Source organism: Azospirillum baldaniorum, assembly GCF_003119195.2.
Lineage (GTDB): Bacteria > Pseudomonadota > Alphaproteobacteria > Azospirillales > Azospirillaceae > Azospirillum > Azospirillum baldaniorum.
Genome location: NZ_CP022253.1, coordinates 2,753,192 through 2,863,890 on the forward strand (window position 1 = coordinate 2,753,192; position 110,699 = coordinate 2,863,890).

Genomic DNA, 110,699 nt, shown 5'->3' on the forward strand with positions numbered 1-110,699 from the left:
CGCGCGCTGATCGGGCTGGCCCGCTAAGCTCTTGTTGCGCTTGCGCTAAGGGGCGGGTGCCGAAGCGGGATACCCCCTTCGGCATCGCCTCTGCGCAACAATTCGTTAACCATAAAAGCCCACCCTGTCCCTGCTTTCGGGCAGACTTTATTCAGGGACGAGGACGGCGATGACCTGCATTGTTGGCTTGGTGGACGGCGATCGTGTGTGGATGGGCGGTGACAGCGCGGGCGTGAACGGCCTGGACATCACCGTGCGCGCGGACACCAAGGTGTTCCGCAACGCCGACCTGCTGATCGGCTTCACCAGCAGCTTCCGCATGGGCCAGCTTCTGCATTACCGGCTGGAGCCGCCGCACCGCGACCCCGAGGCCGACGTCTTCCGCTACATGGTCGTCGATTTCGTGGACGCCGTGCGCGGCTGCCTGAAGGACGGCGGCTACGCCCACCGCTCCAACGACGTGGAGACCGGCGGCACCTTCATGGTCGGGTACGAGGGGCGGCTCTTCTCGATCCAGTCCGACTATCAGGTGGGCGAGGCGGTGCGCGGCTATCACGCCATCGGCTGCGGGTCCGACTACGCGCTGGGCTCCCTCGCCTCCACGGTCGGCCTGCCGGCGGAGGAGCGGGTGCTGAAGGCGCTGGAATGCGCCGAGCTGTTCAGCGGTGGCGTGCGCGCGCCCTTCACCATCCAGTCGATGGTCCGGCGCCCGCATCTGGCGCTGACCGAAGCGGCGTAAAGCCACAATAGAATTCAGGACTTCCCGCGCCGTTTTCGCCATCCGGCAAGACGGCGCGAAGTCGTGCCCGCACCGCGGCAAACTGTGTTATAGGAGCGCCGCTCCGTCCCAAAGAGATGGAGAACAAAAAGACCATAAATACAGTGGGTGCTAGAGAATGGTTGACCAAACTGTTGATGATGCGGATCGTTTGATTGGCGAAGAATCTCGCGATGTCTCGGGCCTGGTGCATGGCCTGCCGGCTTACTGCAATTCGCCTTACTTCGTGTTTCCGGCGCTGATCCTTCTGCTGATCATGCCGCTGTCGATCATTTTCCACCCGTCCTGGATCGTTCCGCTGGCCGAGCTGTACGCGGTCGGCATGATGGCGACGATCATCCGCCTGACGCGCGGGTAAGGGAAGGCTGCGGCTCCCTCCCTAACCCTCCCCCGTCTTCAGCGAGGGAGGGTTAGGGAGGGGGCAAAAACTCACGCAATGCTCCCGAATCCGTTGGTGATCGGATAGCGCCGCTCGCGGTTGAACAGCCGCGGCGTGATCTTCGGGCCGGGAGGCGCCTGGCGGCGCTTGTATTCGGCCAGATGCAGCATGCGCCAGACCCTGTCCACCACCTCCGGCGCGTGGCCGCGGGCGACGATCTCCGCCACGCCCAGATCCTTTTCCACCAGACAGCGCAGAATGTCGTCCAGCGCGTCGTAGGGCGGCAGCGTGTCCTGGTCGGTCTGGTCGGGCTTCAGCTCCGCGGTCGGGGCCTTGACCAGGACTCGTTCCGGCACGACGCGCCCCGCCGGGCCGAACGCGCCCTCCGTCTGATGCGCGTTGCGCCAGCGCGCCAGCGCGTACACCGTCGTCTTGTAGACGTCCTTCAGCACGGCGTAGCCACCGCACATGTCGCCGTAGAGCGTGGCGTAGCCGACCGACATCTCCGACTTGTTGCCGGTGGACAGCACCATGGGGCCGAACTTGTTGGACAGCGCCATCAGCGTGACGCCGCGGGACCGCGCCTGGATGTTCTCCTCCGTGGCGTCCGGGTCGCGCCCCGCGAAGGCCGGCAGGAGCATCCGCTCGAACGCCTCCATCGCCGGGACGATGGGAACGGTGTCCAGCTTGCAGCCCAGCAGTTCCGCCGATTCCGCGGCGTCGTCCAGGCTGTCCTGCGCGGTGTGGGGCGACGGCATCATCACGCCGTGCACCCGCTCGGCGCCCAGCGCGTCCACCGCGATGGCCGCCGCCAGCGCCGAATCGATGCCGCCCGACAGGCCCAGGATGACGCCGGGAAAGCGGTTCTTGGTCACATAGTCGCGCAAGGCCAGCACCAGCGCCGCGTAGATCGACTCCAGACCCTCCGGCGGTGCGACGCACTCCGTGTCGGCGCAACTCCAGACATCGTCCTCGCCGCGCTCCCAGCGGGTGATCAGCAGATGCTCGGTGAAGGCTGGAGCCTGCGCGACCAGCCGGCAATCGGCGCCCAGCGCGAAGCTGGCGCCGTCGAAGACCAGTTCGTCCTGCCCGCCCACCTGATTCACGTAGAGCAGCGGCAGGCTGGACTCGGTGACCCGTCCAACGGCGAGCTGCACGCGCTGGTCGTGCTTGCCCAGCTCGAACGGGCTGCCGTTGGGGACCACCAGGATCTCCGCCCCGCTTTCCGCCAGCGTCTCGATCACGTCGGCGGACCACATGTCCTCGCAGATCGGAACGCCCAGCCGCACGCCGCGGACGTTGATCGGGCCGGGCAGCGGGCCGGGGGTGAAGACGCGCTTCTCGTCGAAGACGCCGTAGTTCGGCAGGTCCACCTTGAAGCGGGTCGCCGCGATCCGCCCGCCGTCGAGCAGCAGGGCGGCGTTGTGGCGTTTGTCGCCGTCGCGCCAGGGCGCGCCGACCAGCAGGGCTGGGCCTCCGTCCGCCGTCTCGGCGGCGAGTTCACGCACCGCCTGCTCCACCACGTCCAGGAAGAAGGGCTTCAGCACCAGATCCTCCGGCGGGTAGCCGGTCACCGCCAGCTCCGGGCAGACCATCAGATCGGCGCCGCGCGCGGCGGCCTCCGCCCGCGCGTCCCGGATGCGGTCGATGTTGGTGGTGATGGCGCCGACGGTCGGGTTGATCTGGGCCAGCGCGATGGAAAGGCGGTCGGTCATGGCGGCATCGTCCGGTGAAGCGGCGGATCGGCGTCACCGTAACAGCCGGAGGCCGGGGGCGGAAGCGGCGCACGGCCGCAGCGGAACCGCGCCACCGCACGCTGTGTTGCCGGAAGGACAGGACGCCAACAGAAGGATGACCGGTCATGCAAAAGTCCGGGCAGGGTTCCGGTGCCACGACCTCCGTCTGGATGGACCGCGGCAGGGCGGCGATGCCCGCCGGGACGGTCGCTCCCACCGCCGCGGCGCTGGGCGCCCTGCGCCCTGATGTGATCGTTGTCGGAGCAGGCATCGCCGGGGTGACCACGGCCTACCTGCTCCAGCGCTCCGGCAAGTCGGTTCTGCTGCTGGACGACGGACCGTCGGGCGGCGGCGAGACCGGGCGCACCACGGCGCATCTCTCCAACGTCATCGACGACCGCTTCACCGAGATCGAACGGCTGCACAGCGAGTCCGGCGCCCGCATGGCGGCGGACAGCCACGGCGCCGCCATCGACACCATCGAGCGGATCGCCCGCGAGGAAAACATCGACTGCGGCTTCGCCCGGCTCGACGGCTATCTGATGCTGGCGCCGGGGCAGGACCCCGCCGGGCTGGACCGCGAGCGCGACGCCGCCCGCCGCGCCGGGCTGGACGATGTGGAGCGGCTGGACGCCCCGCCCATCCGGCATCCCGGCCCCTGCCTGCGCTTCCCCCGGCAGGCGCGCGTCCACGCGCTGGACTATCTGGTCGGGCTGACCCGCGCCTTCCTGGCGCGCGGCGGCGCGCTGGCCAGCGGGGCGCATGTCTCCACGGTCCGGCAGGACGGGGAGCGCGTGCGCGTCGAGGCCGGGCCGGACCACGCGCTGGTGGAGGCCGCCGCGGTGGTCGTCGCCACCAACTCGCCGATCAGCGACCGCTTCGCCATTCATTCCAAGCAGGCGCCCTACCGCACCTACGCCATCTCCCTGCGGGTGCCGAAGGGCAGCGTGCCCGATGCCCTCTATTGGGACACGCTCGACACCTATCACTATGTGCGGCTCCAGCCGGAGGCCGACCACGACCGGCTGATCGTCGGCGGCGAGGACCACAAGACCGGCGAGGCCCGCGACATGGCCGAGCGCTGGGCCGCGCTGGAGGCCTGGACGCGCGCGCATTTCCCCCAGGCCGGGGTGGTCGAGCACCGCTGGTCCGGGCAGGTGATGGAGCCCTTCGACGGGCTGGCCTTCATCGGCCCCGACCCGGCCTATGGCGGGCGGGTCTTCGTCGCGACCGGCGACAGCGGCATGGGCATGACCCACGGCACCATCGCCGGGCTGGTGCTGTGCGAGCTGATCCACGGCAGCGGCAGCCCGTGGGCCGCGCTGTACGACCCTGGCCGCAAGATGACCAGCAAACTCGGCACCTACCTGCGGGAGAACCTGGACGCCGCCCGCCACTTCCTGCCCTACGTGCAGGGGCCGGAGCTGGAGGGCGAGGATCGCATCGAGCCCCGACAGGGCGCGGTCCTGAAATCGGGCGTCTGGCCCGTCGCCGTCTTCCGCGACGAGTCGGGGGCGCTGCACCGCCGCTCCGCCATCTGCCCCCATCTGAAATGCGTGGTCCGCTGGAATCCCGGCGAGCGGAGCTGGGACTGCCCCTGCCACGGGTCCCGCTTCGCCGTGGACGGGACGGTTCTGAACGGCCCGGCCACCCAACCGCTTGCGCCCATCGAGGACTCCGCAAGCAAAAACTGATAAAATCCTTCGAAACCGAAGAGTTTCGACCGGGCGTTGCAGGAGCCCTGCGACGAATTAACCTGTGGTAAAGGACTCCGGTACGATCATACCCTTACGGCGAAACGATCACGCGCGGGAGGCGGCGATGTATTACTCGGAGATGTCCGGACCGACAGGGACGACCAGCACGGTCCTGCAACAGGCGAACAACGCCAAGAAGGCAACCGAGAGCAAGGCTGCGGACGGCGCCAAGGCCGCCGCCACGACCGCCGACGCCGCGACTCCCGCGAAAAGCGCCAGCCCGGCCTACACGATCAGCCAGTCGATGGAAAACCTGCTCGACAGCCTGTCGGGCAAGAAGCCCGCGGCGGCGGGCGGCGACGGCGCGAACGCCGATGCGGCGGGCGACGCGGCCGCCGGCGGCAAGACCGGCTCCCAGGCGATGGCCGACCGGGCCAAGCAGGCCGAGCAGATCATGCAGAAGGCGCTGGAGCAGTCCAAGGGCCTCTCTGGCCTGTTTGAGAAGGCCATCGACAACATGGCCGGCGATCTCGGCAGCCTGCTCGGCGGGCTGGGCATGTCGGACGACGACGTGAAGGGCGCCGTCGGCGATTTCGGCAGCGCCATGAAGGACAAGCTGAAGTCCATGGATTTCAGCCAGATGGGCATGAGCATGGAGGAGGCCCGGTCGCAGTGGTCCATCGAGTCCCGCGGCATGGAGCTGACCATCCAGGATGGCGACAAGTCGGTCCGCATCTCCTTCGCCAAGTCCACCCTGGACTTCACCCGCGAGGACCGCGGGCTGGCGGCCACGCTGAACGCGGACGGCTCGGGCAGCGCCATGTTCTCCGCCGCCACGACCAAGGTGTCCGGCAAGGCCACCGGCATGATCGTCCGCGCCAACGGCTTCAGCGATGACGAGATCAAGGGCGTCCTGGAGAAGTTGAACGGCATGGCCGCGAAGGGCGGGATGAACGGCCTCGGCGCCCTGACCCCGACCAAGAGCGCCGATGGCGTGATGCACCTGAACCTCGACCTGTCGCAGCCCATCGCCGGCCTGACCGACGGCAGCAGCGCCAAGGGCGCCGCCGCGGCGGACGCTTCCCAGAAGGTGGACATCAAGGCGTGAGGAAGGGCGGGCCGTTTTCCCGGAAGGGGCGCCCGCAAAAGGGGTGCGATCTGTGATAACGGGGGCCGGCGCTTGCCGTCGAGCCGGCTCCCTGTATAGAAGCGGCTTTCGCTGTTTCGGAGATTCGCTTCCCCATGACCGACCGCCCCACGACCGACCGCAACGCCGTTCTGGCCGCGAACCGGGCTTTCTACCAAGCCTTCACCGGGCGTGACTTCCCCGCCATGGACCGGCTGTGGGCCTCCCGCCTGCCCGTGTCCTGCATCCATCCCGGCTGGACCATCCTGTTCGGCCGGGAGGCTGTGGTGTCGAGCTGGCAGGACGTGCTGCGGTCCCCCCGCGGCCCGGCGGTGCAGGCGCGCAACGAACGCGTCAGCCTGTACGGCGACACCGCGGTCGTCCTCTGCGAGGAGATCGTGGGAGACGCGGTGCTGGTGGCGACCAACCTGTTCGCGCGCGAGGATGGTGAGTGGCGGCTGGCCCACCATCAGGCCGGACCGGTCGCCGAACCCGCCTCGCAGATCCTGACGCCGCCCGACCGCCTGCCGCCCGGCGGCCTGCTGCACTGACGGCGGCCCCTCGACGGCGGCCCCTCTTCCCCCTCGCGCGTTCAGCGGCGCTCCGCCGCCCTCTCCAGCTGCCAGATCAGATCGCCCACCACCCGGTCGGCGGTGATCCGCTCGGGGTCGCTGTTGGTCAGGGCGACCGCGGCCCAGCGGTGGGCGCGTGAGAAGGCGATGTAGGCGTTGAAGCCGCCGGTGGAACCGGAATGCCAGAGGATCGGTGTGCCGTCCGCCGCCCAGGCGACGAACCAGCCCAGCGCCATTGCCCCCTGCCCCAGCGCCCCCGGATCGCGCAGCGCCCGCCCGTCCACCTGCACCGACTGGGCGAGCGCCAGCGTCGCCGCGGCCTCGCCGTCACAGGCGGCCTTTCCCAGGCCGGTGCAGTCGCCCATGTTGGCGCGCAGCCAGCGCAGCAGGTCGTCGGCGGTGGAGTAGAGGCCGAAGGAGGGCTGCATGGCCGGCGCCTCCCAATCCGGCACCACCTGCCCGCGGGCGTGACCCACCGCCTTGCGGGCGCGCTGCCCGGCCGTGGGCGTCAGCGTGGTGTCGGTCATGCCGAAGCGGTCGGTGACCACCCGTTTCAATAGGGTTTCATACGGGATGCCGGAGGCGGTGGACAGCGCCTCCCCCAGCACCGCCATGCCGACGTTCGAATAGCGGAAGCGCGTGCCCGGTGGCACCGTCAGGCTGAAGCCGGACAGCCACGCCCCCACCTCCTCCCGCGTCAGCGGCTTGTAGGGGTTGCGCGGGTCCTCCAGCCGGCTCCACGAGAAGCGCGGTGTCTCCGGCACGTTGGGCAGCCCCGCCGTGTGGGTGGCGAGGTCGAGCAGGCGGATCGGCGTGCCGTCGAAGTCCGGGGCGTGGACCGGCTTGGGCAGATGGCGGGCCAACGGGTCGGTCGGGGCGACGCGCCCGGCGCGGATCAGCTCCGCCAGGATGGTGCCGGTGAAGGGCTTGGTCAGCGAGGCGATCTGGAACAGGGTCCGCCCGTCCGGCGGGCCACCGTCGGGCCGTCCGCTGTCGCCGCGCCCGACGACGAGGCTGCGCCCGTCGCGGATCACCCCGACGACGATGCTGCCCGCCCCCGCCTCCTCAAGACGGCGATCGGCCAACGCCGTCACCGCCTCCCGAAGACGGTCCGGGGGCACCGCGTCCGCCGGGGCCGGCGCCGTCGCCCAGACGGTGAGCGCAAGAAACGACACGACACCGAGCACCGGCCCCCGCATCCCCACCCTCCGTCATCGGCGCGCGGAATGGGCGCGCTGAAGGAAGAGTGGGAAGCGGTCCCGCCCGCCGGTACGCCCGCGGACGGACATCACGCCAACGGAGCAGGCCATGCCGGGCGGGTTAGACCGGTAAGGCCCGGCCCACCCGGCCGAAATTTACTCGGCCACTTTCTACTCGGCCAATTTCTACTCGGTGGGAATTTCCGCCAGCGGCGGGCGGCGGTCCTTGACGATGGTCAGCGGCACGTCGTCGGCGGCGATCTCGATGATCGGCTGGCCACCGAGCAGGCTGGGGCACTGCTTGACCTGGGTGAAGGCCATGAAGAAATCGGCCTTGCGCCAGTCCAGCCCGGTGCCGTTGACCAGCTTCAGCCAGGGCGGCAGCTCGAAGCGGACGGCCAGCGTGTTGCCGCACACCGACAGGGTGTACTGGCGCGGCGGCGCCTTGCCGCCGTTCTCGCGCTCCACCAGGGCGACCAGCTCGGCCAGAGCCTCGTGCTGGGAGTTGCCCCAGTAATCCAGCTCGAACCGGCCCTCGGCGCCCTTCAGCCCGCCGGTGAACTGGTTGTAGTAGACGTACTGGTTCGGGTGCATGGCGCCGAGCTGCCACGCGTACAGCACGGCCACCGCGATGCCCGCCGCCCCGTACGCCTGACCCGTACGCCGGCCCAGCGCCTCGGCCCCGCTCCACAGCCGGTCGATGGCGATGCCGGCCAGCACCGCCATCGGCGGCGCCACGAACAGGAAATGGCGGATGCCGTTGTAGACGGACGGGCGCATCAGCATGAACAGGATCACCGGCAGGAAGGCCGCCAGCGCCAGCGGCACCCAGCGCACCGCGCCGAAGGCGCCGTCCACGCTCCGCCAGCCGCCGCGCACCACCCACAGGGCGGCCAGCGCCACCGCGGCCAGGGTGCCGAGCAGCACCGCCTCCGGCAGCTTCACTCCCAGATAGACCGGCAGATAGAGCGCCGGCGGGGCGGCGGAGCTGACCATCTGCCCCATGAACAGCGTCTGGATGTCGATGGGGAAGTGCGAGACGACGCGCAGCGCCTCCAGCGGGTTCAACGGCTTCTGCACCGCCCAGGGCCAGAACAGCGCCATCACCGCGTAGGCGAGCGGGATGGCCGGCAGCAGGGGCGGCACGGAGCGCCGGACGACGCCCAGCGCCGGCCGCAGCCCGCCCTGCCACGCCACCAGCACCACATAGAGCGCCAGCGCCACCGCGAGGTAGAAGCCGGCCAGCACCCCCCCCACCCGGATCGACAGGGTCAGGCCGAGCGCCAGCCCGAATTTCAGCACCGCGCTGCGGCGCGGGGCCGGCATCTGCCCGATGATGCGGGTGGCGAAATAGAGCGTCCACACCATGCCCGCAGCGAAGGGCACGTCCTTGGTGTTGTTGAACATGGCGCCGTAATAGACGCCGGACAGCGCCAGCAGCGCCGCCGCCAGGAAACCCGCCCGCGGCCCGGCCAGCAGCCGCGCGTAGCGCCAGCAGCCGGCGATGCCCAGCACCCCGACCAGCGCGCACAGCAGGTGGCGCGTCTCGTACTCCTCGAACGGCGAGATCGGGACCACCAGGGCGGTCACCAGATCGAACAGCCCGCCATACAGGTACAGATCCTTGAAATGGAAGGCCGACCGGTCGGTAAAGCCGGACAGGTAGAAGGACAGCAGCTTCTTGCCGTAGATGTGCTGCACCTCCTCGTCGGTGCTGATCCCGTAGTTCCGGAAGGTCAGCGCGGCGAGGATGATCAGGCACAGCAGAAGCGCGCGCGCCATGTCGTCCCACAGGGCACCGGCGCGGCGTTGCGACAGCGCGCCCGCCGGGGGCGCCGCCCCGAGGGGATTCAGGCCGAGCGGCGGCATCAGGCTCATGAAGGGCGGTCCTCGCTTCCGGGCCGGCGCCAAGCGCCTGCGTTGGCCCCCGGATTGGCCGCTAAATTGGATGCCGGAGCGGCAGCCTCGTCCTCGAAGCCGTGCGCGGAACGGACGATGTAAAGGGGACGTCCCTTCACCTCGTTGAACACGCGGCCCAGATAGTCGCCGATGACCCCCAGCGTGACGAGCTGGATGCCACCCATGAACAGCACCGCGGCCAGCAGCGATTCATAGCCGGGCACGTCGATGCCGTAGATCAGGGTGCGCAGCAGGCGCAGCAGGATGTAGACGAAGGCGAAGCCGGAGATCGCCATGCCCACCAGACTCCACACCCGCAACGGGAAGGTGGAGAAGGCGGTCAGCCCGTCGAAGGACAGGCTGAGCAGCTTCAGGAAGCCCCATTTGGTGTCGCCGCCGGCGCGCTCCCCCTGCTGGTAGGGAATGCTGGCCTGACGGAAGCCGACCCAGGCGAAGATGCCCTTCATGAAGCGCGTGCGTTCGGGCATGCGGTTGATGACGTCGACCACCCGGCGGTCCATCAGCCGGAAGTCGCCGACCTCGCGCGGCAGCTTGACCTCCGACAGGTTGTCGAAGATCCAGTAGAAGGCGCGGGCGAACGCCCGGTGCTTCAGGCTCTGCCCCACCCGCGCGTGGCGCACGGCGACGACCACGTCGTAGCCCTCGCGCCATTTGGCGAGGAATTGCGGCAGCAGCTCCGGCGGGTGTTGCAGGTCGGCGTCCATCGGCACCACGGCGTCGCCGGTGGTGTGGCGCAGGCCGGCCGACAGGGCCAGTTCCTTGCCGAAGTTGCGCGACAGGTCGACCACCTTGACCCGCGGGTCGGCGTCGTGGACGTCCAGCAGGCGGTCGAGCGTGTCGTCGCGGCTGCCGTCGTTGACGCAGACCACCTCCCACTCGGCGTCCAGCCGGTCGAGCACGGGCACCAGCCGCTCGAACAGCGCCGCGATGTTGGGGCCTTCGTTGTAGAAGGGGATCACCACCGACAGGCGCCCCCGCTTCGTGCGGGCGGAGCGCGACGGCTTCGGGGCGGAAGCGGCGTCACCGGTGATGGGGGCGGGTGTGGGGGCGGTGTTGGCGGAAGCCGCCAGAGTGGGCGCGTCGGTCGTGGGCGCGTCGGTCAGGGACATGGCCGGCCGTTGGGTCAGATGATCACGAGCCGGGTCGGAAGGGTCCAGGCAGGCGTCCCCGGCGGGGCGCTTCGCCCTTTGGCATATAGCACGATACATGTGGATGAGCAAAACGCCTCTATTGTGACCATCCACGGCCTAAGCCGTGACCAGCACACCGCTGGAACCGGCGCCGGAACGGTCCGTCGCTGGTGGGCTAACGCCACGGTCCCGACAAATATTCCAAGGCCCGGCGAAACCGCCAGAACCCGGAAGGATAAGGGCATCCCCAAGCGTGCGCGGAGGGACGCCATGCCCGTTTTCGGGGACCGGAAACCAGTTGGCACACTTAATGAATTGGTAAGCGGACACTGCCATGTTTTGCATCTAAACCATCAGCCTCATCCGGAGTTTCCCCGATCATGAGCCTGTTCAACCATCTTCGGGTCGGCACCAAGATCACGGCGGCGAACGCCGGGGTTCTCCTCTTCCTGGTCGCCATCGGCGGCATCGGGGTCTACGCCCTGATGGACGCCAAGCACGGCTTCGCGACCTATCAGACCCTGGCCCGCCAGACCACCGAGGTCGGGCGCATCCAGGCGACGATGCTGGAGGTCCAGCTCCAGGCCAAGACCTTCCTGCTGACCGGCAGCGAGGAGGCCTCCCACACGGTTGACTCGCTGGCCGCCGACCTCGACGGGCGGATCGACGAGGCCAAGACCCTGTTCACCGAGCCGACGCTGAACCGCACGGTGACCCAGATGGACAACGAGCTGGGCCAATACCGCGAGGCCTTCACCCGCATCATGGAGTTCCAGGCGACCCGCAACGAGGCGTCGGCGGAGCTTCTCGACCTCGGGGTCAAGATGGAGAAGGCGCTCAGCGGCGTCATGGACAGCGCCTACGCGGACGGCGACACCGAGGCCGCCTATCAGGCGGGCATGGCCGCCCGCCATTTCCTGGCCGCCCGCAACAACGCCAACCGCTTCCTGACCGACGGCTCGGCGGAGAGCGCCGACATCTTCCGCAAGGAGCTGCAGAACGCCCGCGAGCGCGGCAACGCGATGCTCGCCAAGCTGACCGAGCTGGAGCGCCGCCGCGGCGCCTCGTCCTTCCTGGCCTACCAGCGCGTCTTCGCCACCCAGTTCGAGAAGGCGGTCGTCGCCACCACCAAGCGGGACGAGCTTGTCTCGCAGGTGCTGGAGACGCTCGGCCCGACCGTCAACGCGCGGGTCGAACAGCTGCGCGACGCCAGCGCCCGCCAGCAGGCGGCGCTCGGCACCACCGCCACGGAGAACATCGACCGCGCCCGGACGGTGACCACCGCCGCCGCCGTGGTCGCCGTCCTGCTCGGACTGATCTCCGCCCTGCTGATCGGGCGCGGGCTGTCGCGGCCCATCGTGTCGATGACCGACACCATGACCCGTCTGGCCGGCGGCGACCGCCGGGTGGAGGTGCCCGGCCTGGACCGCGGCGACGAGATCGGCGGCATGGCCAAGGCCGTCGAGGTCTTCAAGCACAGCCTGATCGACGCCGACCGCATGGCCGCGGAACAGGCCGCCGAGCATGCGACCCGCCGCGAGCGGTCGGAGCGCATCGACTCCCTGACCCGCGAATTCGACCGCATGGTGATGGAGGTGCTGTCCCGCGTCTCCTCCGCCGCCACCCAGCTCAACAGCACGGCCCAGGGCATGTCGGCCACCGCCGAGCAGACCACCCGGCAGGCCAGCGCCGTCGCCGCCGCCTCGACCCAGGCCACCGCCAACGTGGAGACCGTCGCCGCCGCCGCGGAGGAGCTGACCAGCTCGATCCAGGAGATCAGCCGGCAGGTCGCCCAGAGCAACAGCATCGCCGGGCAGGCGGTCAGCACCGCCGAACGGACCGACGCCACCGTGCGCGGTCTGGTCGACGCCGCCCAGCGCATCGGCGAGGTGGTGCAGCTCATCAACGACATCGCCAGCCAGACCAACCTGCTGGCGCTGAACGCCACCATCGAGGCGGCACGGGCGGGCGAGGCCGGCAAGGGCTTCGCCGTCGTGGCCAGCGAGGTCAAGAGCCTCGCCAACCAGACCGCCAAGGCGACGGAGGACATCTCCGGCCAGATCGCCGGCATCCAGCAGGTCAGCCGCGAGGCCGCCGGGGCGATCGCCGAGATCGGCCGCGTGATCGGCGAGATCAGTCACATCTCCACCACCATCGCCGCGGCGGTCGAGGAGCAGGGTGCGGCCACCCAGGAGATCAGCCGCAACGTCCAGCAGGCCGCCCGCGGCACGCAGGAGGTGTCGGGCAACATCGCCGGGGTGACCCAGGCGGCGGAAGCCACCGGCGACGCCTCCCGTCAGGTGCTCGACGCCGCCGACGGGCTGAGCGGCGAGGCGGAGGGGCTGCGCGGCTTCGTCTCCCGCTTTCTGACCGACATGCGGGCCGCCTGACGGTCTCGTCTTCCCCCCTCCTCCATCCGATTGCGATGGAGGAGGGGTTTTTCTTGCGCCGCCCCGGCCCTGTTGGGCAAATAGGGGTCATTGCGCACCCCGGACTGCTTTTCCCATCATGATCCTGACCCCGATCCCGGCCGAGACGATGCCGGAGGCCCTGGCGACCTTCGAGCGCCTGCTGGCCGGCAAGCCCCTGCCCCTCGCCGCCTTCCGGCGCATTGCCGCGACGTGGCCGGTGCCCGGCGGCGTCGACACGCCGGAGCAGCGCGCCGAAGCGGTGCGGCTGGCCCACGCCCACGGCATCGGCACGCTGGACGAGCCGCCCAACGCCTCCTTCATGTGGGACGGCGAGGTCATCCGCACCGACGTGGAATCGACGGTCATCGTTCATGAGGTCGCCCACTGGCTGGTCGCCGCGCCCGAGCGCCGCCCGCTCTACGACTTCGGCCTGGGGCCGGGGCCGGAGACGACGCTGCGCAAGGAGGCGCGCAGCCAGCAGAAGCTGACCTTCGAGGACTGCATGCACGAGGAGCAGCAGACCTCCCTGCTCGGCGTGCTGTGGGAGGCCGAGCTGGGCCAGCCGGCGATCCTCGCCTTCCTGGAGCAGAACTGGATGGAGCGCTGGGAGCGGGAGAGCACCGCCGCCTTCTTCATCCGCCACGTCGAGGAACTCTTCACCCGCGGCCTGATCGACGCCGAGGGCCGCCCGTCCACGGCGCGCGCCTGGGCGGACGAGCGGGCGGACGAACGGACGCGGGCTGCCTGACATTCGCACTGCCCACAAATCAATCATAATTCCCCTGGAGGCTGGACCGTCATGACCCGCAACCTGCTTACGCTGGCCTCCGCGCTGGCCCTGCTCGCCACCCCGGCGGCGGCGGACACGCTGAAGATCGGCATGATCACCACCCTGTCCGGCCCCGGCGCGGGTCTGGGCATCGACATCCGCGACGGCTTCGCGCTGGCGGTGGAGCATGCGGGCGGCAAGCTGGGCGGGCAGGACACCCAGGTCATCGAGGCGGACGACCAGCAGAAGCCGGACGTCGCCGTCGGCCTCGCCAACCGCATGGTCGAGCGCGACCGCGTGCAGGTGGTGACCGGCGTGGTCTGGTCGAACCTTGCGCTGGCCATGCTGCCGACGCTGGCCGGCGGGCAGACCTTCTTCATCAGCCCGAACGCTGGCCCGTCGCAGCTGGCGGGCGCGCAGTGCAACCCGTACTTCTTCAACGCCGCCTACCAGAACGACCAGATCCACGAGGCCGTGGGCAAGCATGTCCAGGACGAGGGCTTCAAGAAGGTCTACCTGATGGCCCCCAACTACCCGGCGGGCAAGGACGGTCTGGCCGGCTTCAAGCGCTACTACAAGGGCGAGGTCGCGGGCGAGGTCTACACCCAGGTCGGGCAGCTCGACTACGCGGCGGAGCTGGCGCAGCTCAAGGCCGCGGCGCCGGACGCCGTCTACGTCTTCTACCCCGGTGGCATGGGCATCAACTTCATCAAGCAGTATGAGCAGGCCGGGCTGAAGGGCGCCGTTCCGCTGTTCGGCCCCGGCTTCTCCTTCGACCAGGACATCCTGGCGGCGGTCGGCGAGTCCGCGCTCGGCGTCAAGAACTCGGCGCAGTGGAGCCCCGACCTCGACAACGCCGCCAACAAGACGTTCGTCGCCGACTTCAAGGCCAAGTACGGGCGCATCCCGTCCATGTACGCCGCCCAGGGCTACGACACGGCGCTGCTGATCGACACCGCGGTGAAGGCGGTCGGCGGCAACCTGAAGGACAAGGACAAGCTGCGCGCCGCCCTGGCCTCCGCCAAGCTGCAAAGCCTGCGCGGCGAGGTGGCCTTCAACACCAACCACTACCCGATCCACGACATCTACCTGCGCGAGGTCGTGAAGGGCGCCGACGGCGCGGTGACCAACAAGACCGTCGCCACGGTCTTCACCAACCACGCCGACGCCTACGTCAAAGACTGTCCGATGAAGTGAGGCGCAGGCAGGACGCCGGAGAATGGACGCGCTCCTCCTCGTCGAACAGGGGCTGAACGGGCTTCAGCTCGGCGTGATGCTGTTCCTGATGGCCGCCGGGCTGACGCTCGTCTTCGGCATCATGGATCTCATCAACCTCGCCCACGGCACCTTCTACATGGTCGGCGCCTACCTGACGGCGGCGCTGGTGCCGGTGCTGGGCAGCTTCCCGCTGGCGCTGGCGGCGGCGGTGCTGCTGACGGCCCTGCTCGGGCTGGTGGTGGAGGCGGTGGCGCTGCGCACGCTCTACCGCCGCGACCACCTGGATCAGGTGCTGGCGACCTTCGGGCTGATCCTGTTCTTCAACGAGCTGGTGAAGATCGTCTTCGGCCCGGTCCCCATCTTCCTCAACCCGCCGGCGGCGCTGGCCGGGACGGTGGATCTGTTCGGGCTGAAATACCCGGCCTTCCGGCTGGCGATCCTGGCCGTGGGCATCGCCGTGGCGGTGTTCCTGTGGCTGCTGATCGCGCGGACGCGGGTCGGCATGCTGATCCGCGCCGGCGCCACCAACCGCGAGATGGTGATGGCGCTGGGGGTCGATGTCCGGCGGCTGTTCGGGCTGGTCTTCGCGCTGGGCTGCGGACTGGCCGGGCTGGCCGGCGCCATGGCCGGGCCGGTGCTGGCCGTTCAGGTCGGCATGGGCGAGCAGATCCTGATCCTGACCTTCGTGGTCATCGTGATCGGCGGCATCGGCTCGATCCGCGGGGCGCTGGCCGGCGCCCTGCTGGTCGGCATGGTGGACACGCTGGGCCGCGCCTTGCTGCCCGCCGCCTTCCGGCTGGTGATGGACGCCGCCAACGCCAGCGCCGCCGGGGCCGCGCTCGCCTCCATGGCGATCTACGTGCTGATGGCGGTGGTTCTGGCGATCAGGCCCAAGGGCCTGTTCCCAGCGCATTGAGGAACGGCTAGGTTCACTTTATGACCACGAACGAGTTCACGCTGCTCTTCCGGCGGCGCTTCAGCATGGCCCATCGCCTGATCGCCGGCGATTCCGTCAAATGCGCCGTGCCGCACGGCCACAACGAGACCGTTTCGGTGAAGCTGGAGGCCGTGGACCCCGCACCGCTCGACGGGGCGGCGAACATGGTGGAGTCCTTCGCGCGGGCCAAGGCGACTTGGCACCACTGGATCGACGGGCATGTCGACCACGCGCTCCAGCTCTCCCACCGCGACCCGCTGATCGGCTATTTCCGGGAGCACGAGCCGGAAAAGCTGCCCATGCTGCTGATCACCCCCGGCGACCCGACGACGGAGGCGCTGGCCGCCTGCATGATGGCCAAGGCCAACGCGCTGTTCGCCGCGGAGACCTCGCCCTTGCGCTGCGTCGAGGTGGAGATCGAGGAGACGCCCACCAACACGGTGATCTTCCGCGGCGTGCCGGAGCATCACCTGGACGCCGGCTACCTTGGCCTGCCGGGCGCGCCATGGTGGCTGCGCGGGGACATGAGCATCAACGACCTGTAGCGGGCACCGTCTTCAGGCTTCAGGCGATCCCCAGCAGCTTGTGAAGCTGGACGCTCATCCGGTAGCCGTGGGCCAGCGCCACGGCGGTGCAGGCCTGCCGGTTGGCAAAGTTCCGCTCCGCATCGTCGTCGTCGCGCGGCATCACCGTGACGGCGGCGCCGGGCGGCGGGCGGAACAGCCGGGCGCCTTGCCCCGGCAACTGGGTGGACAGGGTGGGCAGCCCGTCGCCGGAATCGCTCTCCCCCGCCGCCAGCACGTATTTGTAGACCGACACCCGCGGCACGAGGTCCGGGTGCAGGCCAGGCGTCTTCGGGCTGCACACGATGGTCAAGCGCGGGTCGTCCGGCATGCCGTCCAGCCACAGCGTGCCGTTCGTCTCGATCTGCACGCGCAGGCCCCGCTCCAGCAGGGCGCGGATCAGCGGGACGACGTTCTGGCGCAGCGGCTCCCCGCCGGTCAGCACGATCAGGTCGCAGACCGCGGGGCGCAGCTCCCCGATGCGGGCCAGCAGCTCGTCCAGGGAGGGGCGCCAGGGCGAGCTTTCGAAGTCGGTGTCGCACCAGTGGCAGCGCAGGTTGCAGCCGCCGGTCCGCACGAAGACGCTGGGCTCCCCGACGAAGGGGCCTTCGCCCTGAAGGGTGTAGAAGACCTCCTGTATCCACAGGCTTTGGCCGTCGCCCCCCTCCTGCGGGCGGACCGGGTTGGCGCCGCGCATCAGACCCCGCCCCCGTAGGCCACCGGATCGGACAGCCCGGCCTCCTGGAAGCCCTTCAGCCGCAGCAGGCAACTGTCGCAGGAGCCGCAGGCGGTGCCGTCCGGCGCCGGGTCGTAGCAGGAGTGGGTCAGGCCGTAATCCACCCCCAGCTCCAGCCCGCGGCGGATGATGCCCGCCTTGTCGAGGGTCATCAGCGGGGCGTGGATCTTGAACCGGCTGGAGCCCTCCACCCCCGCCTTGGTGGCGAGGTTCGCCATGGTCTCGAAGGCGGCGATGTATTCGGGCCGGCAGTCCGGATAGCCGGAATAATCCAGCGCGTTCACGCCGATGAAGATGTCCGACGCCTGCAGCGTCTCCGCCCAGGCCAGCGCGAAGGACAGGAACACCGTGTTGCGCGCCGGGACGTAGGTCACCGGGATGCCCGTCCCCAGATCCGCCGCGCTGGCGTGCTTGGGCACGGCGATGGCGTCGGTCAGGGCGGAACCGCCGAAGGCCCGCAGGTCGATGTCGGCGATGACGTGGCGGTCCACCGCCATGGCCGCGGCGACGCGCTTGGCCGCTTCCAGCTCCACCGCGTGGCGCTGCCCGTAGCGGAAGCTGAGCGCGTTCAGCCGATACCCCTGCTCCCGGGCGATCGCCAGCACCGTCGTGGAGTCCAGCCCGCCGCTGACCAGCACCACCGCATTCTTCGCGTTCATGTCCCTGCCCTCTCCCATGACACAGGCCGCCCCGGCATAATCCCGTCCTCGCCATTGGTCAACGGCGGCGGCGATCTCCCGCCCGATGGAAAAAACGTCAGGCTGTTAACGCTTCGGAAATTCCCCTTGCAACACCCTTGTTAGCGAAACGAACATCCAAAAGGCAGGCATAGAACCGGCACCGCGACCTCCGCCGGTTGCGAGGGAGACATTGCCGTGAACGCAGTCCAACCGCCGCCCAGCGCCCAGGACGACCACGCGGACCGGACCGGCATCGACCCCCCTTGTCACTGCGACGGCGCCGCCAAGGCGGCGGATTGCCAAGCCTCCTGCCATCTGAACGACTCGGCCTTCCGCGAGCGGGCCAAGGAAATCCTCTTCAGCGGCCGGCGCATCACCGCCGGAGCGGTGCATCTGATCGGTCTTGAGGACATCCGGGACCAGCTCGGCGACCGCTGGGAACGGGTGAAGGAGCGGGTCCACACCTACACCGCCCGCCTGCTCGAAAAGATGCTTTCCCCTCACGACGTGTGGTTCCGACACGGCGAGGCCCAATTCATCATCGTGTTCGCCCACGCGGACCTGCAGGCGGCACAGCTCATCTGCGGGCGGATCGTCGAATCCCTGCATCAGTCGCTGCTGGGGCACAGCGACACCAGCCAGATCATCGTCAAGACCGCGCTGGTGGAGATCGACGGCAGCATCGCGGTCGGCAGCGCGCGGCTGGACGAGCTGCTCAACGCCGCCAGCCAGTCGAAAGGACCGGTCGGCCAGCCGCAGGCCGAGGAGCGCCGACGCCCCTCGCTGTCCGCCTTCGCGCTCGGCAACGGCGAGCCGCCGCCGCAGCCCAAGGTGCTCTTCCGCCCGGTCTACGACGTGCGGAACAAGGTGATCTCCACCTACACCTGCCGCCCGGACCTCCTGACCTGCCGGCACATCAACCAGATCATCATGGCCGAATTCCTGCAGGAGGAGGCCATCTTCGATTACGACATGGAGGCCCTGTGCCACGCGGTCTGCACCTACAACGAGCTGTACAAGAACAATTTCCGCTACGCCCAGACCATCCCCGTGCATTTCGAAACCCTCGCCTCGGCACGGCGGCGGCGGGAGTATCTCCAGTCCTGCCGGATGATCCCAAGCTACCTGGTCCCCTTCCTGGCCTTTGAGCTGGATGGATTGCCGCAGGGGGTTCCCAGCGGCCGGCTGGCCGAGATGGTCACCCTGCTGCGCCCCTTCGGGCGCGCCACCATCGTCATCCTGCGGGAGGAGAACACCGACATCGGCACCTATGCCAGAGCCGGCGTCAAGGGTGTCGGGCTGTCCATGGACTTCCGGGACGGCGATCAGCGCTGCATCGACAAGATCAACGCCTTTTGCCCCGTCCCACGCAAACACGGCCTGTTCGCCTATCTGGACGGCATCCGGAACGTGGAACAGTTCCAGGCCGCGATCGAGGCCGGGGCGGCCTATATCGGCGGAGCGGTGGTTGGCAAGGATTCCGACGTTCCCGAACACATGCGGCGCTGCACCGAAAAGGAGATGCTGATGAGAGCCAGAGTCAAGGCACGGCGCGAGTCGGCATAGACAGGTCCGGCGTAGGCGCGTCCCTTTCCGCATAAGACGTCAGGAAGCGCCGCCTGGATGGCCTCGTTAACGCATTAGCAAGTGCGAAAGGACCATCCTATTCACACGGTCATTCCATTGATGCCCGTACCCGGTCCAGGCGGCGGTCCTGCCGTTGGGCTCGCGCTCCCCCACAACCGGGAAGGGACGCTCGGCCATGTTCATGCATCATCCCTCCGGTCTGGACGGCACCATCCCGGAACAGGATGACGGTGCCATGCCGCCCTCGCCCCCCACCCCCGGCCAATCAATCGACGAGTCCTTCAAGGAACGCGCCCGGCAGATCCTGGCGCACAGCCAGACGGTCACCGCGGGGTCCGTCCACCTGATCGGCCTCGACGAGATCCGGAATGAGCTGGGCGACCGCTGGGGAAGCGTGAACGAGCGGGTGCACGTCTACACCGAGCGCATGCTCAAGAAGGTGCTGTCGCCGCGCGACGTCTGGTTCCGCTATGGCGAGAACCACTACATCATCGTCTTCGCCCAGGCCGACCGGAAGGCGGCGCAGCTGACCTGCAGCAAGGTGATGGAAAGCCTGCACCAGGCACTGCTGGGCCACGCCGACACGCGGCGCATCACCGTCAAGACCGCGGTGGTCGATGTCGGCGGCGGGGTCGCCCTGGACACCGCGCGGCTGGCCGACCTGCTCAAGGACGCCGTCCACAAGCCGGAGGGCACCGCGGCGGCCTCCCCCCCGCCGGCGGACGGCGCGATTCCGCCGGCCATTCCGGCGGCGGAGGCACGGCGCCCGCACCGGCCCGAGATGCCGGCGGACACCATCACGCCGCAGAGCCGGCCCAAGGTGCTGTTCCGCCCGGTCTTCGACGTGAAGCACAAGGTGGTGTCGACCTACTGCTGCCGCACCGACGCCGACACCGCCCGCTATCTGAACCTGATGGACACCTTCGACCCGGAGCGCGAGGAGGCCGTCTTCGACCTCGACATGGAGACGCTGAGCCTCGCGGTCAGCACCTACAACGAGCTGTACGCCAACAAATTCCGCTACGCCCAGACCATCCCCGTCCATTTCGGCACGCTCGCTTCCAGCCGGCGGCGGCGGGAATACATCCAGGCCTGCCGGATGATCCCGCGCGTGCTGATGCCCTTCCTGGCCTTCGAGCTGGACGGGCTGCCGGCCGGCGTTCCCTATGGGCGGCTGGCGGAGATCGTGGCGATGCTGCGCCCCTTTGCCCGCGCCGCCATGGTCATCCTGCACGACGACGCGGGCGACCTGTCGGTCTACGCCACCGCCGGCGTCAAGGGGGTCGGTCTGCGGCTGGACGGGCGGGAGGACGAGCCGCACATCCTGGAGCGGGTCCAGACCTTCTGCCCCGGACCGCGCAAGTTCAGCATGTTCGCCTACGTGGACGGCGTGCGCACCCCGGTGGAGCTGGAAGCGGCGGAGGCCGCGGGCGCCGCCTATCTGAGCGGTCCCATCATCGGTGAGGATTCAGAGGTGCCGGAGCACATGAAGCGCTGCACCGAACGCCAGCTCCTCCAGCGGTCGCGGCGGCGGCGGCGCCACGACACGCCCTGGGGATGAGCGGGCGGGGCCAAGCGGGCGGGCACCCGCTGTCGGCGCGACCTTTTGTGTTCAAGCCCGCCCATCTGTGCGAAAAGACGGGGCTACCGATTGGCCTGCTAATTGGTTGACCGCCCCTCTTTTCCGGCCCTCCATGCCCCCGACCGCGCCCCGAACCGCCCTGCTCACCCGCCCCCGCATCGCCCTGCTGATCCTGCTGGCCGTCGCGCTGGCCCTGCCCACCGTCGCCGACTGGATGGGGGAACCCTTCTACGTGCGGCTGGCGACGCGCATCCTGGTCTTCGCCCTGGCGGCGGTCAGCCTGGACCTGATCCTGGGCTTCGGCGGGATGGTCAGCTTCGGCCACGCCGCCTTCGTCGGGATCGGCGGCTACGCCGTCGGCATCCTGTTCGCCCACCAGTCGGACGGATCGACGCTGTTCGGCTTTCCCGGCACGGTGAACGGGCTGATCGTCTGGCCTCTGGCCATGCTGGCCGGGGCGCTGGCGGCGCTGCCGGTGGGGGCGATCTCGCTGCGCACCACCGGCGTGCCCTTCATCATGATCACGCTGGCCTTCGCCCAGATGCTTTTCTACCTGATGACCGGGCTGAAGGCCTATGGCGGGGACGACGGCATCGCGCTGTGGAGCCGCTCCACCCTGCCCGGCCCGCTGAACATCGCCGACCACACCACCTTCTACTATGTGGTGCTCGGGCTTCTGGTCGCGGCGCTGGCGCTGGGCTGGCGGCTGGTCAACTCCCGCTTCGGGCGGGTGATCCGCGGCGCCAAGGACAACGAGCGGCGGATGGCCGCGCTCGGCTACCCGGTCACCCGCTACAAGCTCGTCGCCTTCGTCATCGCCGGGGCGCTGGCCGGGCTGGCCGGGGCGCTGCTCGCCAACGCCACAATGTTCGTCGGGCCGCAGTACCTGCATTGGAGCCGCTCCGGCGACCTGATCGTGATGGTGGTGCTGGGCGGCATCGGCACGCTGATCGGCCCGGTGCTGGGCGCCGCCGCCCTGCTGCTGCTGGAGGAGTTCGTGCCGGAGCTGATGGACCTCGCCCACGCCGGGCTTGGCGAGCATTGGAAGATCGTGCTGGGGCCGGTGCTGATCCTTCTCGTGCTGTACGCCCGCAAAGGACTGTGGGGCGTCGTCGCGGGGAGGCGCCCGTGAGCGCCCCCCTGCTGAGCACAAACGGACTGGTCAAGCGCTTCGGCGGGCTGGCCGCCACCGACGGCCTCTCGCTGTCCGTCGCGGAGGGGGAACTGCACGCCCTGATCGGCCCGAACGGGGCCGGCAAGACCACCCTGATCGGCCAGCTGTCGGGGGAGCTGACCCCCGATTCCGGAACCATCCGGTTCGACAGGCGCGACGTGACCCGCCTGCCCGTGCACAAGCGGGCGCAGCGCGGGCTGGCCCGCAGCTTCCAGATCACCTCGATCTTCCCCAGCTTCACCGCGCTCGACAACGTGGCGCTGGCGGTGCAGGCCCACGCCGGACACAGCTTCCGCTTCTGGCGCGACGCCGGGCGCGACCGGCGGCTGGCCGACCCCGCCCGCGCCGTGCTGGAGCGGGTCGGGCTGGGCGCGCGGGCCGACACCCGCGCCGACGCGCTGGCCCATGGCGAGAAGCGGCAGCTCGAACTGGCGATGGCCCTGGCCACCGGGCCGCGGCTGCTTCTGCTCGACGAGCCGATGGCCGGCATGGGGCCGGAGGACTCGGCCCGCATGGTCGAGCTTCTGCAAGAACTGAAGGGCGGCGTGACGATCCTGCTGGTGGAGCACGACATGGACGCCGTCTTCGCGCTGGCCGACCGCATCACCGTTCTGGTGCGCGGCAAGAACCTCGCCAGCGGCACCCCGGAGCAGATCCGCAACGACCCGGCGGTGCGCGAGGCCTATCTGGGCGACGAGCTGGAGGTCGCCTGATGCTGCGCGTCGCCAACCTGACCGCCGCCTACGGCTCCAGCCAGGCGCTGTTCGGCATGGAGCTGTCCGTCGATGCCGGGGAGGCGGTGACCCTGATGGGCCGCAACGGCATGGGCAAGACCACGACCATCAAGGCCATCATGGGCCTCGTGGCGCCAACCGGCGGCTCCATCGCCTTCGAGGGCGCGGAGATTGCCGGGCGCCCGCCGCACCGCATCGCGCGGGCCGGCATCGCCCTGGTGCCGGAGGGGCGGCAGGTCTTCCCCACCCTGACCGTGCGCGAGAACCTGATCGCCACCGCCGCCAACCGCTTCGCGCGGCGCGATCCCTGGACGGTGGAGCGTGTCCACGCCCTGTTCCCCCGGCTGGCCGAGCGCGCCGGCAACCTCGCCCGCAACCTGTCGGGCGGGGAGCAGCAGATGCTCGCCGTCGGCCGCGCCCTGATGACCAACCCCAAGCTGCTGATCCTCGACGAGGCGACGGAGGGGCTGGCCCCGCTGGTCCGTCAGGAGATCTGGGACTGCCTCGCCCGCCTGAAGGACGAGGGGCAGGCGATCCTGGTGGTGGACAAGAACGTGCACGCCCTCGCCGCCCTGGCCGACCGCCATCACGTCATCGAGAAGGGGCGGCTGGTGTGGTCCGGCAGTTCCGCCGCCCTGCTGGCCGATCCAACGTTGAAGGAGCGTTATCTTGGCGTCTGAAGCCCTGTTTGGCGGCATGACCGCCGCCGAGATCGACCGCCAGTACAATTTCCGCAAGCTGGTTCCGGAGCACCCGGCCTATTTCGCCCGCTGGCAGGCGGAGAGCGAGGCGGTGCGCGCCCGGCTCAATGGCCGCTACGACGTCCCCACCGGCCCGCACCCGCGCCAGCGCGCCGACGTCTTCCCCGCCGGCGAGGGCGCGCCGGTGCTGGTCTTCATCCATGGCGGCTACTGGCGGGCCCTGTCGAAGGACCTGCATTCCTTCATCGCAGCACCCTATGTGGAGCGCGGGGTGGCGGTGGTCCTGCTCGGCTACGGCCTGTGCTCCGAGGTCACGATGGACGAGTTGTGCGGCCACGCCCAGGCCGGGCTGGACTGGGTGATCGCCAACGCGGCGGGCTTCGGCGGCGATCCGCGGCGGGTGGTGGTCTCCGGCCATTCGGCGGGCGGCCATCTGACGGCGAAGCTGGTCTCCGAGAACCGCGACCGCGTGGCCGGCGGCATCCCGATCAGCGGCCTTTACGACCTGGAGCCGATGCTCGGCTTCGAGGTGAACGAGCAGCTGCGGCTCGATCCCGACTCGGCGCGGCGGCTGAGCCCGATCCACGCCGTTCCCACCCCCGCCCCGCTGCTGATGCCGGCGTTGGGCGGCCTTGAGACCGACGCGATGCACCGCCAGCAGGCCGACTACGCCCTGGCCTGGGCCGCGCAGGGCAACGCGGTGCGGGAGATCGTGGAGCCGGGCGCCGACCATTTCAGCGTGGTGGACCGCTTCGCCGAACCGGGCAGCCTGCTGTTCGAGGCGGCGCTGGCGATGCTCAAGGACCGCTGAGGGACGCCCCAGGCCGGAAACGAAAAAAGCCTTCCCGGTCGGGAAGGCTTTTCCGTTTGAGCGTTCGCTCGAATGAGAGTGGCGGATGGGGGGAGATTCGAACTCCCGATACCCTTGCGGGTATGCCGCATTTCGAGTGCGGTGCATTCAACCGCTCTGCCACCCATCCGCTGCCCCGTTTCCGGGGTGGCGCGGAACCTACCCAAAAGCCTGGGGGGATGCAAGCCCTTGTTTGCAGGAAAATGAACGGGAAAATGCCACCATGGCTGTTGACTCCCGGTGGCCCATCGGTTAAATCCCCGCTCTCACGAACGGGCTTGCACCTCAAACGGTGGGCGAGCGGCCCTTCCGTTTGTTTTGAGATAGGCAGTGACGACGATGTTTGCAGTGATCCGCACCGGCGGCAAGCAGTACAAGGTCGCCAATGGCGACGTGATCCGCGTTGAGAAGCTCGAGGCCGAGGCCGGCGCTTCCATCACGCTCAACGACGTGCTGATGGTCAGCGACGGCGGCAGCACCACCCTTGGCACCCCGACGGTTGCCGGCGCTGCTGTGACCGCCGAGATCGTCGCCCAGGATCGCGGTCCGAAGATCATCGTCTTCAAGAAGAAGCGCCGCCAGAACTACCGCCGTAAGAACGGCCACCGCCAGGACCTGACCGTCCTGCGCATCACCGGGATCAACGGCGCCGCCTGAACGGCCGCCGACCAGTCACAGGAGTAACTCCCCATGGCCCATAAAAAAGCAGGCGGCTCTTCGCGCAACGGCCGCGATTCCGCTGGCCGCCGCCTCGGCGTGAAGCGTTTCGGTGGCGAGAACGTCGTCGCCGGCAACATCATCGTCCGCCAGCGCGGCACGAAGTTCCACCCCGGTGAGAACGTCGGCATCGGCAAGGACCACACCCTGTTCGCCAAGGCGGACGGCGTGGTGGCCTTCAAGCACAGCGCCCAGGGGCGCACCTACGTCGCCATCGAGGCGGTCGAGGTCCAGGCGGTCGCGGCCGAGTAATCTCGTCCGGCCCGTACGGTGTGTTGGGATGATCGGGGGTTCGGGCAACCGGCCCCCGATTTTCTTTTTTTGATGGTGTGGTCACCGCCCCCTTCCCACGGTTGGAGGACGGTGCGCAAACGGTAGATTGGCCGGCACGGTCCCCGATGAAGTTCCTCGATCAAGCCAAGGTGTATCTGAAAAGCGGCGACGGCGGCCCCGGCGCCATCGCCTTCCGCCGCGAGAAGTTCATCGAGTATGGCGGACCGGACGGCGGCAACGGCGGCCGCGGCGGCGACGTCGTGATCGAGGTCGTGAACGGCCTCAACACGCTGATCGACTACCGCTACAAGCAGCATTTCAAGGCGCAGCGCGGCAACCACGGCATGGGCGCCAACCGCAACGGCGCCAGGGGCGAGGACGTGGTCCTGCGCGTGCCGGTCGGCACCCAGATCCTGGACGAGGATCAGGAGACCGTGCTGCTCGACCTGACGGAGCCCGGCCAGCGCGTCGTCATCCTGAAGGGCGGCGACGGCGGCTTCGGCAACGCCCATTACAAGACCCCGACCAACCGCGCCCCGCGCAAGTCGCACCCCGGCTGGCCGGGCGAGGAGCGCTGGGTCTGGCTGCGGCTGAAGCTGATCGCCGACACCGGCCTGCTCGGCCTGCCCAACGCCGGCAAGTCCACCTTCCTGGCCGCGACCACCGCGGCGCGCCCGAAGATCGCCGACTACCCCTTCACCACGCTGGCCCCCAACCTGGGCGTCGTCCGCGCGGGTGACGAGGAGTTCGTCATCGCCGACATCCCCGGCCTGATCGAAGGCGCGCACGAGGGGCACGGGCTGGGCGACCGCTTCCTCGGCCATGTGGAGCGCACCCGCGTGCTGCTCCACCTGATCGACGGCACGGCGGAGGACGTGGTCCAGTCCTACACCACCATCCGCAACGAGCTGGTCGCCTATGGCGGCAACCTCGCGGACAAGCTGGAGATCATCGGTCTGAACAAGGCCGACGCCCTGCTCGACGAAGAGGTCGCGGAGAAGAAGGCCGCGCTTGAGGCGGCGTCGGGTGCGGAGGTGATGGTTCTGTCCGGCGCCACCGGCCAGGGCGTCCAGGCGGTGCTTTACCGCTTGCTCACGCTCATCAAACAGTCCAAGGAAGAGGAGCCCGACGTCATCCAGGCTCCGGTCACGCGCTCCATCCCCCGGGCCCCGGTCGGCCGGAAGATGGACGACGAGTATGCGGGCTGGAACGAGGAGACGGGCGAGTACGACGATCTCCCCGAAGAGGCGGACGACGACTCCGACTCGGACGGGGATGACTGGGACGATGAAGGCGACGATGACGGTGACGACACCGAGCACAGCGGCAACGGCGACGACAACGCCAAAGGCTGAGACCCTCTCCCTGCTTCCCACCCTGCTCGACGCGCGGCGGCTGGTCGTCAAGATCGGCTCCGCCCTGCTCGTCGACAGCGCCACCGGCCGGATGCGCCGCGAGTGGCTGGACGCGCTGGCCGACGACGTGGCCGCCTGCCGCAAGCGCGGCCAGGAGGTGGTGATCGTCACCTCCGGCGCGGTCGCCTGCGGGCGCGAGCATCTCGGCCTCGTCGGGCGCGCCCTGCGTCTGGAGGAGAAGCAGGCCGCCGCCGCCACCGGCCAGATCCGGCTCGCCGCCGCCTACCAGGAGACGCTGGCCCGCCACGGGCTGACCGTCGCCCAGGTGCTGGTGACGCTGGAGGACACGGAGGAGCGCCGCCGCCACCTCAACGGCCGCGCCACCATCGACACGCTGCTGAAGCTGGGCGCCGTCCCGGTCATCAACGAGAACGACACGGTCGCCACGGCGGAGATCCGCTTCGGCGACAACGACCGTCTGGCCGCCCGCGTCGCCCAGATGATCAGCGCCGACACGCTGGTCCTGCTGTCGGACATCGACGGCCTCTACACCGCCGACCCGCGCAAGGACCCTGACGCCCGGCACATCCCGGTCGTCCAGGAACTGACCTCCGACATCGAGAACATGGCGGGCGAGCCGCCGCCCGGCTACAGCTCCGGCGGGATGGTGACCAAGATCGTCGCGGCGCGCGTCGCGCTGGCCGCCGGCTGCCGCATGGTCATCGCCAAGGGCAAGCGCATGAACCCGCTGGCCGCGCTGGAGCAGCGGCCCGAGCAGGGCGGCGCCCTGTGCACATGGTTCCTGCCCGCCGCCTCCCCCTCCTCCGCCCGCAAGGCGTGGATCGGCGGCAACCTGAACGCCCACGGCGCGCTGACGGTGGACGCCGGCGCCCTGTCGGCGCTTGCCCGCGGGGCCAGCCTGCTGCCCGCCGGGGTGCGCGCCGTCGAGGGCGACTTCGAGCGCGGCGACGTGGTGGTGGTCAAGGCGCCGGACGGGCGCGAGGTGGCGCGCGGCCTGACCGCCTACGCCGCCGAGGACGCCCGCCGCATCGCCGGCCGCAAGAGCCACGAGATCGAGGAGATCCTGGGCTACCGGGGCCGCGACGAGATGATCCACCGCGACGATCTGGTGGTGCGGTGAGCGTTCCGATCCTGGCCCGCCCTCCCCTCCAGGCGATCCTGTGGGACATCGACGGCACGCTGCTGGACAGCGAGCCCTGGCACCAGCGCGCCACCATCGCGGTCTGCCGGCTGCACGGCCATGCCCTGTCCGACACGGACTACGCGGCCACGCTGGGCGTCGCCTTCCCCGAGCTGTACGCCCGGCTGCACGCCGCCCGGCCCATGGCCCTGACCTTCCGGGAATGGGCGGACGCCATCACCGACCTCTATCTGGAGCGCATCGCCGAGGTGGAGGCGCGGGCCGGCGCCCTGGCTCTGGTCGACGCCTTCGCGGAGCGGGGGCTGCTGCAGGCCTGCGTGTCGAACAGCGGACGCCGCGTGGTCGAGGCCAACCTGCGCCACATGGGCAGCCCGCATTTCCTGTTCGGCCTCAGCCGCGACGACGTGAGCAAGGGCAAGCCGGACCCCGAGCCCTACCTGACCGCCGCCGCCCGCCTCGGCGTGCCGCCCGCGGCCTGCGCGGTGATCGAGGACAGCCCGACCGGCGCCCGCGCCGCCAAGGCCGCCGGCATGCTGACCATCGCCTGGCCCCAGCACGCCGACCTGCTGTTCGAGGCCGCCGACCATGTGGTGGCGGACCCGGCGGCGCTGGACTGGGACGGCCTGTGCGGTCTCGCGGAGCGCATGGCGGCGGATTGACCGCCGCCGTTCCCTAGCGCCTCAGCCCTTCACAACGAAGAAATAGACCGTCATCGCCACGCCGACGAGGATCACGAACTTGCGCAGGATCGGCGGCGGGATGTGACGGGCGACGGCGGCCCCGGCATAGCCGCCGGCCATGGCGGCGACCAGCATGATCAGCGCTTCGTTCCAATAGACCGCGCCGCCGAAGACGAAGGCCACCACCGCAACCGCGTTCAGGCAGCCGGACACCAGCGCCTTCAGCCCGTTCATCGCGTGCAAATCGGTCAGGCCGAAGACACCCAGCGTCGCCAGGATCAGGATGCCGATCCCCCCGCCGAAATAGCCGCCGTAGATGGCGATGAAGAACTGCACGATCAGCACCGTGCTGTGGCCGACCTTGAAGTTGCGGCGGATGTAGGCCGACACCTTCGGGCCGAAGGCGAACAGCACCGTCGCGAACAGCAGCAGCCACGGGATGACCGCCTCGAACACCCGCTGCGGCGTCCACAGCAGGAGCAGCGCCCCCAGCAGCCCACCGATCAGGCTGACGCCGAGGAAGGCCGGCAGGCTGACCTCCTTGATCCGCCCCAGCTCCCGCCGATAGCCGTAGGCGCTGGCCAGCGCGCCCGGCGACACTGCCACCGTGCTGGTCGCGTTGGCATTCAGCGGCGGCACGCCGGCCATGATCAGTGCCGGGAAGGTCAGGAAGCTGCCGCCACCGGCCACGGCGTTGAGCACGCCCGCGAAGAAGGCGGAGACGATCAGCAGCAGGGTCAGCATGGGGCCACGGTCCGGCGGGTGGAAAAAGCCCGCGGACTATGCCCTCTCGGCAAGGCTTACGGTACTGCGTTTTCGGCGGTGCGGTATTTCACGCACGGCCGGTGGGGTCTAGCGGGTCGGGGGAAGCGTACGCAGGTAGGCGACCAGGGCGCCCAGCTCGCCGTCGCTCATGGACTTGTAATAGTGATAGCCCATGGGCGGGCTCAGCCGGTGGCCGTCGGGACGTACACCCTCGGTGATCGCCTTGCGGATCTCCGCGTCGGTCCAGCCGCCCAGCCCATGCTCCTTGTCCTGCGTGATGTTGCGGGAGACGGCGTTGCCCCACGGCCCGGTGAAATTCCGCCCGCCGGCCCCCATGCGGGTCATGTCGAGCCGCCCGTCCGGCAGCATCGGCGTGTGGCATTCCATGCAGTGGCCGAGCGGGCCGGCCATGTACGCGCCGTACGTCACCGGGTCCGTACGCGGGATCTCCGCCACCGACCCGACCGGCGGTCCGTAGGCGGCGGGCAGCGCCATGCGGTACTCGGACTTCGGGACAGAATGCCGCACCGGCGGCACGCTGCGCAGATAGGCGACGATGGCGCGCAGGTCGCCGTCCGAAAGGCCGCGGTAGAAGCCGAAGGGCATCGGCGGCCCGATCAGGCTGCCGTCGGGACGCCTGCCTTCGCGGATGGCGGCGATCAGCTGCTCGTCGGTCCAGCGCCCGATCCCCGTCTCCGGGTCCGGTGTGATGTTGGAGGCATAGGCGGTGAAAGGCTCCTCGACGAAGGGCGTTCCGCCGGCCAGCTCCCGCCCCGCGACCGGACCGTTGGGCCCCTGCGGCGTGTGGCAGTTGCCGCAGGCGACGATGCCATTGACCAGGGCGCGCCCCCGCTCCACCGGCGATTCCGGCGGGGTCTCCGCCCCGGCGGTCGCGATCATGCCGGACAGCATCAGGCACGCGGCGACGCTGCCGCGGCGGACAAGCCGGACCATGGGGTTCTCCCTCACCGATGACGCAGAGGGCCACGCTACGCCCGCAATCGACCGCAGCCCAGACGGATTGTTGAGTACGCCGATCAGCAATTCGGCTTAGCCGCCATGGCTTTCGCGAAAGCGCGGGATGGGCTATGGTTTGCGCCCTTTTCAACCGGCCGATGCCGCTTGGCGAACGCCACTGGAGTGAGACCGATGTCCGCCCTGCTTGAGACCACCGACGCCTTGCACGATCAGATGCTCGCCCTCGGCCGCGCCGCCCGCGCCGCCGCGGCGGAGCTGGCGACCGTGCCAAGCCCGTCGAAGGATCAGGCATTGCGAGCCGCTGCCGCCGCGATCCGCGCCCGCAAGGCGGAGATCCAGGCGGCCAACGACGCGGACGTCGCCGCCGCCAAGGACCGCGGCCTCGCCGGCCCCATGATCGAACGCCTCGCCCTCAACGACGCCCGCATCGAGGCGATGGCCAAGGGGCTGGAGGACATCGCCGACTTCCCCGATCCCATCGGCGGCGTCATCGCCGAATGGACCCGCCCCAACGGGCTGGCCATCCAGCGCGTGCGCGTGCCGCTGGGGGTCATCGGCATCATCTACGAGAGCCGCCCCAACGTCACCGCCGACGCCGGCGGCCTCTGCCTGAAGTCGGGCAACGCGGCGATCCTGCGCGGCGGGTCGGAGAGCATCCGCTCGTCCCACGCCATCGCCGCTTGCCTGGCCGACGGGCTGCGCGCCGCCGGGCTGCCGGAGGCGGCGATCCAGCTCGTCCCGACCACCGACCGGGCGGCGGTCGGCCACATGCTGACCATGCGCGACTTCATCGACGTGATCGTCCCGCGCGGCGGCAAGTCGCTGATCCAGCGCATCGCCGAGGAGAGCCGCATCCCGGTCATCAAGCATCTGGACGGCAACAACACCGTCTATGTCGACGCCGGGGCCGACCCGGAGAAGGCGCGCAAGGTGGTGATGAACGCCAAGATGCGCCGCACTTCCATCTGTGGCGCCGCCGAAACCCTGCTGGTCGACCGCAAGATCGCCGACGCCATGCTGCCGGTGCTGGTGAAGGACCTGCTCGACGCCGGCTGCGCCGTCCGCGGCGACGCCGCCGCCCAGGCCGTCGATCCGCGCGTGACCGCGGTGACGGCGGAGGACTGGGACACCGAGTTTCTCGACGCCATCATCGCCTGCGGCGTGGTGGACGGGGTGGACGGCGCGATCGACCACATCAACCGCCACGGCTCCCACCACACCGACGCCATCGTGACCGAGGACCCGGCGGCGGCGGAGCGCTTCCTGCAGCGCATCGACAGCGGCATCGTGCTGTGGAACGCCAGCACCCAGTTCGCCGACGGCGGCGAGTTCGGCATGGGCGCGGAGATTGGCATCTCAACCGACAAGTTCCACGCCCGCGGCCCGGTCGGGGCGGAGCAGCTGACCAGCTACAAGTATGTCGTGCGCGGCGATGGTCAGACGCGGCCGTGAGGTTTACGGCCCTGGAGCTTACGTCTGCCCCCTCCCCGACCCTCCCCCGCCTTCGGCGAGGGAGGGGGATTGATCCCCTCCCCTGCGAAGCGGGGGAGGGTTAGGGAGGGGGCAAGCATGGCGACACCCCCCCACCGCTACGGCGGCCCGCTCCACGCCGGCCTGCGCGTCGGGCTGCTCGGCGGCTCCTTCAACCCGGCCCACGCCGGGCACCGGCACATCAGCCTGTACGCGCTGAAGGCGCTGGGGCTCGATCAGGTGTGGTGGCTGGTCAGCCCGCAGAACCCGCTCAAGCCGGTGCGGGGCATGGCGCCGCTCGCCGAGCGGCTGGAGGAGGCCCGGCGCACCGCCCGCCATCCGGCCATCCGGGTCACCGCCATCGAGCGGGAGCTTGGCACCCGCTACACCGCCGACACGCTGGCCAAGCTGACGCTCCGCTTCCCCAAAACGCGCTTCGTCTGGCTGATGGGGGCGGACAATCTTCGGCAAATCCCCCGCTGGCGGCACTGGACGCGCATCTTCCGGCTGGTGCCGGTTGCAGTTCTCGCTCGTCCAACTTATTCTATAGGGGCGCTTGGTGGCATAGCCGCTCAGCGCTATGCCCGTCGCCGGGTGAGCATGCACAAGGCCAAGGGGTTGGCCGGTTCGAAAACACCGGCCTGGATTTTCCTCCGCAACCCGCTGCATCCGGCTTCGGCGACGGCGATCCGCCGGGCACGCGCCAGCGGGTCGTGACCCTGTATCGCGAGGTAGGTACCATCAACACGTTCATCGAACCGGCCGCGCCCGTTGTGCGGCCCGCGCCCGTTCCCGTTCCCCAGCCGGACGAACTGAAGGCGCTCGTCGAGAAGTCCCTGGACGACGATCAGGCCGAAGACGTCGTCGTCATCGACCTTGCCGGCAAGACCAGCATCGCCGACTACATGATCGTGGCGTCGGGCCGCAACACCCGGCACATCGCCGCCATGGCCATGAAGCTGGCCGACCGCATGAAGCAGGCCGGCCTGCGCGGCGTCGAGGTCGAGGGCCTGAACCAGTGCGACTGGGTTCTGGTCGACGCCGGGGACGTCATCATCCACCTGTTCCGCCCGGAAGTCCGGACCTTCTACAACATCGAGAAGATGTGGGGTCTGGAGACGCCGCGGCCCTCCGCAGAGCGCATGAGCGCCTGACGGCCGAGCCTTCAGGACGGGTGAGGAACGGGAGTCGGACCGATGCGTCTGTGGCTTGCCGCGGTTGGGCGGTCACGGACCGGTCCGGCGCGCGACCTCTATGACGAGTATGCCGGCCGCCTGTCCTGGCCGCTGACTCTGCGCGAGGTCGAGGTGAAGAAACGCCTCGCCTCCGACGAGTTGAAGCGGCAGGAGGCGGAGCTGCTTCTGGCCGCCATCCCCGCCGGGGCCATCGTCGTGGCCCTGGACGAGCGCGGCAAGACCATCACCAGCGAAGCCTTCGCCGCCAAGATCGGCGGCTGGCGGGACCAGGGCGCGGGCGACATCGCCTTCCTCATCGGCGGGGCGGACGGCCACGGCGACGCCGTGCGGGCGCGCGCCGATTTTCTTTTGGCCTTGGGCGCCATGACATGGCCGCATATGCTGGTGCGAGGCATGTTGGCGGAGCAAATCTACCGTGCCCAGCAAATTCTGGCCGGACACCCCTATCACCGTGCATGACTCCCATTGCGCGGCTGCGAGGGCGTGCCATTTTCTGATCCGGCCCAAGGCGATGCGCGCATAAAAAGGCATTAGCCATAAAAGAAGCGGCATCAGACAGTTCGACCGAGACCCGCAACCCGACCGTGACAGGCGTATGAGGAGCGTGATGACCGAGACCAATCGTCCCCGACCCGTAGTGCTGTGCATCCTGGATGGCTGGGGCTACCGCGAGGAGCGCGAGGACAACGCCATCGCGCAGGGCAACACGCCCAACTGGGACCGGCTGTGGTCGTCGGAGCCCCGCGCCTTCCTGGAGGCCAGCGAGGAGGAGGTCGGGCTGCCCAAGGGCCAGATGGGCAACTCCGAGGTCGGTCACATGAATCTGGGCGCCGGCCGCGTCGTCCGCCAGGATCTGGTGATGATCGACCACGCCATCGTCGAGGGCGAGCTGGAGCGCAACGCCGCGCTGAACCACCTCGCCAAGACGCTGCTGGCCTCGGGCGGGCGCTGCCACATCCTGGGCCTGCTGTCGCCGGGCGGCGTCCATTCGCACCAGGACCACATCGCGGCGCTGGCCGGCGTGCTGGCCCATGAGGGCGTCCCGGTCGAGATCCACGCCTTCACCGACGGCCGCGACGTGCCGCCGCAGAGCGCCAAGGACCAGATGGCCGAGTTCATGGCCGACGTGCACGCCCTGCCCGGCGTCAACGTCGCCACGGTCAGCGGGCGCTACTACGCCATGGACCGCGACAAGCGCTGGGACCGCGTCGCCAAGGCCTACGCCACCCTGGTGAGCGCCCAGGGCGAGACGGCCGCCGACCCGATCCAGGCCATCGAGCAGAGCTATGCCGCCGGCACCCACGACGAGTTCATCCTGCCGACCGTCATCGACGGCTACACCGGCATGAAGGACGGCGACGCCATCCTGATGGCGAACTTCCGCGCCGACCGCGCCCGCGAGATCCTGGCCGCCTTCGTCGACCCGGCCTTCGACGGGTTCGAGCGCGCCTCGGTCCCGAAGCTGGCCGCCGCCGTCGGCATGGTCGAGTACTCGTCCACGCTCGCCAAGCTGATGACGACCATCTTTCCGCCGAAATCCTTGACCAAGGTGCTGGGCGAAGTGGTCAGCGAGGCCGGATTGACCCAGTTGCGCATCGCCGAGACGGAAAAGTACCCGCACGTCACCTTCTTCTTCAACGGTGGCGAGGAGCGCGTGTACCCCGGCGAGGACCGCATCCTGGTGCCGTCGCCGAAGGTCGCGACCTACGATCTCCAGCCGGAGATGTCCGCCGCCGAGGTGACCGACAAGGTCGTCGCCGCCGTGGACAGCGGGAAATACGATCTGGTGGTCATCAACTACGCCAACCCCGACATGGTCGGCCACAGCGGCATCCTGTCCGCCGCCATCAAGGCGGTCGAGGCGGTGGACGTCAGCCTGGGCCGGCTGGAGGCCGCCGTGCGCGCCCAGGGCGGCGTGATGCTGGTCACCGCCGACCACGGCAACTGCGAGCTGATGAAGGACCCGCAAACCAACGGCCCGCACACCGCCCACACGCTGGACAAGGTGCCGCTGGTGCTGGTGAACGGCCCCGCCGGGGTGTCGGCGATCCGCAGCGGGCGTCTGGCCGACATCGCCCCGACGCTGCTCGATCTGATGAAGCTGCCGCAGCCGGCGGAGATGACCGGCAAGAGCCTGATCGACCGCGCCAGCGCGCGGGCCGCCGCGGAATAAGGCGAAACAGGGCATGGGCGCAGGGCGCGATCATCCGGCGGGTGTTGCTCTGCTCCCCCTCCCCGTCTCCCGTCCGCAAGGCGCCGGGCGGAGACGGGCGTTTTCCTGGCGGCCGGCCCTGCTGACCGCCACCCTTCTCGTCCTCTCCACCGCCGCCGCGGCGCAGACCGAGTCCCCCGGCCAGACGCTGAAGCGGGTGGAGCAGGATCTCCAGACCGACAAGGCCCTGCAACGGCAGCTCGACCGCCAGTCCCAGACGCTCCAGAAGGAATTGGACGAGCTGCGCGACCGGCTGGTCGGTCTGGCCGATCAGGAACGGGCGCAGGAGGACGAACTCGCCCATCTCGAAGAGTCCCTGACCGCGCTGGAGACGCAGGAGCGCAACCAGGCCGAAAAGCTGGAGGGCGAGCGGCAGCAGATCGCCGCCCTGCTCGCCGCCCTGCAGCGCGTCGCCCGCATCCCTCCGGAAGCGGCGCTGGCCCGCCCGGACGGGCCGGTGGACACGCTGCGCTCCGCCCTGCTGTTGCGCGACACGGTGCCGGCCCTGCGCGCCCGCGCCGACGCGCTGGCCCAGGCGCTGACCCGGCTGGCCGAGACGCGCGAGACGCTGCAGGCCCAGCGCAGCCGCACCTACGCCGCCCGCCTCACCCTGATCGACCGTCAGAAGGAGATCGGCCAGCTCGTCGCCCGGCGCGAGGAACTGTCGCGCCAGACCGAGGAGGAGCGCCAGCAGGTCGCCCAGCGCACCGCCCGGCTGACCGGTCAGGCCGCCGACCTGCGCCAGCTGATGGACCGCATCGAGGCCGAACGCCGCGCCGCCGCCGCCATGGCGGCCAAGCGCGAGGCCGAGCGGCTGGAGGCGGAGCGCCGCGAAGCCGAACGCCGGCTCGCCGAGCAGCGGGCCGCGGAGCAGAGACTGGCCGAGCAGAAGCTGGCCGAGCAGAAGCTGGCGGAACAGAAAGCGGCGGAGCAGCGGACCGCCGAACAGAAACTCGCGGACCAGCGGGCCAGCGAACAACGGACCAAGGCCGAGGCGGAAACCGCCCGCGCCGCGCCCAGCCCGCCCGCCGGGGAACGCCTGCCGGTGGGCGGCCGGGTGACCGTCCGCTACGGCGAGGCCGACCGCTACGGCGCGACCAGCCGGGGCGTCACCATCCAGGCCCGCGCCGGCTCGACGGTGGTGTCACCGCAGGCCGGAACGATCGTCTTCGCCGGGCCGTTCCGCGGCTATGGCCAAATCTTGATCGTGGAACACAGCCACGGATATCATAGTCTCATCGCTGGATTTGGCCGCATCGACACTGCCGTCGGACGGCGCGTGGCCACGGGGGAACCCATCGGCCTGATGCCCGCCGACGGGTCACCCGATCTTTACTTCGAGCTACGACGTCACGGACAGCCGATCAATCCACAGCGCGGTTTCGGCGCCCCGGAGGGGAAAGGACAAGGGTAGATGAGGATAGTCAAGCGTGCCGCCACCGCCGCGGCCCTGGTGTTTCTGGGGGCCGGCGTCGCCACCGTCACCGCGCAGGTGAACAGCACCGGCAACAGTTCCGAGACCTACCGCCAGCTCAACCTGTTCGGCGACGTGTTCGAGCGCGTGCGCGCCGAGTATGTCGAGTCGACGACGGACGAGCAGCTGATCGAGTCCGCCATCAACGGAATGCTCACCTCGCTCGACCCGCATTCCAGCTATCTGAACCGCAAGAGCTTCCAGGACATGCAGGTTCAGACCCGCGGCGAGTTCGGCGGGCTGGGCATCGAGGTGACGATGGAGAACGGCCTGATCAAGGTCGTGTCCCCCATCGACGAGACGCCGGCCTTCCGCGCCGGCCTGCAGCCGGGCGACCTGATCATCCAGCTCAACGGCGAGGCCGTGATGGGCCTGTCGCTGAACGAGGCGGTGGAGAAGATGCGCGGCCCGGTGGGCAGCGACATCAAGGTCACCGTGCGCCGCGGCGAGGCCGGCGAGCCGTTCGAGGTGACGCTGACCCGCGCCGTCATCAAGGTGCAGTCGGTCCGCTACCGCACCGAAGGCGACATCGGCTACGTCCGCATCACCAGCTTCAACGAGCAGACGCAGCAGGGGCTGGAGAAGGCCATCGCCTCGATCCAGCAGCAGCTCGGCGACAAGCTGAAGGGCTACGTCCTCGACCTGCGCAACAACCCCGGCGGCCTGCTCGACCAGGCGGTCTCGGTCTCCGACACCTTCCTGGAGAAGGGGGAGATCGTCTCCACCCGCGGCCGCAAGGCCGAGGAGGGCACGCGCTACAACGCCAAGCCCGGCGACCTCGCCAAGGGCCTGCCGATCGTGGTGCTGGTCAACGGCGGCTCGGCCTCGGCCTCGGAGATCGTCGCCGGCGCGCTGCAGGACCACAAGCGGGCGCTCGTCCTCGGCACCCAGTCCTTCGGCAAGGGCTCGGTCCAGACGATCATCCCGCTGCCCGGCCACGGCGCCATGCGCCTGACCACGGCGCGCTACTACACGCCGTCGGGCAAGTCGATCCAGGCGCTGGGCATCACCCCGGACATCGAGGTGCACCCGGCCCGCGTCGAGGAGACCGACCAGGGTCTGATCCGCCGCCGCGAGAGCGACCTGCGCGGCGCGCTGCGCAACCCGGACGCCCCCCGCCCGGCCACCACCCAGCCGGCCCCGGCGCCGGGCGCCAGCAACGCCCCGGCTCCCGGAGCCGCTCCGGGCGCGGCCCCCGGTGCAACGCCGGGTGCGGCGCCGGCTCCGGCCAACGGCAACGCCCCGGCGGCGCCGGGCGCGGAGAATGGGGAGGGCGCGCCCAACCAGCCGCCCTTCGACTACCAGCTGGCCCGCGCGCTCGACCTGCTGCGGGGCGTCGCCCTGTTCCAGGCCCGCGCGCACTGAGGGGAGTGACGGGTCCGTGAACGCTGCCGCCCTGCTGGGCCGCCTGAAGCCCGCGAAACGGGAACGTTCCGGACCCGGCCTGCTGGCGCGCCTCCGGCGCCGGAAGGCCGGCGGCGATTCCGACGACGCGCCGCGCGCGCGCAAGGAGCGCCGTCCGCTGTCGCCCCTCGCCAAGAGGCTGCTCGGTGCCTACGCCGTGCTGGCCCTCGGGCTGGGCGGGCTGGCCGGCTGGCTGGCAATGAACGCAGAGCACACCACCGAGGCGTGGCAGGCCGCCATCCCCCGCGTCGAGGTGGCGGTGAAGGGCGCACAGCCTCCAACGCCGCCGGCAGCACCGCCAGCCGCGACTGCGGCTGTTCCCGTCCAACCGGCCCCGCCCACGGCCTCGCCTCCGGCGGCTCCCCCGCCGCCCGTCGTCGCGGCTCCCCCGCCGCCGCTCGCCGTGGCCGTGAACGAGCCGGTCACCCTGGCCCCGGCGCCGGTCCCCGGCTTGGTGGAGGATTCGCGCAACGGGCCGCTGCCGCGCATCGCCGAGGACGGGCGCAGGCCCTGGCAGGTCTACGCCCGGCCCTTCCCTGCCGCCGATCGCCGCCCGCGCATCGCCATCGTGCTGGCCGAAATGGGCATTTCCGGCGTGACCACCGGCAACGCCCTGCAGAAGCTGCCGCCGACGATCACGCTGGCCTTCGTCCCCTACGCCGAGCGGCTTGACAACTGGGTCGAGCGCGCCCGCGGCAAGGGGCACGAGGTGATGCTCTCCATTCCTATGGAGCCGCAGGACTACCCACGCAACGATCCCGGTCCCAACGCCCTGTTGAGCATGCTGCCGCCCGAGCGCAACATGGAGCGGCTGGAATGGTCGCTGGGCAAGGCGGTCGGCTATGTCGGCATCACCAGCACCACGGGCAGCAAATTCACCGCCAACCCCGACGCGGTGAACCCGGTCATCGCGGCGATGAAGGCGCGCGGCCTGATGGTCCTGGACGCCCGCGCCAACCCGCGCAGCGTCGCCGGAACCCTGGCGGGTCAGGCGGGCGTGCCGCGGGCCTTCGCCGACCGGGTGATCGACCGCGACCTGTCGCGCGGCGCCATCGACGACCAGCTCGCCGAGTTGGAAGCCATCGCCAAGGCCAACGGGGCCGCGGTGGGCATCGGCGCGCCCTACCCCAGCACCATCGAACGGATCAACCTGTGGCTCACCGGGCTGGCCGACCGTGGCATCGCCATCGTGCCGGTCTCCGCCGTGGCCAACATGCAGAAGCAATAAGGCGCATGAGCAAGAAGCCCATCGACCGCGACGCCCTCCCCTACCGCCCCTGCGTGGGGGTGATGCTGCTGAACGACCGCGGGCAGGTCTTCGTGGCCAAACGCTGCGACAGCAAGGACGCTTGGCAGATGCCCCAAGGCGGCATCGACGAGGGCGAGGGCGTGCATGAGGCCGCCCTGCGCGAGCTGAAGGAGGAGATCGGCACCGACAAGGCCGAGATCCTCGGGGAGACGGCGGAAAAGCTGCGCTACGACCTGCCCGATCATCTGCTGGGCAAGGTCTGGAAGGGCCGCTGGCGCGGCCAGGAGCAGGTCTGGCTGGCCGCCCGCTTCACCGGCGTGGACAGCGACATCGACCTCGCCACCGAGCACCCGGAGTTCGACGCCTGGAAATGGGTCGATGCCGACGATCTACCCGGCCTGATCGTGCCCTTCAAGCGCCCGGTCTACGAGTCGGTGCTGGCAGAGTTCGCCTCGATCATCGCGGCGCTGCGGCGGGGTTGATTTTAGAAGAATTGCATTTGAAGTCCCCTCTCCCCTCTGGGGAGAGGGTTAGGGTGAGGGGGTTGCGCTTGTGCCGGACGTACCGCCTCGCGCATCCCCCTCACCGCCCGCTTCGCGGGCACCCTCTCCCCGGAGGGGAGAGGGCTACAGTTGAGGCCCGACCGTTTACGCGACCTTGGCGAGCCGCTTGGCGCGGCTTTCGATCAGCCACCAGGCGCCACGGGCGGCGACGCTGTAGAAGCGGGTGTGCGGCTTCAACCCGCAGGCCTTGAAGACCATCGCCACCGCGCGGTCGACGTGCTTGGGCCGGTAGCGCCCATAAGCGCGACGCATGTAGGCCTGATTGTAGGTCTTGTGCGCGTAGGGCTCGCCCTCCGGCGCGTTGGCCGCGTAGTAGGCGTAGGCCAGTTCGTCGTCCTCCGACTCGCCGATCCGCGACAGCGCCACCTTGAGCCGCTGAAACTTGTTGAGCTGTTCCAGTTCCAGATACTTCTTCGTGTAGGTGTAGAAGAGCTTGAAGTGGCGCAGCTCGTCGGCGGCGATGTTCTTGCAGATCAGCTTGAGGACCGGTTCGTCCGTCGAGTCGCCGATGGCCGCGTAGTAGCTGCTGGTGCCGGTCTCGACCATGCAGCGGGCGATCATCTCGCCGGTGCGCGAGCCGCGGACCGAGGCGTCGAGGTCGATCGGCACCTTGTAGCCGGCGCGGAAGCGCTCGACGGCCCGGTCGAAATTGAAGGTCGGATCGACCAACTCCGCCCATTTGCCGAGCGCACGGCCGTGCTGGACCTCCTCGACCGCCCAGCCGTGCGCGACCTCCTGGAACTCGGGATCGTCGTGGAAGACGTTGCAGAGATAGGCCGTGTAGTCGTCGGCGTTGAACTCCACCAGGGCCGCCGCCTTGATGAGCGGGACGAGATCGGGATCGACCTTCTTGTGGTCCAATTGATCCCAGGGAAGCTCTTCGTATTTCCAGTGCAACGCCACACTCCACTCCCGCTGCTGGCCGCCGTTCCGGGCCGGTTGTTCCACGCTCTGACGGAGAACAGGACCATAAAAACAAAAACGCCTCGACGGACGGGCCGGGAGGCGTTCGATCCCTTGCGGGATACTATGTATGGCTGCGATGGCGCAATGCAACGGAAACGGCCCGGCCGGCGGTAGCCGCCGCCGGGCCGCGCCCGGTGTCAATGCGTGGTCGCGCCGGTCGCGTCGAGCTTGGCGCGGGCGATGGCGATCTTCGCCTCCACGCGGGCCTTCTCGTCGTCGGACTTGGCGTCTTCCAGATCCTCGCCCAGGTCGCGGATCTGCTGCTCGACCTTGGCGCGGTCGATCTCGGCGACCGCGATGGCCTCCTCGGCCAGGACGGTGCAGCGGGTCTCGGTCACTTCGGCGAAGCCGCCAGCGACGAACACCCGGTCGACCACGCGGTCGGCCTCGTAGACGTCGATCACGCCCGGACGGACGGTCGAAATCATCGGCGAGTGGCCGGCGAGGACGCCGAAGTCACCTTCCGAACCCGGCACCACGACCATGTCGACGGGCTGCGAGGTCAGCAGCTTCTCCGGAGAGACCAGCTCGAATTCGACTTTATCGGCCATGGGTTTCCTGGTGCCTCTTCATAAGAACCCCCTCCCCCGCGCGGGCGGAGGAGAGGGTTAGCCTCGTTACCGAACCTCAGCCGACCCTGATCAGGCGGCTTCGGCGGCCAGCTTCTTCGCCTTGGCGATGGCTTCGTCGATGGTGCCGACCATGTAGAAGGCCGCTTCCGGCAGATGGTCGTAGTCGCCGTTCACGATGCCCTTGAAGCCCTTGATGGTGTCTTCCAGGCTGACGAGCACGCCCGGGGTGCCGGTGAACACCTCGGCGACGTGGAACGGCTGCGACAGGAAGCGCTGGATCTTGCGGGCGCGGGCCACGACCAGCTTGTCCTCTTCCGACAGCTCGTCCATGCCCAGGATCGCGATGATGTCCTGCAGCGACTTGTAGGTCTGCAGAACGCGCTGCACCGAACGGGCGACGGTGTAGTGCTCCTCACCGACGACGCGCGGGTCCAGGATGCGGCTGGTCGAGTCCAGCGGGTCCACCGCCGGGAAGATCGCCATTTCGGCGATCGAACGCGACAGCACCGTGGTGGCGTCCAGGTGGGCGAAGGAGGTGGCCGGGGCCGGGTCGGTCAGATCGTCGGCGGGCACGTAAATGGCCTGCACCGAGGTGATCGAACCCTTCTTCGTGGAGGTGATGCGCTCCTGCAGGGCGCCCATGTCGGTGGCCAGCGTCGGCTGGTAACCCACCGCCGACGGGATGCGGCCCAGCAGAGCCGACACTTCCGAACCGGCCTGCGTGAAGCGGAAGATGTTGTCCACGAAGAACAGCACGTCCTGGCCTTCCTCGTCGCGGAAGTATTCCGCGAGCGTCAGACCGGACAGGGCGACGCGGGCGCGGGCGCCCGGCGGCTCGTTCATCTGGCCGTACACGAGGGCCACCTTGGAGCCCGGACCGTCGAGCTTGATGACGCCCGACTCGATCATCTCGTGGTAGAGGTCGTTGCCCTCACGGGTGCGCTCGCCCACGCCCGCGAACACGGACACGCCGCCGTGCGCCTTCGCGACGTTGTTGATCAGCTCCATGATGGTCACGGTCTTGCCCACGCCGGCGCCGCCGAACAGGCCGATCTTGCCGCCCTTGGCATAGGGAGCCAGCAGGTCGATGACCTTGATGCCGGTGATCAGCACTTCGGCGTCCGTCGACTGCTCGACGAAGTCCGGGGCCGCACGGTGGATCGGCAGGGTGCGCTCGGCGCCGACGTCGCCGCGCTCGTCGATCGGCTCACCGATCACGTTGATGATGCGGCCGAGGGTGGCCGGGCCGACCGGCACGGCGATCGGGGCGCCGGTGTCCGTCACTTCGGCGCCGCGGACCAGGCCGTCGGTGCTGTCCATGGCGATGGCGCGGACGGTGCTCTCGCCGAGGTGCTGGGCAACCTCGAGCACGAGGACCTTGCCGTCGTTCTGGGTGTGCAGAGCGTTCAGAATGGCCGGCAGCTCGCCGTCGAACTGGACGTCGACAACGGCGCCCGTGACCTGCGTGATCTTGCCGACGGCGTTCGTCGCCTGGGTGGTGGTGGCCATGGAGTAAAGCTCCCTCGGAACTCGATAATTGTCGGATGTGCCGTCGTATCGACCGCGAACGCTGCGCCGTTAAACCGCCTCGGCGCCGGAGATGATCTCGATCAGCTCCTTGGTGATGTAGGCCTGGCGCGTGCGGTTGTAGGTGATCGTCAGCTTGTTGATCATGTCGCCGGCGTTGCGCGTCGCGTTGTCCATCGCGGTCATGCGGGCGCCCTGTTCGGACGCGGCGCTTTCCAGGAGGGCGCGATAGACCTGGATCGACAGGTTGCGCGGCAGCAACTCGGCGAGGATCTGCTCCTCGTCGGGCTCGAACTCGTAGATCGCCTTGACCTCGGCGCCCGCGGCTTCCTCGTCCGCCTGCGCCTCGACGGCGAAGGGAACGAGCTGCTGGACGGTCACGATCTGGGAGATCGCCGACTTGAACTTGTTGAAGATCACCGAGCAGACGTCGAACTCGCCCGCGTCGTACATCGCCAGAACCTTCTGCGCGACGACATCGGCGTCGGCGAAGGACAGCTTGCGGCGGCCCACATCCTCGTAGGTCTCGACGATCAGCGAGCCGAACTCGCGGCGCAGCTGGTCGCGGGCCTTGCGGCCGACGGTGAGCAGCTTGACCGTCTTGCCTTCCGACTGGAGGCGCTGGATCTGGCGGCGGGACTCACGGACGATGGCGCCGTTGAAGGCGCCGCACAGGCCACGGTCGGAGCTGATGATGACGAGGAGATGCACCTGATCGGAACCGGTGCCGGTCATCAGCTTCGGGCCGTTGCCCGAGTCCTGCACGTTGGCCGCGAGAGAGGCCAGCATGCGGCCCATGCGCTCGGCGTAGGGACGACCGGCTTCCGCCTGCTCCTGCGCACGGCGGAGCTTGGAGGCGGCGACCATCTTCATCGCCGAGGTGATCTTCCGCGTCGATTGGACGCTGGCGATCCGGTTCTTTAGGTCCTTGAGGTTAGGCATGCCGGCCCTTCATTCCGCTCGGGGTCGTTCGGGTTGACGGACGGGGCGCAGGGACTGCGCCCCCGCCGTCGATCAGACGAACACCTTGGAGAAGTTGTCGAGGAAGGCCTTCAGGCGCTCCTCGGTCGCAGAGGTGATCTGCTTCTCGTTGCGGATCGTCGCCAGGATGTCGGCCCCCTTGGAGCGGACCTCGGCGAGGAACTTCTGCTCGAAGCGGTTGACGTCCTCGACCTTGATCTTGTCGAGGTAGCCCTTCACGCCCGAGAAGATCGACACGACCTGCTCTTCGACCGGCAGCGGCTGGAACTGCGGCTGCTTCAGCAGCTCGGTCAGACGGGCGCCGCGGGCCAGCAGGCGCTGGGTGGCGGCGTCGAGGTCCGAGGCGAACTGCGCGAAGGCGGCCATCTCGCGGTACTGGGCCAGTTCCATCTTGATGGTGCCGGCGACCTGCTTCATCGCCTTGATCTGGGCGGCGGAGCCGACGCGCGACACCGACAGGCCGACGTTGATGGCCGGACGGATGCCCTTATAGAACAGGCCCGTCTCGAGGAAGATCTGGCCGTCGGTGATCGAGATCACGTTCGTCGGGATGTAGGCCGACACGTCGCCGGCCTGCGTCTCGATGACCGGCAGGGCGGTCAGCGAGCCGTTGCCGTGGGTGTCGCCCATCTTGGCGGCGCGCTCGAGCAGGCGGCTGTGGAGGTAGAACACGTCGCCCGGGTAGGCTTCGCGGCCCGGCGGACGGCGGAGCAGCAGCGACATCTGACGGTAGGCGACGGCCTGCTTGGACAGGTCATCGTACACGATCAGGGCGTGCATGCCGTTGTCGCGGAAGTACTCGCCCATCGTGCAGCCGGTGTAGGGCGCCAGGAACTGCAGCGGGGCCGGCTCCGACGCGGTGGCCGCGACGACGATGGAGTATTCCAGGGCGCCGGCGTCTTCCAGGGTCTTGACGATCTGGGCGACGGTGGAGCGCTTCTGACCGACGGCGACGTAGATGCAGTAGAGCTTCTTGCTCTCGTCGTCGCCCTGGTTGATCGGCTTCTGGTTCAGGAAGGTGTCGATGACGACGGCGGTCTTGCCGGTCTGGCGGTCACCGATGATCAGCTCGCGCTGGCCGCGGCCGATCGGAACCAGGCTGTCGACGGCCTTCAGGCCGGTCTGCATCGGCTCGTGCACCGACTTGCGCGGGATGATGCCGGGGGCCTTGACCTCGACGCGGGTGCGGGTGACGTCCACCAGCGGGCCCTTGCCGTCGATCGGGTTGCCCAGGCCGTCCACGACGCGGCCCAGCAGACCCTTGCCGACCGGCACGTCCACGATGGTGCCCGTGCGCTTGACGGTGTCGCCTTCCTTGATCTCGCTGTCGGTGCCGAAGATCACGACGCCGACATTGTCGGTCTCGAGGTTCAGCGCCATGCCCTTGATGCCACCGGGGAACTCGACCATCTCGCCGGCGCGCACATTGTCCAGGCCGTGCACGCGGGCGACGCCGTCACCCACGGAGAGGACCTGACCGACCTCGGCGACGTCCGCCTCGGTCCCGAAATTCGCGATCTGCTGCTTGAGGATCGCAGAGATTTCTGCGGCGCGGATATCCATCAGACTGATCCCCCTGAGGCCTTCATGGCGAGTTGCAATTTGTTCAGCTTCGTGCGCACCGAGGTGTCGACCATGCGCGAGCCGAACTTAACGATCATGCCCCCGATCAGCGCGGGATCGACCGAGGTGTTGACCAACACCTTGGAGCCGATCGACGCCTTCAGCGTGTCGGTGACCGCGGCCAGCTGAGCGTCGCTCAGCGGCTGGGCGGAGGTGACCTGGGCGGTCACTTCGCCGCGACGGCGGGCCAGTTCGGCGAGATAGCCTTCGATCATGCCTTCCAGCGCGAACAGGCGGCGGTTCTTGGCCACCAGCCCGATGAAGCGCTTGGTCAGATCGGACACTTCGGCGCGGTCCAGAACCGCGGCCATCGCCCGGCCTTGGTCGGCGCGGCTGATCACGGGACTGCGGACGAGGCGGCGAAGGTCGGCGCTCTCAGCCAGGATTTGCTTCAGCGCAACCAGATCGCTCGCGACCTGATCCAACGCTTTGTTCTCGTCCGCAAGCTCGAACAGCGCGATGGAGTAGCGCGTAGCGAGTTCGGAAACGCCTGTACCTTCGATTGCCACCTGATCCCTCGAATTGAGTTCGGTAGACGGTGAATTTTCAGGGCCTTAAATAGGGCAAAACCCACATCGCGGCGGCCCAGCCCGCGAAAGCGAGCGGTCCAATATCACAGGATTAGGCCCTGCGCAACGGGGTCTGGACAATTTGCACGCGGCTTGCGTGCGGCGTTTTGCGCCCCTGCGGCGTGGGGTCCGTTCTTGGCGGCGGGCGCTGGAAATGGGCATACCACTTCACAACCGCAGCGGATCACCTTGCCATCTGAAGGACCTGCCCTCCCCAGGGCTGGATTTCCGAAGCCCGTTGCGCGGCGGTCCAGAGACCAGACTGTGACCTAACGCCCTGTTTAACACCCGTTTAACCATTCACGCGCACGGTCGACCCACAGCCCGTCTGACAGGACAAACCCAGGCCAATCATGACCGTCGTCGCCTTTTCCTGCGCCCGCTTCACGCCCGCCGACCTCAACGAATTCGAGGCGGTGGCCGAGCCGAAGCTGCGCCTTGGCCATTGGGCCGGGGTCATCCGCGAAACGGGCCGGGAGCATGACCGGCTCCTCGTCCTCCTCCCCGGCGTGGACCGTCCGGTCTTCCGCTTCGAGCGCGACGGGCGGGGACGCTACAGCCTGTCCTTCAACGACCGCTCCGGCTGGTACGGCATCGGGTCGGGAGGCAGCGCCTCCGAATGCCTGTCGATCTGGCGCCCGCGCCCGCGCGCCGACCGCTCCGTCTCGGTGCTTTGAGCGCCTTTTTCACCCTTCGGAAAAGTCCGAGTCGACCGCCCGCCGGCCTGCCGGGTGGCCCGCCGACGAACCCGGTCAGCGGTAGACACCGACCGACAGCAGATAGGGCTCGCCGCCCAGGACGATGCGGCGCACGATCATCGTCTTCGGCGCGATCTGGCCGGACAGCGGGTCCGTCCATTTGTAGCTGACCGCGCCCGAGTCCCGCTCCGCCACGATGTCCAGCGCCTCCTGGATGAAGGGCTTGCCGTCGACGTCCTTCAGGTCCTTGAGGTTCACGCCGTTCAGCGACGGCGTCCAGCCGTGGGCCACCATCACGCCGTCGCGGTCGATCAGCATCGGGTAGAGGTCACGGTCGATCAGCGCGCCGTCCCGCTGGGCGAAGGCATCCGGTGCGGCGTCCGCGCCGTGCTGGCGCAGATAGCCGCTGGTCTTGTCGAGCAGCGCCTTGGCATCCGATTCCGTTCCCCGGGTCTGGGCGGGCACGCCCGCCGCCAGCGCGATGATCGCCAGCAAGGCGAGAACCGGAAGAACCGTCAGCAAGGTGGGGAGGTGGAAACGACCGCGCAGCCTGGACATGAGATCGCTCGGCGAAAGATGACTTCCATACTCTGGTAATACCATGACCCGCCGGCCGCAACGGACCAAACGTCACAGGTGCCCTGCGGAGCGCGCAGGGACAATCGGTCGCAGCCCCCCTTTACAGGAACCCGACATTTCTTAGCGGAAGCTGCGCCATTACAGGAAGCTGTAGGGGTCCACATCCACCTGCACGCGCACGTTGGGTGGAATTTCCACCTGCTCCAGCCACTGGGCGATCAGGGGTTGCACCTGAACGGTGCGCGGCGCCTTTAGCAGCAGACGCCGCCGGTGACGCCCGCGCAGCAGGGCCAGCGGCGCCGGGGCCGGACCCAGCACGGCGACGGTGTCGCTGCGCGGCGCCGCGCGCCCCAGGGCTATGGACAGCTTCTCCACCGCCGCCGCGTCCTCCCCCGACACGATCAGGGCGGCCAGCCGTCCGAAGGGCGGCATTCCGGCCTCCAGCCGCATCTCCGCCTCCAGCTGGTAGAAGCCGTCGCGGTCCCCGGCGGCCAGCGCCTGCATCACCGGATGCTCCGGCATGTAGGTCTGCAGCATCACCCGCCCCGGCCGCTCGCCGCGCCCGGCGCGCCCGGCCACCTGATGGAGGAGCTGGTAGGTCCGCTCCCCCGCCCGCAAATCGCCGCCGGCCAGCCCGAGGTCCGCGTCCACCACCCCGACCAGGGTCAGCATGGGGAAATGGTGGCCCTTCGCCATCACCTGGGTGCCGATCAGGATGTCCAGCTCGTGGTCGGCGATCCGCCGGACCATCTCCTGGATGGCGCGGGGGCCGAACAGCGTGTCCGACGCCATGATGGCGGCACGGGCGTCGGGGAACAGCTCCGCCACCTCCTCGGCGATGCGCTCCACGCCCGGACCGCAGGCCGCCAGCGTGCCCTCCTCGCCGCATTCCGGGCAGGTTGGGGAGAGCGGCTGCGACAGGCCGCAATGGTGGCATTGGAGCTTGCGCGCCAGCCGGTGCTCGACCAGCCACGCCGTGCAGTTGGGGCATTGCAGCCGGTGCCCGCAGGCCCGGCACAGCGTCAGCGGGGCGTAGCCGCGGCGGTTGAGGAACAGCATCACCTGCTCCTTCTCCGCCAGCGTCTGCTCGATGGCCTTCTTCAGCGACGGGGCCAGCCAGTGGCGGGCCGGCGGCCGGTCCTTGCGCAGGTCCACCAGTTCCACGTCGGGCAGCACGGCGCCGCCGTGACGGCCCGGCAGCTCGATGCGGGCGTAGCGGTTGCTGTCGGCGTTGACCTTGGTCTCCAGCGACGGCGTGGCGGAGACCAGCACGGTGGGGATGCCGCCGATATGCGCCCGGGCGACGGCCATGTCGCGGGCGTGGTAGATCGACCCCTCCTCCTGCTTGTAGGCGGAGTCGTGCTCCTCGTCGATGATGATGACGCCGAGGTTCTTGTAGGGCAGGAACAGGGCGGAACGGGCGCCGACCACCACCGGCACCTCGCCGTTCGCCACCGCCCTCCAGGTGTCGCGGCGCTGCGCCCCGGTCAGCTCGGAATGCCACTCCGCCGGCGGCGCGCCGAAGCGGCGGGCGAAGCGCTCCAGCCACTGCGCCGACAGGGCGATTTCCGGAAGCAGAACCAGCGCCTGCTTGCCCGCCTTCAGGGCGGCGGCGATCGCCTCGTAATAGACCTCGGTCTTGCCGGAGCCGGTCACCCCGTCGAGCAGCACGGTGGAATAGACGCCGGACTCGACGCGGGCGCGCAGGTCGGCCGCCGCGGCCTCCTGGTCGGCTGACAAAGTGGGGCCGGGGCGGTGGCAGTCGGGCCGCCCGAGCTTGGTCGGCTGGAGCAGCACCGGCTCCAGCAGCCCGGCCTCGGCCAGCCCGCGCACCACGGTGACGCCGCAGCCGGCCTCCTCCGCCAGCTCCGCCGGGGTGCGCGGCGGGCCGTCGTCCAGCAGGGCCAGCACGCGCCGCCGCGGGTCGGTCATCTTGAAGCCGGGGGGCGGCTCCGCGTCGGGCTTGCGCAGGTAGGCGAGCATGGCCTTCGCCGGCTCCAGCGCCGAAGGCACGCTGATCGCCATGCGCAGCACATGGCCCGGCGGCGTCATGGTGTAGGCCGCGACCCACTCCACGAACTTGCGCTCGACCTCCGGCATCGGCGGCACGTCGAAGCGGCGGACCACCGGCTTCAGCCGCGCGGCCTCCACGACTCCGGCGCCGTCGCCCCACACCACCCCGAGCACGCGGCGCGGCCCCAGCGGAACCTCGACGTAATCGCCGGGGACGAGGGTCATTCCGGCGGGCACGCGGTAATCGTAGGCCTCGCGCAGCGGCAGCGGCAGCAGCACGCGGACGCGCGGGTCCGTGTCCGGCGGGACCGTACCCGGCAGAAGGGCCTGCGCGGCTCCCCCGGAACGGGCCCCGGATCTGGCGGAATTTTCACGCATCGGCTAGAGTGCCCCCTGGCCGCGATACCGGGCACCGAATCCCGGGCAACAGGGCGCGCTCTTCCTCAGCAAGCATGGATTCCTGGTCATGAAGTTCTTCGTTGACACCGCCGACATCGCCGAGATCCGCGATCTGGCCGACACGGGCCTGCTGGACGGTGTTACCACCAACCCCTCCCTCGTCGCCAAGACCGGTCGCAGCTTCCTCGACCTCGTGGCCGAAATTTGTGATGTGGTGGACGGCCCGGTCAGCGCCGAGGTGGCGTCCACCGACTTCGAGACCATGCTGGCGGAAGGAAAGAAGCTTGCCAAGATCGCCGACAACGTCACGGTCAAGGTTCCGCTGACCCCGGCCGGCCTGAAGACCTGCAAGGCGCTGTCCTCCGAAGGCACGATGGTCAACGTCACTCTGTGCTTCTCCCCGGCGCAGGCGATCCTGGCCGCCAAGGCCGGCGCCAGCTTCGTGTCGCCCTTCGTCGGCCGCCTGGACGACATCGGGCAGGACGGCATGGGCCTGATCGCCGACATCGTGGAGATTTACAGCAATTACGATTACTTCAAGACCGAGGTGCTGGTCGCCTCGATCCGCAACCCGATCCACATCGTCGACTCCGCCCGCCTGGGCGCCCATGTCGTCACCGCCCCGCCGTCGGTGCTGAAGCAACTCTTCAACCATCCGCTGACCGACAAGGGCCTCGCCCAGTTCGTCGCCGATTGGCAGAAGACCGGCCAGTCCATCCTCTGAGGACGGCAGCATGGGCCGGGAGCCGGGACACACCCCCCACCGGAAGGACGCGCCGACCGCCGAGGAGGTGCATGCCTACCTGCGGGACCATCCCGACTTCCTGGTCCATCACGGCGATCTGATCCACCACCTGACCCCGCCGTCGCAGGACCGCGGGCGCGGGGTGGTGGACCTGCAGGCGTACATGGTCGAGCGGCTGCGCGGCGAGGTGCGCCTGCTGAAGGACCAGCAGCGCGAGCTGATCGGCACCTCGCGCGCCAACATGAACAGCCAGAACCGCGTCCACGCGGCGGTGCTGTTCCTCCTCGACGCGCAGAGCTTCGAGCAGCTCATCCAGACCATCACCACCGATCTGGCGGTGCTGCTCGACCTGGATGTCGCCTGCCTGATCGTCGAGTCGAACGGCCACGACACCCCGCATGTCCAGACCTCCGGCGTGCGGGTGGTCGAACCGGGGACCGTCGACCGCTGGCTGGGCAAGGCCGACGTGGCGCTGAACGCCGACATCCAGGGCGACCCGGAGCTGTACGGCCCCGGCGCCGGGCTGGTGCGGTCGGAGGTTCTGATCCGCCTCCAGGTGTCCAGCGAGACGCCGGACGGCATGCTGGCCTTCGGCAGCCGCGAGCCGGACAGCTTCCACGGCGGCCAGGGCACCGAGCTGGTCGGTTTCCTCGCCCGCGTGGTCGAGCGGGTGATCCGCGGCTGGCTCGAACTGCCGGCCTGACCCCACGGAACGCATGACCGGAAAACAGAATCCCGTCCTCGGTTTCGCCGCCCAGCCCGACGTGCAGGACACGCTGGTCCACTGGCGCCGCTGGATGGAGAGCGAGCGCAACGTCTCGCCCCACACGCTGACCGCCTACATCGGCGACGTCGCGACCTTTCTGGAGTTCATCACCGGCTATCAGGGGAAGCCGCCGTCGATGAACGACCTTGCCGCGCTGACCGTCACCGACTTCCGCTCCTGGCTGTCCCACCTCGCCATGAAGGGGATCGGCTCCAACAGCCGGTCGCGCGCCCTGTCGTCGGTGCGCAACCTGTTCCGCTGGCTGGACCGCGACGGGCGCCTGCACAACCCGGCGATCAACACCTTCTCCGGCCCGCGCATCAAGCGCCCGGCGCCGAAGCCGCTGACCGTGCTGGACGCCGACCGGCTGCTGGAGGAATCGGAGAAGGAGCCGGACGAACCGTGGGTCGGCAAGCGCGACCGGGCGCTGTTCACCCTGCTCTACGGCTGCGGCCTGCGCATCTCGGAGGCGCTGAACCTGACGCGGCGTGAGGCGCCGCTGGGCGAGACGCTGCGCGTCACCGGCAAGGGCAACAAGGAACGGATCGTCCCGGTGCTGCCGGCGGTGACGGAGGCGGTGCGGGCCTACATGGACGCCTGTCCTTACCGCCAGGGGCCGGAGGCGCCGCTGTTCGTCGGGGTGCGCGGCGGGCAACTCGCCCCGGCCATCGCGCAGCGGCGGATGCGCGACCTGCGCCGCCTGATGGGACTTCCGGAGACCGCGACGCCGCACGCGCTGCGGCACAGCTTCGCCACGCATCTGCTGGCGGACGGCGGGGATTTGCGGGCGATCCAGGATTTGCTCGGCCACGCCTCGCTGTCGACGACGCAGCGCTACACGGATGTGGAAAGTGAGCAGCTGATGCAGGTGTACCGCTCGGCGCACCCACGGGCGAAGAAGGTATGAGTTATTTTTGAAGAAAGACTACCGACAAGCCAAGATGTTCTATATTTATTTCACTCTTCATTTACCAGAAATAGTAAAAATAAACCTCTTCATGGTGAGCATATTGCAAATTTATATAAATTCTCACCGACCCTCTCATTAGCTGTTACCATGGAGTCTTCTGGAAGGTCATATTTCTTCAAAGCATTCTTTGCCGCATCAAGACGCCTTATTCGCACGATTTTCGGGAACAACCTTGTGTTGCTTTCATGAAATTGTGGACAGTCTTCCGAAAATCTTAAAAACTTGTAATCACCGACATATGTTACTTTTCCTCTTTGAAGCCAGACATAATATCCATCTGAAAACCCGTAATAACCCTCCGGGAGACGGTAGATTATGTACTTTTCATTTTGTTGATTTTGAAGAGGAATTCTAAAATTCCCGTGAGTCCAAGTAAGTGACGCACAATCTGGGTTAGCTTTTTTCTTTAATGGATCATACTCGCTAAATCCAATTTCTACCGCATTAGAAGACACATAAATAAGCCCAGATGCCTCACCAAGCACGTCACCAGGAGCTTCCCCACCAATTCCGACAAGAAGAAAGGCATTGAACGACATCAAGGAGGCAGCACTTCCTTCTTCAACTCGCTCTGCAAGGTTATGGGCGCATCCAGATACCATGAATATCAGAGCACAAGACATTGCACTTTGCAGGTCTTTTTTTAGAGATCTCATGCGATGACCTCATGCAAAAAAGAAAAGCTGTCCGTGCAACAATCTGACGAACGGGGACCCTTCCGCGGAATGGGGAAGCGGACACAAGGGAACCAAGTGAGGAACATGGTGCTCTGCCCCCTCCCCGACCCTCCCCCGCTCTCGGCGGACCATAGGTCCGCCTGCCGTGCCAGCGCAAACCATAGGTTTGCGCTGGAGCTTCGCAGGGAAGGGAGAAGAGACCCGCCTTAGATGTGCAGGGCGCGGCCGTCCACGGCGAGGGCGGCTTCCTTGGTCACTTCCGACAGGGTCGGGTGGGCGTGGCAGGTGCGGGCGATGTCCTCGGCGGACGCGCTGAACTCCATCGCCACGGCCAGCTCGGCCACCATCTCCGACACGTTCGGGCCGACCATGTGGACGCCCAGCACCTTGTCGGTGCGCGCGTCGGCCAGGATCTTCACAAAGCCGTCGGTGGTGCCGCTGGCGCGGGCGCGGCCGTTGGCGGTGAAGGGGAACTTGCCAGCCTTGTAGGCGGTGCCGGCGGCCTTCAGCTCCTCCTCGGTCTTGCCGACCGCGGCCACTTCCGGCCACGTGTAGACGACACCGGGGACGAGGTCGTGGTTGACGTGGCCCGCTTGCCCGGCCAGCAGCTCGGCGAGCGCGACGCCCTCCTCCTCGGCCTTGTGGGCCAGCATCGGGCCTTCGACCACGTCACCGATGGCGTAGATGCCCGGCACGTTGGTTTCGAAGTGCTTGCCGATCTTCACGCGGCCGCGGTTGTCCATCTCCACGCCGACGGCGTCGAGACCCAGGCCGTTGGTGAAGGCGCGGCGGCCGATGGCGACCAGCACGACGTCGGCCTTGATCTCCTCGGCGGTGCCGCCGGCGGCGGGCTCGACCGACAGGGTGACGCCGGTGTTGGTGACCTTGGCGCCGGTGACCTTGGAGCCGAGCTTGAAGGTCATGCCCTGCTTGCCGAGGATGCGCTGCATCTGCTTGGACACTTCACCGTCCATGGTCGGCAGGATGCGGTCGAGGAACTCCACGACCGTGACCTCGGCGCCGAGGCGGCCCCAGACCGAGCCCAGCTCCAGACCGATCACGCCGCCGCCGATGACGACGAGGCGCTTCGGCACCTCCGGCAGTTCCAGGGCGCCGGTGGAGGAGACGATCTTCTGCTCGTCGATCTCGATGCCCGGCAGCGGGGTGACTTCAGAACCGGTGGCGATGACGATGGCCTTGGACGCCGTGATGGTGCCGACGCCCTCGACCTCGACGGTGTTCGGGGCGGTGATGCGGCCCGCACCCTTCAGCCAGGCGATCTTGTTCTTCTTGAACAGGAACTCGATGCCGCCGGTGTTCTCTTTGACGACCTTGTCCTTGTGGGACAGCATGCCCGGCAGGTCCAGCTCGACGCCGTCGACCTTGATGCCGAACTTGGCGAGGCCGTGCTTGGCCTCCTCGTACTTCTCCGACGCGGCGAGCAGCGCCTTGGACGGGATGCAGCCGACGTTCAGGCAGGTGCCGCCCAGCGCGCTGCGCTTCTCGACGCAGGCAACCTTGAAACCGAGCTGCGCCGCACGGATCGCGCAGACATACCCGCCGGGACCGCCGCCGACCACGACGACGTCGAAAGTGCTTTCAGCCATTGGGGGCTTTCCTTCCGCCATTTTTGTGTTTGCCAAAAGCCGTCCCGTCCAGCGGGGAGGGCCGCGCGCCGATTTATGCCGCCGCTCACGCCAACTGGCAACGGGACAGTTCGTCCGGGGGGAGGGATGCCGGGTTGAAAGGCCGGCATGGGAACGGCCGGAACCCATGCCGAGATGAACGGGACCGGGGGCCTTTCCCCGGTCCGGGCCGCATCACACCGAAACGGCGACCAGGAACAGGCGCGGGGCGCCGCCCTGAGCCACGTTCGCCAGGGTGGTGACCTGGTTGTTCACCTGATTGTTGAACACGTCGTACACATAGGCGGTGCGTCCACCCGCCCAGAACCAGCCGAGCGTCGGGTTGCCCCCTCCGACGTCGGCCTGCTGGAAAATGCCGAAGGTCGCCAGCATGGAGACGTAGTTCAGGCCGGCGTTGCCGAGGCGCAGGGTCTGCTGCTTGATGATGTCGGCCTCGAAGCGGCCCCAGGCGTCATTGATCGGATTGGCGTGGGTCTGATTGATGCATTTCAGCTCGATGTAGACGTCATCCGCGATCCCGGCGTTGCGGCACAGGTAGAAATCGGCGCGCGCGGCGGCGCGGCGGTTGGCCGACACTCCCCAGGCCGGGCCGACCGCGGTGTAGGACAGAAAGGGGTTTCCACCGTTGGTGGAGGGGTAGGGCTGCTCCCGTTCGCAGGTCCAGTTGCCGGGAATGTTCAGAAACCCGTGCGCGATTTCCAGCTGGAGCCAGACCTCCCAGCCGCCGCGGATGTTGGCGTTCTGGGCGAAGACGTCGGCCCGTTGAAGATTGATGTTCCCGTTGTTGAATTCGGCTTGGATGGTGTTCAGGAGTTGCTGGCAACGCATGGTGATGTCCCTTGCTGCGACTGGACGCCGGAGCTGCGCTCCAGGCTTCTGCAAGGGGACGGTTTCGCAGGGCCCCGCGTGACCGGAAATCCACGGTCGCCCGGGCTTCCGGTCACTCCGTGAAGAAATTCAGCAGCGCCTGCGCGGTTTCCTCCGGCGCCTCCTCGGGGATGAAGTGGCCGGCGGGCATCACATGGCCCGCGATGGCCGGGGCGTAGCCGCGCCAGATGCCCAGCGGGTCGTCGTACAGGCGCCCGACCGCGCTGTTGCGGCCCCACAGGAACAGGGCCGGTCCTTCCACCTTGCGCCCCGCCGCGCGGTCCTCGCGGTCGTGCTCCAGGTCGATGCTCGCCGCGGCGCGGTAGTCCTCGCACATGGCGTGGACGGTGGCGGGGTCGCGGAAGGCGGTGCGGTAGGCCTCCATCGCCTCCGGCTCGAAGATGTCGGCGCTGCTGCCGATGGAGCCGAGCACCTGCCCCAGGTAGAAATCCGGATCCGACCCGATCAGCCGTTCCGCCAGATTGTTGGGCTGGATCAGGAAGAACCAGTGGTAATAGGCGGTCGCCATGCGCTGGTCGATGCGGGCGAAGACCTCCAGCGTCGGCACCACGTCGAGGAAGGCGACGCGCTCGACCCGGTCGGGGTGGTCGAGGACGAGCCGGTGGGCCACCCGCGCGCCGCGGTCGTGCCCGGCCAGCCGGAAGCGGTCGAAGCCCAGCGCGGCCATCACCGCCACCTGATCGCGCCCGTTGGTGCGTTTGCAGTAGGTCTCGTGCGCGGAATCGCCCGGCGGCTTCGACGATTGGCCGTACCCCCTCAGGTCGGTCAGCACCACGGTGAAGCGCTCGGCCAGCCGCGGCGCGACCCGGTTCCACAGGGCGTGACACTGCGGAAACCCATGAAGCAGAAGGAGCGGCGGCCCCTCGCCACCGACCAGCGTGTGGATCTCGGCGCCGTCGGTGGCGATGCGGTGTCGGGTGAACCCTTCGAACATGCGCGCCCTCCCCCTATCCGTTTGAGTGTGGAGAACTGTCCTTCCGCATCGCGGGCTGTCGGAAACCCTTGGTGGGTTTCTCGCGTTTTTCAGGCGATTGCTTTCGACCTCAAGAGGAAAATGCCATGCGTAGCCTGAAGAAGCTCGTCCTTTTCGCCGCTCTGGGTGCCGCCCTGACCACCAGCCTCGCCGCCTGCAACACCGTCGAAGGCATGGGTGAGGACGTGCAGGCCGGCGGCCGCGCCATGGAGCGCTCGTCGGACAGCGTCCAGAAGAAGATGTGAACCCTTGAGGCGCGGACTCCCCGGAGCTACGGCTCCGGGGGTTCTGTGCCCCCAAAGATTTCAGCGCTGCATGCGCTTGATGGTGTTGGTCGTGCTCTGGCCGTCCACGAGGTCGGCCAGCACGACCTTGCCGCCGTAGCTCTGCACGAATCCGGCGCCGACCACCGTAGCAACGGTGTAGTCCGCCCCCTTCACCAGCACGTCGGGCCGCAGGGCGCGGATCAGCTCCTCCGGCGTGTCCTCGCCGAAGATCACCACCAGATCGACGCAGGCCAGCGAGGCGAGCACCGTCGCCCGCGCCGTCTCGGTCTGCACCGGGCGCGTCTCGCCCTTCAGCCGCTTCACCGAGGCGTCGCTGTTCAGCCCGACCACCAGCACGTCGCAGGCGGCCTTCGCCTGATTCAGCAGCGAAATGTGGCCGGGGTGCAGCAGGTCGAAGCAACCGTTGGTGAAGCCCACCCGCTTGCCGCGGGCGCGCCAGCGCGCCGCCCGCTCCACGGCCTGCTCCAGCGTGTCGACCTTCTCCTCGCCGCTGCGCCATTCCTGCTCGTGCAGGGCGGACAGCAGTTCCGGTGCGCGGACCACCGCGGTGCCGACCTTCCCCACCACGATCCCGGCGGCCAGATTGGCCAGCCGCGCCGCGTCGGACAGCTCCACCCCAACCGACAGGGCGGAGGTCAGCGTCGCCACCACCGTGTCGCCGGCGCCCGACACGTCGAAGACCTCGCGGGCGTCGGCCGGCAGATGGGTCGCGCCATCGCGGGTCACCACGGACATGCCGTGCTCGCTGCGCGTGGCCACCACGGCGTCGATGCCGCAGGTCTCCAGCAGGAAGCGACAGGCGGCCTCGACCTCCGCGTCGCTGTCGGCGGGCATCCCCGTCGCCTGGATCAACTCCTTGCGGTTGGGCGTGATCACGCTGGCCCCGCGGTAGCGCCCGAAATCGTCGCCCTTGGGATCGACCACCACCGGCAACCCGGCCTCCCGCGCCGCCTGGATAAGCTGCGCCACCAGAGCGTCGGTCAGCACACCCTTGCCGTAGTCGGACAGGATCACCGCGCCCACCGTCAGCATGCCGGTGCGGGCGGCGACCATCACCTCCTCCTCCGACCCGATGGCGGCAACGGTCTCGGCGTCGGCGCGCAGGAGCTGCTGGCGTCCGCCGATGAAGCGCGTCTTGACGGTGGTCTGGCGCCCCGGCTCGGCGACCAAGCCGCCGCCGTCGCCCGTCTCCTTCGCCACGAGGCGGACCAGCTCCAGCCCCGCCGCGTCCTCGCCCACCACCGACACGAAGCGGCAGCCGGCGCCCAGCGCCATGACGTTGGCGGCCACGTTGCCGGCGCCGCCGAGCATGGCCGTCTCGCGCTCGATCCGCAGAACGGGGATCGGCGCCTCGGGGGACACGCGGTCGACCGACCCGTAGATGAATCGGTCGAGCATGACGTCGCCGACGCACAGCACGCTGGCGCGGGACAGGGAGTCGATGTGACGGGCAAGGTCGCTCATGCCGGTTCTACTATCAACCTTGCGTCCGGGGCGCCAGAGGAGAGCGCAGCCCCGGACCGAGCGCGGCGGTCACTCGAAGGCCGGAACCTCGTGCCGCAGATCGCCGGTGCCCTTGGCGAAGGTCAGGGTCAACTGCCCCTGCAGTTCCCGCTCCGCCGCCTCGTCCGTTTCCGGAAGGGAGGGCGGCAGCGGCGGGCTGACCAGGATGCCGGCGGCGGCCAGCGCGTCGCCCAGCGCCGTCGTGCGGTTGGCGGGGACGCAGAAGGCGATGACCGCCATCACGTCGGAGAACAGCGTGTGGTCGACGATCCAGCCGCCGCTGCCGGTGATGCCGTCGGCCGCCGCCATCAGCGCGGCGGTCCGGTCGGTCTGCAAAACCGCTTCGAATCTCAGGATGGACATGGCCTGCCCTCCTTTTCGGGCTGCTCGGAAGGTCCAGTATGGACCGGCGGCACCGCCCCCTCAACCGGACAAAACCCCGCAGCCGCCCCGCGTCGGCTAGGCAGTTGCCCATCAGAAGAGTGCGGAAGGCCATGGTGCGGCGGATGCCTCCGCCGCACCGGCATGGTTGATTGCGGCCTGGGGTGCCCCGTCAGCCGATCCTCTTGGCGATCATGAAGGTGCCATAGCTCATGCTGAGCAGGTTGGTGGTTGACGGATTGTTTTGATGAGCCGCCATCTGCACATAGTCACTGGTTCCATTCAGCTCGACGACATCCATGCATACGGCGGCAAGGGAATAGGGGCTGGGCGCCGAGACGTTAGACGTGGATGTCATTACTCCATTCTTCTGGATTGCCACCGCAAGCGACCCATTGGGCTGAACGATCATGTTCGTCTGCGCATAGATTTCGTAAAGCCCCGCCACGGAGGGCCTGAAGCTGTTGGTGGCGGCGTGGAACGCCCCTCCGATGTCGAGGCTTGCTGCGGCCAGATTGACTTTCGTCCAGACCTGACGGGGGATCGGCTGTTCGACGCCGTTCAGATTCGCCCGGCACACGACATTACCGCTGGTCACCTGCTTCAGGTCGCTCAACGCCCGCTCATCGACGATGTCGGCGTCGGTGATAGCCGAAGCCGTATCCTGCACAAACACCCGCGCCACCGGCAATGCGCCATCCGGAATGTTTGGCGGCGTGACGCTGTTCGGGCTACCCGCGACGACCGATGCCTCACCTGAAAGGCGATCAATGACCACGCGATCAATGCGGAAGCCGGAAGCCGGCCTGGCGAAGGGACCGACCACCTGCGTATCGACCTCCGTCAGCGTGGTGCCGGCGAAAAGATGGCCCGGATCGACAATGATCTTCATGCCCGGCGCGACCTGAGCATGCGGTGCGAAAGAACCGACAATGCGCTGGGCGACAGCCCAATTGGTAACACTCTGGGACAGCTCGGACGGGTTGAAAGAATAGGTGCTCATGGTCAACTCCTTGACGCGATCAAATGGCTTCGGGATTCCCAAGGGCGATCAATGCCACCCTCAGAAAAAGGAATATCATCCTTTTTGACGGTTCTAAAGATATTTTTCCTATTTTTAGGATTATGAGGATGGTCCACCTGCCTGCCCGAAAGACGGCTGCCCTCACTCATGCCGTCCCCCGGTAACGGGCAGCCGCTAGGCAGTCGTCTCCGCCTGTCCTATCTTCCGGCATCCCGTTCCCAAGACAGCGATCCCCGAAAACCGCCATGCCCTTGCCCACCGTGACGCGCAGCCTGTCGGCCAAGCTGCTGGTGCTGACCGTGCTGTTCGTCCTGCTGGCCGAAGTGCTGATCTACACGCCGTCCATCGCCCGTTATCGCCTGACCTATCTGGAGGAGCGGCTGGCCGCCGCCCATCTCGCCGCCCTGTCGGTGGAGGCGACGCCGGACATGATGGTGGCGATGGAGCTTCAGAACGAGCTGCTGGCCCATGTCGGCGCCCACGCGGTGGAGCTGATCCGGCCGGACAGCCGCGTCTACATGCTGTCCCGTTCCATGCCGCCGACGGTGGACGCCGTCTTCGACCTGCGCGGCGCCATGGCGCCGCGGCTGACCGCCGACGCCTTCATGGCGTTGGCCCAGCGGCGCGACCGGGTGATCCGGGTGATCGGGCCGTCGCCCAAGGACCCCGCCTTCCAGGTCGACATGGTGATGGACGAGCGGCCGATGATCCAGGCGATGATCGACTTCTCGGGCCGCATCCTGGCGCTGTCGGTGGCGATCTCGCTGATCGCCGCGGTTCTGGTCTTCGTCTCGCTGACCCGGCTGCTGGTGCGGCCGATGCGCCGCCTGACCGAGGGGCTGGTCGCCATCCGCCGCGACCCCGACGGCACGCCCCCCTTCCAGCCGAGCGCCCGCACCGACGAGATCGGCGTGGCGGAGCGCGAGCTGGCCGACATGCAGGCCACCATCCGCAGCGCTCTGCGCCAACGGGAACGGCTGGCCGCGCTGGGCACCGCGGTCGCCAAGATCAACCACGACCTGCGCGCCATCCTGTCGACTGCCGCCCTGCTGTCGGAACGGCTGGCCGAGAGCGCCGATCCGGAGGTGCGGCGGGTCACGCCGCGGCTGATGGCCTCCATCGACCGGGCGGTGGAACTGTGCGGCCAGACCATGACCTACACCCGCGACGGCCTGCTGCCCCTGGCGCGGACCGCGGTGCCGCTGCGCCCGCTGGTCGAGGAGGCCGGGACCATCGCGCTGGCTGCCCTGCGCCCGGATGGGGAGCGGGCGGAGCTGCGCTGGAACAACCGGGTGCCGGAGGGGCTGACCGTCCGCGCCGACGCCGCCCAGCTCTCCCGCGCTCTGGTCAATCTGGGGCGCAACGCGGCGCAGGCGGGGGCCGGAGCGGTGACGGTGATGGTGGAGACCCGGCCCGGCGGCGGGCTGATCCTGCTGGTCGCCGACGACGGACCGGGCCTGCCGCCGCGGGCGCGGGACAACCTGTTCCAGCCCTTCGCCGGCTCGGCAAGGGCTGGCGGCGTCGGGCTCGGCCTCGCCATCGCGCGAGAGGTGCTGCGCGCCCATGGCGGCGACCTGCGGCTGGTGGAGAGCACCGCGGCGGGCACCGTCTTCGCGCTGGAGCTTCCCCCGGGGATCGTCGTGGAGGGTGCCGCCCGGGTGGGCGAAATGCCCACATCGGAATCGCCCATCCCGGATTGATTTCCGGCGCCCGCTCCACCAGAATTCGCGGCACGGTCAACCCGTCGGCATCCCGCCGGGCGCACGCCCCGCGCGGGACCGGCAGCGAAGGAAGGGAACGGGACTTTGGAAGGCACGGGCAAGTGGATCACCGGGGGGATCCTGGGCTTCATGGCGTTCATCGGCCTGCTGGCGGCGTCGCGCGCGGCGGACACGGCGTTCTATTATGGCGGCTGGCTGCTGGCCATCGGCTGCATCGGGACGATCTTCATGATGGTCACGAAGCACTACAACCAGATGGACGAGCAGATCGCCCGCCAGCGCGAGCAGGAATAACCCACAACCCCCTTCAACCGGTGGAGGCCGGGCATGCCGTGGGACCCCGAACAATACGCACGGTTCGAGTCCTGGCGCCGCCGCCCGGCCCACGACCTCGTAGCGGCCCTGCCCTCCCTGACCCCGCGGACGGTGGTCGATCTCGGCTGCGGGGCCGGGCAGCTCGCCCGCCTGCTGGCCGAGCGCTGGCCGGAGGCCGAAGTGCTGGGGGTGGACAATTCCCCCGCCATGCTGGAACGCGCGCGGGCCACGCCGTCCCGCGTGCGCTGGCTCCAGGCCGACCTTGGGGTCTGGCGCCCCGACAAGCCAGTCGATCTGCTGATCTCCAACGCCGCCCTGCAATGGCTGGACGGGCACGAGCGGCTGTTCCCGGACCTGCTGCGGGCGCTGGCCCCCGGCGGGGTGCTGGCCGTGCAGATGCCCCGGAACTTCGACGCGCCCTCGCACCGCCTGTTGTACGAGACGGCGGCGGACGGCCCGTGGGCCGAGCGGCTGGCCCCGGTCCTGCGCACCGCACCGGTGCACGCGCCCGACGTCTATTACGGCTGGCTCGCCCCGCTCACCAAGCGTCTGGACCTCTGGGAGACCGAGTATCTCCAGGTTCTGGAGGGCGACGACCCGGTCCTGCAATGGACGCGCGGCACGACGCTGCTGCCCGTCCTGGACACGCTGGCGGGCGCGGAGCTGGACGCCTTCCTGGCGGCCTACCGCGCCCGGCTGAACGCCGCCTATCCCCGGCGCCCTGACGGCTGCACGCTGTTTCCCTTCAAGCGGCTGTTCCTCGTGGCGCGGGTGTAGACGGACGGCTTCCGGACGTTACGACGCCGGCCTGGGCTGCTTCGCGGCGGTGAGGATGTTCGCCACGCCCACCGCGTTCATGCCGGCGCGGGTGCCGATGGCCGACAGCGACTCGCCGGGCTGGGCCTCGATGTTGGCGGCCTTGAGCGCCTGGATGGCCTTTTCGGGGTCCAAACCGAAGACCGGCGCCACCGTCGCCAGCGGGGCGTTCGCCACCGCCCGCATCATCGCGCCGGGGCCGCCGGTGGAGGCCGGAGTTCCGGTCATCGCCGTGAAGACCAGCGAGCCGACGACGCTGACCACGAAGGCCGACAGGGCCACGTTGCGCTTGAAATACTGGAGGAAGGCTGTCCAGTTGCGCGCCAGATGCCACAGGCCGATGGCGGAGAAGCCGACGCTGAGCCATTCGTGGGAGAAGCGCACCAGATTGCCGTTCCAGTGCAGCAGCAGCATGATTCCCGTCACCGTGGAGACGACGAACAGGACGATGGTCACCGGCGTGACGATCTGCCGGGTGATGGTGGAGGAAATGGAGGGCATGGGGAAGGACGGCTCGCGGGTTGAACGGAATGCGGCCAAAGTGAGGCCCGATTGTAACCGCTTGATGTCCCGCACCGCCGCCGAACGTTACAGAGTGTAACGGCGCCCGGCGGCGCCCGCGCGCTTGACCACCCCGCCCCACGGTCCAGATGACTGCGTGATCCTAGCGCGTGATCGTGGTGCAACCATAAGGGCTTCCGGTTCATGGGCACGCAGGAACAGCCGGAAGCGTGGCGCGACGAGAGCGAGGAGCGCCTGCGCGCCTTCATCGAAAGCGCGCCGCGCAAGATGTGGATCGCCCGGCCCGACGGGACGGTCGAGTTTTTCAACCGTGAATGGCGCGACTACACCGGACAGGGCGGCGCCGAGGGCATGCTGAACTGGCGGGAGGCTGTCCACCCCGCCGACCGTCCACGCCTGGACGAGGTGCGCGGCCGGGCGGTTCCCCTGGGCCAGCCCTACGACGTCCAGGTCCGGCTGCGGCGGCGGAGCGACGGGAAGCACCGCTGGCACATCGGGCGGGTGTCCCCCGTCCATCTGCATGGTCGCTTGATCGCCTGGATCGGGGCCGCGACGGACATCGACAACCGCGTCCGCGCCGAGGCCGCCCTGCGCGAGAGCGAGGCCAACTTCCGCACCATGGCCAACGCCATCCCGCAGCTCGCCTGGATGCGCGATCCCGCCGACTACAGCATCTGGTACAACCAACGCTGGTTCGACTTCACCGGCACCTCGATGGAGCAGATGCAGAACGACGGCTGGTGGACGGTGATCCATCCCGACCACGCCGACCTGATGCTGGAGGCCGTCACCGCCGCGCGGGCGGAGGGCCGGTCCTGGGAGTACACCGCGCCGCTGCGCCGCCGCGACGGCCTGTACCGCTGGCATCTGTTCCGCGCCGTGCCCATCCGCGACGAGACCGCCGGCACCATCATCCGCTGGTTCGGCACCAGCACCGACATCAACGAGCAGCGCGAGGCGCAGGAGCGCCAGCGGCTGCTGACCCAGGAGGTCAGCCACCGGGTGAAGAACAGTCTGGCGCTGGTCGCGGCGCAGCTCTCGCTCCAGGCTCGCGCGTCGGACAACGATGACGCCCGCAGCGTCCTGATGGACGCCTACAGCCGCGTCCTGACCATCGCCGGGGTGCACGACCATCTGTGGCGGCAGTACGACGCAAGCTTCATCGACATGTCCGGCTTCCTGCACGGCCTCTGCCGGAAGCTTCAGGAAACCGCGCCGGGCCATGACCTGAGCTTCGCCGGCGACCGGGTGATCGTGCCTACCGATCAGGCCGTCCCCATCGGTCTGGTGGTCAACGAGCTGGTGACCAACGCTTTGAAATACGCTTATCCCGGCGACCGCGGGGGGCCGATCCGCGTGACCCTGCGCCGGGACGGCGAGGACGCGATGATCCTGGAGGTGATGGACCGGGGCGTCGGCCTTCCCACCGGCTTCGACCTGGCAGCGCCGACGAAGAGCCTCGGCATGCGGTTGCTGGTCAACACCGTCCGGCAAATCAACGCCACGGTGGACGCCGAACGCCTCGATCCGGGAACCCGCTTCGCCGTCGCCATTCCGGTCGGGCGGGGGTGACTTACGCCTTCTCGATGTAGGCCAGCAGCGGTTCCCAGTCGGCGCGATGCTCGGCGGCGCGCTTGCCGGTCAGGTCGAACAGGCTGAGGCCGGAGGCCGCGGCGTCGGCGTAGATCTGGCTGTCGCGCAGGCGGGTCACCACGCTGTGCCCGACCCCGCCGAGGAACTGGTCAAGACGGTCCGCCGCCTTGGTGCGGGCGCGCAGGCGGTTGCCGACCACCGCCACCGACTTGCGGTTCTTGGCGATGGACTTCAGCTCTTCCAGCTTGCCGAGGAAGCGCTGCGTCGCCTGCTCGTCGAAGGCGCTGGGCAGCACCGGCAGGACGACGACGTCGGCCATCCGCACCAGATCCTCGATCTGCTTGGTCTTCAGCGCGGCCGGCGCGTCGATGACGAGGCGCTGGATGCCCTTCGGCGCGTCGGACAGGTCCTTCGCCCAGTCCAGACCGACCAGGGCGGAAGCCGTGGCCGGGCGGCGGGCCAGCCAGCCGAGCGAGGAGCGCTGGCGGTCCACGTCGGCCAGCGCCGTGCTGTGCCCGGCGGCGGCGCAGGCCGCGGCGAGGTGGGTGGCGATCGTGGTCTTGCCGCAACCGCCCTTGATGTTGGCGACGAGGATGGTCCGCATGGGCGGGAAGATTACCCCTCCCGGTCGGGCTTTGACCAGAAGGCTTTCGCGTCGGCGAACTCCTTCCACAGGTCGCGGAGCGCCGGTTCGGACTCCGCCACGCCGCGGGCGTGCCAGCCGATGACGATGCCGGCGGCGCGCGGCTCGCCCGGCTCGGGGCGGCTGCCGTCGTCGTGCAGCTCGTGCAGCAGGCGCGTCGCCGTCGCCACGTCGTTCAGATGGCCCAGCGCGTCCTGGAAGGCCGACAGGTCCTGGATGTAGCGGCGGGCCGGCTTGTCGTCGTAGAGGCTGCGGAAGAACTCCGCCGCGTAGCGCAGCTTCTTCAGGGCGATGCGCAGCTCGTGCCGCTCGGTCACCGACAGGCTCGCGAAGCCGTGGCCGGCGCGGCGGGCCTTCTTGGCGCGGCGCGACAGCAGATGGTCGGCCAGATCCTCCACCGGGTCGAACAGCCGGGCGGAATGCTCGCTGACCGGCTGGTCGCGCCAGCCCCGCGACTCGACCCAGGCGCCGAACTTCAGCAGGAAGCTGGTGTAGCGCTCGGACCGGATGGCCGCGCGCACCCCTTCGTAGGCGCGGTCGCGGCGGGCGCGCGCCGCGGCGGCCAGCGCGTCGATGTCCTCCTGGAGCGGCTTGCCGTGGCCGTCGGCGCGGTGGAAGGAGTCCTTCACCGGCTCCAGCAGTTCGTCCAGGAAGACGTCCCAGTCGCGCGCCGGGCCGAGGCTGCCGCCCAGCCACTTCACCTCGCCGACCAGCCAGGCGTAGGAGTCGGCGGGGATGAAGTCCTTGAACAAAGCGAGCGCCGAGCGCAGGCGGCGCAGCGCCACGCGCATCTGGTGGACGCCCTCCGCGTCCTCGCCGACCAGGGTGACCGCCTCGTTCGCCAGCATGTGGCCGATGCAGGAGCGCAGGATGCGGGCCAGCGCGCCTTCCACCGTGGTGTCGGGGTCAAGCTCCAGCTTGCCCGCCTTGACCACCTTGTCCACCGTGCCATCGGCCAGAGCGTAGCCGCGCTCCGCCTTGGTGCGCGGGTCGAGCCGCAGCGGGGCGGCCTGGGCCAGCTCCAGCGCCAGATCGTAGAGGACGGCGGCGGAGCCTTCGAGAAGCTCCAACTCCACCTCCGACACCGGGATGGAGGCGCCGTCGGGGCTGCGGATCTCGCCGCTGTCGAAGGCGACCTCGATGCGGCTGGCGGCGTCGCCCTCGCCCATCGTCACCACGCGCACGGTGCGCTGGATGAGCGTGGTGAACAGCGGTTGCAGCTCCGCCGCGCTGATCGAGCCCAGCAGGTCCAGCGCCTCCTGCGATTCAATGGCCGACAGGTCGGGGGCCGGTCCGGCGACCGGATGCTCCCACTCCGCCCGGCCAAGCTCGCCGTGCTCCGCCGCGCCCTTCACGGTCTGGAGATACTGGTTGCCGACCTTGCGCACACGCAACGTCACCAGCCGCCCGGCCAGACGCCGGTCGGCGGTGTCGTAATAGGTGCTTTCCAGGGTCTTGGTGCCGGCTTTTCCCTTGGCGCGGGATGCGACCGCCGGGCAGGACCGGAGCTTCGCCATGTCTTCGGCCCTGACGGCCAGCTTCAACTCGGTTTCCCGGTTGGACTCCGCTTCGACCACCATTCGTGCCCCGTCGTTTCCGGTGGATCCCCGTTTTGCACAGGCCCCAGCCACGGTCAAGTTACAGAACCATGACGCTTTTGTTGCAGTCCCCGCAATCAGGGATCCGTCTTTTCCAACACCAGGAGCTTGGACATGTAAGCGAGCGATGTCTCGCGCAGGCGCAACCCGGCGGCGGCGAACAGGGCGGGCAGGTCATCGCGGGCGTAATGGGCGTAGAAGGGCTCGTGGAAGGACTGCGGAAAGCGGTCGATCAGCCCGTCCATCATCGGATTGTCGCCATACTGCACGCTGTCCATGAGGACCAGGATGCCGCCGGGCTTCAGCACGCGGGCCATCTCGGCGGCGGCCTGGGCGCGGATCTTCGGCGGCAACTCGTGGAACAGGTAGATGCAGGTCACGATGTCCTGCGACCCGGTGGCCAGCGGGATCGCCTCCGCCGCCGCCTGGACCAGCGCGCTGCTGCGCGCCCAGGGGACGAGGTTGCGCCGCGCCTCGCGCAGATAGGCTGGGGAGAGGTCGAGCGCGGTGACCGGCAGGCGCGGGTGGTTGTCCTTCACGAAGGTCAAGAAGCGCCCCGTCCCGGCGGCCACGTCGAGCAGGCGGCAGTCGGCGCTCCGGCGCGTTTTCAGATGCTCAAAGATGGGCACCAGGACCTGGCGGCGCATGGCGTCGGCGCCGCCGCCGAACAGCACCTCCACCTGATGGTCGTAGAGGCGGGCACTCTCCTCCGTCAGGTAACCGCCGGTCTGGTAATGGAAGTTCTGGCGGTAGTAGGCAGGCAGCCCCCCGCTGCCGGGGGGCGGGTTGGCGCGCACCTCGACCGCCGCATGGTCGCGGCGGCGGCGCGACACCTCCGGCACGTCGCGAAAGAAGGCCGCAGCGTCGGTCAGCAGCCGGCGCGGGTCGGGCATCAGGTCGTGCGGCAGGCGGTAGTAGCCCGCCTCGATGTTGGCGAGGTCGCGGGCCAGCAGGGTGCGCAGCTCCTCCAGAATCGCGCGGGTGCCGGGCACCGGACGCCCGCCGGGCGGGGTGGTCCGCGGCGGTCCGGTGATCCGTCGGCCGATCCGCGCGGCCATCATGTACTGGCCGAGGAACCAGGCGACGCGGGCGGACTGGCTGGCCGCGTAAGCCAGCCGGGGGGCCAACCGGGGGGCCGGCCGGGGAGCCCGTTGGGCGAAGGACGGCGGGGTGAGTCTGTTCATGAGGATAGAGATGGGATCGGCGGTCCCGCCCGCCCAGAGCCCCGTCTTTTCGCCGCATGGGGCAACCGGTCGCCCACGCGGGCCGTTGCAAAGCGGCCGCCCCTGTGCTGGATTGCCCGGCAAAAGTTCAACCCGTAGGGACAGCAGCCATGACCGAGTTCAACACCATCGACGACCTCGACGTGAACGGCAAGACGGTGCTGGTGCGTGCCGACCTCAACGTCCCGATGCAGGACGGCAAGGTCTCCGACACGACCCGCATCGACCGTCTGGCGCCGACTCTGACCGAGCTGGCGAAGAAGGGTGCGAAGGTCGTGGTTCTGTCGCATTTCGGCCGCCCGAAGAACGGCCCGGACGCCAAGAACTCGCTGCGCAACGTGCTGGACGCGCTGAGCGCCGCCGTCGGCCAGACCGTCGCCTTCGGCGAGGATTGCGTCGGCGACAAGGCCAAGGCCGCCATCGACGGCGTGCAGCCGGGCGCCATCGTGCTGCTGGAGAACACCCGCTTCCACGCGGAAGAGGAAAAGAACGATCCGGCCTTCGCCAAGCAGATCGCCGCTCTGGGCGACCTCTACGTCAACGACGCCTTCTCCGCCGCGCACCGCGCCCACGCCTCGACCGAGGGCGTCGCCCAGTATCTGCCGGCCGCCGCCGGCCGCCTGATGCAGGCCGAGCTTGAGGCGCTGACCAAGGCGCTGGAAAAGCCGGAGCGCCCGGTGGCCGCCGTCGTCGGCGGCGCCAAGATCTCCACCAAGCTGGACCTGCTCGGCAACCTCGTGAAGAAGGTCGACATGCTGGCGCTGGGCGGCGGCATGGCCAACACCTTCCTCTACGCCCAGGGCGTGGATGTCGGGGCCTCGCTCTGCGAGAAGGACATGGCCGATCAGGCCCGCGCCATCATGGAGACCGCCAAGGCCGCCAACTGCGAGCTGCTGCTGCCAAAGGACTTCATCGTCGCCAAGGAGTTCAAGGCCGGTGCGGCCAACCGCGCCGTTCCGGCGGACGGCATCGGCGCCGACGAGATGGCGCTGGACGTCGGCCCCAAGACGGTCGAGTTCCTCGGCCTGAAGCTCCAGGGTGCCAAGACGGTGGTGTGGAACGGCCCGCTGGGCGCCTTCGAGATCCAGCCCTTCGACGCCGGCACCAACGCCGTCGCCGGCCTCGTCGCCGAGCGCACGTCGGAAGGCGGCCTGCTGTCGGTGGCCGGCGGCGGCGACACCGTGTCGGCGCTGGCCCACGCCGGCGTGGAGGAGAAGTTCACCTACATCTCCGCCGCCGGCGGCGCCTTCCTGGAGTGGCTGGAAGGCAAGGACCTGCCGGGCGTCGCCGCGCTGAAGAAGAAGTAAGGTTTGGGGGAGTGGGTGGGTGGTCGCGACGGCCCCCCACCCTTCCCGCTTCGCGGGCCCCTTCCCTCCCCCGCTTCGCAGGGGAGGGAGATTTAGTCCCCTCCCCTGCGAAGCGGGGGAGGGCTAGGGAGGGGGCAAGAACCTCCCCTCCCAAACACGTTACAAAGGCCGCCGCGCCTTCAGCGCCGCGGTCAGAGTCCCATCGTCCAGATAGTCCAGTTCCCCGCCCACCGGCACGCCATGGGCCAGACGGGACACGGAAACCCCGCTGCCGGACAGGCGGTCGGTCACCACATGGGCGGTCGTCTGCCCGTCCACCGTGGCGTTCAGCGCCAGGATGACCTCGGTCACCGCCGGGTCCTTCGCGCGCTCCACCAGGGACGGGATGTTCAGATCGTCCGGCCCCACCCCCTGCAAGGCCGACAGCGTGCCACCCAGGACATGGTAGGTGCCGTGAAAGGCGCGCGTGCGCTCCAGCGCCCAGAGGTCGCCGGCATCCTCCACCACACAGATGGTCGAGCGGTCGCGGCTGTGGTCGGAACAGACGGAGCAGGGATCGCGGCTGTCAAGGTTGCCGCAGACCGAGCAGTTGCGGATGGCCTCCGCGGCGAGCGCCATGGATTCGGACAGCGGCACCAGCAGGCTGTCGCGGCGCTTCATCAGGTGCAGCGCCGCCCGCCGCGCCGACCGCGGCCCCAGCCCCGGCAGCTTGGACAGGAGCTGGATCAGGCGCTCGATTTCAGGTCCGATCATTCACGGCTTCGTTCGTCAATGGGTGGCCGGGCCGACCCTACGGCCCGGCCTTTCAACGCTTAGAACGGCAGCTTCATGCCCGGCGGCAGCTTCATCCCGCCCATCAGGTTCTGGGTCTCGTTGGCGACGTGCTGCTCCACCTTGGCCTTGGCGTCGTTGAAGGCGGCGATAATCAGGTCCTCCAGGACCTCGATGTCCTCCGGATCGACGATCGACTTGTCGAGCTTGATCTTCTTCATCTCGCCCTTGCCGTTGACCGTGACGTTGACCATCCCGGCGCCCGACTGGCCGGTCATCTCGACCTCGCCCAGGCGGGCCTGCATCTCCTGCATCTTGGCCTGCATCTGCTGGGCCTGCTTCATCATCTGGCCGAGGTTCTTCATGGGTCAGAAATCTCCTTCATCGTCGAGCGGGTAATAGACCCCGTCGTCCTGCTGCATGACCATAAGGTCGGGATTCTCCCCGTCATCCGCAACCTGGGGCTCGGCCTCGACCGCTGCCTTGAGATCGCGGACATCGGTGATCTTCGCGCCGGGAAAGGCGTCCAGAACGGCGCGCACCACCGGATGCGCCTCCGCCTCCTCCAGCGCACGCCTCTGGGCGGCCTGCTCCTGCTGGATCAGCGTCGGCTCGCCCGGCGCGTCCGAGACGATGACGACCCAGCGCTGGCCGGTCCATTCCGTCAACAGCTGGCCGACGCGATTCGGCAGGGTCGACGGGGCCAGGGTCGTCAGCCGCAGTTCCAGCCGTCCCGGCTCCAGGCGCACCAGATGGACGCTGCCGGTCAGATGGCCGTAGAGAGCGCCCTCGCGCTTCTCCGCGAAGAGCTGGACCAGCGTGCGGAAGTCGCGCGGCATCGCCACGCGCTCCTCGTCCGCCACGGCGACGGCAACGGTTTGCACGGGTTGGGGAGACGGCTGCGGGCTCGGCTGGGCCTGGGCGACGGCGCGCACGGCGGAGCCGCCAACCGCCACCGGCCCGCCGCCGGGACCGCGCGGGGCCGAGCCACCGCCTTGTCCACCCTGCCCACCACCATTCTGCAAATTCTGGAACTGGCGGATCAGGTCGCCCGGAGTCGGCATATCGGCGGCGTAGGACAGCCGCACGATGACCATCTCCAACGCCTGCTGCGGCACCGGGGCCGCCTGCACCTCGCCCAACCCCTTCAGCAGGAGCTGCCACGCGCGGGTCAGCGCCGGCATGCCGAGCTTCGCCGACAGGGCGGCGCCGCGGGTGCGCTCCGCCTCCGGCAGGCCGGGGTCGTTGGCGCTGTCCGGCACCACCTTCAGCCGCGTCAGATTGTGCACGAGGTCGAGAAGGTCCTGGAGGATCACCACCGGATCGGCGCCGACGCGGTGCAGGTCGGACAGCAGGTCCATCGCCTCCGCCGGCTTGGCCGAGACGGCGGCCTCGAACAGGTCGATCACCTTGCTGCGGTCGGCCAGCCCCAGCATGTCGCGCACCTGCTGCGCGGTCACCGTGCCGGCGGCCAGAGCGATGGCCTGGTCGAGCAGCGACAATCCGTCGCGCACCGACCCGTCGGCGGCGCGCGCGATCAGCGCGGCGGCGTCCGGCTCGATTCCCGCCCCCTCCAGCCCGGTGATGCGGGTGAAGTGCTCCTTCAGCACCTGGGCGTCGACGCGCCGCAGGTCGAAGCGCTGGCAGCGCGAGAGCACCGTCACCGGCACCTTGCGGATCTCGGTGGTGGCGAAGACGAACTTCACATGGGCCGGCGGTTCCTCCAGCGTCTTCAGGAGCGCGTTGAACGCGCTCTTGGAGAGCATGTGGACCTCGTCGATGATGTAGAGCTTGTAGCGCGCCGAGACGGGGGCGTAGCGCACGCCGTCGATGATCTCGCGGATGTCGTCCACGCCGGTGTGGCTGGCGGCGTCCATCTCCATCACGTCGACGTGGCGGTCCTCGGCGATGGCCCGGCAGTTGTCGCAGACGCCGCAGGGCGTCACCGTCGGCCCGCCGGTGCCGTCCGGCCCGGTGCAGTTCAGCGCGCGGGCGATGATGCGGGCGGTGGTCGTCTTGCCCACCCCGCGCACGCCGGTCAGCATGAAGGCCTGGGCGATGCGGCCCGAATGGATGGCGTTGGTCAGGGTGCGGACGAGCGCGTCCTGCCCGATCAGCTCGGCAAAGCTCTTCGGACGGTATTTCCGCGCCAGAACCCGGTAGGCAAGGCCCCCGGATGTCCCGGAAACGGAAGAGGATGCATCGGCAACGGTGGTATCGGTCACGCGGCTGGCCCGGTAATCGGCTTCACGACGGAGCGCAGAATAGCGTCACGGCACGGGGCTGTCGCCGTTTCAATTCGCTGCAGGACTTTATGGGGAAGGGTGGGAGGCTGGACGAACGACCCGAGCCGAAACTCGTTACGGCTGCTTCCTTCCGGACCTGACCGGGTTGGCGAGGGACTCGTCCGCCGCCAGCCTCCCGCGCCTTATATCGGCGATCACGCCGCCCCATGCAAGGCCAATCTGCCGGCTTTCCGTTTGAGGCGGAACGAAAAAGCCCCGCGTCCGGCGGAACGCGGGGCTTTTGCCTGTTTCCCGGATGGGACCGCTGCGCGTTACTGCGGCAGCGGCGCCGGGCTGTCGGACAGCGAGCGCAGATAGGCGATGATGTTCGCCCGTTCCTGATCCTTCTTCACGCCGGCGAAGGTCATCTTGGTGCCCGGCGCGTAGGCCTTCGGGTCGTAGAGGAAGTGGTTCAGCTCGTCGTAATTCCAGGGGCCGGCCTTGCCCTTGATGGCGTCGGAATAGGCGAAGCCGTCCAGATGGCCGTGCGGGGCGCCGACGATGCCGTAGAGGTTCGGGCCGACCTTGTTCGGGCCGCCCTTGTCGAAGCTGTGGCAGGCGGCGCAGGCCTTGGCCGCGGACTGGCCGGCGGCGGCGTCGGCCTTGGCGAGCAGCGGGGCGATCTCGGCGGGGCCGGACGGGGCGGCGCCACCGCTGGGGGCAGGAGCGGCGCCATCCGGCATGGCCACCACATAGCCGGGTTTCTCAGGCGTCTTCGGGTGCACCAGAACTTCCGCGGCGAAGCCGGCCAACATGGCGATCAGACCCGCCAGCAGCACGGCGCCGAAAATCTTGTTCCACTCCATGCTCATAACGTCTTGTTCCCCTTTTTTGTCGTGCCGCGGGCCCGTCGCCAGGGCTGGCTGGTTCTCCGCCGCACGATAGCGTGACCGCGGCGGCTTGTCACCGCTTCGGCCCCCTCCCTTGCCACAGGAATATCGGTTCCCCGACTGTTGGCCAGTTGAATATTGGAGTGACGCCGCTTGACGCAAAGGGCGATCCATGGTTCACCCGCCCCACCTTTCCGACGTGACAGGGGGCCGTTCCACCATGAACGCCAACGCAGATATCCAGAGCACGGCGAACCCGCCGCCCTCGAATCCAATCGTCGTAATCCCAGCCCGCATGGCCTCCACCCGCCTGCCGGGCAAGCCGCTGGCCGACATCGGCGGGGCGCCGATGATCGTGCAGGTGTGGCGCCGCGCCATGGAGGCAGAGATCGGCCCGGTGGTGGTCGCCTGCGCCGAGCCGGAGATCGCCGCGGCGGTGGAGGCGGCGGGCGGGACCGCCGTGCTGACCCGGCCCGACCATCCCTCGGGCTCCGACCGCATCTTCGAGGCGGTCGGCCTGCTCGACCCGGAGGGGAAATACGACGCGGTGGTGAACGTGCAGGGCGACCTGCCGACCATCGAGCCCGCCGTGGTCCGCGCCGCCTTCGCCCCGCTGTCCGACCCGCAGGTGGACATCGCCACCCTGGTGGTCGAGATCACGCGGGAGGAGGAGCGCACCGACCCCAACGTGGTGAAGGCCGTCCTGGAGCTGCCGCCCGGCGCCCGGCGGGGCCGCGCCCTCTATTTCAGCCGCGCCACCGCGCCCTGGGGCGACGGGCCGCTGTTCCACCACATCGGGCTCTACGCCTACCGCCGCGCGGCGCTGGAGCGCTACGTCCGGCTGCCGCCCTCGGCGCTGGAGCAGCGGGAGCGGCTGGAGCAGTTGCGCGCCCTGGCCTTCGGGATGCGCATCGACGCCGCCGTCGTTGACGCGGTTCCGCTCGGCGTCGATACTCCCGCCGACCTGGAGCGCGCCCGCGCGATCCTCGCCAAGCGCACCTCCCTTTAAAAGAAGACCTTCCGATGACGACCTCGAACGTGATCGCCTTCCAGGGCCTGCCCGGCGCCTATTCGGACCTGTCCTGCCGGACGGTCTTTCCGGACATGACGACGCTGCCCTGCGCCACGTTCGAGGACGCCTTCGCCGCCGTGCGCGAGGGGCGTGCGGCGCTCGCCATGATCCCGGTGGAGAACTCCATCGCCGGGCGCGTGGCCGACAACCACCATCTGTTGCCCGAAGGCGGCCTGCACATCATCGGCGAGCATTTCCAGCGGGTGAACCACCAGCTCCTCGCTCCGAAGGGCGCGACGCTGGCCGGGCTGAAGACCGTGCGCAGCCACATCCAGGCGCTGTCCCAGTGCCGCAACATGACGCGGGAACTGGGTCTGACGGCGATCTCCCACGCCGACACCGCGGGCGCCGCCGCCGAGATCGCCAAGCTGGGCGACCCGCAGCACGCCGCCATCGCCTCCTCGCTGGCCGCGGACATCTACGGGCTGGACATCCTGAAGGGCGGCATCGAGGACGCGGAGCACAACACCACCCGCTTCCTGATCCTGTCCCGCGACCCGAAGACCCCGCCGCTGCCCGCCGAGGGGACCGGGGCCAAGATCATCACCACCTTCGTCTTCCGCGTGCGCAGCGTGCCGGCGGCCCTCTACAAGGCGCTGGGCGGCTTCGCCACCAACGGCATCAACATGACGAAGCTGGAAAGCTACATGGTCGGCGGGCACTTCACCCAGACCCAGTTCTACGCCGACGTGGAGGGCCATCCGGAGGAGCGCTCCCTGCGTCTGGCGCTGGAGGAGTTGGCCTTCTTCGCCCGCGCGGGCGAGGTGAAGATCCTGGGCGTCTACCCCGCCAACCCCTTCCGCTACCAGGAAAGCCAGCGCATCGGCGAGGATTGAGGGGCGGGACGAGCCGCGCCGCGCTTGCCCCCACCCTTCCCACGGCTTGCGCCGCGGGCCCCTTCCCTCCCCCGCTCTCGCAGGAGAGGGAAATTTAGTCCCCTCCCCTGCGCAGCGGGGGAGGGTTAGGGAGGGGGCAATGAGGGGGCACGCGACCCGCCGTCTCCCTCACTCCCCCTCGGCGATCCACTCGTCGATCAGGCGGCGGGCGATGCTGTCGGGGCGGGCGAGGCGGAACTCCTCGCTGGGCGTGAAGGTCCGCAGGAAATCGCGGTCGAACCAGTGGGCCGTCTCCAACTCCTCCAGGTCCGTCTGGATGTCCAGGGTCACCGCCCGCGCGCTGAAGCCCAGCATCAGCGAGGACGGGAAGGGCCAGGGCTGGGACGAGTGGTAGCGGATGTCGGTGACCTCCAGCCCCACCTCCTCCAGCACCTCGCGCCTCACGCTGTCCTCCAGGCTTTCGCCCGGCTCGACGAAGCCGGCCAGCACCGAATGCATGCCCGGCGGGAAGCGGGAGTTGCGGCCCAGCACCATGCGCCCGGCCCCGTCATGGACCAGCATGATGACCGCCGGGTCGGTGCGCGGGAAATGGTGGGTGGCGCAGTCCGGGTTGGTGCAGACGCGCACATGCCCGCCCTCGGCACCCGCCGCGACCGAGCCGCAGACGCCGCAGAAGCGGTGCCGGGCGTTCCACCAGGTGATGCCGCGGGCGTAGGCGCACAGCCCGGCCTCCGTCGCCTCCATCACGGGGCCGACGGCGCGCAGGTCCTCGAAGCGGCCGAGCCCGGCCAGGGCCGGATGATCCTCCGGCGCTTCCAGGCCGGTCAGGTCCACGGTGAAGTGCGGAACGCCGTCCAGCAGGCCGAGGAAGACCGGCTCCACGCCCCAGTCGCCACCACAGGCGACGGCGACCGCGCGGGCCGAGTCGGCGTCGCCGGTCACGAAGTTGCGCGATTTCGCCACGGGCAGCAGGCGCGCGGTCGGCGAGGCCCAGGCGTCTTTCAGCCAGTCCTTGTCCTTGCGGCGCACCCCGGCGCGGTCGAGCGGAATGCCGGCATAGGCGTTCGGGCGGGCGTTCGGGCGGTCGGATGGGGAGGAGCGGTCGTGCATGGCGAAGAGGCTGCCACAAGCCCGCGAAACGGGGAAGCGGCGTCCCGCGCAACCCTCCTCCTTCATTGATGGTTTGCGCCAACGGAACGCACGACTAGGATGCCGCCCTCCTTCCCACCACGCGCGATCCGGCGGAGCGACCATGACCGAACCCTGCCCCACCCCCCTGGTGACCCTGGCGGAGCGTCTGGCCGACGCCTCCGGTCCGGTCATCCGCCAGTATTTCCGCACGCCGGTGGCGGTGGACGACAAGGCCGACGCCTCCCCCGTCACCATCGCCGACCGCGAGGCGGAACGGACCATCCGCGCCATCATCGAGGCCGAGCGCCCCGACGACGGCATCTATGGCGAGGAGTTCGGGACGAAGAACCTGGACGCCGAATGGGTCTGGGTGATCGACCCCATCGACGGCACCAAGTCCTTCATCACCGGCCGCCCGATCTTCGGCACGCTGATCGCCCTGCTGCACCGCGGGCGCCCGGTGCTCGGCGTCATCGACCAGCCGATCGTCCGGGACCGCTGGCTGGGCGTCGAGGGCCGCCCGACCCTGTTCAACGGCCAGCCGGCCCGCGTGCGCGAATGCGCCGGGGGGCTGGCGGCGGCGACGCTGGGGACCACCTCGCCCGACCTGTTCCCCGGAGCGGACCAGGACGCCTTCCGCCGGGTGGCGGGAGCGGCCAAGGTGTCGGTCTATGGCGGCGACTGCTACAGCTACGGCCTGCTGGCGGCGGGCTATTACGACCTCGTCGTCGAATCGGGGCTGAAGCTCTACGACTTCGCGGCGCTGGTGCCGGTGGTGACCGGGGCCGGCGGGCTGATGACCGATTGGGACGGCCGGCCGCTCGACGCCACCTCCAGCGGGCGCGTGGTCGCCGCGGGCGACGCCCGCACCCACCGCGAGACTCTGGCCGCCCTGGCCGGCTGAGACAGCCGGCTGAGAAGGAGAACCACGCCCATGGCAACCATCGCAACGCCCGCCCGCTCCGTCTTCGAGACCTCGCCGGAGAAGCTGCGCCCCTTCCTGCACTCGCTGGCCGGCCGGGTGTCGGGCGGGGCGAACTGGATGGTCCGCAAGAAGACGGTCTGCGACCTGCTGCTGGGGCTGGACGCCTTCTTCGCCCTGCCGGCGGAGGAGCGCCGCGCCCTGATGGGCGCCGGGGACGACGCCGCCTCCCACGGCAGCCAGGACGGCACCGGGCCGGAGGACTTCCGCAACGTCCTGCCGCTCTATGTCGGGGCGATCCTGGAGGGGCTGAAGGAGGAGGCGGTGACGCAGCCGGAACAGGCGGCGATCTACATGCTGTCCATCCACCCGGAGCACCAGGTGGCCGCCGAGGAATGGATGCTCGCCGACCCGCGCAACGGCAAGGCGGTGCGCCGGATGATGCGGTCCGACCGCCGCTACCGTCAGCTCATGGAGCGCATGGCCGACCACTGGAAGAAGACCCGCGCCGGTCAGGGCAGCAGCGAGACGGCCAGCAGCCCCAGGTAGATGCCGATGAACAGGCCGAGGACGATGCCGTAATCCTCGTCGGTCATCGGGTTGGAATCGGGGTCGAACTGCCGCATGACATACTCCCTGTGCGTCAACGAGTGCTCAGAATAACCGTTGACGCCCGCGAAGTTCCCGCGACAAGGCCGTGACTTCCACCGGGCGGGGCCGGGTGAAGGTGAACAACCCCATAAAAAACGGACCGCGCCGGAGGGGCACGGTCCGCTGAGTCGGGAGGGACCCGAAGGAAAAGGGTCAGAAAGGACTCGGGTGGCAAAGACTCAGGTGGACGGCCGGGCCTCGCCGGTGATCGCCGGTTTCGGCGGCATCTCCTCGGCAAGCGCGCGGTAGGCCAGACCGCCGAGCAGCCCGCCGACCAGCGGCGCCACCCAGAAGGCCCAGAGCTGCTGCAGCGCCCAGCCGCCGACGACCAGCGCCGGCCCGGTGCTGCGCGCCGGGTTCACCGACGTGTTGGTGACGGGGATGCTGATGAGGTGGATCAGCGTCAGCGCCAGACCGATGGCCAGCGGCGCGAAGCCCGCGGGCGCCCGCCGGTCGGTGGAGCCCAGGATGACGATCAGGAACATGAAGGTCAGCACCACCTCGATCAGCAGGCCGGAGGTGAGGTTGTACGCGCCCGGCGAATGCTCCCCGTACCCGTTGGCGGCCAGCCCCTTGGCGGCCAGCGACCAGTCGGCCTTGCCGGTGGCAATGACGTACAGCACCATCGCCGCCAGGAAGGCGCCGACCACCTGCGCGATGACGTAGGGCAGGATGTCCTTGGCCGGGAAGCGCCCGCCGGCCCACAGCCCCACCGTGACCGCCGGGTTCAGGTGGCAGCCGGAAATGTGGCCGACCGAGTAGGCCATGGTCAGCACGGTCAGGCCGAAGGCCAGTGAGACGCCGGTCAGCCCGATCCCGACCTCCGGAAAGGCGGCGGACAGCACGGCGCTGCCGCAACCGCCGAACACCAGCCAGAAGGTGCCGAGAAACTCCGCGCTCGTGCGCCGGACCATCGACATGTCACCACCTCGTCGGGCTTGCCGCATTTCCGCCTTTTTTGCGCCCCCGGACGGGCCGGCGCCAGCGGACGGGCGTAAGATACCGTTGCGTACGCGGACTTGACGCGCCGCTAGGCGCGTACATGCTAGGGCTGATCCGCCTTATCATCTCAGGCCCAACCACATCAGGACCGACGATGCGCCGAGTTCTCGCTGCCGCCCGGACGACTGCTTTCTTGGCTCTCCTTGCGCTGTCGGCGCCAATCCAGGCGAACGGGGTCCAGGCGCAAACGGTCACCGTCCCCGCCCTGAAGCAGTTCGGCGAGCCGGAGTTCAAGCCGGGCTTCACCCATTTCCCGCACGCCAACCCCGAAGCGCCAAAGGGCGGTTCGATCACCCTGGCCGCGCAGGGCAGCTTCGACAGCCTTAACCCGATCATCCTGCGCGGCGTCACCCCGCGCACGCTGGGGCTGATCGCCGACTCGCTGATGGTCGGCTCCGGCTGGGAGATGGACGCCGCCTACGGGTCGCTGGCGGAAAGCGTGGAACTGCCCGACGACAAGAGCTGGGCCGTCTTCCACCTGCGCAAGGACGCGCGCTGGCACGACGGCGTGCCGGTGACCGCCGGCGACGTGGTCTTCGCCTGGGACTCGATCCAGGCGCACGGCAACCCCTTCCTGAAATCCTTCCTCGACCGCGTCGCCGCGGTGGAGGCGGTGGACGAGCACCAGCTGAAGATCACCCTGAAGACCACCGGGGAGATGAAGCCGATCATCGACTTCGCCACCAGCATCGCCCCCCAGCCCGAGCACTGGTGGACCGCCAACGGACGCGACATCTCCAAGACGACGCTGGAGCCGGTGCTGGGCAGCGGCCCCTACCGCATCAGGACCGTCGATCCCGGCCGCTCCATCACCTACGAGCGGGTGGCCGACTGGTGGGGCCGCGACCTGCCGACGGCGCAGGGCTTCTACAACTTCGACAGCGTTAAGGTCGATTACTACCGCGACGACGACGTGATGTTCGAGGCCTTCAAGGCCGGCGCCTACGACTTCCGCACCGAGCACCGGGCGCAGCGCTGGACCACCGGCTACGACTTCCCCGCCGCCAAGGACGGCCGGGTGAACCGCGTGGAGGTGAAGAGCGACCTGCCGCTGGGCGCCCAGGGCTTCCGCCTGAACACCCGCCGCGCCAAGTTCGCCGACCCGCGGGTGCGCGAGGCGCTGGGCTATCTGTTCGACTTCGAATGGATTCAGAAGAACATCCTGTACGGCCAGTATCTCCGCACCACCTCGAACTTCCCCAACTCCGACTTCGGCGCCAAGGGGCCGCCGACGCCGGAGGAGCTGGCCCTGCTGGAGCCCTTCCGCGCCCAATTGCCGGAGCGCGTCTTCACCACCCCCTTCGAGCCGCCCAAGACCGACGGCAGCGGCAACACCCGCAACAACCTGCGCGAGGCCATGCGCCTGTTCCGCGAGGCCGGGTGGGAGCTGAAGAACGGCCGGATGACCAGCGCCAGGACCGGCGAGGTGCTGAGCATCGAGTTCCTCGACGGCACCGGTGCGCTGACCCGCGTGATCCAGCCCTATGTGGAGGCGCTGCGCAAGGCGGGCATCGACGCGGTGCTGCGGGTGGTCGACACCGCCCAGTTCCAGGCGCGCACCGACGAATTCGACTTCGACGTGGTGGTGGCGAACTTCAACTTCTTCACCCCGCCGGGGACGGAGCTGCGCAGCTATTTCGGCTCCGCCGCCGCGGACATCCGGGGATCGGCCAACTACGCCGGCATCAAGGAACCGGCGGCCGACGCGATGATCGAAAAGGCGCTGGCGGCGAAGGATCTCGCGTCCGTCCAGGCGGCAACCCGCGCGCTCGACCGCGTGCTGCTGTGGGGCTTCTACATGGTGCCGCACTGGTACAACCCGGACAACTGGATCGCCTACCGGACGACGCTGGGCTTCCCGGAGACGACGCCGAAATACGATCTGGGCTTCCGCAACAGCGGCTTCCCCGAGGCGTGGTGGGTGAAGCCCTGATCGCCTGTTCAGCCCCTTAAAGCCGAGGCTCCGCCTTGATTGTGCCACAAGGGAGACCCTACCTTACCGGAAACAATAAGGACCGAGAGGGGCATGAGGAAGACCGGTAAAGCGATCCTGGCCGCGGTCATGTGCCTGTATCTGGCGGAACCCTTCGCCACGGCCCGTGCCCAATCCACCCAGCCGGAGGCCGCCCTGAAAACCGGGGGGCACGCCGTCACGGCCCATGGGACGCCCAAATACGGGCCGGACTTTCAGCATTTCGACTACGTCAACCCCGACGCCCCGAAGGGCGGCGAGATCAAACTGGCGACCTACGGCAGCTTCGACAGCCTGAACCCGTTCATCCTGCGCGGGTCGACCGCCGCCGGTGCCAGCCTGCCCTTCGACACGCTGACGGTGGAGAGCGGGGACGAGGTGCTGACCCGCTACGGGCTGCTCGCCGAGACGATCACCGTCGCCGAGGACCGGAGCTGGGTGCGCTTCACGCTGCGCCCGCAGGCGCGCTTCCACGATGGCGCCCCGGTGACCGCCGACGACGTGGTGTGGAGCTTCGAGACTCTGCGCGACAAGGGCCACCCGCTTTATCGCACCTATTACGCCGACGTGACGAAGGCGGAGAAAACGGGGGAGCGCACGGTCACCTTCACCTTCCGCGACGGCGGCAACCCGGAGCTGCCGGTCATCATGGGCCAGCTGCCCGTGCTGCCGAAGCATGTGTTCGAAGGAAACGGCTCCGGGGTGCGCGACTTCGCCAGCACCACGCTGGACCCCATCGTCGGCAGCGGCCCCTACCGGATCGTCGAGGTGCAGCCCGGCCGCTCGCTCGTCTTCGAGCGGGTGCAGGACTGGTGGGCCAAGGACCTGCCGGTCAACCGCGGGCGCTACAACTTCGACCGCATCCGCTTCGACTATTACCGCGACCTCGACGTGGTGTTCGAAGCCTTCAAGGCCGGGGCCATCGATTTCCGGGTGGAGCATTCGTCGAAGAACTGGGTGACCGGCTACGACGTGCCCGCGGTCCGCGACGGCCACATCGTCCGCGAGGAGATCAAGCACCAGGACCCGCAGGGCATGCAGGCCTTCGTCTTCAACAGCCGCCGCCCGGTCTTCGCCGACCGCAAGGTGCGCGAGGCGTTGAATTATCTGTTTGATTACGAATGGACGCGGGCGAACCTGTCCTACGGTCTGTTCCAGCGCACCAAGAGCTTCTTCTCCAACTCCGAACTCGCCTCCACCGGTCTGCCCTCGCCGGAGGAGTTGAAACTGCTGGAGCCCTTCCGCGGCAAGGTGCCGGAGCAGGTCTTCACCAAGCCCTTCGAGCCGCCGCAGACCGACGGGTCCGGCAACATCCGCCCGAACCTGCGCACGGCGCTCTCCTTGCTCAAGGAGGCCGGGTGGGAGCTGAAGGGCAACAAGCTGCTGAACGCCAAGACCGGCGAGCCGATGCGCTTCGAGATCCTGCTGGTGCAGCCGGACATGGACCGCATCGTCCAGCCCTTCGTCCGCAACCTGGAGCGCGCCGGGATCGAGGCGGCCATCCGCGTGGTGGACACCGCCCAGTACCAGAACCGGATCGACCGCTACGACTTCGACATGGTCATCCAGCGCATCCTGCAATCGACCTCGCCCGGCAACGAGCAGCGCGACTACTGGCAGGCGGCCCGCGCCGACCAGCCGGGCAGCCGCAATCTGGCCGGCATCAAGGACCCGGTGGTCGACGCGCTGATCGACAAGGTCATCCAGGCCCCCGACCGCGAGAGCCTGATCACGGCGACCCGCGCGCTCGACCGCGTGCTGCTGTGGGGCTGGTACGTCATCCCGCAATGGCACGACGACGTGCGGCGCGTCGCCTATTGGAACCGTTTCTCCCATCCGGCGGTTGCGCCCAAATACGGCTTGGCCTTCACCGACACCTGGTGGGTCGATCCCGACAAGAACGCGAAGCTCGCCAACACGGCCCGCCGCGCGGCGCCCTGAGACGGCAAACAGAAAGGCGAACCCGCGCGATGCTGGCCTACATCATCCGCCGTCTGCTGCTGATCATCCCGACGCTGTTCGGGATCATGGTCATCAACTTCCTGATCGTGCAGATCGCCCCCGGCGGTCCCATCGAGCAGATGATCGCCCGCGTCCAGGGCACCGCCGTGGAGGCGACCGCCCGCATCGGCGGCACCGGCGGCGGCGAGACCGGCGGCCCGGCGGCGCAGCAGGCCCAGGGCGGCGACACCGGCAGCCGCTACCGCGGCGCCCAGGGGCTCGACCCGGAATTCATCAAGCAGCTTGAGAAGGAATTCGGTTTCGACAAGCCGCTGCACGAGCGCTTCATCCACATGATGTCGAACTATCTGATGTTCGACTTCGGCAAGAGCTATTTCCGCGACCGCAGCGTCGTCGATCTGGTGATCGAGAAGATGCCGGTGTCGATCTCGCTGGGCATCTGGACGACGCTGATCGTCTATCTGGTGTCGATCCCGCTGGGCATCGCCAAGGCGGTGCGCGACGGCCAGCCCTTCGACGTCTGGACCTCCGGCGTGGTCATCGTCGGCTACGCCATTCCCAGCTTCCTGTTCGCCGTGCTGCTGATCGTCGTCTTCGCCGGCGGGCGCTATTTCGACCTGTTCCCGCTGAGGGGGCTGGTGTCGGACAATTGGGCGAGCCTGCCCTGGTGGCGGCAGATCCTGGACTATGCATGGCACATGGTGCTGCCGGTGCTGTCCATGGTGATCGGCGGCTTCGCCGGGCTGACCATGCTGACCAAGAACTCCTTCCTGGAGGAGATCAACAAGCAGTATGTCGTGACCGCCCGCGCCAAGGGGTTGGCGGAGCGCCGGGTGCTCTACGGCCACATCTTCCGCAACGCCATGCTGATCGTCATCGCCGGCTTCCCCGGCGCCTTCATCGGCATCCTGTTCACCGGCGCCCTGCTGATCGAGGTGATCTTCTCGCTCGACGGTCTGGGGCTGCTGGGCTTCGAGGCTGCGATCAACCGCGACTATCCGGTGATGTTCGGCACGCTGTACTTCTTCACGCTGCTGGGGCTCATCATGAACCTCGTCGGCGACGTGACCTACGTCGCCGTCGATCCCCGCATCGACTTCGAAGCGCGGAGGGTGTGATGGCGAGCGCCGCGAACCAGCCCCGCTTCCTCGGCCTGCGCGTCACGCCGCTCACCCGGCGGCGGCTGGCGAATTTCCGGGCGAACCGGCGGGGCTTCTGGTCCTTCTGGATCTTCCTGGTGCTGTTCACCCTGTCGCTGGGCGCGGAGTTCATCGCCAACGACCGCCCGCTGCTCATCAAGTACGACAACGCGCTCTATTGGCCCGTCTTCACCGCCTACCCGGAGACCACCTTCGGCGGCGAGTTCGAGACGGAGACCGATTACCGCGACCCCTACGTGCGCCAGCTGATTGAGGAGAAGGGCTGGATCGTCTGGCCGCCGATCCCCTACGGCTACCGCACCATCAACTACAACCTGCCGGTCCCCGCCCCGGCCCCGCCGTCCGCCGACAACTGGCTGGGCACCGACGACCAGGGGCGCGACGTGGTGGCGCGGCTGATCTACGGCTTCCGCATCTCGGTGCTGTTCGGGCTGGTGCTGACCGCCTTCTCCTCGGTCGTCGGCATCATGGCGGGGGCGGTCCAGGGCTATTTCGGCGGCATCACCGACCTGCTGTTCCAGCGCTTCATCGAGATCTGGCAGGGCCTGCCCACGCTGTTCCTGCTCATCATCCTGTCCAGCGTGGTGACGCCGAACTTCTGGTGGCTGCTCGGCCTGCTGCTTCTGTTCTCCTGGACCTCGCTGGTCCATGTGGTGCGGGCGGAGTTCCTGCGGGCGCGCAACTTCGACTATGTGCGGGCGGCCCGCGCGCTGGGCGCCACCGACGCGACGATCATGGTGCGCCACGTGCTGCCCAACGCCATGGTGGCGACGCTGACCTTCCTGCCCTTCATCCTGAACGGCTCCATCACCACGCTGACGGCGCTGGACTTCCTGGGCTTCGGCCTGCCCCCCGGATCCCCCTCGCTGGGCGAGCTGCTGGCCCAGGGCAAGGCCAACCTCCAGGCGCCCTGGCTGGGCCTGACCGCCTTCTTCGTGCTGGCGATCATGCTGAGCCTGCTGATCTTCATCGGCGAGGCGGTGCGCGACGCCTTCGACCCGCGCAAGACCATCGGCCAGCTCTCCACCGCCACCGGACCCGCCAACGAGGCGGGCGCGGTGGCGCAGAAGGCCGCGGAATGACTGGCGTTCTTGACGGAACGGCGGTTCGCGGCCATCTTGTAGGCAAATTCACTACATTGGACGCGAGTCCCATGGAAGACGCCGTCTCCGCCGCGGAAGCCAACCGGAACTTCTCCCAGATCCTCCGCAGCGTGAAGGAGGGGCACAGCTACGTCGTGACCTCCCATGGCACGCCGGTCGCCCGGATCGTCCCCACCAAGCGGAGCAGCGCCCTGTCCGACGCCGCCAAGGCAACCTTGATGGCACGGCTGAGGGCGCAGCCGGTGCAGATCGTCGGTCCGCGCTGGAGCCGCGACGAGTTGTACGAGGAGTGAGCATGCGCGTCGCCCTCGACACAAACCTGCTCGTTTACGCCGAGGGCGTCGCCTTCCTGCCCTCCGACACGCACAAGCCGGCGGTGGTCCACGACCTGCTGGACGCCGTGCCCGCGGAGGACGTCGTGGTTCCAGCCCAGGTTCTGGGGGAGCTGTACCGCGTGCTCACCGGAAAGGCCAAACGCCCGGCAACCGAGGTGCGCACCGCGATCCTGACCTGGTGCGATCTTTACGCGCCGGTGGACACAACCGCCGCCGTGATGATGGCGGCGGTCGATCTGGCGGCGATCCATCGATTGTCGATCTGGGACAGCGTCGTCCTGTCGGCGGCTGCGGAGTCCGGCTGCCGTCTGATGCTGTCGGAAGACATGCAGGAAGGCTTCACATGGCGCGGCCTGACCGTCGTCAACCCGTTCTCCGCCACGTCGCACCCCTTGCTGTCGGCTTTGCTCGCCGGCAAACCGGCCTCCTAGGATGGAAACCATGACCGACAGCAATGATCTCCTCCAGGTCCGCAACCTCCATGTCGAGTTCCGCTCGGGCGGCGGGGCGATGCACGCGGTGAAGGGTGTGTCCTTCGACATCGCCAAGGGGGAGACCCTGGCGCTGGTCGGCGAGTCCGGATCGGGCAAGTCGGTCACCGCCCTGTCGATCCTGCAACTGCTGCCCTACCCCATGGCGCGCCACCCGCATGGCTCCATCCGCTTCCGCGGGACCGAGCTGGTGGGGGCGGAGGAGAAGGTGCTGCGCGACGTGCGCGGCGACCGCATCGCCATGATCTTCCAGGAACCCATGACCTCGCTGAACCCGCTGCACAGCATCGAGCGGCAGATCAACGAGACGCTGTTCCTGCACAAGGGCCTGTCCCGCGCCGCCGCGCGCAAGCGCACGCTGGAGCTGCTGCGGCTGGTCGGGCTGCCCAACCCGGAAAAGCGGCTGAACGCCTACCCGCACGAGCTGTCGGGCGGCCAGCGCCAGCGCGTGATGATCGCCATGGCGCTCGCCAACGAGCCGGACCTGCTGATCGCCGACGAGCCGACCACCGCGCTGGACGTCACCATCCAGGCGCAGATCCTGGAGTTGCTGAAGGACCTCCAGCGCCGCTTCGGCATGGCGCTGCTGCTCATCACCCACGACCTGGGCGTGGTGCGCAAGATGGCCGACCGGGTCTGCGTGATGAACCAGGGGGAGATCGTCGAGCAGGCCGACGTCGCCGACATCTTCGCCCGCCCGCAGCACGCCTACACGCGCAAGCTCCTGGCCGCCGAGCCGAAGGGCGACCCGCTGACCCCTCCCGCCGACGCGCCGGAAGTCATGGCCGCCGACAACCTCAAGGTCTGGTTCCCCATCAAGAAGGGGCTGCTGCGCCGCACCGTCGATCACGTCCGCGCCGTGGACGGCGTGTCGGTCAACGTGCGGCAGGGGCACACGGTCGGGGTGGTCGGCGAGTCCGGTTCCGGCAAGACGACGCTGGGGCTGGCCCTGCTGCGCCTGCACGCCAGCGAGGGGGCGATCCGCTTCGACGGCAAGGACATCCAAGGCTGGCAGGCCAAGAAGCTGCGCGGGCTGCGGCGGGAGATGCAGGTGGTCTTCCAGGACCCCTACGGCAGCCTGTCGCCCCGCCTGTCGGTCGGCCAGATCATCGGCGAGGGGCTGACGATCCACGGCATCGGCTCCGGCGCCGAGCGCGACGCCATGGTGGCGAAGGCGCTGGAGGAGGTGGGGCTCGACCCGTCCAGCCGCCACCGCTACCCGCACGAGTTCTCCGGCGGCCAGCGCCAGCGCATCGCCATTGCCCGCGCCCTGGTGCTGAAGCCGAAATTCGTGGTGCTGGACGAGCCGACCAGCGCGCTCGACATGTCGGTGCAGGCGCAGATCGTCGACCTGCTGCGCGACATCCAGGCGCGCAACAACCTCGCCTACCTCTTCATCAGCCACGACCTGCGGGTGGTGCGGGCGCTCAGCAGCCACGTCATCGTCATGAAGGACGGCAAGGTGGTGGAGCAGGGCCCCACCCGCCGCATCTTCGAGGAGCCGCGCGAGGAATACACCCGCGCCCTGCTCGCCGCCGCGCTGAACCTGGAAGCCGTCAAGTCCGACGCCGTGCGGATGTAGCGCAATCGCATTCAATGTCCCCTCTCCCCTCTGGGGAGAGGGTTAGGGTGAGGGGGTTGCGCTTGTGCCGGACGTACCTGCCACGCCCATCCCCCTCACCGGCTCTCAGCGGATGCCAGAGGCATCCGCCTGCCGCCGTCAGCGCTGGCTTTCAGCCAGCGCGAGAGGCCCTGCGGGCCACCCCCTCCCCAGAGGGGAGAGGGCTATGAGGGTCAAGTGCGATTGCCTTGGCTCCGCGGGCGCTTCGCCTTCGTATTGCCGGGTGGCGCCTTCGGCCGATGCAGCGATGCCTTAGGGGTTTCCCGCCCCGGCACCGTCACCTCGCGCCATTGGCCGGGCACCAGCCCGTCCAGCGTCCAGTCGCCGATGGACCAGCGGATCAGCCGCAGGGTCGGGAAGCCGACCGCGGCGGTCATGCGGCGCACCTGACGGTTCCGGCCCTCCTTCAGGGTCAGGGCGATCCAGCTCGTCGGGATGGCGGCGCGGAAGCGCACGGGCGGGTCGCGCGGCCACAGGCTGTCCGGCTCCTCCATCCGGCGGGCCTCGGCGGGCAGGGTCGGCCCGTCGTTGAGCGTCACCCCGTCGCGCAGGCGCTGCAACGCCTCCTCGGTCGGGACGCCCTCCACCTGCACCCAATAGGTCTTCGGCAGCTTGTGCTTCGGCGAGGCGATGCGGGCGATCAGCGCGCCGTCGTCGCTCAGCGCCAGCAGCCCCTCGCTGTCGCGGTCCAGCCGCCCGGCGGCGTAGACTCCCTTCACCGGCACATGGTCGGCCAACGTCGGGCGCCCCTGCTCATCGGTAAACTGGGGCAGCACGCCATAGGGCTTGTTCAGCAGGATCAGACGGGGCACGGTTGGCTCGAACGGGTTTGAGACGAACAACGACAACACTACAGGGGTTTGCACCGTGACGCTGCTTTTCTGCTCCACCACCGACCGGTCTGACCGCTGGCTGAGCGAGCTGGATGCCCGCCTGCCCGGCCTGGAGGTGCGGGTGTGGCCCGAGATGGGGGACCCGGCGGACATCGAGATGGCGCTGGTGTGGAAGCCGCCGCACGGGCTGCTCGCCACCCTGCCGAACCTGAAGCTGATCGTGTCGCTGGGCGCCGGGGTGGAATCGCTGCTGCTCGACCCCACCCTGCCCGAGGTGCCGCTGGTCCGCATGGTGTCGGAGGGGCTGACCGTCGACATGGCCGGCTATGTGGCGCTCCAGGTGCTGCGCTGGCACCGGCTCCTTGACGAGTACAAGGCGCTCCAGCAGGCCGGGCGGTGGGAGCCGCTGGACCCCTGCCCGGCGTCGGAGGTGAAGGTCGGCATCCTGGGCATGGGCGAATTGGGCATGGCCTCGGCGAAAACGCTGCTGAGCATGGATTACCGCGTGCTGGGCTGGAGCCGCACGCCGAAGACGCTGCCGGGGGTGGAAAGCTTCTCCGGACCCGACGGGCTGGCGGCGATGCTCGGGCAATGCAACCTGCTGGTCTGCCTGCTGCCGCTGACGGCGGAGACGCGCGGCCTGCTGAACCGCAAGCTGTTCGCCGCCCTGCCCAAGGGGGCGGTGGTCGTCAACGCCGCGCGCGGCGGGCATCTGGTGGAGGACGATCTGCTGGCGGCGCTGGAGAGCGGGCACATCGCCGGGGCCAGCCTTGACGTGTTCGCGGACGAGCCGCTGCCCGCCGGCCATCCCTTCTGGACCCACCCGAAGGTCCATGTGACGCCGCACGTCGCCGCCGTCACCCACCCGTCGCGCTCCGCCGCGGTGGTGGCCGAGGCGATCATCGCGTTCCGCGAGGGGCGCCCCCTGCCGAACCTCGTGGACCGCAGCCAGGGCTACTGAAAACGGCAGCCGGTCAGGCGGGCACAGCCACAGGGCTGGAGGTGCTCAACTGCGCCTCCAGCCGCGCCTTGGCGGAGGCGGCCACCTCCTCCTCGGCGCGGATGACCGCCATGTCCTCCGGTGCCACGGCGCCCGCAGCGACCACCAGTTCGGCGAAGTCGGACAGGAAGACACTGCCCTTCACGGTGCGCTGGACGAGCACGCTGCGCTTGTCCTCGACGTCGCGCTTGCGCTTGATGAAGCCGAGCAGTGACAGCCGGTCGAGCGCGCGGGTCACCGCGGGCTTGGAGATGTTCAGCGTCGCCGCCAGACCGCGCACGGTGTGCGGCGGATCGGTCAGATAGACCTGGAGCATGATGGCCATCTGCCGCGCCGACAGGTCCGGCCCGTCCTGCCGCACGCTGGCGATCAGAGCCGTCCGCCACAGGCCGAGCGCTTTCAGGTTCCGTGCCATGTTTTCCCCCCGCGCCGCGTCTCTTGCCCCGAAGGCCCCCGCATCCGGAACGCGCGGCGAAGGAGTGTCCCCCAACCCGGCCCGGACAGGCAAGCGTTTCGCAACCGGATTGATCGGTCAGGGTGTCGCGGGTGGGGAGAGTGTGCCCTTCGCCTGCCCCCTCCCTACCCCTCCCCCGCTGCGCAGGGGAGGGAACTCCGCTGGCTTCGGACAACGCCCTCCCCTGCGTAGCGGGGGAGGGAGGGGACCCATGCGGCAGCATGGGGAGGGTGGGGGCACCCCCTCCGGGAACCCGCTCAGTAAATCAACTCGTTCTCGCCGCTGCCTTCGGAGATGACGATCTCGCCGCGGGCGGCCAGATCCTTGGCGAGCTGGACCATGTACATCTGGGATTCGTCCACCTCGCGGACGCGGACCGGTCCCATGGCGGCCATGTCCTCGCGCAGGATCTTCGCCGCGCGTTCGGACATGTTGGAGAAGAACAGGTCCTTCAGCGTCTCCGACGCACCCTTCAGGGCGGTGGCGAGCTTCTGCTTGTCGACGCTGCGCAGCAGGGCCTGGACGCCCGAGGGGTCGAGCTTGGACAGGTCCTCGAAGGTGAACATCAGCGACTTGATGCGCTCGGCGCTGTCGCGGTTGCGTTCCTCCAGGGCGGCCATGAAGCGGTGCTCGGTCGTACGGTCCAGGCCGTTAAAGATTTCCGCCAGCATCTCGTGGCTGTCGCGGCGGCTGGTGCGGGCGAGGTTGGTCATGAACTCGGTGCGCAGCGTGCGCTCCACGTCGTCCAGAACCTCCTTCTGCACGGCCTCCATGCGCAGCATGCGCATGATGACCTCCATCGCGAAGCTCTCCGGCAGCTGGGTCAGCACGCGGCCGGCGTGTTCCGGGCGGATCTTCGACAGCACCACCGCCACGGTCTGCGGGTATTCGTTCTTCAGGTAGTTGGACAGGACCGATTCGTTGACGTTGGCCAGCTTGTCCCACATGGTGCGGCCGGCGGGACCGCGGATCTCCTCCATGATGGAGTCGACCTTGTCCTTGGGCAGCGTCTTCAGCAGCAGGCGTTCGGTGGAGTCGAAGGAGCCGACCAGCGAGCCGGTGGCCGACATCTGCTCCGCGAATTCAACGAACAGGCGCTCGATCAGGTTGGCGGAGACGGTGCCGAGGTTCGCCATCACCTGCGACAGCTCCTTGATCTCCTCGTCGTCCATCATCGCGAACAGCTTGGACGAATGCTCCTCGCCCAGCGCCAGCATCAGGATGGCCGCCTTCTCCGGACCGGTGAGGGTGCGATAATCCTCACGAACCTTCAGCGCCATGTATCCGCCTCCAAAAACCCGGCCGGCACCCGAGTCCACCGGTCCTACCCGAAGGTTTTAGTCCTTTCCGAATCGGCACGCCACCCCCGCGACGCCCGCGGGGGTGACAATTTTAACCATATGCCGCTTGTTGAACCGCTCTGTCACCCGAACCGCTTGGCGATAACGGCATAGGCCGCGCGCAGGCCCAGCGCCTCGCCGCCTTCCGGGCGTCCGGGGCGGGCGCCGCTGTTCCAGGCGAAGGTGTCGAGATGCGCCCAGGGCGTGTCCTTCGACACGAACTCCTGAAGGAACAGCCCGGCGGTGATCGCCCCGGCCATGCCGTTGCTGGTCACGTTGTTGAGGTCGGCGACCTTGCTGTCCAGCCCCTTGCGGTAGGGCGCCCACAGCGGCAGGCGCCACAGCGGGTCGCTCTGCTCCTCGCCGGCGGCCAGCAGGTCGTTGGCGAGGTCGTCGTCGTTGGCGAACAGCGCCGGCAGGTCCGGCCCCAGCGCGACGCGGGCGGCCCCGGTCAGGGTGGCAAAGTCGATCAGCAGGGCGGGCTTCTCCGAATCCGCCTCGGCCAGCGCGTCGCACAGGATCAGCCGGCCCTCGGCGTCGGTGTTGCCGACCTCCACGCTCAGCCCCTTGCGCGTCTTCAGCACGTCCATCGGCTTGAAGGCGTTGCCGGAGATCACGTTCTCCACCGCCGGGATCAGAACGCGCAGCCGCACCGGCAGCCCCGCCATCATCACCATGCGGCCCAGCGCCAGCGCGTGCGCCGCGCCGCCCATGTCCTTCTTCATCAGCAGCATGCCCGACGACGGCTTGATGTCCAGGCCGCCGCTGTCAAAACAGACGCCCTTGCCGACGATGGTCACCTTCGGGTGCGTCGGGTTGCCCCAGCGCAGGTCGATCAGCCGCGGCGCGCGCGGACTGGCCCGGCCCACCGCGTGAATGGCCGGATAGTCACGGTCGAGCAGGTCGTCGCCGACGATCACGTCCAGCCCGGCCTCGAATTCCTCCGCCACGGCATGGGCCACCTCGGCCAGTTCCGCCGGGCCGAGGTCGTTGGCCGGCGTGTTGACGAGGTCGCGCAGCAGATAGGTCGCGGTGGCGGTGCGCTGCACCTCGCCCTGGTCGGCGTGCTTGGGCCAGACGAGGTTGGCGAAGGACTTCTCCGACGCCTTGTAGCGTCCGAAGCGGTAGCTGCCCAGCGCCCAGCCCAGGGCCAGACGGGTGGCAGCGCGGCGGTCGAGCGCGGCGTCCACCGCCTCATCCAGCTGGTAGTTCCCCGGCGGCAGGCCGCTGGGAAGACCGGCGAGACCCCACAGGTCGTCCAGCGCCGACACGCCGGCCAGCACGCGGGCGACCGCCCCGCCCTCCCCCGGCAGGAAGGCCCCCGGCAAAAAGGCAATGGTGCCGGCCTCCGCCGTGAAGTTCACGGCCTTCACCCAGGCCGCGGTGGCGGGCGGCTGGCCTTCCAGCCACGTGGCGAGGCCGGCCTTGTTCAGCGGGGTGATGGTCACGGTGCCGGGGCCGGCCGTGGCGAGCAGGGTGGCGAGCAAGGCGGGCGTCCTTCGTCAGGAAACGGAAACAATGAAGGAAAGCATGGCGCGCCGGGGCGCCCCTGAAAAGGGGGATTGCGTGCCGGCTTGCCGCAAGGTCGCGGGACAGGCATGCTCCGCCCCCCTCTCCTTTCGCTCCCGAGGCGCATCCATGGACGACCTGACGCTGGTCATCGGCAACAAGGCCTTCTCCTCCTGGTCCCTGCGGCCCTGGCTGGCGCTGAAGCGGACCGGCCGGCCCTTCCGGGAGATCATGATCCCGCTGCGCCAGCCCGACACCGCGGCCCGCATCGCCGAGCATTCGCCCTCCGGCCGGGTGCCCTGCCTGCGGCACGGCGATCGGGTGATCTGGGATTCGCTGGCGATCTGCGAGTATCTGGCGGAGTCCTTCCCCGAGGCCGCCCTCTGGCCAGCGGACGCCCACGCCCGCGCGGTGGCGCGGTCGGTCTCGGCGGAGATGCATTCGGGCTTCGTCGGCCTGCGCACCCACATGTCCATGGACCTCAAGGCCTTCCGCCCCGGCGTGGGCCGCAACGCCGAGAGCGAGGCCGACATCGCCCGCGTCTTCACCCTGTGGCGCGACACGCGCGCCCGCTTCGGGGCGGGCGGCCCCTTCCTATTCGGCGACTTCTCCATCGCCGACGCCATGTACGCGCCGGTGGTGACGCGCCTTCTCACCTACGGGGTCGAGATGGACGGGCTGTGCGGCGACTACGCGCGGGCGGTGATGGATCTGCCGGCCATGGTGGAGTGGGTGGACGCCGCCAAGGCGGAGCCGTGGGACCTCTACGCCGACGAACGGGACCCGCAATAGGACGACATCAGGGCGTCGCCCCGCCCGTCGGCTCGTTGGCGGCGTTGCCGATCAGCCCGACCTCGCGGTAGTAGCGCTCGGCGCCCGGATGCAGCGGGACGGAGACGTTTGCGACCGCCTTGGTGGCGTCGAAGCTGCGCCCCTTGGGGTGGCCCTCGATCAGCAGGCGGCGGGTGTTCTCGTGCCACAGCGCCTTGGTGACGCCGTGGATCAGGGCGGGGTCGCGGTCGGCGCGGACCAGCAACTCCGCCCCCACCCCCAGCGTGTGGATCTCCGGCACGCCGGGGTAGGTGTCGGCGGGGATGGTCTGGTCCATGTAGAAGCGCTGGCGGATGCGCAGCCGGTCGGCCATGTCGCCGTCGAGCGGGATCAGGCGGATCGGCTCGCGGTTCGCCACGTCGGTGACCGCCGCAACCGGAAAACCGCCGACCATGAAGAAGGCGTCCAGCTCCTTCTTGGCCAGCCGGTCCGCCGCGGTGCCGGGCTTCAGGTAGGCCGGGGGCCGCAGTTCCGCCTCCTTCACGCCGAAGGCGTCGAGGATCGCCCGCGCCTCCACCAGCACGCCGGAGCCCTCCTCGCCCAGCGAGACGGCCTTGCCCTTGAGGTCGGCCACGCCGTGCAGGTCGCTGTCGGCGCGCACGACGAGCTGGATCGCCTCCGCGTAGAGCATACCGATGGAGCGCAGCCCTTCGAAGGGCGCCTTGCCGTGGAAGATGCCGGAGCCGGTGTAGGCCCAATAGGCGATGTCGGCTTGGGACATCCCGGCCTCGACCGCCCCCGAGCGCAACAGCTCGATGTTCTCCACCGAGCCGAGCGTGGCCTGGGCCACCGCGATCAGCCCCGGCACGCCGCAGCTTCCCCCGCGGTCGCAGGGGCGGGAGCCGGGCGGGTTGGAGATGGCGTTGGCGATCAGCCCGCCGATCGGGAAATAGGTGCCCGACGTGGTGCCCGTGCCGATCCGGAAATAGCGGATGTCCTGCGCCACGGCACCCCGCGGCAGCAGGCCCAGGAGAGCGCCCCCGGCGATGCCGGCCAACACATGGCGGCGGCTGGGAAGGCCCTGGGGGGAAAGGCGGGCGTCGGAAAGGCGGGGGTTGGCTCCTGCGCGCGGCACCGGCGGGTCCACCTTTCCTGCTGGCCAGCCGTTCCGGCGGCATGGGCCATCGGCGGCGTGTGTTGGACACGCTCTTACAAGAATACCCGCAGCCCGGCTTTTTCAAGGCGTCGGGGCCTTAAAAGACGCCCGCCAGATCAAGAACCCCGGCGAGTGCTACCGCGCCGCCACACATTTGCACGACCCGGCCCGACGCCGCCTGCCCCACCGCCACCGACAGGCCCAGCCCGGCGCCGATGACCAGCAGCACGCCAGACGACAGCCCGGCCCAGAACAGCGGCCCGCCCATATGCACATAGCCGTGGAAAGCCCCCGCCGCGGCGACCGTCAGCACCCCCAGCGCCAGCGGCACCTTCAGCCCGAAGGCGACCAGTCCGCCCATCAGGATCAACGACGCCGACAGGCCTTCCGCGGCGTAGGGGAGGCGAATGCCGATCTGCGCGGCCAGCCCGGCGGCCAGCACCGCGGTCAGCGCCGCCACCGGAAGCTGCCAGACGGAAGGGCCGCCGTTCTGCCCGCTCCACAGCCCGATGGCGAGGAAGCCCAGCAGATGCTGCAGCACCCACACCGGTTCGGTCAGGCCGGTGCCGAACGGCCCGGTCACCGTCATCCGCGCCAGCGCGGGCGCGGCACCGGCGCCGATCAATGCGAGCGCCAGAAGAACCGACCGGATCGCCACCATCCCCTACCCCTTTTCCCCAACGTCTCTGCGCAGCACCGGGCCGGTATGGCCGCTGCGCGGGGTGGGGTCAAGTGACCAGGGTGGCGGGCTTCAAGAACCGGAAGATCAGTAACCCAGGGGGCCAGGGCCGTACTGACGGAGGTCCTGCTGCTTGCGGAGCAGGTCGCGCTGCTGCAACGGGTCGAGCCGGCCCATGGCGTCCTCGGTGCGCAACCGGTCGACCTCCGGACTCATCAGGTCGCGCTTGGCGCGGTCGGTCAGCCCCTGGGTGGAGCCCGGCTCCGGCAGGGCGGGGGTGGCCGGCTGGTCGATGGGCGGCGGCGGCGGGGACGAACTGCCGCGGCGACGCACCGGCGGCGGCTGGTTGGGCGTTTGCGAGGCGTCGGAGAGCTTTTGCGGCGGAGCGGGTGCAGGCTCCGGCCGCGGTGCGGGAGTCGGGCGGGCATTCTCCTCCGCCTGAATCTGGCGCAGCGTCTTCAGCCCGCCGCCTTGCGCGGACACCGGCGGGGCCGCCTGGGCCCGTCCCGGCATCTCGTCGTGCACATCCGGCGCGCAGGCCCCCAGCGCAAGGGCGGCGAGCGCCACGGCGACGGGCAGGAACACGGCGGTGGGGCGGATCGGTGTCATACCAACCATGTCGTGTCCCGCGGAGACGGGACAAGGCCCTCCCGGCGATCTCCCCCTTCTTGGTGAGGCCATAAGGGGACTCCCAACCGCCGGCTTTTGCCGCTAGAATGTTCTTGTTTTGTTCGAGTTGAAACGATTGACGAAACGAGCGGTGCAGGGAGGGTGGCATGGGGAAAGGGGGTGCTGAACGGACGGCGCGGCGCATCCTGTCCCTGTGGCTGCCGCGGCTGCCCACCGACGCCCACAGCCGCCGCCATCCGGAGCGGCGCGACCATCCCCTGGCCGCCATCCTGGCCGAGCGCGGGCGGCTGGGCGTGGCCGCCGTCAACCGCGCCGCGGCGGAGGCCGGGGTGCATCCCGGCATGAGTCTGGCCGACGCCCGCGCCATCGAGCCCGCCCTGGCCGTCTTCGACGCCGAGCCCGAGTCGGACGCCCGCCTGCTGGAGCGGATCGCCGGCTGGTGCACGCGCTACACCCCCTGGACCGCCCCGGACGGCCCCGACGGGGTGGCGCTGGACATCACCGGTTGCGCCCACCTGTTCGGCGGGGAGGAGGCCATGGCCGCCGACCTGACCGCCCGCCTGACCGCGGCGGGCTTCGAGTCGCGGCTGGCGGTGGCGGACACGCCCGCGGCGGCCTGGGCGCTGGCGCGGTTCGGCGGGGGTGCCCCCACCCTAACCCTCCCCCGCTGGACGGGGGAGGGAATCTGGCCCTCCCCTGCGCAGCGGGGGAGGGGGGGACCCGCGAAGCGGGAGGGTGGGGGCAAAGCGCTCCCCGATCTCTCCCCCCTCCCCGTCGCCGCGCTGCGTCTGCCCGCCGCCACGGTGGACGGTCTGGCCGCGGTGGGGCTGCGGCGGATCGGGGATCTGCATGCCCTCCCCCGCGCCACGCTGGCCGCCCGCTTCGGGCCGGAGCTGTTGCGACGGCTCGACCAAGCCTATGGGCGGCTGGACGAGCCGCTCTCCCCCCGCTTGCCGGTGCCGCCGCACAGCGTCCGCCTCGCCCTGCCCGAGCCGATCACCACCGCCGAGGCCATCGCCGAGGCGCTGCGCCGCCTGCTGACCGCCCTCTGCGCCGGGCTGGAGAACACCGGCGAGGGCGCCCGCCGGCTGCGGCTGGAGTTGCACCGGGTGGACCGCCGGTTGGAGGACACACCCCAGACGCTGGTTATCGGCACCGGCCACCCGGTGCGCCGCCCGGACGCGCTGATGCGGCTGTTCGCCCAGAAACTCGACCGCGTGGAACCCGGCCCCGGTCTGGAGCTGATGGTGCTGTCGGCCACCGAGGCCGGCCCGCTCGCCGCCGCACAGGCCGCGCTGGATGGTGGTGCGGACGGGCAGCCGGAACTGGGCGAGCTGATGGACCGGCTGGGCAACCGGCTGGGGGAGCGGGCGGTGCTGCGGCTGGTCCCGCGGCAAAGCTGGCTGCCGGAGCGCAGCGTGGCCCCCGCCTCGGCCTTCTCGGAGGCCTCCGGCGGTGCGCTGTGGCCGACCGACCGCCCCCGCCCGGTGCGGCTGCTCGCCCCGCCGGAGCCCATCGAGGCCATGGCCCTGGTCCCCGACGACCCGCCGGCGATGTTCCTCTGGCGCGGCGTCCAGCATCGCATCCGCCGTGCCGACGGGCCGGAGCGGATCGAGGCCGAATGGTGGCGGCGCGACGGCGAGCCCCGCGACTATTACCGCGTCGAGGACGAGGCCGGCCACCGCTTCTGGGTCTATCGGCAGGGGCTGTACCGGCCCGGCGTGGCGGCGCTGTGGTTCCTGCACGGCTTCTTCGGGTGATGGGGCCGCCATGACCCCCTACGCCGAACTCCAGGTCTCGACCAGCTTCACCTTCCTGGAGGGCGCGTCCCACCCGGACGAGCTGGCGCTGACCGCCGCCAGCCTTGGCCACGCCGCCGTCGCGGTGACGGACCGCAACTCGCTGGCCGGGGTGGTGCAGGCGCACGCCGCCGCCCGCAAGCACGGGCTGCGCCTGATCGTCGGCTGCCGGCTGGACCTGACCGACGCGGACAGCCTGCTCGCCTACCCCACCGACCGGGCGGCCTACGCGCGGCTGTCGCGGCTGCTGACGCTGGGCAAGCGGCGAGCGCCCAAGGGCGCCTGCTTCATCACCCGCGCCGATGTGCTGGACCATGCGGAGGGGATGCTGTTCCTGCTGGTGCCGCCGGACAACCGCGACCCCGCCTTCGTCCACGCGCTGCGCGGCTGGCGCAACGATCTGGGGGACCGCCTGCACCTCGCCGCCAGCCACCGCTACCGCGGCGACGACCAGCGGCGGCTGTCCTGGCTCGCCGGGCTGGCCGAGGCGGAGCGGGTGCCGCTGGTGGCGACCAACGACGTGCTCTACCACACGCCCGCCCGCCGCCCGCTGGCCGACGTGATGACCTGCATCCGCAGCGGCACGACCATCGACGAGGCGGGCTGGCGCCTGTCCGCCAACGCCGAGCGGCACCTGAAGGCCGGGGTGGAGATGGCCCGCCTGTTCCACCGCCACCCCGACGCCGTCGCCCGCACGGTGGAGATCGCCGCCGCCTGCCGCTTCTCGCTGGAGGAGCTGCGCTACGAATACCCGGACGAGGTCGCCGAGGACGGGCGCAGTCCGCAGGAGACGCTGACCAACCTGACCTGGGCCGGGGCGGTCCAGCGCTATCCGGACGGCGTGCCGGAGACGGTGGCGCAGACCCTGCACCGCGAATTGGCGTTGATCGGGCGACTCGATTACGCACCCTATTTCCTGACGGTGCACGACATCGTCCGCCACGCCCGCTCGCAGGACATCCTCTGCCAGGGCCGTGGCTCGGCGGCCAATTCGGCGGTCTGCTATTGCCTGGGCATCACCTCGGTCGATCCCGCCACCACCAGGTTGCTGTTCGAACGCTTCATCTCCTCGGCCCGCAACGAGCCGCCGGACATCGACGTGGATTTCGAGCATGAGAAGCGCGAGAAGGTCATCCAGTACATCTACGAAAAATACGGACGCGAGCGGGCCGGGCTGACCGCCACCGTCATCCGCTACCGCGCCCGCGGCGCCATCCGCGAGGTCGGCAAGGCCATGGGCCTGTCCGCCGATCTGGTGGCGCGGCTGTCCTCCTCCGTCTGGGGCTGGAGCCGCCACGGCGTGGACGGGGAGCGCGCCCGGCAATACGGCTTCGACCCCGACGACCCGCGGCTCCGCCAGACGCTGGAGCTGGCGCAGGAGCTGATCGGCTTCCCCCGCCACCTGTCGCAGCATGTCGGCGGCTTCGTCATCACCCGCGGCCCCCTGAGCGATCTGTGCCCCATCGCCAACGCCGCCATGAAGGACCGCACGACCATCGAGTGGGACAAGGACGACATCGACGCGCTGGGCATCCTGAAGGTGGACGTGCTGGCGCTGGGGATGCTGACCTGCCTGCACCGCGGCTTCGATCTGCTGAAGCAGCACTATGACAGCGACCTCACGCTGGCGACGGTGCCGCAGGGGGACCCGGCGACCTACGACATGCTGTGCCGGGCCGACAGCCTGGGCGTCTTCCAGGTGGAAAGCCGGGCGCAGATGTCCATGCTGCCCCGCCTGCGGCCCAAGAAGTTCTACGATCTGGTGATCCAGGTCGCGATCGTGCGGCCCGGCCCGATCCAGGGCGACATGGTCCACCCCTACCTGCGCCGCCGCAGCGGCGAGGAGGTCGTGACCTACCCCTCAAAGGATCTGGAGGCGGTGCTGGACAGGACGCTGGGCGTGCCGCTGTTCCAGGAACAGGCGATGCAGATCGCCATCGTCGGCGCCGGCTTCAGCGCGGAGGACGCCGACCGGCTGCGCCGCGCCATGGCGACCTTCCGCAAGACCGGAGAGGTCCAGCTCTTCCGCGACCGGTTCATCGAGGGCATGGTCGGGAAAGACTACGACCGCGCCTTCGCCGAGCGCTGCTTCCAGCAGATCGAGGGGTTCGGCGAATACGGCTTCCCCGAGAGCCACGCGGCGAGCTTCGCCCTGCTGGCCTATGTGTCGGCCTGGATGAAGTGCCATCACCCGGACGTCTTCGCGGCGGCGCTGCTGAACAGCCAGCCCATGGGCTTCTACGCCCCCGCCCAGATCGTCCGCGACGCCCGCGAGCATGGGGTGATTGTGCTGCCCCCGGACGTGAACGCCTCCGACTGGGACTGCACGCTGGAACCGCTTTCCAAAACGGAAACGCATACCCTCTCCCCTCTGGGGAGAGGGGAGGGTGAGGGGGATGCGCATGTGCCGAACGTTCCAGAGCAGCGAATCCCCCTCACCCCAACCCTCTCCCCAGAGGGGAGAGGGAGCACTGGAAACATCCGCCATGCCCTGCGCCTTGGCCTGCGGCTGGTCCGGGGGATGGACGAGGAGGACGCGCATCAGCTCGTGCTCTGCCGCGGGGCGGGCTACCGCGATCCCTACGACCTGTGGCGCCGCGCGCGCATGCCGGTCTCCGGGCTGGAGCGGCTGGCCAAGGCCGACGCCTTCCGCTCCGTCGGGCTGGACCGGCGGGCCGCGCTGTGGGCGGTGAAGGCGTTGGGGGCGCAGCCGCTGCCGCTGTTCGCCGGCCTCGCCGACTCCGCTCAGGACGAGCCCCAGGCCCTCCTGCCCGCCATGGCGCTGGGCGAGCATGTGGTGATGGACTACGGCAGCCTGTGCCTGTCGCTGAAGGCGCATCCCATGGCGCTGCTGCGCGATGGCTTCGCCGGCGTGGCCCCGACCGAACGGCTGGGCAAGGTGCGGGCCGGCACGCGGCTGACCGTGGCGGGGCTGGCGCTGGTCCGGCAGCGGCCGGGCAGCGCCGAGGGCGTGGTCTTCATCACGTTGGAGGACGAGACCGGCATCGCCAACCTCGTCATCATGCCGGACGTGTTCGAGCAGTTCCGCAAGGCGATCATCGGCGCCCGCCTGATCGCCGCCACCGGCCGGGTGGAGCGCCGCGGCAAGCCCAACCTGGAAGGCGGCGAGGTCATCCACCTGCGTGTCGAGCGGCTGAGCGACCTGACGCACCGGCTGCGCGACCTGACGGACCCCGACGCGCTGCCCAACCGCTCCGCCGCCGCGGTCTTCCCGGAGGGGCGGAATTTCCGCTGAGGAACGGTTGGAAAGGAGCGGTCAGTCGATCAGGTCCGCGACCTCGCGCACCCGGCCGTTGTCGATCATGAACTGGACCAGATCGGGCCGCTCCCGGCCATAGCTCCGATGGCGGGCGCGGACGGCGGCGACCAGTTCGCCCCGGCGCTCCAGGATCTCATCGGCGAATTCGATCATGCGCAGGTTGGGCCACGCCTTGTGGCGGATGCCGACCACGGCGGCCATCGCCTCGGCGGCGGGGCGGTCGGGGCTGGCCTGGGCCAGGATCATGGTCAGGGCGGCGGTCGAGCGCGAAATGCCGGCGTGGCAATGGACCAGCAGCCCGCCCACCCCGGTCGGCTCGGTCATCAGGTCGCGCCCGAAGGCCAGGATGCGCTCGACGTCCGCGCGCTGCGGCAGGGACTGGCCCATGTAGGGGTCGATGATGTCGTGGAAGCGCAGTTCCAGCCGCTTGTGCTCGCCGTAGGAACCGAAGGCGGTCGGCTCCGGATGGCCGGGGTCGAGGATCGACAGGACGTGGGTCACACCGGCCTCGCAGAAGCCGTTCAGCTCCTCGATGCCGCAGACGGTCAGTCCGAAGGGAACGAAATCGCGGGCCATGGTCCTCGTCTCTTGCCGTGCGCGCGGAGGGCGGCGCGGTTCGCATGTGGCGCCGCCGGTCCGTGCCGTCAAGCCGATCAGAGGCCCGATCAGAGGACGTTGAACAGGTACAGCAGAAGAATGATCGGAATGGGAATACCGACAAGCCACAGCAAAACGCCCTTCATGGATCGCTCCCTTGGTTGAGGCCCGAGCGGCCGATGCAATCCCCAACAGCGCAACAGCGCATTGGTTGCCACGGCCGCCCTGGTCGAGGGGGGCTTACCCGGAAAGGACGATCCCGGAAGAGGTGCGGATTATTCCGCCCCGTCCTGATCCTGGGCCTGATTTGGCGCCTGATCCGCAGCCTGATCGGCAACCGTTTCCGCCGCCTCCGGGCGGGGCGGCAGAACGGGACGCGGGCGCGGCGCGCGCAGCTTCTTCAGCAGCAGCGCGAAGGGCTTCAGCGCGCGGTCGAGGACCGCCGGTTCGGCCTCCAGCCGCGACAGCAGGAAAGCAGCGGCCTCCAGGGTCGACACGCTGTCGCGTCGCGGCTCCTTGCGGGCCTGCCCGTAGAGGGAGCGGAACTGCGGGTTCAGCACGATGCGGCGGCATTTCAGGAGCCACGGGTTGCGCCACCACAGCGTCTTGGCCTGGCTCCAGGTGCCGTCCAGGACGATGACGCCCTCCAGGTCGCCCAGCACCAGCTCGCTGTCCTTCTGCGGGACGCCGCCCTTGTCCACCACGGACACCTCCGGCAGAGGGGCCGCACCCTGCTTGACCGGGCCGAGATAGAGCACGCCCCAGCGCTTGTAATCGACCTCGCGCCCCAGGATGCGCTTCAGGTTCGACCAGCTCAGCCCCACCTTCAGCGCGGAGTTTTTGAACTGGAGATGGGCGATCTGCGCGGTGCCCAGCGTCTCGCGCTTCTCCTGCGGGTGCTGGAGGATGAGCAGGAAGACGGCGTTGTCGATCGGCTCCACCGCCTCGCAAACGCACAAATGCATAGGTTTTAGGCAGGTGGGGCAAGGTTCGGCGTGCATGGTCGGTCTCGGAAGAAGGAACATCGGCGGAAAAAGCGGGAGGCGGGGACTATGAGCGTCCCATCCGAAAAAAGAAACGGGGCCTGAAAAAGAAACTGGGCGCATTAAAGTTTGCATAACGCGTGATCTGCATCACTTAGAGGCCTGGACCTTGCATGATAGCGTCCAGACACACAGGACGGGTTGGGCCGAGGGCGGCCGACAGGACCGCTCCCCAGGCTCTCCCGACGCTCAGAAGGAGGCTTGCCATGCTGCCCGCTCATTTGGCCGCCCGCTTGCTGGAGCAACGCCGGGCTCAGGAATCGGCGGAATTCGCCCGGCAACTGCCGCTCTACGCGGACGACGCGCCCTTTCCGCCCGACGCCGATCCGGATACCGAGACCGGGCATCCCCTGCCCGACTGGGCCACCAACTACTGACCGGAAAACGACGGGCGGCTGTCGTGTAAGCGACATGACCGCCTATCCTTCCGTCCGCATCACGCCACCTCGGCCCAGGACGGTCCGTGTCCACCCGTCGGAGCCGGACGCCGAACCGGGGTGGACGTGGATGCCGGCGCGGGAACGGCCTGCTCCGGTGCTTGCGCCGGGACCAGGGCACCGTCACGCCAGTCCAGAAGCCACGACCCCGGGCGACCACCCCGGCAGCGCTCCAGCTCGGCGCGCCAGCGCGGATCGCTGACGCCCGGCTCCGCCGTCCAACTGGGCGCCGGCGCGATCCGCCAGCGGGTGACCGCCGCGCTCGCCGCCGAGCGGCGGGCGGTGTTCTGCAACAGGAATCCCGTCACACCCGACGACTCGGCGGCCAGCTGCAGCCGGCGGCTCGCCGTCAGGTCCAGCCCCCCGACCTCCCCCAGCACGGCGGACAGCCGCTTGCAGCGCAGCGCCTCCTCCATCGCCCACAGGGCGTCGGCGTCGCGGGTCGCGCGCACGGCGATCAGCCGGTCCGGCGTCAGCCCATAGGCGGCCAGCCCGGCGGCGTGCAGGTCGCGCCCGCGCACGACCCACAGCGCGGGCGCCGCCGCGCTGGCGAGGCGGGCCAGCAGATGCGCGGCGAAGGCCGTCCCGGCCCCCGGCTCCTCCCCCGCCACCTCGTGCAGGCAGCCGAGCGGCAACCCTCCCGCCGGAAAGGCTCCGTCGAGATCCGGCAGGCCGAAGGGCAGCACCCGCGCCCCCTCCCCGCCCAGCCCTTCCAGGCCCCGGATGCGGGCGCGCAGATCGGCCAGAACGGCCGCCCGGTCCGGCGGGGGCGCTTCGATGGAGGACTCAGGCACAGGAAGTTCGGGCATGACTTGCTTCCGCTGAGCAGGTATTTGTTCCTGATATGCTCTATCATGCCCCATCTGCCCAGGGGAGTCCGGAAATGCGAAAGGGGGCGCCCTTTCGGACGCCCCCCCGCAAGACCGGTTGAGGAGTGGAGAGTGGATCAGCCGGCCTGTTGGATCGCCGACAGGACCCAGCGCCCGCCGCGCGGACGGGTGAAGGTCCAGATTTCCGTGGCTTCGACCGGACGGTTCGGGTCGCCCTCGACCACGCGGTTGCTCGCGCGGTCCACCGTCACGTCGGTCAGCGAGAAGCGCATCGCCACGGTGGCGTATTCCACGTTGCCCTCGCGCCATGCCTCGGCCAGGTCGCCCTGGAGCAGGCGGACGTCGGACAGACGGTTGACCACGCCGCGGTTGTGGTTGGCCGCCAGTTCCTCGGTGAAGTAGGAGGCCATCTCCGGCGTCACGGCGCTGCGCAGGGCCGTCAGGTCCTCGCTGCCGTAGGCGGTCTGGACCGCGACCAGAGTCTGCTCGAACGCCTGATAGTCGGCCGGACCGATGCCCAGATCGTCACGGCGCACGCCCGGACGGCCGGAAGAAGCCGGACCCGCAGCGGCGCTGCCGCGAGCGCCACCACCCAGCGGGTTCGAGCGCGCGTCCACCGCCTCGCGGTTCATGGCGCCCGGATTCGGACCGGCATAGGCGGCGTTGGAAGCGCCCATGCCCGCCGGGCGCGCCGCGCCCGCCGAACGGTTGCGGAAGAAGCGCATGGCCAGCCGGACCAGGAAGACGACCAGCAGGATCTGGAGGATGAAGCCCAGGATGCCCGCGAAGCTGCCCAGCCCGTCGAGGAAGCCGCCGCCGAACAGCATGCCGGCGATGCCGGCGCCGATCAGGCCGCCCATCAGGGCCGGCATGAAGCCGCCGCGCGAGAAGAAGCCGCCGCGCTGCGCCGCCGCCGGCGACGCCATGCCCGGCTGCTGCATGCCCGGCTGCTGGGCGCCCGGGGTCTGTGCCGGGGCCGCCGACCGCTCCATCGGGGCGGCGCGCGGCGCGGTGTTGGTCTGAGCCGGCGCCTCGTAGGTGCGCGAGCCGCGGCTGCCCGCGGAGCTGCTCTTGCCGGCGCGGGCGTCGGCGGTACCGGCGGTCAGCGCCACGGCCAGCGCCAGAGCGACGGCGCCGAAGGCGCGGGCCGGGGTGCGGGAAACGGTGCGGGGGGATCGCGTTTTCTGGGTCATGGCCGTGTTCGGTAAAGCCCTCGGTTCGGGGGACGCTCACTCATGTAGCGTCCTCCTATATGGTATGGCTGCCCTGCTGTTTTAGAGGGACCACAACCAAACCGGCCAAAAAATACGCAAACCGCGTGCGGCGCCCGATCAGGCGGAGGCGCGCTCCCACACGATTTCCCCTCTATGGAAAGACCCCGCACCGGCCGGAACCACCGGCGTCAGCGGCGCGGCGGCCGTCCGTTCCGTTGCCCGCAGCGACGCCCAGACGCGGCGGCGGACCTCGATCTGGCGGCGGCAATCGCGCGAGCAGTAGAGCGGCGCCGGGCCGCGCGGCGAACTGCGGCGGAACGGCTGTCCGCAGCAGGCGCAATAGAGTGTGGTCATGACGATCCTCCCTGCTTTTTCCGATGACTGGTGCCCCGCCCATCACCCTGTGAAGCGGTTGCCCGTTCGGTTTTTTTCGGTCTAAAGTCTCGACCTGCGCGCACCATTGTTGTGCTTCGGGACGCTCCAGACCAGAGATGCCTTCGGCATATGGCTGCCCGAAAACCCGGTGATTCCGGAATAATCGTCGCAACAACAATCGCTTGGCTTCCGCAAATCCGGATTGCGCGTCCATTCGTCGCATCCGGTCGTCACCCCCCTCTCCGTTCGGACGATGACCCTGCGTCCGCCCGATCATCCGTATGACGACGGCCCCGTCCGGGCCGTGAGCGCGTCCGTGGTGCCGGACACCCGATGGAGATAGGCCGGGAACCGCGGGGGACAGCCGCGGGTTGCTCAACCCGACACGCCCGACCGGCACCGCCCACGGCTTCCTCCGCCGGCGGCTCCCCACGGCGGCTCTCCTGCTCCGGTGAAGCCCCATGAGCGACATCCGCACGCGTCCCGCGCCCACCACCACCCTCTCGGGCGTCGCCACGGCGCCGCCGGTCATCTCCATCGATCTGGAACGGCTGGAACGGCTGCGCCGGCTGACCCGGCTGATGGACACGCGCTGGCGCGTTCCCGGCACCCGCATTCCCTTCGGGCTGGACGGCATCGCCGCCCTGGTCCCGGTCGCCGGCAGCACGGCGACCACCGTGGTGGCCGCCTACATCATCATGGAGGCCGCCCGCTTCGACCTTCCGAAAAGCCTGATCGCCCGGATGATCGCCAACATGGCGGTGGACTGGGCCGGCGGTTCGGTCCCGGTGGTCGGCGCCCTCTTCGACATCGGCTTCAAGGCGAACCGCCGCAACCTGAACCTGCTGCTGGAGCATCTGGAGAACCGGCTGGCGACCGCCTGACGGATGGGCCTGACGGATGGGCCTGACCGGCGGGCGTTCGAACGCTTGACTTGTGTCAAAGCGGCGAACGGCGGTCTGCACGATCCTCCCCGCCATGAACGCGATCTCCCCCGTGGCCTGCGCCACCGCCGCCCCGACCGCCCCGCTGAACGCCGCCCTGCTCGCCAAGTACGACGGGCTGCGGGTGCCCCGCTACACCAGCTACCCGACGGCGCCGCACTTCACCGCCGCCGTGGGGGCGGAGCGCTACGCGGGCTGGCTGGCGGAGCTGGACACGGCGGCGCACACGGGGTCGCTGTACCTGCACGTCCCCTTCTGCGCGAAGATGTGCTGGTACTGCGGCTGCCACACCAAGATCGTCGCCCGCTACGCCCCCATCGCCGAGTATCTCGGCCATCTCCGGCGCGAGATCGGCATGGTCGCCGACCGCATTCCCGGACGGCTGCGGGTGCGGCACATCCATTTCGGCGGCGGCACGCCGACCATGATGGCGCCGGACGACTTCGAATCGCTGATCGCCCTGCTGCGCGAGCGTTATGACGTGACGCCGGACGCGGAGATCGCGGTGGAGATCGACCCTCGCACCCTGACCCGCGCGATGGCCGAGGCGCTGGGCCGCGCCGGTGTCAACCGCGCCTCGCTCGGCGTGCAGGACTTCGACGCCGCGGTGCAGGCCGCCATCAACCGCATCCAGCCGCAGGAGCAGACCGAGCAGGCGCTGGAGTGGCTGCGCGCCAACGGCATCCGCCATATCAACCTCGACCTGATGTACGGCCTGCCCAACCAGTCGGTGGAGAGCGTCGCGCGGTCCGCCGAGATCGCCCTGACCATGGCGCCGGACCGGCTGTCGGTCTTCGGCTACGCCCATGTGCCGTGGATGAAGACGCACCAGAAGAAGATCGACGAGTCGGCGCTGGCCGGCACCCTGGGCCGGTGGGAGCAGTTCGCATCCATCGCCGCGGTGCTGACCGACGCCGGTTTCCAGCCCATCGGCCTCGACCACTTCGCCCGGCCCGACGACGAGCTGGCCGTGCAGCAGAGCGAGGGGCGGCTCAGCCGCAACTTCCAGGGCTACACCACCGACGACGCGGAGGTGCTTCTGGGCTTCGGCGCCTCCTCCATCGGGGCGCTGCCGCAGGGCTATGTGCAGAACGCCGTTCCCTTCGACCAGTATGCCCAGGCCGTCGAGGCCGGACGGTTCCCGACCGGCAAGGGGCTGACACTGACCGCCGACGACCGGCTGCGCCGCGACCTGATCGTGCGGCTGATGTGCGACCTGTCGGTGGACGTCGGCGCGGTGGCCGAGGCCCATGGGCTGGCCGCCGGGATCTTCGACGCCGATCTGGAGGCCATGGCCGATCTGGTGGCCGACGGGGTCGCCGTGGTGGAAGGCCGCCGCGTCCATGTGCCGGAACCCGCCCGCCCGCTGATGCGCATCGTCGCCGCGCGCTTCGACACCTATCTGTCCACCGGCGCCGGGAAGCACAGCCGCGCGGTGTGAGCGTGATGCTCCTGTGACCGGCAGGAAAAGGATGTGATCGGCAGGAAAAAGGACGCTTTTTCCTGCCTCTGGCCTTCCGCGCGCAAATCGGCGAAACTGACGCCTGTTGAACATCTTTGCGGACGCGGCAAAGGAACAGGCTCCAGGGACGGGCACCGATGATCACGCTCTACACCTTCGCCTCGCCGAACGGGCAAAAGGCTTCGATCCTGCTGGAAGAGCTGGGTCTCACCTACAAGGTCCACAAGGTCGACCTCGTGGCCGGCGAAGGCCGTCAGCCCGACTATCTGGCGGTCAGCCCGATCGGCAAGATCCCCGCCGTCGTCGAGGATCTGCCCGGCGGCCGGAAGCGCCGCCTGTTCGGGTCGGGGGCCATCCTGCTGCACTACGCGGAGCGCACCGGCCGCCTGCTGCCCGAGGACGAGGACGAGCGGGCGGAGGCGATGAGTTGGCTGATGCTGGGCGTCAGCGACCTCGGCCCCTCGGGCCTGAGCAAGTTCCGCTTCGCCGTCATGGCGCCGGAGAAGATCCCCTACGCCATCGACTATTTCAAAGGCGAACTGCAGCGCATCCACGCCGCGATGGAGGAGCGTCTGGGCGGGTCGGACTATCTGGCCGGCGGCGCCTACTCCATCGCCGACATCGCCTGCTTCCCCTTCGTCGCCGTGGCGGCCAAGGCGGAGGGCAACGTGCTGGACCGCTATCCCAACCTGAAGCGCTGGCACGACGCGGTCGCCGAGCGCCCGGCGGTCAAGCGCGGCATGGCGGTGCCGGAGTGAGCCGCCGCATGACCCGCCCAGCCGTCGCCTTGCTTGCCCTCGCCGTGACGCTTCCCCTTCTCGGCGCCTGCCAGACTGCGCCGGAGGGGGCGGAGCCGCAGGCCCTGCTCCCCGCCGACGCCGATCCCGGCACCTATTGGCAGGGCGACCGCAGCCAAGCCTACGAGCGCGCCTATGTGGTCGCGCGCAACCCGCAGGAATGGAGCGACCTCTGGGCCCGCGTCGGCGAGGCCGCGCCGGGTCCCCTGCCCGGCGACCGCATGGCCGCGGCGGTCTTCCTCGGCCCGCGCGACACCGGCGGCTACGGCGTGTCCATCGTCAGCGCGCGGGCCGCGGGCGGCGATGTGGTCGTCGGCTACCGCGAGCGGGTTCCAGGTCCGGCCCAGGCGGTGGCGCAGATGCAGACGTCGCCTTATGCGGTGCGGCTGATCCCGATGGCGGCGGGGGCGGCGAAGTTTCAAAGGGAGAAGTGAGGAGAGGGTTGCCCCCACCCTTCCCACGGCTTCGCCGCGGGCCCCTTCCCTCCCCCGCTGACGCAGGAGAGGGAGCTTGATCCCCTCCCCTGCGAAGCGGGGGAGGGTTAGGGTGGGGGCAAGACCTCGCTCCCCTACCGCTTCCCCACCACCCGCGGGTCCAGCGCGTCCTGCAACCCATCCCCCAGCAGGTTGACGGCGATCACCGTCAAAAAGATCAACAGCCCCGGCCACACCGCCAGCAGCGGCGCCGTTCCCACCAGCTCCTGCGCGTTGGTCAGCATGTTGCCCCAGGAGGGCAGCGGCGGCTGGATGCCCAGCCCGAGGAAGCTCAGCACCGACTCCAGCAGGATCACGTTGCCGACCGTCAGCGTCGTCGCCACCACGGCGGGGGCGGCGACGTTCGGCAGGATGTGGGCCAGCATGATGCGGCGGCTGCCCGCCCCCATCGCCACCGCCGCCCGCACATAGTCGCGCCGCCGCGCCGACAGGGTGGCCCCGCGCACCAGACGCGCCACCGTCGTCCAGCCGAACAGCGCCACCAGAACGACGATGCGCAGCAGGCTGGCGTCCTCCGATCCCGCCACCTCCGGCGGGATGCCCAGCCGCGTCAGGTCGATGGCGCCCAGCACGATCAGCAGCGGCAGCAGCGGCAGCGCGATCAGCCCGTCGGTGACCCGCATCAGCAGGTCGTCGAGCCGCCCGCCGAAATAGCCGGCCAGCAATCCGATCCCCGTGCCGATGACGGCGGAGGCCAGCGCCGCCGCCACGCCGACGAACAGCGACACCCGCCCACCGTAGAGCAGCCGCACCAGCACGTCGCGCCCCAGCTCGTCGGTGCCCAGCGGGTGCAGGGCCGAGGGCGGGCCGAAGCGGTCGAGCAGGCTGATGCCCGTCGCTTCCACCCCCAGCCAGTGTTCCACCCAGGGTGCGGCCGCCGCCGCGACCGCCAGCACCAGCAGCAGCAGGGCGCTGGCCACCGCCAGCCGGTGGCGGGCGAAGCGCCGCAGGAAGCGCCCGGCCTTCAAGCGCCCCGCCCTCACGCCCCGTCCCCCTTGAAGGAGATGCGCGGGTCCAGCCCGGCGTAGGCGGCGTCGGCCAGCAGGTTGCCGGCCAGCGTCGTCAGCGTGGCGAACAGCAGCGCCACCAGCGCCACGTTCAGGTCGTTGCCCATGATGCTGTCGTAGATCAGCTTGCCCATGCCCGGCCAGGCGAACATCGTCTCGGTCACCAGCGCGCCGGAGAAGAGGGCGCCGAACTCCAGCGCCACGATGGTCACGATGGGGATGGTCGCGTTGCGCAGCGCGTGGCGCCAGACCACCCGCCCCTCCCCCAGCCCCTTGGCGCGGGCGGTGCGGACATAATCCTGGCGAAGCTCCCCCATCATCGCGGCGCGGACGTAGCGCGTGTAGCCGCCGATGCTCGCCAGGGTCAGCGAGGCCACCGGCAGCACGAGGTAGGGCAGCCGC

108 protein-coding genes, 1 tRNA gene and 1 other RNA gene (2 of these 110 running past the window's edge) are annotated in these 110,699 nt (G+C 69.2%); 61 read left to right on the forward strand and 49 right to left on the reverse strand.

Annotation, left to right across the window (positions count from 1 at the left end):
- The 3 genes from elbB to Sp245p_RS12995 form a co-directional block, all read left to right on the forward strand.
- Positions 1-27, forward strand: the final stretch of a protein-coding gene (gene elbB, locus Sp245p_RS12985) for an isoprenoid biosynthesis glyoxalase ElbB (protein ID WP_014239486.1). 642 nt of this gene lie to the left of the window's left edge; only the last 27 of its 669 coding nucleotides appear in the window; the start codon falls outside the window, past its left edge; it ends in the stop codon at positions 25-27.
- Positions 28-169: 142 nt separating this feature from the next.
- Complete coding sequence (locus tag Sp245p_RS12990; RefSeq protein ID WP_014239485.1) at positions 170-739, forward strand: hypothetical protein; 570 nt, start codon at positions 170-172, stop codon at positions 737-739.
- Positions 740-896: 157 nt separating this feature from the next.
- On the forward strand, positions 897-1,136 hold the full coding sequence (locus tag Sp245p_RS12995) for a hypothetical protein (protein WP_014239483.1): 240 nt from the start codon (positions 897-899) through the stop codon (positions 1,134-1,136).
- Positions 1,137-1,207: 71 nt separating this feature from the next.
- On the opposite strand, the gene Sp245p_RS13000 is transcribed toward Sp245p_RS12995, so the two are convergent.
- Positions 1,208-2,872 carry an NAD+ synthase gene (locus Sp245p_RS13000; RefSeq protein WP_014239482.1) on the reverse strand — a complete coding sequence of 555 codons (1,665 nt, stop codon included), beginning with the start codon at positions 2,870-2,872 and terminating at the stop codon, positions 1,208-1,210.
- A 146-nt stretch (positions 2,873-3,018) separates the two neighbouring features.
- On the opposite strand from Sp245p_RS13000, the gene Sp245p_RS13005 reads away from it, so the two are divergent.
- From Sp245p_RS13005 to Sp245p_RS13015, 3 genes are all read left to right on the forward strand, one after another.
- Positions 3,019-4,587, forward strand: a complete 1,569-nt coding sequence (locus tag Sp245p_RS13005) for an FAD-dependent oxidoreductase (protein WP_014239481.1) — start codon at positions 3,019-3,021, stop codon at positions 4,585-4,587.
- Between the two features lie 127 nt (positions 4,588-4,714).
- On the forward strand, positions 4,715-5,698 hold the full coding sequence (locus Sp245p_RS13010) for a hypothetical protein (protein WP_014239480.1): 984 nt from the start codon (positions 4,715-4,717) through the stop codon (positions 5,696-5,698).
- A 134-nt stretch (positions 5,699-5,832) separates the two neighbouring features.
- A complete protein-coding gene (locus tag Sp245p_RS13015) occupies positions 5,833-6,267 on the forward strand; it encodes a nuclear transport factor 2 family protein (protein ID WP_014239479.1) in 435 nt (144 codons plus the stop codon).
- A 41-nt stretch (positions 6,268-6,308) separates the two neighbouring features.
- Here the strand turns inward: Sp245p_RS13015 and Sp245p_RS13020 are convergent, their stop codons facing one another.
- From Sp245p_RS13020 to Sp245p_RS13030, 3 genes are all read right to left on the reverse strand, one after another.
- Positions 6,309-7,463 (reverse strand): serine hydrolase domain-containing protein, encoded by a 1,155-nt coding sequence (locus Sp245p_RS13020; RefSeq protein WP_244439355.1) that lies wholly within the window; start codon positions 7,461-7,463, stop codon positions 6,309-6,311.
- Between the two features lie 210 nt (positions 7,464-7,673).
- Complete coding sequence (locus Sp245p_RS13025) at positions 7,674-9,365, reverse strand: glycosyltransferase family 39 protein (protein ID WP_014239477.1); 1,692 nt, start codon at positions 9,363-9,365, stop codon at positions 7,674-7,676.
- Positions 9,362-10,516, reverse strand: coding sequence for a glycosyltransferase family 2 protein (locus tag Sp245p_RS13030; protein ID WP_014239476.1), 1,155 nt, complete (start codon positions 10,514-10,516; stop codon positions 9,362-9,364). The genes Sp245p_RS13025 and Sp245p_RS13030 overlap by 4 nt, the downstream gene beginning before the upstream one ends.
- Before the next feature lie 401 nt (positions 10,517-10,917).
- Between Sp245p_RS13030 and Sp245p_RS13035 the strand changes: the two genes are divergently transcribed.
- From Sp245p_RS13035 to Sp245p_RS13055, 5 genes are all read left to right on the forward strand, one after another.
- The gene (locus tag Sp245p_RS13035; RefSeq protein WP_014239474.1) at positions 10,918-12,927 is read left to right on the forward strand and encodes a methyl-accepting chemotaxis protein; all 2,010 of its coding nucleotides are present in this window, start codon (positions 10,918-10,920) and stop codon (positions 12,925-12,927) included.
- Between the two features lie 118 nt (positions 12,928-13,045).
- A complete protein-coding gene (locus Sp245p_RS13040; RefSeq protein WP_014239473.1) occupies positions 13,046-13,696 on the forward strand; it encodes an elongation factor P hydroxylase in 651 nt (216 codons plus the stop codon).
- A 51-nt stretch (positions 13,697-13,747) separates the two neighbouring features.
- On the forward strand, positions 13,748-14,914 hold the full coding sequence (locus Sp245p_RS13045; protein ID WP_014239472.1) for an ABC transporter substrate-binding protein: 1,167 nt from the start codon (positions 13,748-13,750) through the stop codon (positions 14,912-14,914).
- 22 nt (positions 14,915-14,936) lie between these two features.
- Positions 14,937-15,851: a branched-chain amino acid ABC transporter permease gene (locus Sp245p_RS13050; protein ID WP_014239471.1), complete on the forward strand. Its 915-nt coding sequence runs from the start codon at positions 14,937-14,939 to the stop codon at positions 15,849-15,851.
- A 20-nt stretch (positions 15,852-15,871) separates the two neighbouring features.
- A complete protein-coding gene (locus Sp245p_RS13055; protein ID WP_014239470.1) occupies positions 15,872-16,417 on the forward strand; it encodes a 6-pyruvoyl trahydropterin synthase family protein in 546 nt (181 codons plus the stop codon).
- 19 nt (positions 16,418-16,436) lie between these two features.
- Here the strand turns inward: Sp245p_RS13055 and Sp245p_RS13060 are convergent, their stop codons facing one another.
- Together Sp245p_RS13060 and queC are read right to left on the reverse strand one after the other, a co-directional pair.
- On the reverse strand, positions 16,437-17,132 hold the full coding sequence (locus Sp245p_RS13060) for a 7-carboxy-7-deazaguanine synthase QueE (protein ID WP_014239469.1): 696 nt from the start codon (positions 17,130-17,132) through the stop codon (positions 16,437-16,439).
- Entirely contained in the window at positions 17,132-17,830 is a 699-nt protein-coding gene (gene queC, locus Sp245p_RS13065; RefSeq protein ID WP_014239468.1) for a 7-cyano-7-deazaguanine synthase QueC, read from the reverse strand. The genes Sp245p_RS13060 and queC overlap by 1 nt, the downstream gene beginning before the upstream one ends.
- Positions 17,831-18,046: 216 nt before the next feature.
- Between queC and Sp245p_RS13070 the strand changes: the two genes are divergently transcribed.
- The 6 genes from Sp245p_RS13070 (at position 18,047) to Sp245p_RS13095 (ending at position 24,440) form a co-directional block, all read left to right on the forward strand.
- Entirely contained in the window at positions 18,047-19,417 is a 1,371-nt protein-coding gene (locus Sp245p_RS13070; RefSeq protein WP_014239467.1) for a nucleotidyl cyclase domain-containing protein, read from the forward strand.
- 196 nt (positions 19,418-19,613) lie between these two features.
- The gene (locus Sp245p_RS13075; protein ID WP_014239465.1) at positions 19,614-20,999 is read left to right on the forward strand and encodes a nucleotidyl cyclase domain-containing protein; all 1,386 of its coding nucleotides are present in this window, start codon (positions 19,614-19,616) and stop codon (positions 20,997-20,999) included.
- Positions 21,000-21,132: 133 nt separating this feature from the next.
- A complete protein-coding gene (locus Sp245p_RS13080; protein ID WP_014239463.1) occupies positions 21,133-22,152 on the forward strand; it encodes a branched-chain amino acid ABC transporter permease in 1,020 nt (339 codons plus the stop codon).
- Entirely contained in the window at positions 22,149-22,907 is a 759-nt protein-coding gene (locus Sp245p_RS13085; protein WP_041810901.1) for an ABC transporter ATP-binding protein, read from the forward strand. The genes Sp245p_RS13080 and Sp245p_RS13085 overlap by 4 nt, the downstream gene beginning before the upstream one ends.
- A complete protein-coding gene (locus Sp245p_RS13090; RefSeq protein ID WP_014239461.1) occupies positions 22,907-23,608 on the forward strand; it encodes an ABC transporter ATP-binding protein in 702 nt (233 codons plus the stop codon). The genes Sp245p_RS13085 and Sp245p_RS13090 overlap by 1 nt, the downstream gene beginning before the upstream one ends.
- On the forward strand, positions 23,598-24,440 hold the full coding sequence (locus tag Sp245p_RS13095; protein WP_129557172.1) for an alpha/beta hydrolase: 843 nt from the start codon (positions 23,598-23,600) through the stop codon (positions 24,438-24,440). The genes Sp245p_RS13090 and Sp245p_RS13095 overlap by 11 nt, the downstream gene beginning before the upstream one ends.
- Before the next feature lie 79 nt (positions 24,441-24,519).
- Here the strand turns inward: Sp245p_RS13095 and Sp245p_RS13100 are convergent.
- Positions 24,520-24,609 (reverse strand) — tRNA-Ser (locus tag Sp245p_RS13100).
- Positions 24,610-24,818: 209 nt separating this feature from the next.
- Between Sp245p_RS13100 and rplU the strand changes: the two genes are divergently transcribed.
- The 5 genes from rplU to Sp245p_RS13125 all read left to right on the forward strand — a co-directional run bounded on the left by rplU (position 24,819) and on the right by Sp245p_RS13125 (position 28,645).
- Positions 24,819-25,136, forward strand: coding sequence for a 50S ribosomal protein L21 (gene rplU / locus Sp245p_RS13105; protein WP_014239459.1), 318 nt, complete (start codon positions 24,819-24,821; stop codon positions 25,134-25,136).
- 33 nt (positions 25,137-25,169) lie between these two features.
- Positions 25,170-25,448 carry a 50S ribosomal protein L27 gene (gene rpmA, locus Sp245p_RS13110; protein ID WP_014239458.1) on the forward strand — a complete coding sequence of 93 codons (279 nt, stop codon included), beginning with the start codon at positions 25,170-25,172 and terminating at the stop codon, positions 25,446-25,448.
- A gap of 146 nt (positions 25,449-25,594) precedes the next feature.
- Positions 25,595-26,824, forward strand: coding sequence for a GTPase ObgE (gene obgE, locus Sp245p_RS13115; protein WP_014239457.1), 1,230 nt, complete (start codon positions 25,595-25,597; stop codon positions 26,822-26,824).
- Positions 26,757-27,965, forward strand: coding sequence for a glutamate 5-kinase (gene proB / locus Sp245p_RS13120; RefSeq protein ID WP_014239456.1), 1,209 nt, complete (start codon positions 26,757-26,759; stop codon positions 27,963-27,965). Before obgE ends, proB begins: the two co-directional genes overlap by 68 nt.
- Positions 27,962-28,645 carry an HAD family hydrolase gene (locus Sp245p_RS13125; protein WP_014239455.1) on the forward strand — a complete coding sequence of 228 codons (684 nt, stop codon included), beginning with the start codon at positions 27,962-27,964 and terminating at the stop codon, positions 28,643-28,645. The genes proB and Sp245p_RS13125 overlap by 4 nt, the downstream gene beginning before the upstream one ends.
- A gap of 21 nt (positions 28,646-28,666) precedes the next feature.
- On the opposite strand, the gene Sp245p_RS13130 is transcribed toward Sp245p_RS13125, so the two are convergent.
- Both Sp245p_RS13130 and Sp245p_RS13135 read right to left on the reverse strand, forming a co-directional pair.
- Entirely contained in the window at positions 28,667-29,410 is a 744-nt protein-coding gene (locus Sp245p_RS13130; protein WP_014239454.1) for a sulfite exporter TauE/SafE family protein, read from the reverse strand.
- A gap of 108 nt (positions 29,411-29,518) precedes the next feature.
- Positions 29,519-30,385 (reverse strand): c-type cytochrome, encoded by an 867-nt coding sequence (locus Sp245p_RS13135; RefSeq protein ID WP_014239453.1) that lies wholly within the window; start codon positions 30,383-30,385, stop codon positions 29,519-29,521.
- Positions 30,386-30,580: 195 nt separating this feature from the next.
- Here Sp245p_RS13135 and Sp245p_RS13140 point away from each other — a divergent pair, with 195 nt between their 5' ends.
- The 9 genes from Sp245p_RS13140 (at position 30,581) to Sp245p_RS13180 (ending at position 39,896) form a co-directional block, all read left to right on the forward strand.
- Positions 30,581-31,861 (forward strand): glutamate-5-semialdehyde dehydrogenase, encoded by a 1,281-nt coding sequence (locus Sp245p_RS13140; protein ID WP_014239452.1) that lies wholly within the window; start codon positions 30,581-30,583, stop codon positions 31,859-31,861.
- A 117-nt stretch (positions 31,862-31,978) separates the two neighbouring features.
- Entirely contained in the window at positions 31,979-32,596 is a 618-nt protein-coding gene (locus Sp245p_RS13145) for a nicotinate-nucleotide adenylyltransferase (RefSeq protein ID WP_014239451.1), read from the forward strand.
- Complete coding sequence (gene rsfS / locus Sp245p_RS13150) at positions 32,593-33,033, forward strand: ribosome silencing factor (RefSeq protein WP_014239450.1); 441 nt, start codon at positions 32,593-32,595, stop codon at positions 33,031-33,033. The genes Sp245p_RS13145 and rsfS overlap by 4 nt, the downstream gene beginning before the upstream one ends.
- Positions 33,034-33,075: 42 nt before the next feature.
- The gene (gene rlmH, locus Sp245p_RS13155; RefSeq protein WP_014239449.1) at positions 33,076-33,534 is read left to right on the forward strand and encodes a 23S rRNA (pseudouridine(1915)-N(3))-methyltransferase RlmH; all 459 of its coding nucleotides are present in this window, start codon (positions 33,076-33,078) and stop codon (positions 33,532-33,534) included.
- 148 nt (positions 33,535-33,682) lie between these two features.
- Complete coding sequence (gene gpmI / locus Sp245p_RS13160; protein WP_041810899.1) at positions 33,683-35,248, forward strand: 2,3-bisphosphoglycerate-independent phosphoglycerate mutase; 1,566 nt, start codon at positions 33,683-33,685, stop codon at positions 35,246-35,248.
- 13 nt (positions 35,249-35,261) lie between these two features.
- Positions 35,262-36,701 (forward strand): murein hydrolase activator EnvC family protein, encoded by a 1,440-nt coding sequence (locus tag Sp245p_RS13165; protein WP_109138543.1) that lies wholly within the window; start codon positions 35,262-35,264, stop codon positions 36,699-36,701.
- Positions 36,702-38,126, forward strand: a complete 1,425-nt coding sequence (locus Sp245p_RS13170) for a S41 family peptidase (protein ID WP_014239446.1) — start codon at positions 36,702-36,704, stop codon at positions 38,124-38,126. It abuts the gene before it with no gap.
- A gap of 16 nt (positions 38,127-38,142) precedes the next feature.
- A complete protein-coding gene (locus Sp245p_RS13175; protein ID WP_014239445.1) occupies positions 38,143-39,393 on the forward strand; it encodes a divergent polysaccharide deacetylase family protein in 1,251 nt (416 codons plus the stop codon).
- 5 nt (positions 39,394-39,398) lie between these two features.
- Complete coding sequence (locus tag Sp245p_RS13180) at positions 39,399-39,896, forward strand: RNA pyrophosphohydrolase (RefSeq protein ID WP_014239444.1); 498 nt, start codon at positions 39,399-39,401, stop codon at positions 39,894-39,896.
- Positions 39,897-40,061: 165 nt separating this feature from the next.
- Here the strand turns inward: Sp245p_RS13180 and Sp245p_RS13185 are convergent, their stop codons facing one another.
- The 6 genes from Sp245p_RS13185 to Sp245p_RS13210 all read right to left on the reverse strand — a co-directional run bounded on the left by Sp245p_RS13185 (position 40,062) and on the right by Sp245p_RS13210 (position 46,155).
- Positions 40,062-40,880, reverse strand: a complete 819-nt coding sequence (locus Sp245p_RS13185; RefSeq protein ID WP_014239443.1) for an acyl-ACP desaturase — start codon at positions 40,878-40,880, stop codon at positions 40,062-40,064.
- A gap of 200 nt (positions 40,881-41,080) precedes the next feature.
- Positions 41,081-41,494, reverse strand: a complete 414-nt coding sequence (locus Sp245p_RS13190; RefSeq protein ID WP_014239442.1) for a F0F1 ATP synthase subunit epsilon — start codon at positions 41,492-41,494, stop codon at positions 41,081-41,083.
- 90 nt (positions 41,495-41,584) lie between these two features.
- Entirely contained in the window at positions 41,585-43,024 is a 1,440-nt protein-coding gene (gene atpD / locus Sp245p_RS13195; protein ID WP_014239441.1) for a F0F1 ATP synthase subunit beta, read from the reverse strand.
- 69 nt (positions 43,025-43,093) lie between these two features.
- Entirely contained in the window at positions 43,094-43,984 is an 891-nt protein-coding gene (locus tag Sp245p_RS13200; RefSeq protein WP_014239440.1) for a F0F1 ATP synthase subunit gamma, read from the reverse strand.
- 72 nt (positions 43,985-44,056) lie between these two features.
- A complete protein-coding gene (gene atpA / locus Sp245p_RS13205; RefSeq protein WP_014239439.1) occupies positions 44,057-45,586 on the reverse strand; it encodes a F0F1 ATP synthase subunit alpha in 1,530 nt (509 codons plus the stop codon).
- A complete protein-coding gene (locus Sp245p_RS13210; RefSeq protein ID WP_014239438.1) occupies positions 45,586-46,155 on the reverse strand; it encodes a F0F1 ATP synthase subunit delta in 570 nt (189 codons plus the stop codon). Before Sp245p_RS13210 ends, atpA begins: the two co-directional genes overlap by 1 nt.
- Positions 46,156-46,568: 413 nt before the next feature.
- On the opposite strand from Sp245p_RS13210, the gene Sp245p_RS13215 reads away from it, so the two are divergent.
- Positions 46,569-46,892 (forward strand): hypothetical protein, encoded by a 324-nt coding sequence (locus Sp245p_RS13215; RefSeq protein ID WP_014239437.1) that lies wholly within the window; start codon positions 46,569-46,571, stop codon positions 46,890-46,892.
- A gap of 75 nt (positions 46,893-46,967) precedes the next feature.
- On the opposite strand, the gene Sp245p_RS13220 is transcribed toward Sp245p_RS13215, so the two are convergent.
- Both Sp245p_RS13220 and Sp245p_RS13225 read right to left on the reverse strand, forming a co-directional pair.
- Positions 46,968-47,471 (reverse strand): cache domain-containing protein, encoded by a 504-nt coding sequence (locus tag Sp245p_RS13220; protein ID WP_014239436.1) that lies wholly within the window; start codon positions 47,469-47,471, stop codon positions 46,968-46,970.
- A 159-nt stretch (positions 47,472-47,630) separates the two neighbouring features.
- Positions 47,631-49,883, reverse strand: coding sequence for a primosomal protein N' (locus Sp245p_RS13225; protein ID WP_014239435.1), 2,253 nt, complete (start codon positions 49,881-49,883; stop codon positions 47,631-47,633).
- Between the two features lie 88 nt (positions 49,884-49,971).
- Here Sp245p_RS13225 and fsa point away from each other — a divergent pair, with 88 nt between their 5' ends.
- From fsa to Sp245p_RS13240, 3 genes are read left to right on the forward strand one after another with little or no spacing between them, the layout of a single operon-like run.
- The gene (fsa, locus tag Sp245p_RS13230) at positions 49,972-50,628 is read left to right on the forward strand and encodes a fructose-6-phosphate aldolase (protein WP_014239434.1); all 657 of its coding nucleotides are present in this window, start codon (positions 49,972-49,974) and stop codon (positions 50,626-50,628) included.
- 10 nt (positions 50,629-50,638) lie between these two features.
- The gene (locus Sp245p_RS13235; RefSeq protein ID WP_014239433.1) at positions 50,639-51,352 is read left to right on the forward strand and encodes a DUF484 family protein; all 714 of its coding nucleotides are present in this window, start codon (positions 50,639-50,641) and stop codon (positions 51,350-51,352) included.
- Between the two features lie 13 nt (positions 51,353-51,365).
- Positions 51,366-52,322, forward strand: a complete 957-nt coding sequence (locus Sp245p_RS13240; RefSeq protein ID WP_014239432.1) for a tyrosine recombinase XerC — start codon at positions 51,366-51,368, stop codon at positions 52,320-52,322.
- Between the two features lie 89 nt (positions 52,323-52,411).
- On the opposite strand, the gene Sp245p_RS13245 is transcribed toward Sp245p_RS13240, so the two are convergent.
- The 4 genes from Sp245p_RS13245 to Sp245p_RS13260 form a co-directional block, all read right to left on the reverse strand.
- A complete protein-coding gene (locus tag Sp245p_RS13245) occupies positions 52,412-53,041 on the reverse strand; it encodes a hypothetical protein (RefSeq protein WP_014239428.1) in 630 nt (209 codons plus the stop codon).
- A 227-nt stretch (positions 53,042-53,268) separates the two neighbouring features.
- Positions 53,269-54,669 (reverse strand): dihydrolipoyl dehydrogenase, encoded by a 1,401-nt coding sequence (gene lpdA, locus Sp245p_RS13250; protein ID WP_014239427.1) that lies wholly within the window; start codon positions 54,667-54,669, stop codon positions 53,269-53,271.
- Positions 54,670-54,882: 213 nt separating this feature from the next.
- A complete protein-coding gene (locus Sp245p_RS13255) occupies positions 54,883-55,536 on the reverse strand; it encodes a hypothetical protein (protein ID WP_014239426.1) in 654 nt (217 codons plus the stop codon).
- 112 nt (positions 55,537-55,648) lie between these two features.
- A complete protein-coding gene (locus Sp245p_RS13260) occupies positions 55,649-56,530 on the reverse strand; it encodes an alpha/beta fold hydrolase (protein ID WP_014239425.1) in 882 nt (293 codons plus the stop codon).
- Between the two features lie 125 nt (positions 56,531-56,655).
- Here Sp245p_RS13260 and Sp245p_RS13265 point away from each other — a divergent pair, with 125 nt between their 5' ends.
- Positions 56,656-56,814 carry an entericidin A/B family lipoprotein gene (locus tag Sp245p_RS13265; RefSeq protein ID WP_014239424.1) on the forward strand — a complete coding sequence of 53 codons (159 nt, stop codon included), beginning with the start codon at positions 56,656-56,658 and terminating at the stop codon, positions 56,812-56,814.
- Positions 56,815-56,874: 60 nt separating this feature from the next.
- Here Sp245p_RS13265 and rfaE1 read toward each other — a convergent pair whose 3' ends face one another.
- The 3 genes from rfaE1 to Sp245p_RS13280 form a co-directional block, all read right to left on the reverse strand.
- Positions 56,875-58,320: a D-glycero-beta-D-manno-heptose-7-phosphate kinase gene (rfaE1, locus tag Sp245p_RS13270; RefSeq protein WP_014239423.1), complete on the reverse strand. Its 1,446-nt coding sequence runs from the start codon at positions 58,318-58,320 to the stop codon at positions 56,875-56,877.
- Positions 58,321-58,389: 69 nt separating this feature from the next.
- Complete coding sequence (locus tag Sp245p_RS13275; protein WP_014239422.1) at positions 58,390-58,722, reverse strand: hypothetical protein; 333 nt, start codon at positions 58,720-58,722, stop codon at positions 58,390-58,392.
- Between the two features lie 190 nt (positions 58,723-58,912).
- Positions 58,913-59,743: a hypothetical protein gene (locus Sp245p_RS13280; protein WP_014239421.1), complete on the reverse strand. Its 831-nt coding sequence runs from the start codon at positions 59,741-59,743 to the stop codon at positions 58,913-58,915.
- 266 nt (positions 59,744-60,009) lie between these two features.
- Here Sp245p_RS13280 and Sp245p_RS13285 point away from each other — a divergent pair, with 266 nt between their 5' ends.
- The 3 genes from Sp245p_RS13285 (at position 60,010) to Sp245p_RS13290 (ending at position 62,577) form a co-directional block, all read left to right on the forward strand.
- Complete coding sequence (locus Sp245p_RS13285) at positions 60,010-61,464, forward strand: sensor histidine kinase (protein WP_014239420.1); 1,455 nt, start codon at positions 60,010-60,012, stop codon at positions 61,462-61,464.
- A 150-nt stretch (positions 61,465-61,614) separates the two neighbouring features.
- Entirely contained in the window at positions 61,615-61,779 is a 165-nt protein-coding gene (locus Sp245p_RS34910) for a hypothetical protein (protein WP_158310382.1), read from the forward strand.
- Between the two features lie 33 nt (positions 61,780-61,812).
- Entirely contained in the window at positions 61,813-62,577 is a 765-nt protein-coding gene (locus Sp245p_RS13290) for a methyltransferase domain-containing protein (RefSeq protein ID WP_014239418.1), read from the forward strand.
- Between the two features lie 18 nt (positions 62,578-62,595).
- On the opposite strand, the gene Sp245p_RS13295 is transcribed toward Sp245p_RS13290, so the two are convergent.
- Entirely contained in the window at positions 62,596-63,117 is a 522-nt protein-coding gene (locus Sp245p_RS13295; protein ID WP_014239417.1) for a DUF4405 domain-containing protein, read from the reverse strand.
- 204 nt (positions 63,118-63,321) lie between these two features.
- Between Sp245p_RS13295 and Sp245p_RS13300 the strand changes: the two genes are divergently transcribed.
- Positions 63,322-64,710, forward strand: coding sequence for a sensor histidine kinase (locus tag Sp245p_RS13300; RefSeq protein ID WP_014239416.1), 1,389 nt, complete (start codon positions 63,322-63,324; stop codon positions 64,708-64,710).
- Between the two features lies 1 nt (position 64,711).
- Here the strand turns inward: Sp245p_RS13300 and Sp245p_RS13305 are convergent, their stop codons facing one another.
- The 3 genes from Sp245p_RS13305 to Sp245p_RS13315 form a co-directional block, all read right to left on the reverse strand.
- On the reverse strand, positions 64,712-65,335 hold the full coding sequence (locus Sp245p_RS13305) for a ParA family protein (protein WP_014239415.1): 624 nt from the start codon (positions 65,333-65,335) through the stop codon (positions 64,712-64,714).
- An 11-nt stretch (positions 65,336-65,346) separates the two neighbouring features.
- Positions 65,347-66,954 (reverse strand): CYTH and CHAD domain-containing protein, encoded by a 1,608-nt coding sequence (locus tag Sp245p_RS13310; protein WP_014239414.1) that lies wholly within the window; start codon positions 66,952-66,954, stop codon positions 65,347-65,349.
- Between the two features lie 95 nt (positions 66,955-67,049).
- Positions 67,050-68,156, reverse strand: coding sequence for a class I SAM-dependent methyltransferase (locus Sp245p_RS13315; RefSeq protein ID WP_014239413.1), 1,107 nt, complete (start codon positions 68,154-68,156; stop codon positions 67,050-67,052).
- A 149-nt stretch (positions 68,157-68,305) separates the two neighbouring features.
- Between Sp245p_RS13315 and Sp245p_RS13320 the strand changes: the two genes are divergently transcribed.
- A complete protein-coding gene (locus tag Sp245p_RS13320; RefSeq protein ID WP_014239412.1) occupies positions 68,306-69,502 on the forward strand; it encodes a phosphoglycerate kinase in 1,197 nt (398 codons plus the stop codon).
- A gap of 159 nt (positions 69,503-69,661) precedes the next feature.
- Here the strand turns inward: Sp245p_RS13320 and recR are convergent, their stop codons facing one another.
- From recR to Sp245p_RS13345, 5 genes are all read right to left on the reverse strand, one after another.
- Positions 69,662-70,255, reverse strand: coding sequence for a recombination mediator RecR (recR, locus tag Sp245p_RS13325; protein WP_014239410.1), 594 nt, complete (start codon positions 70,253-70,255; stop codon positions 69,662-69,664).
- A 59-nt stretch (positions 70,256-70,314) separates the two neighbouring features.
- Positions 70,315-70,638 carry a YbaB/EbfC family nucleoid-associated protein gene (locus Sp245p_RS13330; protein ID WP_014239409.1) on the reverse strand — a complete coding sequence of 108 codons (324 nt, stop codon included), beginning with the start codon at positions 70,636-70,638 and terminating at the stop codon, positions 70,315-70,317.
- Positions 70,639-70,641: 3 nt separating this feature from the next.
- The gene (locus Sp245p_RS13335) at positions 70,642-72,498 is read right to left on the reverse strand and encodes a DNA polymerase III subunit gamma/tau (protein WP_014239408.1); all 1,857 of its coding nucleotides are present in this window, start codon (positions 72,496-72,498) and stop codon (positions 70,642-70,644) included.
- Between the two features lie 99 nt (positions 72,499-72,597).
- Positions 72,598-72,695, reverse strand: an RNA gene (gene ffs / locus Sp245p_RS13340) — signal recognition particle sRNA small type.
- 135 nt (positions 72,696-72,830) lie between these two features.
- Positions 72,831-73,370: a c-type cytochrome gene (locus tag Sp245p_RS13345; RefSeq protein WP_014239407.1), complete on the reverse strand. Its 540-nt coding sequence runs from the start codon at positions 73,368-73,370 to the stop codon at positions 72,831-72,833.
- A gap of 238 nt (positions 73,371-73,608) precedes the next feature.
- On the opposite strand from Sp245p_RS13345, the gene Sp245p_RS13350 reads away from it, so the two are divergent.
- Positions 73,609-74,397, forward strand: coding sequence for a 3-deoxy-manno-octulosonate cytidylyltransferase (locus Sp245p_RS13350; RefSeq protein WP_052584220.1), 789 nt, complete (start codon positions 73,609-73,611; stop codon positions 74,395-74,397).
- Positions 74,398-74,411: 14 nt separating this feature from the next.
- Complete coding sequence (locus Sp245p_RS13355; protein ID WP_014239405.1) at positions 74,412-75,296, forward strand: prephenate dehydratase; 885 nt, start codon at positions 74,412-74,414, stop codon at positions 75,294-75,296.
- A 168-nt stretch (positions 75,297-75,464) separates the two neighbouring features.
- Here Sp245p_RS13355 and nudC read toward each other — a convergent pair whose 3' ends face one another.
- Complete coding sequence (nudC, locus tag Sp245p_RS13360; RefSeq protein ID WP_014239404.1) at positions 75,465-76,406, reverse strand: NAD(+) diphosphatase; 942 nt, start codon at positions 76,404-76,406, stop codon at positions 75,465-75,467.
- Positions 76,407-76,548: 142 nt separating this feature from the next.
- Between nudC and hisN the strand changes: the two genes are divergently transcribed.
- Together hisN and Sp245p_RS13370 are read left to right on the forward strand one after the other, a co-directional pair.
- Positions 76,549-77,331: a histidinol-phosphatase gene (hisN, locus tag Sp245p_RS13365; RefSeq protein WP_014239403.1), complete on the forward strand. Its 783-nt coding sequence runs from the start codon at positions 76,549-76,551 to the stop codon at positions 77,329-77,331.
- A gap of 30 nt (positions 77,332-77,361) precedes the next feature.
- Positions 77,362-77,898, forward strand: a complete 537-nt coding sequence (locus Sp245p_RS13370) for a hypothetical protein (protein ID WP_014239402.1) — start codon at positions 77,362-77,364, stop codon at positions 77,896-77,898.
- 281 nt (positions 77,899-78,179) lie between these two features.
- On the opposite strand, the gene aqpZ is transcribed toward Sp245p_RS13370, so the two are convergent.
- The gene (gene aqpZ / locus Sp245p_RS13375; protein ID WP_014239399.1) at positions 78,180-78,920 is read right to left on the reverse strand and encodes an aquaporin Z; all 741 of its coding nucleotides are present in this window, start codon (positions 78,918-78,920) and stop codon (positions 78,180-78,182) included.
- 215 nt (positions 78,921-79,135) lie between these two features.
- Here aqpZ and Sp245p_RS13380 point away from each other — a divergent pair, with 215 nt between their 5' ends.
- From Sp245p_RS13380 to Sp245p_RS13410, 7 genes are all read left to right on the forward strand, one after another.
- Positions 79,136-80,935, forward strand: coding sequence for an extracellular solute-binding protein (locus Sp245p_RS13380; protein WP_244439354.1), 1,800 nt, complete (start codon positions 79,136-79,138; stop codon positions 80,933-80,935).
- A gap of 93 nt (positions 80,936-81,028) precedes the next feature.
- Positions 81,029-82,915: an extracellular solute-binding protein gene (locus Sp245p_RS13385; protein WP_014239397.1), complete on the forward strand. Its 1,887-nt coding sequence runs from the start codon at positions 81,029-81,031 to the stop codon at positions 82,913-82,915.
- 29 nt (positions 82,916-82,944) lie between these two features.
- Positions 82,945-84,054 carry a microcin C ABC transporter permease YejB gene (locus Sp245p_RS13390; protein ID WP_014239396.1) on the forward strand — a complete coding sequence of 370 codons (1,110 nt, stop codon included), beginning with the start codon at positions 82,945-82,947 and terminating at the stop codon, positions 84,052-84,054.
- Complete coding sequence (locus Sp245p_RS13395; protein ID WP_109138545.1) at positions 84,054-85,178, forward strand: ABC transporter permease; 1,125 nt, start codon at positions 84,054-84,056, stop codon at positions 85,176-85,178. Before Sp245p_RS13390 ends, Sp245p_RS13395 begins: the two co-directional genes overlap by 1 nt.
- A 71-nt stretch (positions 85,179-85,249) precedes the next feature.
- Entirely contained in the window at positions 85,250-85,492 is a 243-nt protein-coding gene (locus Sp245p_RS13400) for a type II toxin-antitoxin system Phd/YefM family antitoxin (protein ID WP_014239394.1), read from the forward strand.
- Between the two features lie 2 nt (positions 85,493-85,494).
- A complete protein-coding gene (locus Sp245p_RS13405; RefSeq protein WP_014239393.1) occupies positions 85,495-85,965 on the forward strand; it encodes a PIN domain-containing protein in 471 nt (156 codons plus the stop codon).
- A 10-nt stretch (positions 85,966-85,975) separates the two neighbouring features.
- The gene (locus Sp245p_RS13410; RefSeq protein WP_041811453.1) at positions 85,976-87,607 is read left to right on the forward strand and encodes an ABC transporter ATP-binding protein; all 1,632 of its coding nucleotides are present in this window, start codon (positions 85,976-85,978) and stop codon (positions 87,605-87,607) included.
- 212 nt (positions 87,608-87,819) lie between these two features.
- On the opposite strand, the gene Sp245p_RS13415 is transcribed toward Sp245p_RS13410, so the two are convergent.
- Positions 87,820-88,458, reverse strand: coding sequence for a pseudouridine synthase (locus Sp245p_RS13415; protein WP_014239391.1), 639 nt, complete (start codon positions 88,456-88,458; stop codon positions 87,820-87,822).
- A gap of 55 nt (positions 88,459-88,513) precedes the next feature.
- On the opposite strand from Sp245p_RS13415, the gene Sp245p_RS13420 reads away from it, so the two are divergent.
- A complete protein-coding gene (locus tag Sp245p_RS13420; protein WP_014239390.1) occupies positions 88,514-89,440 on the forward strand; it encodes a 2-hydroxyacid dehydrogenase in 927 nt (308 codons plus the stop codon).
- 13 nt (positions 89,441-89,453) lie between these two features.
- Here the strand turns inward: Sp245p_RS13420 and Sp245p_RS13425 are convergent, their stop codons facing one another.
- The 3 genes from Sp245p_RS13425 to Sp245p_RS13435 all read right to left on the reverse strand — a co-directional run bounded on the left by Sp245p_RS13425 (position 89,454) and on the right by Sp245p_RS13435 (position 92,760).
- Positions 89,454-89,894, reverse strand: coding sequence for a MarR family transcriptional regulator (locus tag Sp245p_RS13425; protein WP_014239389.1), 441 nt, complete (start codon positions 89,892-89,894; stop codon positions 89,454-89,456).
- A gap of 296 nt (positions 89,895-90,190) precedes the next feature.
- Positions 90,191-91,213 (reverse strand): flagellar motor switch protein FliG, encoded by a 1,023-nt coding sequence (gene fliG / locus Sp245p_RS13430; protein WP_014239388.1) that lies wholly within the window; start codon positions 91,211-91,213, stop codon positions 90,191-90,193.
- A 143-nt stretch (positions 91,214-91,356) separates the two neighbouring features.
- Positions 91,357-92,760, reverse strand: coding sequence for a leucyl aminopeptidase family protein (locus tag Sp245p_RS13435; protein WP_014239387.1), 1,404 nt, complete (start codon positions 92,758-92,760; stop codon positions 91,357-91,359).
- A gap of 151 nt (positions 92,761-92,911) precedes the next feature.
- Here Sp245p_RS13435 and Sp245p_RS13440 point away from each other — a divergent pair, with 151 nt between their 5' ends.
- Complete coding sequence (locus Sp245p_RS13440; RefSeq protein ID WP_014239386.1) at positions 92,912-93,574, forward strand: glutathione S-transferase family protein; 663 nt, start codon at positions 92,912-92,914, stop codon at positions 93,572-93,574.
- Positions 93,575-93,581: 7 nt separating this feature from the next.
- On the opposite strand, the gene Sp245p_RS13445 is transcribed toward Sp245p_RS13440, so the two are convergent.
- The 3 genes from Sp245p_RS13445 to Sp245p_RS13455 all read right to left on the reverse strand — a co-directional run bounded on the left by Sp245p_RS13445 (position 93,582) and on the right by Sp245p_RS13455 (position 96,006).
- The gene (locus tag Sp245p_RS13445; protein ID WP_014239385.1) at positions 93,582-94,688 is read right to left on the reverse strand and encodes a TAXI family TRAP transporter solute-binding subunit; all 1,107 of its coding nucleotides are present in this window, start codon (positions 94,686-94,688) and stop codon (positions 93,582-93,584) included.
- Positions 94,689-94,806: 118 nt separating this feature from the next.
- A complete protein-coding gene (locus Sp245p_RS13450; RefSeq protein WP_014239383.1) occupies positions 94,807-95,370 on the reverse strand; it encodes a HupE/UreJ family protein in 564 nt (187 codons plus the stop codon).
- A gap of 105 nt (positions 95,371-95,475) precedes the next feature.
- Positions 95,476-96,006, reverse strand: a complete 531-nt coding sequence (locus Sp245p_RS13455; protein WP_014239382.1) for a hypothetical protein — start codon at positions 96,004-96,006, stop codon at positions 95,476-95,478.
- Positions 96,007-96,164: 158 nt separating this feature from the next.
- Between Sp245p_RS13455 and Sp245p_RS13460 the strand changes: the two genes are divergently transcribed.
- Complete coding sequence (locus Sp245p_RS13460) at positions 96,165-97,778, forward strand: Y-family DNA polymerase (protein WP_109138546.1); 1,614 nt, start codon at positions 96,165-96,167, stop codon at positions 97,776-97,778.
- 10 nt (positions 97,779-97,788) lie between these two features.
- Positions 97,789-101,073: an error-prone DNA polymerase gene (locus tag Sp245p_RS13465; protein WP_014239381.1), complete on the forward strand. Its 3,285-nt coding sequence runs from the start codon at positions 97,789-97,791 to the stop codon at positions 101,071-101,073.
- 21 nt (positions 101,074-101,094) lie between these two features.
- Here Sp245p_RS13465 and Sp245p_RS13470 read toward each other — a convergent pair whose 3' ends face one another.
- Positions 101,095-101,673 carry a tyrosine phosphatase family protein gene (locus tag Sp245p_RS13470; protein ID WP_014239380.1) on the reverse strand — a complete coding sequence of 193 codons (579 nt, stop codon included), beginning with the start codon at positions 101,671-101,673 and terminating at the stop codon, positions 101,095-101,097.
- 296 nt (positions 101,674-101,969) lie between these two features.
- Positions 101,970-102,719, reverse strand: a complete 750-nt coding sequence (locus Sp245p_RS13475) for a tRNA-uridine aminocarboxypropyltransferase (protein ID WP_425458896.1) — start codon at positions 102,717-102,719, stop codon at positions 101,970-101,972.
- Between the two features lie 224 nt (positions 102,720-102,943).
- On the opposite strand from Sp245p_RS13475, the gene Sp245p_RS34915 reads away from it, so the two are divergent.
- The gene (locus Sp245p_RS34915) at positions 102,944-103,114 is read left to right on the forward strand and encodes a hypothetical protein (protein ID WP_014239377.1); all 171 of its coding nucleotides are present in this window, start codon (positions 102,944-102,946) and stop codon (positions 103,112-103,114) included.
- 59 nt (positions 103,115-103,173) lie between these two features.
- Here the strand turns inward: Sp245p_RS34915 and Sp245p_RS13480 are convergent, their stop codons facing one another.
- The 3 genes from Sp245p_RS13480 to Sp245p_RS13490 form a co-directional block, all read right to left on the reverse strand.
- Positions 103,174-103,983 (reverse strand): ImuA family protein, encoded by an 810-nt coding sequence (locus tag Sp245p_RS13480; protein WP_014239376.1) that lies wholly within the window; start codon positions 103,981-103,983, stop codon positions 103,174-103,176.
- Between the two features lie 137 nt (positions 103,984-104,120).
- Entirely contained in the window at positions 104,121-105,197 is a 1,077-nt protein-coding gene (locus tag Sp245p_RS13485; RefSeq protein WP_014239375.1) for a Tim44 domain-containing protein, read from the reverse strand.
- A 138-nt stretch (positions 105,198-105,335) separates the two neighbouring features.
- Positions 105,336-105,572, reverse strand: a complete 237-nt coding sequence (locus tag Sp245p_RS13490) for a hypothetical protein (RefSeq protein WP_014239374.1) — start codon at positions 105,570-105,572, stop codon at positions 105,336-105,338.
- A gap of 482 nt (positions 105,573-106,054) precedes the next feature.
- Here Sp245p_RS13490 and Sp245p_RS13495 point away from each other — a divergent pair, with 482 nt between their 5' ends.
- The 4 genes from Sp245p_RS13495 to Sp245p_RS13510 all read left to right on the forward strand — a co-directional run bounded on the left by Sp245p_RS13495 (position 106,055) and on the right by Sp245p_RS13510 (position 109,230).
- A complete protein-coding gene (locus Sp245p_RS13495) occupies positions 106,055-106,477 on the forward strand; it encodes a DUF4112 domain-containing protein (RefSeq protein WP_014239372.1) in 423 nt (140 codons plus the stop codon).
- Positions 106,478-106,571: 94 nt separating this feature from the next.
- Complete coding sequence (gene hemN, locus Sp245p_RS13500; RefSeq protein WP_014239371.1) at positions 106,572-107,978, forward strand: oxygen-independent coproporphyrinogen III oxidase; 1,407 nt, start codon at positions 106,572-106,574, stop codon at positions 107,976-107,978.
- A 158-nt stretch (positions 107,979-108,136) separates the two neighbouring features.
- A complete protein-coding gene (locus tag Sp245p_RS13505) occupies positions 108,137-108,757 on the forward strand; it encodes a glutathione S-transferase family protein (RefSeq protein WP_014239370.1) in 621 nt (206 codons plus the stop codon).
- Positions 108,758-108,765: 8 nt separating this feature from the next.
- Entirely contained in the window at positions 108,766-109,230 is a 465-nt protein-coding gene (locus Sp245p_RS13510) for a protease complex subunit PrcB family protein (protein WP_014239369.1), read from the forward strand.
- Positions 109,231-109,364: 134 nt separating this feature from the next.
- Here Sp245p_RS13510 and Sp245p_RS13515 read toward each other — a convergent pair whose 3' ends face one another.
- Positions 109,365-110,273: an ABC transporter permease gene (locus Sp245p_RS13515; protein ID WP_014239368.1), complete on the reverse strand. Its 909-nt coding sequence runs from the start codon at positions 110,271-110,273 to the stop codon at positions 109,365-109,367.
- Positions 110,270-110,699, reverse strand: partial view of an ABC transporter permease gene (locus Sp245p_RS13520; RefSeq protein WP_109138547.1) — the end only. It continues 536 nt past the right edge of the window; the window shows 430 of its 966 coding nt (coding positions 537-966); its start codon lies off the right edge, out of view; it ends in the stop codon at positions 110,270-110,272. Before Sp245p_RS13520 ends, Sp245p_RS13515 begins: the two co-directional genes overlap by 4 nt.

What these genes read in the sequence shown, in the direction of transcription:
- Sp245p_RS12990 (WP_014239485.1), top strand. Translation starts at nt 170, where the DNA reads ATGACCTGCATTGTTGGCTTGGTGGACGGCGATCGTGTGTGGATGGGC.
- Sp245p_RS12995 (WP_014239483.1), top strand. Translation starts at nt 897, where the DNA reads ATGGTTGACCAAACTGTTGATGATGCGGATCGTTTGATTGGCGAAGAA.
- Sp245p_RS13000 (WP_014239482.1), bottom strand. Translation starts at nt 2,872, where the DNA reads ATGACCGACCGCCTTTCCATCGCGCTGGCCCAGATCAACCCGACCGTC.
- Sp245p_RS13005 (WP_014239481.1), top strand. Translation starts at nt 3,019, where the DNA reads ATGCAAAAGTCCGGGCAGGGTTCCGGTGCCACGACCTCCGTCTGGATG.
- Sp245p_RS13010 (WP_014239480.1), top strand. Translation starts at nt 4,715, where the DNA reads ATGTATTACTCGGAGATGTCCGGACCGACAGGGACGACCAGCACGGTC.
- Sp245p_RS13015 (WP_014239479.1), top strand. Translation starts at nt 5,833, where the DNA reads ATGACCGACCGCCCCACGACCGACCGCAACGCCGTTCTGGCCGCGAAC.
- Sp245p_RS13025 (WP_014239477.1), bottom strand. Translation starts at nt 9,365, where the DNA reads ATGAGCCTGATGCCGCCGCTCGGCCTGAATCCCCTCGGGGCGGCGCCC.
- Sp245p_RS13030 (WP_014239476.1), bottom strand. Translation starts at nt 10,516, where the DNA reads ATGTCCCTGACCGACGCGCCCACGACCGACGCGCCCACTCTGGCGGCT.
- Sp245p_RS13035 (WP_014239474.1), top strand. Translation starts at nt 10,918, where the DNA reads ATGAGCCTGTTCAACCATCTTCGGGTCGGCACCAAGATCACGGCGGCG.
- Sp245p_RS13040 (WP_014239473.1), top strand. Translation starts at nt 13,046, where the DNA reads ATGATCCTGACCCCGATCCCGGCCGAGACGATGCCGGAGGCCCTGGCG.
- Sp245p_RS13045 (WP_014239472.1), top strand. Translation starts at nt 13,748, where the DNA reads ATGACCCGCAACCTGCTTACGCTGGCCTCCGCGCTGGCCCTGCTCGCC.
- Sp245p_RS13050 (WP_014239471.1), top strand. Translation starts at nt 14,937, where the DNA reads ATGGACGCGCTCCTCCTCGTCGAACAGGGGCTGAACGGGCTTCAGCTC.
- Sp245p_RS13055 (WP_014239470.1), top strand. Translation starts at nt 15,872, where the DNA reads ATGACCACGAACGAGTTCACGCTGCTCTTCCGGCGGCGCTTCAGCATG.
- Sp245p_RS13060 (WP_014239469.1), bottom strand. Translation starts at nt 17,132, where the DNA reads ATGCGCGGCGCCAACCCGGTCCGCCCGCAGGAGGGGGGCGACGGCCAA.
- queC (WP_014239468.1), bottom strand. Translation starts at nt 17,830, where the DNA reads ATGAACGCGAAGAATGCGGTGGTGCTGGTCAGCGGCGGGCTGGACTCC.
- Sp245p_RS13075 (WP_014239465.1), top strand. Translation starts at nt 19,614, where the DNA reads ATGTTCATGCATCATCCCTCCGGTCTGGACGGCACCATCCCGGAACAG.
- Sp245p_RS13080 (WP_014239463.1), top strand. Translation starts at nt 21,133, where the DNA reads ATGCCCCCGACCGCGCCCCGAACCGCCCTGCTCACCCGCCCCCGCATC.
- Sp245p_RS13090 (WP_014239461.1), top strand. Translation starts at nt 22,907, where the DNA reads ATGCTGCGCGTCGCCAACCTGACCGCCGCCTACGGCTCCAGCCAGGCG.
- rplU (WP_014239459.1), top strand. Translation starts at nt 24,819, where the DNA reads ATGTTTGCAGTGATCCGCACCGGCGGCAAGCAGTACAAGGTCGCCAAT.
- rpmA (WP_014239458.1), top strand. Translation starts at nt 25,170, where the DNA reads ATGGCCCATAAAAAAGCAGGCGGCTCTTCGCGCAACGGCCGCGATTCC.
- obgE (WP_014239457.1), top strand. Translation starts at nt 25,595, where the DNA reads ATGAAGTTCCTCGATCAAGCCAAGGTGTATCTGAAAAGCGGCGACGGC.
- proB (WP_014239456.1), top strand. Translation starts at nt 26,757, where the DNA reads ATGAAGGCGACGATGACGGTGACGACACCGAGCACAGCGGCAACGGCG.
- Sp245p_RS13130 (WP_014239454.1), bottom strand. Translation starts at nt 29,410, where the DNA reads ATGCTGACCCTGCTGCTGATCGTCTCCGCCTTCTTCGCGGGCGTGCTC.
- Sp245p_RS13135 (WP_014239453.1), bottom strand. Translation starts at nt 30,385, where the DNA reads ATGGTCCGGCTTGTCCGCCGCGGCAGCGTCGCCGCGTGCCTGATGCTG.
- Sp245p_RS13140 (WP_014239452.1), top strand. Translation starts at nt 30,581, where the DNA reads ATGTCCGCCCTGCTTGAGACCACCGACGCCTTGCACGATCAGATGCTC.
- Sp245p_RS13145 (WP_014239451.1), top strand. Translation starts at nt 31,979, where the DNA reads ATGGCGACACCCCCCCACCGCTACGGCGGCCCGCTCCACGCCGGCCTG.
- rlmH (WP_014239449.1), top strand. Translation starts at nt 33,076, where the DNA reads ATGCGTCTGTGGCTTGCCGCGGTTGGGCGGTCACGGACCGGTCCGGCG.
- gpmI (WP_041810899.1), top strand. Translation starts at nt 33,683, where the DNA reads ATGACCGAGACCAATCGTCCCCGACCCGTAGTGCTGTGCATCCTGGAT.
- Sp245p_RS13165 (WP_109138543.1), top strand. Translation starts at nt 35,262, where the DNA reads ATGGGCGCAGGGCGCGATCATCCGGCGGGTGTTGCTCTGCTCCCCCTC.
- Sp245p_RS13170 (WP_014239446.1), top strand. Translation starts at nt 36,702, where the DNA reads ATGAGGATAGTCAAGCGTGCCGCCACCGCCGCGGCCCTGGTGTTTCTG.
- Sp245p_RS13180 (WP_014239444.1), top strand. Translation starts at nt 39,399, where the DNA reads ATGAGCAAGAAGCCCATCGACCGCGACGCCCTCCCCTACCGCCCCTGC.
- Sp245p_RS13190 (WP_014239442.1), bottom strand. Translation starts at nt 41,494, where the DNA reads ATGGCCGATAAAGTCGAATTCGAGCTGGTCTCTCCGGAGAAGCTGCTG.
- atpD (WP_014239441.1), bottom strand. Translation starts at nt 43,024, where the DNA reads ATGGCCACCACCACCCAGGCGACGAACGCCGTCGGCAAGATCACGCAG.
- Sp245p_RS13200 (WP_014239440.1), bottom strand. Translation starts at nt 43,984, where the DNA reads ATGCCTAACCTCAAGGACCTAAAGAACCGGATCGCCAGCGTCCAATCG.
- atpA (WP_014239439.1), bottom strand. Translation starts at nt 45,586, where the DNA reads ATGGATATCCGCGCCGCAGAAATCTCTGCGATCCTCAAGCAGCAGATC.
- Sp245p_RS13215 (WP_014239437.1), top strand. Translation starts at nt 46,569, where the DNA reads ATGACCGTCGTCGCCTTTTCCTGCGCCCGCTTCACGCCCGCCGACCTC.
- Sp245p_RS13220 (WP_014239436.1), bottom strand. Translation starts at nt 47,471, where the DNA reads ATGTCCAGGCTGCGCGGTCGTTTCCACCTCCCCACCTTGCTGACGGTT.
- Sp245p_RS13225 (WP_014239435.1), bottom strand. Translation starts at nt 49,883, where the DNA reads ATGCGTGAAAATTCCGCCAGATCCGGGGCCCGTTCCGGGGGAGCCGCG.
- fsa (WP_014239434.1), top strand. Translation starts at nt 49,972, where the DNA reads ATGAAGTTCTTCGTTGACACCGCCGACATCGCCGAGATCCGCGATCTG.
- Sp245p_RS13235 (WP_014239433.1), top strand. Translation starts at nt 50,639, where the DNA reads ATGGGCCGGGAGCCGGGACACACCCCCCACCGGAAGGACGCGCCGACC.
- Sp245p_RS13240 (WP_014239432.1), top strand. Translation starts at nt 51,366, where the DNA reads ATGACCGGAAAACAGAATCCCGTCCTCGGTTTCGCCGCCCAGCCCGAC.
- Sp245p_RS13245 (WP_014239428.1), bottom strand. Translation starts at nt 53,041, where the DNA reads ATGAGATCTCTAAAAAAAGACCTGCAAAGTGCAATGTCTTGTGCTCTG.
- lpdA (WP_014239427.1), bottom strand. Translation starts at nt 54,669, where the DNA reads ATGGCTGAAAGCACTTTCGACGTCGTCGTGGTCGGCGGCGGTCCCGGC.
- Sp245p_RS13255 (WP_014239426.1), bottom strand. Translation starts at nt 55,536, where the DNA reads ATGCGTTGCCAGCAACTCCTGAACACCATCCAAGCCGAATTCAACAAC.
- Sp245p_RS13260 (WP_014239425.1), bottom strand. Translation starts at nt 56,530, where the DNA reads ATGTTCGAAGGGTTCACCCGACACCGCATCGCCACCGACGGCGCCGAG.
- Sp245p_RS13265 (WP_014239424.1), top strand. Translation starts at nt 56,656, where the DNA reads ATGCGTAGCCTGAAGAAGCTCGTCCTTTTCGCCGCTCTGGGTGCCGCC.
- rfaE1 (WP_014239423.1), bottom strand. Translation starts at nt 58,320, where the DNA reads ATGAGCGACCTTGCCCGTCACATCGACTCCCTGTCCCGCGCCAGCGTG.
- Sp245p_RS13275 (WP_014239422.1), bottom strand. Translation starts at nt 58,722, where the DNA reads ATGTCCATCCTGAGATTCGAAGCGGTTTTGCAGACCGACCGGACCGCC.
- Sp245p_RS13280 (WP_014239421.1), bottom strand. Translation starts at nt 59,743, where the DNA reads ATGAGCACCTATTCTTTCAACCCGTCCGAGCTGTCCCAGAGTGTTACC.
- Sp245p_RS13285 (WP_014239420.1), top strand. Translation starts at nt 60,010, where the DNA reads ATGCCCTTGCCCACCGTGACGCGCAGCCTGTCGGCCAAGCTGCTGGTG.
- Sp245p_RS34910 (WP_158310382.1), top strand. Translation starts at nt 61,615, where the DNA reads ATGGCGTTCATCGGCCTGCTGGCGGCGTCGCGCGCGGCGGACACGGCG.
- Sp245p_RS13290 (WP_014239418.1), top strand. Translation starts at nt 61,813, where the DNA reads ATGCCGTGGGACCCCGAACAATACGCACGGTTCGAGTCCTGGCGCCGC.
- Sp245p_RS13295 (WP_014239417.1), bottom strand. Translation starts at nt 63,117, where the DNA reads ATGCCCTCCATTTCCTCCACCATCACCCGGCAGATCGTCACGCCGGTG.
- Sp245p_RS13300 (WP_014239416.1), top strand. Translation starts at nt 63,322, where the DNA reads ATGGGCACGCAGGAACAGCCGGAAGCGTGGCGCGACGAGAGCGAGGAG.
- Sp245p_RS13305 (WP_014239415.1), bottom strand. Translation starts at nt 65,335, where the DNA reads ATGCGGACCATCCTCGTCGCCAACATCAAGGGCGGTTGCGGCAAGACC.
- Sp245p_RS13310 (WP_014239414.1), bottom strand. Translation starts at nt 66,954, where the DNA reads ATGGTGGTCGAAGCGGAGTCCAACCGGGAAACCGAGTTGAAGCTGGCC.
- Sp245p_RS13315 (WP_014239413.1), bottom strand. Translation starts at nt 68,156, where the DNA reads ATGAACAGACTCACCCCGCCGTCCTTCGCCCAACGGGCTCCCCGGCCG.
- Sp245p_RS13320 (WP_014239412.1), top strand. Translation starts at nt 68,306, where the DNA reads ATGACCGAGTTCAACACCATCGACGACCTCGACGTGAACGGCAAGACG.
- recR (WP_014239410.1), bottom strand. Translation starts at nt 70,255, where the DNA reads ATGATCGGACCTGAAATCGAGCGCCTGATCCAGCTCCTGTCCAAGCTG.
- Sp245p_RS13330 (WP_014239409.1), bottom strand. Translation starts at nt 70,638, where the DNA reads ATGAAGAACCTCGGCCAGATGATGAAGCAGGCCCAGCAGATGCAGGCC.
- Sp245p_RS13345 (WP_014239407.1), bottom strand. Translation starts at nt 73,370, where the DNA reads ATGAGCATGGAGTGGAACAAGATTTTCGGCGCCGTGCTGCTGGCGGGT.
- Sp245p_RS13350 (WP_052584220.1), top strand. Translation starts at nt 73,609, where the DNA reads ATGAACGCCAACGCAGATATCCAGAGCACGGCGAACCCGCCGCCCTCG.
- Sp245p_RS13355 (WP_014239405.1), top strand. Translation starts at nt 74,412, where the DNA reads ATGACGACCTCGAACGTGATCGCCTTCCAGGGCCTGCCCGGCGCCTAT.
- nudC (WP_014239404.1), bottom strand. Translation starts at nt 76,406, where the DNA reads ATGCACGACCGCTCCTCCCCATCCGACCGCCCGAACGCCCGCCCGAAC.
- hisN (WP_014239403.1), top strand. Translation starts at nt 76,549, where the DNA reads ATGACCGAACCCTGCCCCACCCCCCTGGTGACCCTGGCGGAGCGTCTG.
- Sp245p_RS13370 (WP_014239402.1), top strand. Translation starts at nt 77,362, where the DNA reads ATGGCAACCATCGCAACGCCCGCCCGCTCCGTCTTCGAGACCTCGCCG.
- aqpZ (WP_014239399.1), bottom strand. Translation starts at nt 78,920, where the DNA reads ATGTCGATGGTCCGGCGCACGAGCGCGGAGTTTCTCGGCACCTTCTGG.
- Sp245p_RS13385 (WP_014239397.1), top strand. Translation starts at nt 81,029, where the DNA reads ATGAGGAAGACCGGTAAAGCGATCCTGGCCGCGGTCATGTGCCTGTAT.
- Sp245p_RS13390 (WP_014239396.1), top strand. Translation starts at nt 82,945, where the DNA reads ATGCTGGCCTACATCATCCGCCGTCTGCTGCTGATCATCCCGACGCTG.
- Sp245p_RS13395 (WP_109138545.1), top strand. Translation starts at nt 84,054, where the DNA reads ATGGCGAGCGCCGCGAACCAGCCCCGCTTCCTCGGCCTGCGCGTCACG.
- Sp245p_RS13400 (WP_014239394.1), top strand. Translation starts at nt 85,250, where the DNA reads ATGGAAGACGCCGTCTCCGCCGCGGAAGCCAACCGGAACTTCTCCCAG.
- Sp245p_RS13405 (WP_014239393.1), top strand. Translation starts at nt 85,495, where the DNA reads ATGCGCGTCGCCCTCGACACAAACCTGCTCGTTTACGCCGAGGGCGTC.
- Sp245p_RS13410 (WP_041811453.1), top strand. Translation starts at nt 85,976, where the DNA reads ATGACCGACAGCAATGATCTCCTCCAGGTCCGCAACCTCCATGTCGAG.
- Sp245p_RS13425 (WP_014239389.1), bottom strand. Translation starts at nt 89,894, where the DNA reads ATGGCACGGAACCTGAAAGCGCTCGGCCTGTGGCGGACGGCTCTGATC.
- fliG (WP_014239388.1), bottom strand. Translation starts at nt 91,213, where the DNA reads ATGGCGCTGAAGGTTCGTGAGGATTATCGCACCCTCACCGGTCCGGAG.
- Sp245p_RS13440 (WP_014239386.1), top strand. Translation starts at nt 92,912, where the DNA reads ATGGACGACCTGACGCTGGTCATCGGCAACAAGGCCTTCTCCTCCTGG.
- Sp245p_RS13450 (WP_014239383.1), bottom strand. Translation starts at nt 95,370, where the DNA reads ATGGTGGCGATCCGGTCGGTTCTTCTGGCGCTCGCATTGATCGGCGCC.
- Sp245p_RS13455 (WP_014239382.1), bottom strand. Translation starts at nt 96,006, where the DNA reads ATGGTTGGTATGACACCGATCCGCCCCACCGCCGTGTTCCTGCCCGTC.
- Sp245p_RS13460 (WP_109138546.1), top strand. Translation starts at nt 96,165, where the DNA reads ATGGGGAAAGGGGGTGCTGAACGGACGGCGCGGCGCATCCTGTCCCTG.
- Sp245p_RS13465 (WP_014239381.1), top strand. Translation starts at nt 97,789, where the DNA reads ATGACCCCCTACGCCGAACTCCAGGTCTCGACCAGCTTCACCTTCCTG.
- Sp245p_RS13470 (WP_014239380.1), bottom strand. Translation starts at nt 101,673, where the DNA reads ATGGCCCGCGATTTCGTTCCCTTCGGACTGACCGTCTGCGGCATCGAG.
- Sp245p_RS13475 (WP_425458896.1), bottom strand. Translation starts at nt 102,719, where the DNA reads ATGTTCCTTCTTCCGAGACCGACCATGCACGCCGAACCTTGCCCCACC.
- Sp245p_RS34915 (WP_014239377.1), top strand. Translation starts at nt 102,944, where the DNA reads ATGCTGCCCGCTCATTTGGCCGCCCGCTTGCTGGAGCAACGCCGGGCT.
- Sp245p_RS13480 (WP_014239376.1), bottom strand. Translation starts at nt 103,983, where the DNA reads ATGCCCGAACTTCCTGTGCCTGAGTCCTCCATCGAAGCGCCCCCGCCG.
- Sp245p_RS13485 (WP_014239375.1), bottom strand. Translation starts at nt 105,197, where the DNA reads ATGACCCAGAAAACGCGATCCCCCCGCACCGTTTCCCGCACCCCGGCC.
- Sp245p_RS13490 (WP_014239374.1), bottom strand. Translation starts at nt 105,572, where the DNA reads ATGACCACACTCTATTGCGCCTGCTGCGGACAGCCGTTCCGCCGCAGT.
- Sp245p_RS13495 (WP_014239372.1), top strand. Translation starts at nt 106,055, where the DNA reads ATGAGCGACATCCGCACGCGTCCCGCGCCCACCACCACCCTCTCGGGC.
- hemN (WP_014239371.1), top strand. Translation starts at nt 106,572, where the DNA reads ATGAACGCGATCTCCCCCGTGGCCTGCGCCACCGCCGCCCCGACCGCC.
- Sp245p_RS13505 (WP_014239370.1), top strand. Translation starts at nt 108,137, where the DNA reads ATGATCACGCTCTACACCTTCGCCTCGCCGAACGGGCAAAAGGCTTCG.
- Sp245p_RS13510 (WP_014239369.1), top strand. Translation starts at nt 108,766, where the DNA reads ATGACCCGCCCAGCCGTCGCCTTGCTTGCCCTCGCCGTGACGCTTCCC.